Origin of the sequence: Winogradskyella sp. Asnod2-B02-A (genome assembly GCF_045063645.1) — a bacterium.
Classification (GTDB): Bacteria; Bacteroidota; Bacteroidia; order Flavobacteriales; family Flavobacteriaceae; genus Winogradskyella.
This window is the reverse complement of record NZ_JBEFOG010000025.1, coordinates 461,372-565,310: the sequence shown is the minus strand read 5'-3', so window position 1 is coordinate 565,310 and position 103,939 is coordinate 461,372. Positions and strand designations below refer to the sequence as shown.

At 31.4% G+C, this 103,939-nt stretch carries 103 protein-coding genes and 4 tRNA genes (1 of these 107 only partly in view); 46 read left to right on the top strand and 61 right to left on the bottom strand.

Annotated elements, in window-relative coordinates; genetic code table 11:
• Positions 1 to 243 precede the first annotated feature (243 nt).
• The 36 genes from ACJJVO_RS03560 to ACJJVO_RS03385 form a co-directional block, all read right to left on the bottom strand.
• Positions 244 to 1,017, bottom strand: coding sequence for a hypothetical protein (locus ACJJVO_RS03560; RefSeq protein WP_405570519.1), 774 nt, complete (start codon positions 1,015 to 1,017; stop codon positions 244 to 246).
• Positions 1,018 to 1,264: 247 nt separating this feature from the next.
• Positions 1,265 to 1,864, bottom strand: a complete 600-nt coding sequence (locus tag ACJJVO_RS03555; protein WP_405570516.1) for a hypothetical protein — start codon at positions 1,862 to 1,864, stop codon at positions 1,265 to 1,267.
• A gap of 163 nt (positions 1,865 to 2,027) precedes the next feature.
• On the bottom strand, positions 2,028 to 2,828 hold the full coding sequence (locus tag ACJJVO_RS03550; protein ID WP_405570514.1) for a hypothetical protein: 801 nt from the start codon (positions 2,826 to 2,828) through the stop codon (positions 2,028 to 2,030).
• A 156-nt stretch (positions 2,829 to 2,984) separates the two neighbouring features.
• Complete coding sequence (locus tag ACJJVO_RS03545; RefSeq protein ID WP_405570511.1) at positions 2,985 to 3,794, bottom strand: hypothetical protein; 810 nt, start codon at positions 3,792 to 3,794, stop codon at positions 2,985 to 2,987.
• A gap of 158 nt (positions 3,795 to 3,952) precedes the next feature.
• Complete coding sequence (locus ACJJVO_RS03540) at positions 3,953 to 4,984, bottom strand: UvrD-helicase domain-containing protein (RefSeq protein WP_405570509.1); 1,032 nt, start codon at positions 4,982 to 4,984, stop codon at positions 3,953 to 3,955.
• Positions 4,969 to 6,528 carry an ATP-dependent nuclease gene (locus ACJJVO_RS03535; RefSeq protein ID WP_405570506.1) on the bottom strand — a complete coding sequence of 520 codons (1,560 nt, stop codon included), beginning with the start codon at positions 6,526 to 6,528 and terminating at the stop codon, positions 4,969 to 4,971. The genes ACJJVO_RS03540 and ACJJVO_RS03535 overlap by 16 nt, the downstream gene beginning before the upstream one ends.
• Positions 6,529 to 6,696: 168 nt before the next feature.
• Positions 6,697 to 7,188, bottom strand: a complete 492-nt coding sequence (locus tag ACJJVO_RS03530; RefSeq protein WP_405570503.1) for a DUF3592 domain-containing protein — start codon at positions 7,186 to 7,188, stop codon at positions 6,697 to 6,699.
• A gap of 176 nt (positions 7,189 to 7,364) precedes the next feature.
• Positions 7,365 to 8,129 carry a hypothetical protein gene (locus ACJJVO_RS03525; protein ID WP_405570500.1) on the bottom strand — a complete coding sequence of 255 codons (765 nt, stop codon included), beginning with the start codon at positions 8,127 to 8,129 and terminating at the stop codon, positions 7,365 to 7,367.
• A 165-nt stretch (positions 8,130 to 8,294) separates the two neighbouring features.
• A complete protein-coding gene (locus tag ACJJVO_RS03520) occupies positions 8,295 to 8,819 on the bottom strand; it encodes a hypothetical protein (RefSeq protein WP_405570498.1) in 525 nt (174 codons plus the stop codon).
• A gap of 174 nt (positions 8,820 to 8,993) precedes the next feature.
• Positions 8,994 to 9,467 (bottom strand): hypothetical protein, encoded by a 474-nt coding sequence (locus ACJJVO_RS03515; protein ID WP_405570496.1) that lies wholly within the window; start codon positions 9,465 to 9,467, stop codon positions 8,994 to 8,996.
• A 220-nt stretch (positions 9,468 to 9,687) separates the two neighbouring features.
• A complete protein-coding gene (locus tag ACJJVO_RS03510; RefSeq protein WP_405570494.1) occupies positions 9,688 to 10,470 on the bottom strand; it encodes an enhanced serine sensitivity protein SseB C-terminal domain-containing protein in 783 nt (260 codons plus the stop codon).
• Between the two features lie 150 nt (positions 10,471 to 10,620).
• On the bottom strand, positions 10,621 to 11,358 hold the full coding sequence (locus tag ACJJVO_RS03505; protein WP_405570491.1) for a hypothetical protein: 738 nt from the start codon (positions 11,356 to 11,358) through the stop codon (positions 10,621 to 10,623).
• 103 nt (positions 11,359 to 11,461) lie between these two features.
• On the bottom strand, positions 11,462 to 12,190 hold the full coding sequence (locus ACJJVO_RS03500; protein ID WP_405570488.1) for a toxin-antitoxin system YwqK family antitoxin: 729 nt from the start codon (positions 12,188 to 12,190) through the stop codon (positions 11,462 to 11,464).
• A gap of 157 nt (positions 12,191 to 12,347) precedes the next feature.
• Positions 12,348 to 12,887, bottom strand: a complete 540-nt coding sequence (locus tag ACJJVO_RS03495) for a hypothetical protein (RefSeq protein WP_405570485.1) — start codon at positions 12,885 to 12,887, stop codon at positions 12,348 to 12,350.
• A gap of 143 nt (positions 12,888 to 13,030) precedes the next feature.
• The gene (locus tag ACJJVO_RS03490) at positions 13,031 to 13,564 is read right to left on the bottom strand and encodes a hypothetical protein (RefSeq protein ID WP_405570482.1); all 534 of its coding nucleotides are present in this window, start codon (positions 13,562 to 13,564) and stop codon (positions 13,031 to 13,033) included.
• A 114-nt stretch (positions 13,565 to 13,678) separates the two neighbouring features.
• Positions 13,679 to 13,894, bottom strand: coding sequence for a DUF6884 domain-containing protein (locus tag ACJJVO_RS03485; protein WP_405570480.1), 216 nt, complete (start codon positions 13,892 to 13,894; stop codon positions 13,679 to 13,681).
• A gap of 166 nt (positions 13,895 to 14,060) precedes the next feature.
• A complete protein-coding gene (locus ACJJVO_RS03480; RefSeq protein ID WP_405570478.1) occupies positions 14,061 to 15,173 on the bottom strand; it encodes a DUF2971 domain-containing protein in 1,113 nt (370 codons plus the stop codon).
• A gap of 164 nt (positions 15,174 to 15,337) precedes the next feature.
• Entirely contained in the window at positions 15,338 to 15,832 is a 495-nt protein-coding gene (locus ACJJVO_RS03475; RefSeq protein WP_405570475.1) for a hypothetical protein, read from the bottom strand.
• A 159-nt stretch (positions 15,833 to 15,991) separates the two neighbouring features.
• The gene (locus ACJJVO_RS03470) at positions 15,992 to 16,567 is read right to left on the bottom strand and encodes a hypothetical protein (RefSeq protein ID WP_405570473.1); all 576 of its coding nucleotides are present in this window, start codon (positions 16,565 to 16,567) and stop codon (positions 15,992 to 15,994) included.
• 31 nt (positions 16,568 to 16,598) lie between these two features.
• The gene (locus ACJJVO_RS03465; protein ID WP_405570471.1) at positions 16,599 to 17,057 is read right to left on the bottom strand and encodes a hypothetical protein; all 459 of its coding nucleotides are present in this window, start codon (positions 17,055 to 17,057) and stop codon (positions 16,599 to 16,601) included.
• 164 nt (positions 17,058 to 17,221) lie between these two features.
• Positions 17,222 to 17,674: a hypothetical protein gene (locus tag ACJJVO_RS03460; protein WP_405570468.1), complete on the bottom strand. Its 453-nt coding sequence runs from the start codon at positions 17,672 to 17,674 to the stop codon at positions 17,222 to 17,224.
• Between the two features lie 167 nt (positions 17,675 to 17,841).
• Positions 17,842 to 18,483, bottom strand: a complete 642-nt coding sequence (locus ACJJVO_RS03455) for a DUF2441 domain-containing protein (RefSeq protein ID WP_405570465.1) — start codon at positions 18,481 to 18,483, stop codon at positions 17,842 to 17,844.
• Between the two features lie 161 nt (positions 18,484 to 18,644).
• Positions 18,645 to 19,313 (bottom strand): hypothetical protein, encoded by a 669-nt coding sequence (locus tag ACJJVO_RS03450; protein WP_405570463.1) that lies wholly within the window; start codon positions 19,311 to 19,313, stop codon positions 18,645 to 18,647.
• A 399-nt stretch (positions 19,314 to 19,712) separates the two neighbouring features.
• Entirely contained in the window at positions 19,713 to 20,045 is a 333-nt protein-coding gene (locus ACJJVO_RS03445) for a DUF6678 family protein (RefSeq protein ID WP_405570460.1), read from the bottom strand.
• Positions 20,046 to 20,894: 849 nt separating this feature from the next.
• Positions 20,895 to 21,599: a hypothetical protein gene (locus ACJJVO_RS03440; protein WP_405570457.1), complete on the bottom strand. Its 705-nt coding sequence runs from the start codon at positions 21,597 to 21,599 to the stop codon at positions 20,895 to 20,897.
• Positions 21,600 to 21,769: 170 nt separating this feature from the next.
• Positions 21,770 to 22,333: a hypothetical protein gene (locus ACJJVO_RS03435; RefSeq protein WP_405570455.1), complete on the bottom strand. Its 564-nt coding sequence runs from the start codon at positions 22,331 to 22,333 to the stop codon at positions 21,770 to 21,772.
• A 176-nt stretch (positions 22,334 to 22,509) separates the two neighbouring features.
• Complete coding sequence (locus ACJJVO_RS03430) at positions 22,510 to 23,241, bottom strand: DUF6843 domain-containing protein (RefSeq protein WP_405570452.1); 732 nt, start codon at positions 23,239 to 23,241, stop codon at positions 22,510 to 22,512.
• Between the two features lie 156 nt (positions 23,242 to 23,397).
• Positions 23,398 to 24,123 carry a hypothetical protein gene (locus ACJJVO_RS03425; RefSeq protein WP_405570449.1) on the bottom strand — a complete coding sequence of 242 codons (726 nt, stop codon included), beginning with the start codon at positions 24,121 to 24,123 and terminating at the stop codon, positions 23,398 to 23,400.
• 156 nt (positions 24,124 to 24,279) lie between these two features.
• The gene (locus ACJJVO_RS03420; RefSeq protein ID WP_405570447.1) at positions 24,280 to 25,494 is read right to left on the bottom strand and encodes an HNH endonuclease; all 1,215 of its coding nucleotides are present in this window, start codon (positions 25,492 to 25,494) and stop codon (positions 24,280 to 24,282) included.
• Positions 25,495 to 25,660: 166 nt separating this feature from the next.
• Positions 25,661 to 26,617, bottom strand: coding sequence for a hypothetical protein (locus tag ACJJVO_RS03415; protein ID WP_405570445.1), 957 nt, complete (start codon positions 26,615 to 26,617; stop codon positions 25,661 to 25,663).
• Positions 26,618 to 26,998: 381 nt separating this feature from the next.
• Positions 26,999 to 27,583 carry a methyltransferase family protein gene (locus tag ACJJVO_RS03410; protein ID WP_405570442.1) on the bottom strand — a complete coding sequence of 195 codons (585 nt, stop codon included), beginning with the start codon at positions 27,581 to 27,583 and terminating at the stop codon, positions 26,999 to 27,001.
• A 53-nt stretch (positions 27,584 to 27,636) separates the two neighbouring features.
• Positions 27,637 to 28,053, bottom strand: a complete 417-nt coding sequence (locus ACJJVO_RS03405) for a Fur family transcriptional regulator (RefSeq protein ID WP_013994522.1) — start codon at positions 28,051 to 28,053, stop codon at positions 27,637 to 27,639.
• A 2-nt stretch (positions 28,054 to 28,055) separates the two neighbouring features.
• Complete coding sequence (locus ACJJVO_RS03400) at positions 28,056 to 30,218, bottom strand: TonB-dependent receptor (protein WP_405570440.1); 2,163 nt, start codon at positions 30,216 to 30,218, stop codon at positions 28,056 to 28,058.
• Positions 30,219 to 30,293: 75 nt separating this feature from the next.
• Complete coding sequence (locus ACJJVO_RS03395; RefSeq protein ID WP_405570437.1) at positions 30,294 to 30,611, bottom strand: DUF6660 family protein; 318 nt, start codon at positions 30,609 to 30,611, stop codon at positions 30,294 to 30,296.
• Positions 30,612 to 30,962: 351 nt separating this feature from the next.
• A complete protein-coding gene (locus ACJJVO_RS03390; RefSeq protein WP_405570435.1) occupies positions 30,963 to 31,430 on the bottom strand; it encodes a hypothetical protein in 468 nt (155 codons plus the stop codon).
• A 167-nt stretch (positions 31,431 to 31,597) separates the two neighbouring features.
• On the bottom strand, positions 31,598 to 32,260 hold the full coding sequence (locus ACJJVO_RS03385; protein WP_405570432.1) for a hypothetical protein: 663 nt from the start codon (positions 32,258 to 32,260) through the stop codon (positions 31,598 to 31,600).
• Positions 32,261 to 32,907: 647 nt separating this feature from the next.
• Between ACJJVO_RS03385 and thrS the strand changes: the two genes are divergently transcribed.
• The 5 genes from thrS to ACJJVO_RS03360 all read left to right on the top strand — a co-directional run bounded on the left by thrS (position 32,908) and on the right by ACJJVO_RS03360 (position 37,060).
• Positions 32,908 to 34,851 (top strand): threonine--tRNA ligase, encoded by a 1,944-nt coding sequence (gene thrS / locus ACJJVO_RS03380; protein ID WP_405570429.1) that lies wholly within the window; start codon positions 32,908 to 32,910, stop codon positions 34,849 to 34,851.
• Positions 34,852 to 34,892: 41 nt separating this feature from the next.
• A complete protein-coding gene (infC, locus tag ACJJVO_RS03375) occupies positions 34,893 to 35,441 on the top strand; it encodes a translation initiation factor IF-3 (protein WP_115818016.1) in 549 nt (182 codons plus the stop codon).
• 62 nt (positions 35,442 to 35,503) lie between these two features.
• Positions 35,504 to 35,701: a 50S ribosomal protein L35 gene (gene rpmI / locus ACJJVO_RS03370; protein WP_115818017.1), complete on the top strand. Its 198-nt coding sequence runs from the start codon at positions 35,504 to 35,506 to the stop codon at positions 35,699 to 35,701.
• 105 nt (positions 35,702 to 35,806) lie between these two features.
• Entirely contained in the window at positions 35,807 to 36,151 is a 345-nt protein-coding gene (gene rplT, locus ACJJVO_RS03365; protein ID WP_115818018.1) for a 50S ribosomal protein L20, read from the top strand.
• 105 nt (positions 36,152 to 36,256) lie between these two features.
• Positions 36,257 to 37,060, top strand: coding sequence for an HAD family hydrolase (locus ACJJVO_RS03360; protein WP_405570426.1), 804 nt, complete (start codon positions 36,257 to 36,259; stop codon positions 37,058 to 37,060).
• On the opposite strand, the gene ACJJVO_RS03355 is transcribed toward ACJJVO_RS03360, so the two are convergent.
• The 8 genes from ACJJVO_RS03355 to tgt all read right to left on the bottom strand — a co-directional run bounded on the left by ACJJVO_RS03355 (position 37,034) and on the right by tgt (position 46,258).
• On the bottom strand, positions 37,034 to 37,456 hold the full coding sequence (locus tag ACJJVO_RS03355) for a secondary thiamine-phosphate synthase enzyme YjbQ (RefSeq protein ID WP_405570424.1): 423 nt from the start codon (positions 37,454 to 37,456) through the stop codon (positions 37,034 to 37,036). The genes ACJJVO_RS03360 and ACJJVO_RS03355 overlap by 27 nt on opposite strands.
• 316 nt (positions 37,457 to 37,772) lie before the next feature.
• Positions 37,773 to 38,957 (bottom strand): asparagine synthetase B, encoded by a 1,185-nt coding sequence (locus ACJJVO_RS03350; RefSeq protein ID WP_405570527.1) that lies wholly within the window; start codon positions 38,955 to 38,957, stop codon positions 37,773 to 37,775.
• 218 nt (positions 38,958 to 39,175) lie between these two features.
• Positions 39,176 to 40,210, bottom strand: coding sequence for an AI-2E family transporter (locus tag ACJJVO_RS03345; protein WP_405570421.1), 1,035 nt, complete (start codon positions 40,208 to 40,210; stop codon positions 39,176 to 39,178).
• A gap of 74 nt (positions 40,211 to 40,284) precedes the next feature.
• Positions 40,285 to 41,817 carry a replicative DNA helicase gene (gene dnaB / locus ACJJVO_RS03340; protein WP_405570419.1) on the bottom strand — a complete coding sequence of 511 codons (1,533 nt, stop codon included), beginning with the start codon at positions 41,815 to 41,817 and terminating at the stop codon, positions 40,285 to 40,287.
• A 168-nt stretch (positions 41,818 to 41,985) separates the two neighbouring features.
• On the bottom strand, positions 41,986 to 42,939 hold the full coding sequence (locus ACJJVO_RS03335; RefSeq protein WP_405570416.1) for an acetyl-CoA carboxylase carboxyltransferase subunit alpha: 954 nt from the start codon (positions 42,937 to 42,939) through the stop codon (positions 41,986 to 41,988).
• A gap of 143 nt (positions 42,940 to 43,082) precedes the next feature.
• Positions 43,083 to 43,982, bottom strand: a complete 900-nt coding sequence (locus ACJJVO_RS03330; RefSeq protein WP_405570413.1) for a DMT family transporter — start codon at positions 43,980 to 43,982, stop codon at positions 43,083 to 43,085.
• Positions 43,969 to 45,045, bottom strand: a complete 1,077-nt coding sequence (locus ACJJVO_RS03325) for an LptF/LptG family permease (RefSeq protein ID WP_405570410.1) — start codon at positions 45,043 to 45,045, stop codon at positions 43,969 to 43,971. The genes ACJJVO_RS03330 and ACJJVO_RS03325 overlap by 14 nt, the downstream gene beginning before the upstream one ends.
• Before the next feature lie 82 nt (positions 45,046 to 45,127).
• Positions 45,128 to 46,258 (bottom strand): tRNA guanosine(34) transglycosylase Tgt, encoded by a 1,131-nt coding sequence (gene tgt, locus ACJJVO_RS03320; RefSeq protein WP_405570409.1) that lies wholly within the window; start codon positions 46,256 to 46,258, stop codon positions 45,128 to 45,130.
• 248 nt (positions 46,259 to 46,506) lie between these two features.
• On the opposite strand from tgt, the gene ACJJVO_RS03315 reads away from it, so the two are divergent.
• The 4 genes from ACJJVO_RS03315 (at position 46,507) to ACJJVO_RS03300 (ending at position 49,697) form a co-directional block, all read left to right on the top strand.
• The gene (locus ACJJVO_RS03315; RefSeq protein ID WP_405570407.1) at positions 46,507 to 47,352 is read left to right on the top strand and encodes a transketolase; all 846 of its coding nucleotides are present in this window, start codon (positions 46,507 to 46,509) and stop codon (positions 47,350 to 47,352) included.
• Position 47,353: 1 nt separating this feature from the next.
• Positions 47,354 to 48,058 (top strand): hypothetical protein, encoded by a 705-nt coding sequence (locus tag ACJJVO_RS03310; RefSeq protein ID WP_405570404.1) that lies wholly within the window; start codon positions 47,354 to 47,356, stop codon positions 48,056 to 48,058.
• Positions 48,055 to 49,008, top strand: a complete 954-nt coding sequence (locus tag ACJJVO_RS03305) for a transketolase family protein (protein ID WP_405570402.1) — start codon at positions 48,055 to 48,057, stop codon at positions 49,006 to 49,008. The genes ACJJVO_RS03310 and ACJJVO_RS03305 overlap by 4 nt, the downstream gene beginning before the upstream one ends.
• A gap of 92 nt (positions 49,009 to 49,100) precedes the next feature.
• A complete protein-coding gene (locus ACJJVO_RS03300; RefSeq protein ID WP_405570399.1) occupies positions 49,101 to 49,697 on the top strand; it encodes an outer membrane beta-barrel protein in 597 nt (198 codons plus the stop codon).
• A 72-nt stretch (positions 49,698 to 49,769) separates the two neighbouring features.
• On the opposite strand, the gene ACJJVO_RS03295 is transcribed toward ACJJVO_RS03300, so the two are convergent.
• Complete coding sequence (locus ACJJVO_RS03295) at positions 49,770 to 50,840, bottom strand: FKBP-type peptidyl-prolyl cis-trans isomerase (protein WP_405570397.1); 1,071 nt, start codon at positions 50,838 to 50,840, stop codon at positions 49,770 to 49,772.
• A 134-nt stretch (positions 50,841 to 50,974) separates the two neighbouring features.
• On the opposite strand from ACJJVO_RS03295, the gene ACJJVO_RS03290 reads away from it, so the two are divergent.
• Genes ACJJVO_RS03290 through ACJJVO_RS03280 form a run of 3 tightly spaced genes read left to right on the top strand, consistent with a single transcriptional unit; the run spans position 50,975 to position 52,473 of the window.
• Positions 50,975 to 51,349 carry an RNA-binding S4 domain-containing protein gene (locus ACJJVO_RS03290; RefSeq protein ID WP_405570394.1) on the top strand — a complete coding sequence of 125 codons (375 nt, stop codon included), beginning with the start codon at positions 50,975 to 50,977 and terminating at the stop codon, positions 51,347 to 51,349.
• Positions 51,350 to 51,379: 30 nt separating this feature from the next.
• Complete coding sequence (locus ACJJVO_RS03285; protein WP_405570391.1) at positions 51,380 to 51,970, top strand: methyltransferase domain-containing protein; 591 nt, start codon at positions 51,380 to 51,382, stop codon at positions 51,968 to 51,970.
• Positions 51,970 to 52,473 carry a phosphoribosyltransferase family protein gene (locus ACJJVO_RS03280; protein WP_405570388.1) on the top strand — a complete coding sequence of 168 codons (504 nt, stop codon included), beginning with the start codon at positions 51,970 to 51,972 and terminating at the stop codon, positions 52,471 to 52,473. The genes ACJJVO_RS03285 and ACJJVO_RS03280 overlap by 1 nt, the downstream gene beginning before the upstream one ends.
• On the opposite strand, the gene ACJJVO_RS03275 is transcribed toward ACJJVO_RS03280, so the two are convergent.
• Positions 52,465 to 52,986, bottom strand: a complete 522-nt coding sequence (locus ACJJVO_RS03275; RefSeq protein ID WP_405570386.1) for a shikimate kinase — start codon at positions 52,984 to 52,986, stop codon at positions 52,465 to 52,467. The genes ACJJVO_RS03280 and ACJJVO_RS03275 overlap by 9 nt on opposite strands.
• Before the next feature lie 129 nt (positions 52,987 to 53,115).
• Here ACJJVO_RS03275 and ACJJVO_RS03270 point away from each other — a divergent pair.
• From ACJJVO_RS03270 to ACJJVO_RS03240, 7 genes are all read left to right on the top strand, one after another.
• A tRNA-Lys gene (locus ACJJVO_RS03270) sits at positions 53,116 to 53,188 on the top strand.
• A 271-nt stretch (positions 53,189 to 53,459) separates the two neighbouring features.
• Positions 53,460 to 53,532: transfer RNA gene (locus ACJJVO_RS03265), tRNA-Lys, on the top strand.
• A gap of 56 nt (positions 53,533 to 53,588) precedes the next feature.
• A tRNA-Leu gene (locus tag ACJJVO_RS03260) sits at positions 53,589 to 53,672 on the top strand.
• A gap of 189 nt (positions 53,673 to 53,861) precedes the next feature.
• Positions 53,862 to 54,761, top strand: a complete 900-nt coding sequence (locus ACJJVO_RS03255) for a MerR family transcriptional regulator (RefSeq protein WP_405570384.1) — start codon at positions 53,862 to 53,864, stop codon at positions 54,759 to 54,761.
• Positions 54,762 to 54,765: 4 nt separating this feature from the next.
• Positions 54,766 to 56,220, top strand: a complete 1,455-nt coding sequence (locus tag ACJJVO_RS03250; RefSeq protein ID WP_405570383.1) for a phytoene desaturase family protein — start codon at positions 54,766 to 54,768, stop codon at positions 56,218 to 56,220.
• A 21-nt stretch (positions 56,221 to 56,241) separates the two neighbouring features.
• Positions 56,242 to 57,081: a phytoene/squalene synthase family protein gene (locus ACJJVO_RS03245; RefSeq protein WP_405570380.1), complete on the top strand. Its 840-nt coding sequence runs from the start codon at positions 56,242 to 56,244 to the stop codon at positions 57,079 to 57,081.
• An 18-nt stretch (positions 57,082 to 57,099) separates the two neighbouring features.
• Positions 57,100 to 57,546: a sterol desaturase family protein gene (locus tag ACJJVO_RS03240; RefSeq protein ID WP_405570377.1), complete on the top strand. Its 447-nt coding sequence runs from the start codon at positions 57,100 to 57,102 to the stop codon at positions 57,544 to 57,546.
• A gap of 1 nt (position 57,547) precedes the next feature.
• On the opposite strand, the gene ACJJVO_RS03235 is transcribed toward ACJJVO_RS03240, so the two are convergent.
• The 7 genes from ACJJVO_RS03235 to ACJJVO_RS03205 all read right to left on the bottom strand — a co-directional run bounded on the left by ACJJVO_RS03235 (position 57,548) and on the right by ACJJVO_RS03205 (position 68,967).
• Positions 57,548 to 58,123 carry a TlpA family protein disulfide reductase gene (locus tag ACJJVO_RS03235; protein ID WP_405570375.1) on the bottom strand — a complete coding sequence of 192 codons (576 nt, stop codon included), beginning with the start codon at positions 58,121 to 58,123 and terminating at the stop codon, positions 57,548 to 57,550.
• Between the two features lie 78 nt (positions 58,124 to 58,201).
• Positions 58,202 to 59,080 (bottom strand): anti-sigma factor, encoded by an 879-nt coding sequence (locus ACJJVO_RS03230; protein ID WP_405570373.1) that lies wholly within the window; start codon positions 59,078 to 59,080, stop codon positions 58,202 to 58,204.
• A 67-nt stretch (positions 59,081 to 59,147) separates the two neighbouring features.
• On the bottom strand, positions 59,148 to 59,819 hold the full coding sequence (locus tag ACJJVO_RS03225) for a Crp/Fnr family transcriptional regulator (protein WP_405570372.1): 672 nt from the start codon (positions 59,817 to 59,819) through the stop codon (positions 59,148 to 59,150).
• Positions 59,820 to 59,930: 111 nt separating this feature from the next.
• A complete protein-coding gene (locus tag ACJJVO_RS03220; RefSeq protein ID WP_405570370.1) occupies positions 59,931 to 62,207 on the bottom strand; it encodes a T9SS type A sorting domain-containing protein in 2,277 nt (758 codons plus the stop codon).
• Between the two features lie 118 nt (positions 62,208 to 62,325).
• Positions 62,326 to 64,593 (bottom strand): aconitate hydratase, encoded by a 2,268-nt coding sequence (locus ACJJVO_RS03215; RefSeq protein ID WP_405570367.1) that lies wholly within the window; start codon positions 64,591 to 64,593, stop codon positions 62,326 to 62,328.
• A 221-nt stretch (positions 64,594 to 64,814) separates the two neighbouring features.
• On the bottom strand, positions 64,815 to 67,592 hold the full coding sequence (locus ACJJVO_RS03210; RefSeq protein ID WP_405570364.1) for a bifunctional aconitate hydratase 2/2-methylisocitrate dehydratase: 2,778 nt from the start codon (positions 67,590 to 67,592) through the stop codon (positions 64,815 to 64,817).
• A 238-nt stretch (positions 67,593 to 67,830) separates the two neighbouring features.
• Positions 67,831 to 68,967, bottom strand: coding sequence for an acyltransferase family protein (locus tag ACJJVO_RS03205; protein ID WP_405570362.1), 1,137 nt, complete (start codon positions 68,965 to 68,967; stop codon positions 67,831 to 67,833).
• 21 nt (positions 68,968 to 68,988) lie between these two features.
• Here ACJJVO_RS03205 and ACJJVO_RS03200 point away from each other — a divergent pair, with 21 nt between their 5' ends.
• Both ACJJVO_RS03200 and ACJJVO_RS03195 read left to right on the top strand, forming a co-directional pair.
• A complete protein-coding gene (locus tag ACJJVO_RS03200) occupies positions 68,989 to 70,137 on the top strand; it encodes a hypothetical protein (protein ID WP_405570359.1) in 1,149 nt (382 codons plus the stop codon).
• Positions 70,137 to 70,736 (top strand): SCO family protein, encoded by a 600-nt coding sequence (locus tag ACJJVO_RS03195; protein WP_405570356.1) that lies wholly within the window; start codon positions 70,137 to 70,139, stop codon positions 70,734 to 70,736. The genes ACJJVO_RS03200 and ACJJVO_RS03195 overlap by 1 nt, the downstream gene beginning before the upstream one ends.
• 65 nt (positions 70,737 to 70,801) lie before the next feature.
• Here ACJJVO_RS03195 and ACJJVO_RS03190 read toward each other — a convergent pair.
• Positions 70,802 to 70,877, bottom strand: a tRNA-His gene (locus ACJJVO_RS03190).
• Positions 70,878 to 70,936: 59 nt separating this feature from the next.
• Positions 70,937 to 71,659, bottom strand: coding sequence for a bacillithiol biosynthesis deacetylase BshB1 (gene bshB1, locus ACJJVO_RS03185; RefSeq protein WP_405570353.1), 723 nt, complete (start codon positions 71,657 to 71,659; stop codon positions 70,937 to 70,939).
• A gap of 335 nt (positions 71,660 to 71,994) precedes the next feature.
• Between bshB1 and pckA the strand changes: the two genes are divergently transcribed.
• Positions 71,995 to 73,605, top strand: a complete 1,611-nt coding sequence (pckA, locus tag ACJJVO_RS03180; RefSeq protein ID WP_405570351.1) for a phosphoenolpyruvate carboxykinase (ATP) — start codon at positions 71,995 to 71,997, stop codon at positions 73,603 to 73,605.
• Positions 73,606 to 73,758: 153 nt separating this feature from the next.
• Here pckA and ACJJVO_RS03175 read toward each other — a convergent pair whose 3' ends face one another.
• The 5 genes from ACJJVO_RS03175 to ACJJVO_RS03155 form a co-directional block, all read right to left on the bottom strand.
• Positions 73,759 to 74,913 (bottom strand): trans-sulfuration enzyme family protein, encoded by a 1,155-nt coding sequence (locus ACJJVO_RS03175; RefSeq protein ID WP_405570348.1) that lies wholly within the window; start codon positions 74,911 to 74,913, stop codon positions 73,759 to 73,761.
• A 53-nt stretch (positions 74,914 to 74,966) separates the two neighbouring features.
• The gene (locus ACJJVO_RS03170; protein WP_405570346.1) at positions 74,967 to 75,749 is read right to left on the bottom strand and encodes a T9SS type A sorting domain-containing protein; all 783 of its coding nucleotides are present in this window, start codon (positions 75,747 to 75,749) and stop codon (positions 74,967 to 74,969) included.
• A 193-nt stretch (positions 75,750 to 75,942) separates the two neighbouring features.
• The gene (ccsA, locus tag ACJJVO_RS03165; RefSeq protein WP_405570343.1) at positions 75,943 to 79,209 is read right to left on the bottom strand and encodes a cytochrome c biogenesis protein CcsA; all 3,267 of its coding nucleotides are present in this window, start codon (positions 79,207 to 79,209) and stop codon (positions 75,943 to 75,945) included.
• Positions 79,210 to 79,311: 102 nt separating this feature from the next.
• Positions 79,312 to 79,761, bottom strand: a complete 450-nt coding sequence (mscL, locus tag ACJJVO_RS03160; protein WP_405570341.1) for a large conductance mechanosensitive channel protein MscL — start codon at positions 79,759 to 79,761, stop codon at positions 79,312 to 79,314.
• A gap of 57 nt (positions 79,762 to 79,818) precedes the next feature.
• A complete protein-coding gene (locus tag ACJJVO_RS03155) occupies positions 79,819 to 80,208 on the bottom strand; it encodes a group III truncated hemoglobin (protein WP_405570338.1) in 390 nt (129 codons plus the stop codon).
• Positions 80,209 to 80,277: 69 nt separating this feature from the next.
• On the opposite strand from ACJJVO_RS03155, the gene ACJJVO_RS03150 reads away from it, so the two are divergent.
• From ACJJVO_RS03150 to ACJJVO_RS03095, 12 genes are all read left to right on the top strand, one after another.
• The gene (locus ACJJVO_RS03150; protein ID WP_405570336.1) at positions 80,278 to 81,075 is read left to right on the top strand and encodes a Rossmann-like and DUF2520 domain-containing protein; all 798 of its coding nucleotides are present in this window, start codon (positions 80,278 to 80,280) and stop codon (positions 81,073 to 81,075) included.
• Between the two features lie 15 nt (positions 81,076 to 81,090).
• Positions 81,091 to 81,624 carry a KdsC family phosphatase gene (locus ACJJVO_RS03145; RefSeq protein WP_405570334.1) on the top strand — a complete coding sequence of 178 codons (534 nt, stop codon included), beginning with the start codon at positions 81,091 to 81,093 and terminating at the stop codon, positions 81,622 to 81,624.
• Positions 81,625 to 81,682: 58 nt separating this feature from the next.
• Positions 81,683 to 81,994, top strand: coding sequence for a hypothetical protein (locus ACJJVO_RS03140; protein ID WP_405570331.1), 312 nt, complete (start codon positions 81,683 to 81,685; stop codon positions 81,992 to 81,994).
• Between the two features lie 8 nt (positions 81,995 to 82,002).
• A complete protein-coding gene (locus ACJJVO_RS03135; RefSeq protein WP_405570329.1) occupies positions 82,003 to 82,929 on the top strand; it encodes a geranylgeranylglycerol-phosphate geranylgeranyltransferase in 927 nt (308 codons plus the stop codon).
• A gap of 1 nt (position 82,930) precedes the next feature.
• Positions 82,931 to 83,524 (top strand): Maf-like protein, encoded by a 594-nt coding sequence (locus tag ACJJVO_RS03130; protein WP_405570327.1) that lies wholly within the window; start codon positions 82,931 to 82,933, stop codon positions 83,522 to 83,524.
• Between the two features lie 34 nt (positions 83,525 to 83,558).
• The gene (locus ACJJVO_RS03125; RefSeq protein ID WP_405570325.1) at positions 83,559 to 84,497 is read left to right on the top strand and encodes a septum formation inhibitor Maf; all 939 of its coding nucleotides are present in this window, start codon (positions 83,559 to 83,561) and stop codon (positions 84,495 to 84,497) included.
• Positions 84,498 to 84,543: 46 nt separating this feature from the next.
• Complete coding sequence (locus ACJJVO_RS03120; RefSeq protein ID WP_405570322.1) at positions 84,544 to 85,077, top strand: mechanosensitive ion channel domain-containing protein; 534 nt, start codon at positions 84,544 to 84,546, stop codon at positions 85,075 to 85,077.
• Between the two features lie 44 nt (positions 85,078 to 85,121).
• A complete protein-coding gene (corA, locus tag ACJJVO_RS03115) occupies positions 85,122 to 86,204 on the top strand; it encodes a magnesium/cobalt transporter CorA (protein WP_405570319.1) in 1,083 nt (360 codons plus the stop codon).
• A gap of 88 nt (positions 86,205 to 86,292) precedes the next feature.
• Positions 86,293 to 86,919, top strand: coding sequence for a hypothetical protein (locus ACJJVO_RS03110; RefSeq protein WP_405570317.1), 627 nt, complete (start codon positions 86,293 to 86,295; stop codon positions 86,917 to 86,919).
• A 77-nt stretch (positions 86,920 to 86,996) separates the two neighbouring features.
• The gene (locus ACJJVO_RS03105) at positions 86,997 to 89,516 is read left to right on the top strand and encodes a PIG-L family deacetylase (RefSeq protein WP_405570315.1); all 2,520 of its coding nucleotides are present in this window, start codon (positions 86,997 to 86,999) and stop codon (positions 89,514 to 89,516) included.
• A 177-nt stretch (positions 89,517 to 89,693) separates the two neighbouring features.
• The gene (locus ACJJVO_RS03100) at positions 89,694 to 91,511 is read left to right on the top strand and encodes a sodium:solute symporter (RefSeq protein WP_405570311.1); all 1,818 of its coding nucleotides are present in this window, start codon (positions 89,694 to 89,696) and stop codon (positions 91,509 to 91,511) included.
• Positions 91,501 to 92,478: a Gfo/Idh/MocA family protein gene (locus ACJJVO_RS03095; protein ID WP_405570306.1), complete on the top strand. Its 978-nt coding sequence runs from the start codon at positions 91,501 to 91,503 to the stop codon at positions 92,476 to 92,478. Before ACJJVO_RS03100 ends, ACJJVO_RS03095 begins: the two co-directional genes overlap by 11 nt.
• A 144-nt stretch (positions 92,479 to 92,622) precedes the next feature.
• On the opposite strand, the gene ACJJVO_RS03090 is transcribed toward ACJJVO_RS03095, so the two are convergent.
• Entirely contained in the window at positions 92,623 to 93,468 is an 846-nt protein-coding gene (locus ACJJVO_RS03090) for a DUF2911 domain-containing protein (protein ID WP_405570303.1), read from the bottom strand.
• Positions 93,469 to 93,647: 179 nt separating this feature from the next.
• Between ACJJVO_RS03090 and ACJJVO_RS03085 the strand changes: the two genes are divergently transcribed.
• From ACJJVO_RS03085 to ACJJVO_RS03030, 12 genes are all read left to right on the top strand, one after another.
• Entirely contained in the window at positions 93,648 to 93,980 is a 333-nt protein-coding gene (locus ACJJVO_RS03085) for an ArsR/SmtB family transcription factor (protein ID WP_405570300.1), read from the top strand.
• A gap of 15 nt (positions 93,981 to 93,995) precedes the next feature.
• On the top strand, positions 93,996 to 94,466 hold the full coding sequence (locus ACJJVO_RS03080; protein ID WP_405570298.1) for a DUF6428 family protein: 471 nt from the start codon (positions 93,996 to 93,998) through the stop codon (positions 94,464 to 94,466).
• A gap of 19 nt (positions 94,467 to 94,485) precedes the next feature.
• Entirely contained in the window at positions 94,486 to 95,100 is a 615-nt protein-coding gene (locus tag ACJJVO_RS03075; RefSeq protein WP_405570295.1) for a low molecular weight phosphatase family protein, read from the top strand.
• A 5-nt stretch (positions 95,101 to 95,105) separates the two neighbouring features.
• Positions 95,106 to 96,158 (top strand): ACR3 family arsenite efflux transporter, encoded by a 1,053-nt coding sequence (gene arsB, locus ACJJVO_RS03070; protein WP_405570292.1) that lies wholly within the window; start codon positions 95,106 to 95,108, stop codon positions 96,156 to 96,158.
• Between the two features lie 97 nt (positions 96,159 to 96,255).
• Complete coding sequence (locus ACJJVO_RS03065) at positions 96,256 to 96,912, top strand: TetR family transcriptional regulator C-terminal domain-containing protein (RefSeq protein WP_405570290.1); 657 nt, start codon at positions 96,256 to 96,258, stop codon at positions 96,910 to 96,912.
• The gene (locus ACJJVO_RS03060; RefSeq protein ID WP_405570287.1) at positions 96,913 to 98,223 is read left to right on the top strand and encodes an ABC1 kinase family protein; all 1,311 of its coding nucleotides are present in this window, start codon (positions 96,913 to 96,915) and stop codon (positions 98,221 to 98,223) included. It abuts the gene before it with no gap.
• Entirely contained in the window at positions 98,224 to 98,862 is a 639-nt protein-coding gene (locus ACJJVO_RS03055) for a flavin reductase family protein (protein WP_405570285.1), read from the top strand.
• Positions 98,862 to 100,280, top strand: a complete 1,419-nt coding sequence (locus ACJJVO_RS03050; protein ID WP_405570282.1) for an SDR family oxidoreductase — start codon at positions 98,862 to 98,864, stop codon at positions 100,278 to 100,280. Before ACJJVO_RS03055 ends, ACJJVO_RS03050 begins: the two co-directional genes overlap by 1 nt.
• A complete protein-coding gene (locus tag ACJJVO_RS03045) occupies positions 100,277 to 100,426 on the top strand; it encodes a DUF2256 domain-containing protein (protein ID WP_405570280.1) in 150 nt (49 codons plus the stop codon). The genes ACJJVO_RS03050 and ACJJVO_RS03045 overlap by 4 nt, the downstream gene beginning before the upstream one ends.
• Positions 100,396 to 101,703, top strand: coding sequence for a DASH family cryptochrome (locus tag ACJJVO_RS03040; protein ID WP_405570277.1), 1,308 nt, complete (start codon positions 100,396 to 100,398; stop codon positions 101,701 to 101,703). The genes ACJJVO_RS03045 and ACJJVO_RS03040 overlap by 31 nt, the downstream gene beginning before the upstream one ends.
• 25 nt (positions 101,704 to 101,728) lie before the next feature.
• Entirely contained in the window at positions 101,729 to 103,261 is a 1,533-nt protein-coding gene (locus tag ACJJVO_RS03035; protein ID WP_405570276.1) for a cryptochrome/photolyase family protein, read from the top strand.
• Positions 103,251 to 103,939: the beginning of a deoxyribodipyrimidine photo-lyase/cryptochrome family protein gene (locus tag ACJJVO_RS03030; RefSeq protein ID WP_405570273.1), read on the top strand. The gene runs 805 nt beyond the window's last position; the window shows 689 of its 1,494 coding nt (coding positions 1-689); its start codon is at positions 103,251 to 103,253; its stop codon lies off the right edge, out of view. Before ACJJVO_RS03035 ends, ACJJVO_RS03030 begins: the two co-directional genes overlap by 11 nt.

Sequence of the window (103,939 nt, the reverse complement as noted above, 5' to 3'; positions counted from 1 at the left end):
GTTGATAGCTAGGGCATTTGCCGTGGTAAAAAGAGGAACACCGTATGTGGTCCTTCAGCAATATGCAGCTTAAAAAATAAAACTAAATTTTACTAGGATTTGATCTTGGAATACGTGTATGGTTAGTTGCGTGGTTAAGCGACTAAGTTAGCAAACATTTACGAACCCGTGAATATTCCGCAGGAATTTTCGCAAGTAGTGAAGAACAAAGCAATTAATTATACACGGTGTTGCCAGTAGTTTTTATTCCACTTTAATTGTTTTCTCAAACGGAATGTCAAATTTTTGTTCTCTATGATAAAATCGTAAAATTCCTTTTATTTCATAAATTCCAGTTCGTAATGAATCTAATTCAATATCCGCAATTGAGTAGTTCTCTTTTAGTTTAAAATCGACTTTCTCCTCTTTTCCATTGAACTTAATTTTATTAATTAAAATGTGTCGATTTTCTTTTATGGGTTGTCCAAATCTCGAAGTCAAAGTAAGTTTAATTCCTTTGTCAGTTTTTTGTGAAATAACACTGTCTACGTCTACTTTATATAATCCGTCTACTGAATAGGTTTGTCTACTTGCATACTCGAAAACATAAGCCATTCCAATAACAAGTCTATTTTTTATATAGTTTAGACTTAAATCATCAGAGTCGGATTTCGGTTGTTTAAATTCAGGTAATAAATAATCTTTTCTATTATCTACAAGTTTCGGAATCTCGTTTAGAATTTCGTTTGATTCCACAATAATGCTTTTTAGGTTGCTTTCTTTATTCGTGATGGCACTGTCTATTTTCGAAATTAACAGTTCAAATTGAGAATCCAATTCATTGAGTTTTTCAATTTTTCGCGTTGGCATTTCCTCAATTATCCGATAATAATCTCCTTTGTTCTTATTTAAAGTTCTATTATTAAATTTATAATTCGCTTGTAAAAACGAATTCATTTCGGTCAATTCTTCTTGTTGGTTTTTACAAGAGAAAAGGATGAAAGTAGCTAGGAAATAAACTAAAAAGTGGTTTTTCATTTAATCAATAAATATCAATGTTTTCGGTTTGGTCAAATTACTGGCAACGGTGTTGTATATGGCTCGTAGCGTGTAAATTAGCAATTATTTTTCGGTTGAGCACAAGCCAGATTTTTAAATTTTACTATTTATTTTTTTAATTGGAAATCGTCAAATTTAAAAATTTGGCGACTTTCCAAATATACCTTAATTGCGATTAAGTAACCAACTAGCTATGAGCTATATACGTTGTTGTGCATAGTGTTTTTTATTCAGCTCTAATTTCATAAGGCTCTTCTGGAAATCCGAACAATATTGCTTTATGCTCATCTATTTCCTTAATTCCGATTAGTTTTACTCGTTCATCGTTGTCAAAAATTGACGCAAAGTAAGTTCCTTGTAAATTTTCCAAAACTAATTTGCGTCCACTTCTTTTCATTCTCTTGTTTATTTCTTGGATAACTGTACTGTCCAATATTTCGTTGAATTTTAAAGGTATTTTTTCATTTTTCCACTCTGCTTTGAATTCGAGCGTTTCAATCTTTTCAGGTTCAAGTTCCGTTTTGGTAGGTTCAATTTTTTCATAGTCAGTTGCAAATTCAGTATCCTCTGTTTTAGATTCAGTTTCGCTCAACACAGTATGAGTTTTTCCCATTCTAAATATTCTTAAACGATTGTCATTTATTAACTCATATTTAGATTCAGAAAGTTTTTCATCCCATTTAGTTCGGACTTTTGATAATTCATTTCCGCTTTTTAATTTAAGTTCGTAATGGTTGATTTGGTCGTTACTAAATTCAATAAATTCAGGTCGGCAGTATTCTGCTCCTGTTTTGATTTTTAACCAAGTTCCATTCAGATTTTTCATTGATTTCTGCGGTTTTGGGACATTATGCACAACGGTTTTTGGTATGTTTTGTTGAGTGTTTAAGCACTAAATTTAGTAAATAATTACTGATCAAGAAAATCCGTGAGGATTTTCGTAAGTGTGCTTGAACCAAACAATAAAATATACCAGTTGTTAGCCAAAGTTAATTATTATCCTCAAAATAATAAATTCTATCATTACCTTCTCTGTTTGATGTAAAATATCCAGATTTTTCATTTATAAAGATAACTCCATAATCATCAGAAGAACTATTCAAATGCTCATAAATCTTTGGATCAGACCAAGAATTGTCATTCTTTAAAATTGAAGAATATAAATCCATTCGTTTCTCTTTTTTGTCCAATCTAGAGAAATATATTATAGAATCGTTAACTAGATTTGGGTGTAACTCAATATTTTTGGAATTTAATTCAGATAAATTTCGTTTAAATTTCCATTCACTTGAATAATCATTTCTAGTATATAAAATTAAATCTATGTCTCCAGATTTTTCAGAACTTACAATCATTTTTAGCGCATCTTTTGAAAAGGTTGAATGACCAACGGAATTTTCGCTTTCAAACAATTTTACAACTTTAGGTTTTATTAACTCTAAATCTTTTATTTGACATTTATATAAATTAAGTTTTCCTAGTTGGTTATTTGCTGTAAAATAAAATTCATTTGAAATAGTCAAATAAACTCCATTAGAAATATTAAAAAATCTATTTCGATGTTTTATTTTTAATTTAATCGGATTATCTAATTTTTCTTTCTGTAGTATTTTTGAATAATATAAAGAGTAGAATTTTTCATTGTTTTTTTTTGATGTTATAATCAATCCATTATCATATTGAGATGAAGAAAAAGCATTTTCGATTATAGATGTTTTTTTAATATCAAAATTTTTCGGGTAGACTAGAATGATGAAAATCAGACTTATTACACTAATAATATATTTCATTTTTCTGCAATTTTGGCTAACGTGATTGTGTATGGTTAGTTGCGTGGTTAAGCAACTAAGTTAGCAAACTTTTACGAACCCGTGAAAATTCCGCAGGAATTTTCGCAAGTAGGCTAGAACCTAGCAATTAATTATACACGGTGTTGGGCACAGTTATTACTTTTCTATCCACCATTCTATTCCATCTTTAAATTCGTTTTTAACAAAATCATATGCTACAAAAAATCCTGATTTCAAAGAAGGATGCTCGTTTTGAATAAACTCTCGCTCATTTTTTTTCATTCTCCAATGCGCATCCAATCTTTTTAAACTTTCGAGTTTTAATATTTGGCGATAATTTCTATCTCTTATTGACGCACAGGACATATCGAGCTCGATTAATTCTTTTAATTCAGCATATGGTTCAAGGCTTTGCAACATTAAATTTCGTGGTGCAAAAGTGTCTCCTCCAAGCTCTAATGATTTTAACCAAGTCATTTTTCCAATTATTTCATAGTTGGAAATTTTGAAAGAAGCTAGTATCGAAAGAGACTCTAATGATTTCAGTTCGGTCAAAGGTGAAATATCTTCCAGTTTAGAAAAATTACTAAGAGATAGAGATTTTAGCTTATCAAGTTTTTTAATTGAACTTATATCCAAAACATTTGAAGACCAAATGTTCAATGATTCCAAATTTCTCATTTCGCATACTGCTTCAAAATAATTTTGGTCTACTCTATGACGAAGTCCGATACTTTTTATATGAGTAAGTTCAGGAAATTTTGTTTTCCATTGTTCATCAATTTCTTTTCTTTTTTTTAATGATACCTTGGAAGGAAAGTCCATTGCAAGAGTTGATATGAATACATTATTTGTATTTAAAATGTCTTGTTCAAACTCTTGAAACCCCTTTTGTTTATTCAAATCTTTGATTAAAGGGTAATATGTGTCTACTATTTGGTCTTTTCCGACAATCGGTATTTTCATAGGTAGCTCTCTAATTGTGCCCAACGTGTTTGTGTATGATTTCGTTGCGTGTTTAAGCACTAAAGTTAGCAAATAAATCACAGATAGAAAGTCCGCGAGGACTTTCGTAAGTAGGCTATAACTAGCAATGAATTATACACGGTGTTGTACCCAGTGCTTTAGTTTTTATAATGTTTAATTTTTTCCTCAGCAATCAGATATAAATTATTGTTAGCTCTCGAACAAGCAACATATAATTTGTTTTTAGATACAGGTTTTAATTCCGATAATTTCCCTTTCGTATAGTGAGTTAAAGTTGTTTTGTTTAAAACAACACATACGTCATTATAATGATTCTCTCCTTTACAATCTCCCCAATTTCTTGAATAACAATCGTATTTATAATTTTCTCGATAAAATAATTTAATAATATTATTATCATTAAATAAGGTTTCGATTTCCTCTTTGTCTTCTAGATAAATAACATTACTATCAATTTCTTTATGTGATTGAATATCTATTCCAATTTGGTCTGTAATGAACTGACAAACACTCTTAGTGCATCTGTAGCTTTTATTTAAATATTCAGTATCAGGAATAATTTTTGCCTTTTCAAATATTTTTTGATACTTGTCATAATCGCTATGTAAATTAGCGTTGGTGTTGCCATCTCTACTTGTATCAAAAGTATGCTGATAAAAATCTCCTACAAGTATAATTTCTGTTTCAGATTGACATATATTTTTTAATAAATTAAAATCGTGACCAGCAAAGTCCTGAATTTCATCGATTAATATGTGGTCATAATATTTTGATAGACGTTCATTTATATCGTCTAATACATTTGCTTGTTCAAGTAGTTTTGCTATTCTGTTATGGTATAATAACTTTCCTTTGGTCATATACCTAGATATATTACTTAAAGGAAGTCTATTGGTGAAAACTGGTGTAAAGTCCCAAAAAATTCCTTTGGCTTTTAATTTATATCCTAAAAAGGGTCTGAAGCAAAATGAATAAAGAAAATTATAATAAGAGAACAGATTGATGTTTTCGGGTAAATAGCCAAACTTTGTAACTATCGCTTCTTTTAAGTTTCGTGTATTATTAATTGTATAAGTAATCAATAAAAACCTTTCTTCAAGATTTAATTTATCAACGATTAAAGTCGTTTTTCCAGAACCTGCAACTGCTAATATTAAGCTTTTATCCATTCAATTGCTCTTTTTATATAATCTGGAACGACTAAAACGTCAGCTTTTTTATCCAATAACTCAAAGGCAACATCAGCTTTGTTTTTTAGCATATATTCTTGAACTGTTAGTGTTTTTCGACCAGCTAAAAATAATTCGTTGCAAATAACTTCGTTGTTCTTAAAAAAAGAAATTTCAAAGGTTGAAATAGCGTTATCAGTATCATAAAATACTTCTATGTTATCTTCTGTATAATCTGAATATCTATCAACACAGTTTAACTGAAAGTCGCCATCATTATCACGAATTACAGCTGTTTTAATATTCAGAAGCTTAGCTACGTCTAGGTATCTTTTGAAACTAGTACCTCCAACAGAAATTATATGGATTTCTGAATCTTCAAGTTTTTCATTTGTAACTTTTTTATAAAGTGCTTCTAATAAAATGAATTCGGCATCTCCTTCTACTAGAATTACATTTTTAGATAAAATATATTCTAAAATATTATTATCTGGTGCTTTCATAAAGAACTTAGCAGTATCCTCTGGAATTGCAATTAATGGAATTGGTTGCGAACTATTACTATTAAGCATTACTGCTTTTCGTAAATCTAAACGAGTACTTATTAGATTGCTATGAGTAGCAACAAACAGTTGTTTGTTTTCTGATTCGTTAATCCTTTGGATTAACTTTTTCATATTTATATGACTTAAATGATTTTCTGGTTCTTCGAGAAGGATTGTATCTAGTTCATTTTCATTTTTTTGCAATGCAAAGTCAGTTTTTATAAAGCATTGTCTTCCTTTACCTTTGTTTTCTATTTCGATGTTACCTTCTTTGATTGTTAAATCAGATTCAAGGTTTGCTTTAGAGTTTGTTCTGACAGAGAATGAATAATCAGTTATACGCTCATTCAATTCATTTAGTACAGTCGTACGAAAATTTTCTTTATGTTTTCTATATTCATTTTGATGCTTGTTCTTTTCAGCATCTTTTATACTATTATGATATAGTGTTTTAATATATGATTTTGTTGCGTATTCATTATTTATTTGTGTGTTGTCAAGCAATAAATGTTGCATAAATCTTCGATAGCCAGTATAGCTTTCTCCAGAAAATGTTTTAAAGTTTATTGAGTAGTATTCAAATGGAAAATTATCGTCATCCTGTTCTAAAATTTCTTTAATTTCCTTACTTAAATCTTCTCTTGGTTCACACATTAACAAAATTCCGTGAGATGGAATATTCTCAGAGTTATACTTGCCATCCAAATCCTTGTTACCTTGGTCATTTAGGTAGAGTTCAACGTATAATATTGGTAAGTTTTCATATTTTTTTTCAGATGCTAGAAAGTCATCAATTACATCTGTGTTGAAAAGGTGGTCAATTCCAAAATTTTCTACTTTACTACGACTTCCGCTTAGTACGATATCAATTGCAGAAAGAATTGTACTTTTTCCAGCTTCATTGTCTCCAATTAGAAGGTTTAGAGATTTGTCAAATCCAAGAGTGAATTCTTTAAAACGTCCGAAATTCTTTATTTTGATTTTTTCTATAATTTTCATTTCGTAGTTTTCGTTTTTCGCATTGGGTACAACGTGTTTGTGTATGATTTCGTTGCGTGTTTCAGCAACTAAATTAGTAAACTAAAACGAACCAGAGGAAATTCCGCAGGAATTTCCAAGTAGGCGAGCACTAGCAATGAATTATACACGGTGTTGGCAGTAGTTATTTTAAAAGTCAATATTTATAATTTCCAATAGACTTAAAATTCCGACTGCTATGAAAACTACTCCAGCCAAAGTAATTAAAATCAGACTGAAATAATTAAAATTCCGTTCATTTCCGACAACAAATTTTTCAGGATTTTTTTTGTCATACAAAACAGAAACAGATTCATTAATTTTATTCTTATACGTTCTAATTTTACTCAAATCAGTTGATGCATAATAATATGGTTTTTTCTTTATTTGATTTCCGTTTTTGGTTTTAAATTCAATTGTTGGTGTTTTATGTCCATCTTCGTCAGATTCGTAGAAAAGTATTTTTCCGACGCTTTCAATTCCGTTCTTTTGAATATCAACTATAAAAATCCAAGATTTTATTCCGATTAAAGTTGCCAAAGAGCCAAGAATTAAAAAACAAATTACAGGCTTGTAAAACATAAAAAAGACAAAGAGAATAAATATCGGTATTGCGTATTCTTTTTTGTTTAATAATTCCATATTTATTCTTGTCCGTAAAGTTTGTCTTTAATTACTGCCAACGTGTTTGTATATGGTTTGTTGCGTGGTTAAGCAACTAAGTTAACAAATTAAAACCGAATAGAAAATCCGCGAGGATTTTCGTAAGTAGGCTAGAACTAGCAATAAATTATATACGGTGTTATCTACAGGCATTTTCATTTTCCGTTTTCAATTCTTTTAAGCTCTTGAGCAAATCTTTTCCAACTTCCTCTAGTTTTAGTTGAAAGTTTGTCATAAAGTCTTTGAACTAATTTTAATGGAAATTTCTCAATTTCTTCTTTAGAAACATTCGACCAATCTGTTGGGTAATATTCAGGTGGATATTTTTCGTTATTTGCAATTAGTTCAAAACGTTCTATAATTGTTTTAGATTTATATTTATCGTTTAGTTCAATCTTAATATTTTCTCTTTCCTCCTTGGTTAATTTTCTTAATTCTGCTATTGAATTTGCTCTTTTGAATTTTCGACCTTTCTCTCTATCTAACTTTAGATTATAAGCTCGAGATTTCTCATTTTTAATTTTTGATTTTTCTCTATTGTATTTGAAATATTCTGAAATTGTTCTTTTTCCATAATAACTTCCGCCAAATGGAATCCAAGGATTTTCGGAATTTCTTAAGCCAAAATCGGCAAGTTCATAATTCAAATCGAGATTTCGTTCTTGGATGATTTTATAAATCCAAATTGCTCCAGCTACAGAACCACCAATCCATTCTAATTCTTTTTCTATTAGAATTAATGACTTATATATAGAAATCAATTCGATATCGGATTTTTCTGAAACTAATTCCCTCCAAGTATTTCCGTTTTGTCTGTTAATGAAATCTCTCGACTTAAATGAATTATATAAGTTTTTATTCGGAACTTCATTTATTCCGAATTCTATTAAATCATTTATGTCTTTTGATGTTAATTTCATTATTATTTACAGTTCTATTTTTTGCTTGTAGATAACGTTTATGTATAAGAATAGTTGCGGTTTTGTGTGCGAGGATTTTCCGCAGGAAAATCAGACGTAACAAAATTGCAACGACCTTTGATTGAGCCTAAAATAGCAATTATTTTTATACTGTGTTGTGTACAGTTATTTTTTCAGATTATCAAATGTCAAAACTACTTTCGGGCTTTGAGCGTCCATAAACATTTTACTTCTTCCAAACAGACAAATTTTTCCGATTTCATTAAATACGTTGTGTTCTCCGTTTGCGTTAATCAAAACTTCGGCAGTACAAATTCCGTCAATATGATTTTCGTCAATATAGGTCCAATGATTTTCAATTTCGTCTTTAAATACAATGGTAAATGCTGGTTGTGAATATTCAATTACATAATTTCCGTCATCCATTTCTTTTGGATTAAAATCAGGATGAGCATTGTAAATCATATCAAGAGTTTGCAAAGCAGAAGAATTAATATCAGAAACTCGTTCAGGAAATATTACTATTGTTCCAAATTCAAAAACAGTAATTTGTAATTTTTCTCCAGTATAATATTTCGCTTTCTCCAAAATGAGATTCAAATCATTCGGTAGATTTGGTTTCCATTTCGGTTTCGGCGGAAAGTCAATAACTTCCTTTTTTTTGTTAAATAATTTATCAAATATTCCCATTCGTTCGGGTTTGTTTTAATTGTACACAACGTGTTTGTGTATGATTAGTTGCGTGGTTAAGCAACTAATTTAGCAAACTTTTACGAACCCGTGAATATTCCGAAGGAATATTCGCAAGTAGGCTCAATGAAGCAATTAATTATACACGGTGTTGTGCGCAGGCTTTTCCTCAACTTATTCCTTTATAAATAATACACTTTCAGTATTCTGCCAATCATTTTCGTCTTTAACATATTCAAATGATAAAGCTGATTCTTTTCCGCTACCCGAAGGACTTGCCCATTCTGATAATTTACCATCTTCGTCGTGAAACTCAAATAGTCCATCTATTCCGCCAGTTTTCCAAGTTCCTTTATTTTCGAGGCCAATTCCTTTAGTTCCGTCAAATTTGTAAGTTCCGTCTGCATATAATGTCAATTTCAGTTCGTTTTTCGTGATTCCGTTTTCATTTAGAAATTCAGTTGCAGATTTATGGGGAACATAAATTCCAGCAAAATCTTCCATTTGATTATTATTAAATGACGGAACTGCTATTGTATACCAAAACAGAATAAGTCCAAAACAGAGTATTGGTACAACTCCAACTCCGAAAGCGATTTTTTTCAGTTTTGAGGACTTTTTGGTTATTCCAATTAGTAAAACAATCAAAGATATTAACAGAAATAATCCGCCAATAAAAATCAAGAATATGAATAGTAAACTTTCTAGCATAATGTTCTGTCAGCTTGCGCACAACGGTTTTGTGTATGATTAGTGGCGTGTTTAAGCACCTAATTTAGCAAATAAAAACCGAATAGAAAATCCGCGAGGATTTTCGTAAGTAGGCGAGAACTAGCCATTAATTATACACGTTGTTGCCAATAGTTATTTATTTCCGATTATAAAATGGTTTTGTTTGGTTAATGAAATATTCCGAAATTCCATTATCCTTTTCAATCTTTATAAAATCAATAATTTCCTCTTTTCCAATTATTTGTTCGGCTAATGCTCCAGCTTTTCCAGAAATTGTTGACATATTTCCCTCAACGTCAATTGCAATTATTAAATGTGGTGGTTTTTCGGATTTGTCCATTTTTATAGTTGCTAAATATGCTGATTTAACACTTGTTTCTTTTTTAAACAAATTAGACATTTCATTAACTAATTCTGTCGGATATTTTGAAGGTTGTCCAATTAGTACTTCAGTATCTTCTTTAATTTCCATTTCATTAGTTTTCTCGAAAATTGAACCATTCAAAAGACTTTCAATTTCTTGAGGAATTAATTCTTTCCCATAATCTGAATATGGATTTAAAATAAAAGTAGCTCCTTTTGTAAATCCAAAAAGGTCTTGTCCTTTCATTGACATAAATGGAACTTGTTCTTTTACTATTCCTTTGTCAAAAATTCTATTTGTAGAAGTAAACACAGGTATTTGTCCGTTTTTAAAAGTTACAAGTTGAATATCTGTGTCTTTTTCTAATGTTTTTCTTCCCTCTTCTGATTCTTTATGACCATTTGTTAAAACAATTAGTTCGTTCCAAAGTAGTTTAGTGTAAAATTCATTTCTTGCAGAAATATCAGACGAAGCTTTCATTAAATTACTTTCAAGTTCATTTTCAGGAAAAGTAGATTCCGTTTTTTTCTTTTTAAATATGTCAAATAATCCCATTTCTTAATTTCAGGTGTCGGTTTTTTTTAATTGTTGGCAACGGTTTTGTGTATGGTTAGTTGCGTGGTTGAGCAACTAATTTAGCAAACTTTTACGGACCAGAGAAAATTCCGCAGGAATTTTCGTGAGTAAGCCTAAAAAAGCAATTAATTATACACGGTGTTGTGGCACGTTTTTACTTTTCCACTTTTTCTTGTTTTCAATTATTTCGGCTGATAAAGAATTAATTTCGTCTTGCATTATACATTCCAAACAAGAATTAATTATTGTTTTCGTGCCGCTCAAATTCAGAATTTCATCCTGTTTTGGTTTTCCGTATTCTATTGCAATCATTGATGCCCAAACAGATACTCGATATTGAGATTCCATTAAATATCCTAAAAAACTTTGAATCCCTCTTTGAGCCAAAAGTTCTTTTCCTAATTCAACTATTTGTTTGTATTCATTTAGATTTCTTTTATCAAAGTCAAAAGGATGAATTGATGCTAAATAGAGATTTTTACAAGCAAACAGAAAGTCAGTTCCTTTTTCGTTAGTTAGGAACTTAATTGGTTCAAGATTCATTCTATCCGCAATCCTATCCATTCGGTTTTTCTGCTCAACATTCAATTCCATTTGGCATTCAGTTATTATGTATGCAAGATGTTCATAAGCAATTCCGTATTCTCGATTTTCTAAATATTCAGCAATGATTTGTTTTCCATCTTTTATTCCGAGACTCTCAATATTTGATTGTTCAATTTTATTCGACCAAACAGAATTCAGAATCTCATTGCTCAATTCGGCAAGCTCTTTCTTTAATGATTTCTGAAATATTTTAATCAAATCTCGATGTTTTTCAAATGTGCCACAACGGTTTTGTGTATGGTTAGTTGCGTGTTTAAGCAACTAATTTAGTAAACAAAAACGAACGCGAGAAAATTCCGAAGGAATTTTCCAAATAAGCAACGACCAAAGCAATTAATTATACACGGTGTTGGCATTAGTTATTTTATTCAACTAATTCATTTTCATTGTATTTCTCTGTTTTTGTCAATGTTCCGGAATCGTCATAGAACTTCCAAATTCCATCTTTCTTACCATCTGTAAAATTAACTACAAACTTTAAATTTCCATTTTCATAATAACTTTTGACTTCTCCGTTTGCTAATCCTCCTTTTGAATAATTACCTTGTTCTTTAACTTGACCGTTTTCGTACCAAGTTTTATATTGACCAATAGGTTTTCCATTCAGAAATTCGCCTTCGGTTTGTTTATTTCCATTGCAAAACCATTCATTTCTTTTTCCATTTAGTTCGCCAAGTTTCATTTCCGCTTTAGTTTCTAATTGACCATTCTCACACCAAAAAGTTACTTGACCTTCTTGTTTGTCGTCTATCCAATATGATTCGCTTTTCTTTTGTCCATTATCGTACCATTCGATAAATTTTCCGTGTTGTAAATCATCTTTCCATTCTGATAGTCCTCTTTGTTTTCCGTTTTCGTGCCAGAATTTCCATACTCCATTTCGTTTATTGTTTTTATAAGTTCCTTCAGATAATTTTTTACCGCTTTTATAGAAATATGTCCAATTTTCTTGTTTTAAATTTTCTTTTTCAACTCCTTCTGCTTTCTTTTCGCCAGAATCATAGTACACAGTTTTATTTCCTAAAACTGTAACACTTTTCTGTCCGCACGAAAGAAATAAAGTTAAAATAAATAGACTTAAGTATGTTTTCATAACGTATTTTTTAATTAATGCCAACGGTTTTGTGTATGGTTAGTTGCGTGTTTAAGCAACTAATTTAGTAAACAAAAACGAGCGCGAGAAAATTCCGAAGGAATTTTCCAAATAAACAACGACCAAAGCAATTAATTATACACGTTGTTGCCACCAGTTATTTTTTCCATTTACTTCTTTTTTCATTCCATTCTTTCCAGAACTGCAAATAACCTTTTCGGTCAAATTCGTCTTTTGGGATTTCCTTTTCAGGACTATTCTTATAAAACTGTTCTACTTGGTCAACAAAATCCAATACTTGATTTTTATATTCCGTAAAATCCACTTCTGTTTCATTTCCGCTTTCCGTTTTCAGCGTTACAGTTCCGTTTTTATGAGTCACTTGCCAGTCAATTCCAGTTGGGCAACTTCCAATATAAACTTCCTCCATATCATTGTCAAAAACTAAAAAGTGTCCACAACAAGGAATTAGTTGGTCTCCAACAGGATTTTCTTTTGTGTGATTACGTTCTAAAGTCCGAAGTAATAGTTGAGCAGTTGCGCTAATCGTCCAACCATCATTTTCGGTTTTGTCAACAACTATTTCATTTCCAATTTTCACTCGCATTTGTCCGTGAGCACATAAATCCGTTTGAGTATCTTTTTCAGATATCCAATTTGTCTTTAGAAGTTCAATTTTGAATTTATTCGAGGTCATTTTTTAATTGGTGGCAACGGGTTTGTGTATGATTTCGTTGCGTGTTTAAGCACTAAAGTTAGCAAATAAATCACAGATAGAAAGTCCGCGAGGACTTTCGTAAGTAAGCTAGAACTAGCAATGAATTATACACGGTGTTGTGCTTAGTTTTTATTCAGTTCAGTTTGTATTTTTTCGTTCAGTTTATACAATAGTAATGCCGAACTTTCAGATGCATTTAATTTTCCGTTTTGAAATTCAGATATTATTGCAAAATTTGGCATAATTTCAATGTCATTCGATGGTTTTAGCAAAGAATCAATTGTCCGTTTGGTGTTGAATTCCGTAATAGAATTCAGCTTAGTTTTTAAGTCAGCCTTTTCGTATTCAAATCGGTCTGTTAATTTCTTTTTTTCGAGTTCGTTTTCTCCAACTGATTTAAGTTTGTCAATCAACGAATCCACAATACGATTATGTTTAATTGCAGAATAATAAATCATTGCAGAATTTTCTCCATCATATTTTTTAATCCGTTTCGAGTTAATTTCATTAAAGAGCTTTTCTATTTTTTTCTCCTCAATATTATTTAAGCTATCCAACTTAATTCCTATTGTCGAAAATGAATTTTCAACCTCTTTTGTAAGTTGATTACAAGAGGTGAAATTCAGGATTAATATTATTAGCAGAATGTTTTTCATAAATTAAGCACAACGTGTTTCTTTAGTTTACAATAAATATATTTATATAGAAAAAGAGGAGAACTATAACGTGTTTTAGATTAGTGATCCCTTAGACGTACGAGTCCTCTCTTTCTATAAAGTTGCCAAGAACCATTNGTCATAAGGTTCAATTTCGTCTGTTAATTTTAAAAGTCCGTGTTCAGCAGATAGAATATAAATTTCATTGGGATTTAATGATTTTGCATAAGTTAAATTCTTTTTGAAAAGAGAACTTATATAAATATTTTCAACTGTCGATTTTCTATCTAATTTTTTACTAACGCACGAAATCAATACTATTTTTCTCATTCAGTTCGGGTGTTTTTGGGCATTACTTACAACGTGTTTGTATATGGTTTGTTGCGTGGTTTAGCACGTAATTTAGCAAATAAAAACCGAATAGAAAATCCGCGAGGATTTTCGTAAGTAGGCTAGAACTAGCAATAAATTATATACGGTGTTGTGGCTAGTACTTTTATCTATTCAGTTTATATTTTTCTTTATTCTTAATTAAAATATCTTTGTTTTTTAGGTCTTCTAAATGAGCTTTTAATTGACTTTCAGAAATCTTTATCATTCCTTTATCAAAAAACTCCTCTTGCGTAAATTCGTTACTGTTAAATAAATTAGAAATAATTAATATTATGCTTGATTGAACTTCTATTACTGTGCTGTAATGAAATTGTTCTGGTTCGATTCCAAATGTGTTTTCAAGCTTTTTCATCCTGTAAAATTTTACATCTGGATTTTTAGATTTTATTATTGAACAAATCATTTCAATATCACTAGGATTTGCTTTTAAACCAAAATAAATTGCTTTTAGTGAACGAGTAGGATAGAAATAACTTTTATTTGACTCGTGATGAAAAATTCTTAATTCTTCTTCTTGCTTCCAATCTATAGATTTAAATGAAAGTAGTTTTTTTATAGACTCTGCGTTTTGTTCTTCTTCAAATAGCAAGTCAGAATTAACATTAGGAATTTCCGATTTATATTCAACTTCAAATGTTTTAGAAAATGGCTTATATTTTGAGTCAAATTCGAGGCAGATTCCTTGATGACTATCTGCATAATGCGACCACATTAAGAGGTTAGTATTGTTTTTTGAGAAACAACAAACTCCAATTTTCGCAAATTTTTCTTGTCGAATGTTGTAGATAGTATCGTGAATTGTAGTTTGTAATCTCAATTTAACGGTTTTGAAAAATTCTCCAATATTTTCAAGAAAATCATTATTCGTTTCTTCAAGATTTTTAAGTTGATTTAAAAAGTCGGTTTTACTTTGAAATATTTTATTCTCACTTTCCTTATTAAAATCGAAAATATAATCTATATGTTGTTCGCAGAAATTAAAAAAATCTTGTTTTGATATTGTTCTATCTAAAATTCCAACCAAATGTTTTTTATCAAATTTTCGCTTACTAGATTTACAATAAAGTTCAACAAATTTGGTATTACTAATTTCAGTTATTGTAGCTGGGTGAAAAGTGTCAAATGGGTCATTAAAGTTCAAAGGATTATTGAAATAGATTTGACCATTTTGAAGGTTTCTTAAAGAATATGTATTAATGGATGTGTATTTAAACATTTAAGATGATAGTAGTTTTTCGGTATTAGCCACAACGTGTTTGTGTATGGTTAGTTGCGTGGTTCAGCAACTAAGTTAGCAAACTTTTACGAACCCGTGAATATTCCGCAGGAATATTCGCAAGTAGAGAAGAAAATAGCAATTAATTATACACGGTGTTGGCATTAGTTATTTAATATTCTTCCCGCAATCATATTATCACGTTTGTCTGCCCAATTATTATTTTTTTTATAATAAAATTCAGTATTTCGGTATTCAGTTAAATTTATAGTATCAAATTCATCTAATTCATTTTTCTTTTCTACTCCTAATCTGTTTAACACTTCGTTTATACTAACTTCATTTATAATTTTAATACTTTTTTCAAAATAAGATGCATATTGGTCTCCAATACCAGCAAAGTAATCTGTTTGAATTAGAGCAAAATTTTCGAGCCCTATTTCTTTAGCAATAAAATATGTCAATTTACAATCCCAATCAATATTTTCACTATCAGAATCAGTTGATTTATCTAATAACTCGGCTAATTCACACATAGCATAAAAGTCTAAAAGTACAATTGCATATCCATTTTCGAAAGCTACCGCAAGTCCGAATTCCTTTATTTTTTCTTTATCTATTGTATCTTTTCCAATTATAGCCGAAATGTGATGTCCCATAGTTCAGTTTAATTAATGCCAACGGTCTTGTGTATGGTTAGTTGCGTGGTTTGGTAGCTAATTTAGCAAACTTTTACGGACCCGTGAATATTCCGCGGGAATATTCGCAAGTAGGCAAGAACCAAGCAATTAATTATACACGGTGTTGTGCAACGTATTTTAATTTCCAGTTATTTTATTGTATTTAATTTCTAAATCGGTTAATTCATCTTCGCTTATTGAAAGGTGTTCGTAAATCTGCTCTCGATTATAGTTTAATTTCCGCAATTGTAAGACTGCATTAAAATCCGCTATGATTTTCTGTTTAGCTGTTTCGTTAAATTCCATTTCGTTAGATAAATCAGTTAACAAATTCCATTTGTCTTTATATTCAGCCAATTTTCCTTTCATAACCCTTTTTTCTGTTTTGAAAGTACTAACCAATGGTTCGCAAATTTTTTTGCTTGGCACAATGAAAATATCAGGATGTGAGTCCAAATCTTCAAATTTGTTATTGTAAATTACAAAAACTAAAAAGTGATTTTTTTTCGATTCAACATTGTTCACAACAAGTGAGGAATATCCTCGCACAGCTTTTACATCAATTGATAATGTTTCTCCGTTTTCTTTAATTACTCTAATGTCTATACTTTTTTTATTTCCTTGACTAATGTAAGCCTCTAATTCAAGTCTGTATAGTTTTGATAATATCAAATATTCACTTGCAATTCCTGTATTGAATGTATTTGCTCTCATTTTTAGTTATATGTTGTTCAAAGTATTTTTTTTATATTTCATCATAGTTTAAATCGAAATATCTCCAATAAAATTTATAATGTAGTTGTTCATTATTAAATACTGATTTCCATTCTTCTTCTATGAAATTATAGTAGCCTACTGCGTGATGTTTTTTATTGTAAACATAAATTAAAACCTCTATTGATTTGTTTTCGTCACTCATATTTAATTCATCGGGAAATTCACTTGGATAAAACCATTTCTCGTTTTGAGAATTTTCCTCTGAAGTTTTATCAATATCATTTCTTAAAAATCGCCAAGTAAATTCATCTTTCTTTTCTGCCGAAGTTAAAATAAACCAATTTTGAACTGAAAAATGATACCAGCCAATTGCGTGAGAGTTGGAATTTGGAAAAAAAATCAAAACTTCAATTGAAAAATCTTTTATATCAAAACTTTTTTCTTGTGGAATTTCTTCGGGATAAAACCATTCAATTAATTCATTCAACTTGCTGGTGGGTTTATATGTTGCACAACGTGTTTGTGTATGATTAGTTGCGTGGCTCAGCAACTAAGTTAGCAAACTTTTACGAACCCGTGAATATTCCGCAGGAATATTCGCAAGTAGAGAATAATAAAGCAATTAATTATACACGGTGTTGTGTGTAGTTTTTATTCAGCCTCAATTATTGTTTCTTCAATTTCTGGAATTCTTCTTTCGTCCCAAAACTTATTTTTTTCAAAAAGTTCAGCTACTCGTATAGCTTTCGGTTTATTGGCGTAATCCTTAATCGTAAATTCAAAAAAGAAAAAACAATCACATTCCGAAATCGGATACCCTCCATTCTCACTTGGCATATCAAGTTCGACAATCAAGGTGTCATTTCTTTCGGTAATATTTTTCAAAAAAGCTCTATCCCAAGAGCAGTTAACTACATAACCGAGTTTTACTTTTAAATCGTTTTTAGCTTTATAAGTTCGAACACCAATCGAATCAATTCCGCAATCAGTTCTGCATTCAGAAACTCGGAACTGTTCTATTTTTTGATTCAGAGGTCGTTCTTTTTGTCCAGAACATCCAATTATTAGACAAACAAGAATTACAATGCTTATTAGGTTTTTCATTCAATTATAATTGGTTTGTCAAATTACACACAACGTGTTTGTGTATGATTAGTTGCGTGCTTTAAGCACTAAAGTTAGCAAATAAATCACAGATAGAAAGTCCGCGAGGACTTTCGTAAATTGGCTAAAACCAAGCAATTAATTATACACGGTGTTAGCATACGTTTTTATTTAAAATCAGCTATTGTTTTTTCAGTAACCACATTTACAAATCCCTCAAATAAACATTCGTCTTCAATTTTGTTTGTTCCAGTTGTAGCTGTCCAATATTTAAAGGCTTGTTCTCGAATACAATCGAATGAATTTGTAGATAAGTCTAAATATTGCTGACTGGCTTGATGTACTTTGCCTGAAACATTAATTTCATATATTTTACCCTTTTGTCCTAAAGTATTCCACCAATAATTCACAGCGTTTTTGTCATTTGGAATAATCCATAAGCATTTATTTCGTGATGGATAATTAGAGAAAAATTCTTGTCTAACTTCTTCAAATAATTGCTCTCTAGAAAATTTTAGATAATGACTTAAAGTATTTGCTAAATGTCTAATAGTTTCATCTTTATCATATGAAAAATGTTTTTCTAAATATTGGTTTTTAATATTTGAAGTAGTGAATTCAGCCATTTTATCTGCTATAATATAGGAATTTATATTTTCTCCTGTTATTGCTGATTTATAGTTGTGACCGAATTTATCAAAATAACCATTGAAATTATTTTTTTCTTTTCCTATGAATATTGTTTTACCAACTTCTAATAAGTTACTTCGATGTATGTGATAATATTTTTTGTTTTCTACAATTTCCAATTTTTATGTTTTATGCGGTTTTTCTTTAATGTATGCTAACGGTTTTGTGTATGGTTAGTTGCGTGGTTAAGCAACTAAGTTAGTAAACATTTACGAACCCGTGAATATTCCGCAGGAATATTCGCAAGTAAGCTCAATGAAGCAATTAATTATACACGGTGTTACCAACGGTGCTTTCTTTTCGGTATTTTATGTTTAATTAAAACTACTTCATCCTCTATAACCTCTATTGTATTTGGAATCTCAGGTTCTTTTCCAGAATCTTCCAGTTTTTTTCTATTCTCATCTATTTCTTTTTCACGTTTTAAGATTTCCGATAAGTTTTCTATGTATTCAACTTCCATATCTATTATTGAATATTTGGTATCAAGCTGAATTTTTGCTGTACGTTTTAAATCAACAAAAATTAATTCGGCGCTCTGAATTTCGGAATACCTTGGAATTGTCCCTAGGTTAATTTTGAAAATACTATCTCCGAAAATCGATTTGTAATTGTATTCAGGTATAGAGGAAGTTGTTTTCAATAGTTTTCCATTTATTTTTAATCCAACGTTTGTTTTGTTTCCAAAGTAACTGATTCTGGTCAAGTCAGAAGTATCGGATTCTATGTCTTTTTTCTTTTCCGAAATATTATTCCTTATTTTTTCTTTAGTCTCTGGTTTTAATATTTTCCATTTTAATGCAATCCGTGACTTTTTAATATTTATAGTATCGGTTAATGTTTCGTAATTCACACGAATATCAGATTCAGATATTGGTTTGTATTCAGATTCTTGACTGTAAAGGTCAAATCCGAATATCAATATCAATATTAGAGTGAGTTTTTGCATTGTTGGTAACGTGTTTGTGTATGATTTCGTTGCGTGTTTAAGCACTAAAGTTAGCAAATAAATCACAGATAGAAAGTCCGCGAGGACTTTCGTAAGTAGGCTATAACTAGCAATGAATTATACACGGTGTTAGCAACTGGTTTTATTGTTTCTTTTATTCGCACGAGTTAAATTCCGATGTGTTAATTCTGGTTTATTCTTTTTACCTTAAAATCTCAAAAAAAATCGATTTTCATTCCGTTATTTTTTCCGAACGTTTTGCCATTCCGATATTCAGCCGAAAGTTATCGGTTTTACAAAAATTTCGATGTGAGAAACAGGTTTTGGGCAAGCCTAAAATCCAGCGTAATTATACCGCAAGAGTAAAATAATTCCAGCGTAATGTTCATCAGATTCTGTTTATAATTCTGTATTTATTGTAATAATTGTTCCATTAATTTCAAATTCTATTTTAAGTGAATTCAAAATGTTAGTAATTTCGTTTGTATGGTCGATTAATTTATTAGGTACTAATTTCCCAATATATCTATCCTCAAAAGGATTAATTTCAATTTTTTTAATTTCTTTATAAGATAAAGGTTCTTGTCCGAAATCTAAATATTTTCCAGTTGGGTTTGTAAGCCAATTATTCCAACGCCAAATTCCGTTGTCATTATCAACAACTCGATAGTTAATAGAAATGTTCTTCGTTAAATTAATTATTTCTATTATTTTTTCAAATCGAAGTTTCATTTTTGTTCGTAAATATCTAAATGATTGAATTTTAACTCAATTTTAGTTGGTCTGGTAACTTGTTGCTAACGTGTTTGTGTATGGTTAGTTGCGTGGTTTGGCAACTAATTTAGCAAAAATTGACCAAACCCGAGAAAATTCCAGCAGAATTTTCGCACGTAAGCTCAACAAAGCAATTAATTATACACGTTGTTACCTATAGTTTTTATTTTATTCAGACAGAGTTCAGATGTTTAAATTCACCTATAAATATATTTAGGAACTATTAATTCTCGCAAGAGTTTAAGCGTATTACTCCGTTTTACTAATCCAGATTAGCTCAGATTGGTTTTTCTGCGTGTAGTTCAGCCGTAACTATAAACGTTAGCTTTTCAATCTTGGTTTCCTTTATCAATCTTTTTAATCTCAATTTATCTTAGTTGTTTTAATTTTAAATAGAGTAGAGTGAGCTGATATTTGGCTTCCTATATTAGTCTTTTTTAATCTTGAATTATCTTAGTTTTTTTAATTCAAGCAGAGTAGAGTGAGTTTTAATTTGGTTTACTTTCTTTAATTTTTTTAAATCTAAATTATCTTGGTTTATTTAGTCAAGTTGAGTTTACTCCGTAATACTTTTCAGGTTGCATTATTCATCTGAGTAATCAATCCAAAGTTGGTAATTTGATGTTTAAATTTTAAAAAAAAATGTTGTTGGCGACAAAATTATAGGTAACGTGTTTGTGTATGGTTAGTTGCGTGGTTTAGGAATTAAGTTAGCAAACTTTTACGAACCCGTGAATATTCCGCAGGAATATTCGCAAGTAGAGAAGAACAAAGCAATTAATTATACACGGTGTTGTAGCCAGTTTTTTATCTCATCCAACCTTCGACAACGTAATTCCTTTCGGTTATTTTATAATCTTTATTTCCGTTTATAGGTTCAAACCATAATTCAATTCTTGCTCCATATTTATCTCCCCAAGAACCTTCGTAAATAGAAAACTCTCCTAAATATAATTTAGGTTCTAAATTTTCTACTTTAACTTTTGACCTGATTTTCATTCTCTCCGCAGAAAGATGGTCGTTTGAAGTTACTTCAAATGCTTTTATATAGAAACTGCCAATTTCGGTTGGCTGGAAATCAGTATAGTAGTTATATATTCCTGGTTGAAAAGATGAAGCCAAAATCAAATCGAAATTCTCTAATTCTTTTTCGGTCGGTTCAGTTTCTATCGGTTCATAAATCTCAATATTTTCGGGAATTTCTTTATGAGCTCCATAGTAATCAGGTGGTGAATACATAAAGATAATTGAAACATAAAAAAATAGAAATCCTGAAATGAGTATTTGCGGAATTAAATAGTACCATTTCTTAATAAAAATCTGAACAATCGCAGAAATTAAATTTCCTAAAATATTTATAAAAAAGAAAGTTAAGGATAGATTAACAAATGTGTCGCTTCTAAAAGCTAATCCTAAAATAAATATTAAGAATGGAATAAGATAACAAATAATTGGAATCCACCAGATTTTGAAATATTTATAAAAAGTATTTTTAATTTTCTCTAAATTCATTTTGATTTGGGATGCTTTCTCAAATTGGCTACAACGTGTTTGTGTATGGTTAGTTGCGTGGTTCAGCAACTAAGTTAGCAAACTTTTACGAACCTGTGAATATTCCGCAGGAATATTCGCAAGTAGGCTCAATGAAGCAATTAATTATACACGGTGTTAGCACCAGTTATTTATTTAGTTTCAATTATTTTTCCGATTTTATTTATTTCGAACATCTTGATTATTGAATCAATTTTTGTTTGAGATTCCATAAAATCATATTCTTCTTTCATATAACCATTATTGTCAATTAAAGAATCGTGAACGTATTCCGAAAACTCTATTGTTCGGAAAGTGGTCGCTGATAAGAATTCAAATTCCTGCCATTCGTATTGAGGTATTGACATATCGTGGTCGCATTCAATTCCGATTTCAGCATTTTCAATTTCATTTTGGTTTAAAAAAGTGACCAAAGAATAATTTGAACAAATTCCATCGTTAAGCAAAAATACACAAGTTGAAAGAGAATCGTTAAGCTCATTATATTCCACAATATCATTGTTCAGATGTTGTCCCAATTCGTCATTAATTTCAGAATTAATTTTTTCTAACCAATTTGGGAATTCAGATTTAGAATCTTTTGAAAAAGTTGATAGGATTTCGGTTTTATTAATTTCAGATTTTTCTTTTTCAAGAACAATTTCAATGTTGTTTCTTTTCGGATTGTTACAACCTGAAATTAGAATAATTAGCAAGATTATGAAACGGTTCTGCATTTTTTTTTAATTGGTGCTAACGTTGTTGTATATGGTTTGTTGCGTGTTTCAAGCAACTAATTTAGTAAATAATTACCGACCAAGAAAGTCCGCGAGGACTTTCGTAAGTAGGCAAGAAGCCAGCAATAAATTATATACGGTGTTGGGCACAGTATTTATTTACATTTTTTTACTTTAAAATCTCTTATTGAATCAAATTTCCGTTCATATTTGAAATTAAATTTTTCTGTCAAATCACTATAAGTTGATACGTAAAACTCTGTAAATTTATATTGTTCATCTTCATTTGTTACAATTCCATTTTCGTCTCTTATAATTCCTGTACTTCCTGTTCGTCCCCAATGAAAAACTCCGAGTTTGTCTCTTGGTGGTTCATTAGGGTTTTTTTCGGTTGTCCATTCTTCGTTGAAATCCCTGACATCCATTTTCGGCAATTCAGTCTTTTTTCCGTTTTTGTCAATTAAGTAATAGTTATGGTCGATAATTCCATATTTTAATTCATTACTTAACAATAAAACTCCATCATTTGGAATTTCATAAATCAGTCCATTCTCCGTAGTTTCGAGCAGGATTCCGCAATCTTTTTTGTAAATTATATTGACTCTTCCTCTATAGTCATTTGGTATTAAGAATGTTTCTGGTCCGACAGTATTTATGTTGTTCCAAATTGGCCAAAATGCAATTATTCCGATAATGAAAAGTCCGATAGGTATTAATCTTTGTTTCCAAGTCTTTTTAGAAACTAAAATCAAAATAATTCCAACTACAAAAATTGGTAATCCGATTATTGCAAAGTACACAGCGAAAGTCAGTCCGAATGCTCCAATTGCGAGTAGAATTAACCCACTGTAAAATAAAAAGTTACTCGTTTTATCGGTCATTTTCATATTGTGCCCAACGTGATTGTGTATGGTTAGTTGCGTGGTTAAGCACCTAATTTAGCAAATAAATCACAGATAGAATATTCCGCAGGAATGTTCGTAAGTCGGCAGTGACCAAGCAATTAATTATACACGGTGTTAGCAAACGTATTTTATTCATTTTCAGTATGCTAATTCAAGAACGATTATTTTTCTATTCAGTTTATCGTTCAAATCAATTTCGTAATTCAGCATAACTCTTGCAGTCGATTCAGGGAAAAGAAATCCAGCGTTTTTCTTTGTCTCATAAAATTCTTTGTGAAATTCTCCTTTGTCTTTTATTGATTCTAATGCTCGCAGATATTTACCGATATAATTAAAATTCGGTGTGTTCATTTCTCGGTTTATAATAGAATCAAAATTTGAATTTGGCGTTAGCTCTAAAGAATTCCCTCTTGCAAATGTATATTCGGTCGTTCTGTCAGGATTTGTGTATTTATATCTCGATTTTATATATGGAACAGGATGATTAATATATTCTAAAGAATCAGACTCAATTTTGTCCATTGAACTATTTTCAATTATCCAGACTGAATCTGGAAATTCATACATTTCGAGTCGTAAGTCACTTGATTTGAATTTATTCCTTGCCTTTTCGGATATACTTTTCCAGTTTTCGGTTTTTTCATCACGCAATTCAGTTAAAAACTGTCGATAGGCATTTTCACTGTCCAAATTCGGATATTGTCTTTTTAAAAAGTCATTCTCAAAATCGGAAACAAGAAAGTCCAAAGTTTCGATATTCTCTTTACCTAAAACTTTGTCAAATTCCGATGTGTTGTTTTCAGTTTTTTTGTCAGAGCAACTTATGATTAGAATAAAAAGTATGAATGTTTTGATAAATTTCATTGGTTGGTCATATGTTTGCTAACGTTGATGTATAAGAATAGTTGCGGGTTTGTATGCGAGGATTTTCCGAAGGAAAATCAGACGTTACAAACACGCAACGATCTTTGGTTAAGCACTAAACCGCAATTATTTTTATACGGTGTTGTAAGTAGTTTTTTATCTTATTATTTCTTTAATTTCTTCTATCGTAAAAGCTGGTCGTTTTGAATGAATCATTGCGTGACAATTTGGACAAACAGGAATTAAGTCTTTAATTGGGTCAACTTCATATTCTTTTCCTATTTCCGAAATCTGATTTATATGATGGACGTGAATAAATCCTTTGCCAATTTCTCCAAAGTGCTTTTCAAAATCATATGAACAAACTTTACAAGAATAACCAAAATGCTTTAAACATCTTTTTCGGGCTTCAGGATTTCTTTCGTATCGAGTTTGTACAATGTCTTTGGATTTACCTTCTTTATATGTTTTTTTAAATAGTGTTGTAACATCGTTAGAAACAAAACTATTTTTTATGTATTTATTCTCTTTAATAAAGTTAAACCAATTAGATTCCAAACCTTCCAAAACTTCTTCTTTTATTGAAATTCCGCTTTGTTGAGGAAACCATTGTTGCAAATTGTTTTTGTCAATACTTTCCAAAGATTCTTTGTCAAATAACTTGTTTTCTTTTGGATTAATTAGGATATCGAATTCAATATCGATGTAGTTAGTCGTTTTGTTTTTTGTTCCATCCCAATGAGGCGCAACATAGTAAGAAGATTTGGTATAACCACTTCCCATTATTCCTCTTGGTTCGTTACCTAATCTAATTAAGAAAACTCTGTCTCCTTTTCTAATACTTTTTGAATTTCCACAACTCCATCTTCTTTCAACATATCCAACTTTTTCAAGATGTTCAATACTTTCTTGTAAATCTTCCCAATCCCATCTGTTAGGATTCCAAGCAAAAAGGAATGTGTTAATATTGTTTTCAACAACATCAGATGTAGTTTTCAAATAATCTTCAATAGATTTCAATAAACTATCAATAGTGCTATTGTTTTCGCTATAAGTCCAAGCAGGTGTGTTGTCAAAAGTATCAGTTGAATTGGGCTTTGTAAATTTATTTGATTTATATAATGGTGAGCTTTTTCCTGTTACAAATCCAATTTCACAATCTGGTTCATTTGACAATGGTTTAACATAAAATTTTTTAGCTCTTACTTTAATTCCATCCTCTTCAAATCTTTTGATTAGTTTTGGATGTATAAATTTCAGCTCATTTTCTTTTCTATTTTGAAGATGTGGTTTTTGTTCAGTTTCAAATTGAAAACCGATTTTTTCCATTCTTATTTTAATAGAATCGTAAATGTTTTTTCTGCCTGTCATTTTATTTTAGCGGTTATGTGAAATTACTTACAACGTGTTTGTGTATGGTTAGTTGCGTGGTTTAAGCAACTAAGTTAGCAAACAATTACGAACCTGTGAATATTCCGAAGGAATATTCGCAAGTAAGCTCAATGAAGCAATTAATTATACACGGTGTTGTGCGTAGTTATTTTTTTTCAACTGTTTTTAATTTCCGATTGACATAAATAACATTTTTATTATTTAATTCTTTATCTCCATATTTTAATGTGATTTCATCTTGGATGTTATAAATTATATTTTCATAATTTTCATCAAATAGTACGTTTGTTCCTTTTGGATAAGAAGCATAAAGGTCTTTGTTTTCTAATAAGTTATTTTTTGATTTCGAAAAGAAATTAATATATGCTTTTTCGGCATCGTAGTAAATAGATTCGTCGTTTGGTAATTTAAGTAGATTACTATTATTTTCAGAACCATAATCATTTGGACTAATAGTTTTAGCCTCAAGTATATCATTAATTTCAAGTAAGCATATACAAAGTTCTTTTGAAATTTGCATTCCTTTTTGGATAGGTAATGACGTGGTTAAAATTCTTTGGATATTGCTATGGTTTTTAATCCTTTTCGCAATAAATTGTTTTACAGAATGACCAATATATTTTACATCAAATTCTAAAAGTTTTTTTGTTTCTCCTTCTATATTAACTTTCCAATTCTTATTGTAATGGCTTCTTAGTATTGTGTCAGGCGTGATTAATTTAGTGAAATTCTTTTCTTCTGGAATTTTTATTATAATAACATCAATGAAATCATTTAGATTTTCTTCGTTCTTTAAGCTTTTATTGTAACACAAATGAAGTTCAATATTCGATATATTTTCAGTTTCAATTACGTCTTTCTGATATAATGGTAATTGAAATTTTATATTAATTCCGGTTAAAGGTTGTGAGATTTCTCCAGTAAGAAACTTTGTAGAACATTTTATATTTCTAAATATTAGACAAGGACGTTGAAGAATAAAATACAAAGAAGAATCTTCAGCGATTCTTTTTAGTTCTTTATCATTATATAAATAGCTAAAATCATCAAGATTAAATATTCCTAAAGGGTTTTTAAATTCTACTTGAATGGTTTTTCGCATAGTTTGGGTTAATTACGCACAACGGTCTTGTGTATGAAACGTAGCGTATAAATAAACACTTATTTTTCAGGTTTAGCACGAGCCGAATTTTTAATTTTTATATTTAATTTTACTTTTTCAAATATACAAAATTAAAAATTTGGCGTACTTTGCAAATACACAAAAACCTCTCGGAAAGCCTATAATAGCTATGTTTTATACACGTTGTTGTGCATAGTGCTTTTAACGTTCAGCTTGGTTTTCCGATGTTTGTTATTTAGTTCAAATGTTAGCATTGACAAGACATACTCTTTTACAGTTTTGGTGAAGCTTGGATGATGCGACTGTAAATGTGTATGGCTTATGCGTTGGCAATTCCGATTAACTATTTTAATTCTATAACTAAATCCATCTTCTTACTTTTTCAGCGTATTCTATATATTCATTCCCGAATTCACGTTTTAAAAATTCTTCTTCCAATCTTATTTGTGTATTTACGCTTAAAGTAGATAATGAAATTATAAGTAAAGTAATAGCATTAGGAATTACAAGGAATAACCCAATATTCGCAATCATTATTCCTAAAAATATAGGATTTCTTGAAATTGAAAATACTCCTTTTGTTACCAATTTGGTTTTGTTGTTTTCATCAATTCCGATTCTCCAAGAATTTGCCATTTGGCTTTGAGAAAACCAAACTAAAATCAGCGATACCAACAAAAGTACCCAACCAATTTTCTGTAAAGTTTGATTTTCCAAATACCAAAAAGGAAGTAAATATTCATACCATTCTTCTTTGAAAGCATAGATTCCTACAACAATTAACTCAAGAACTGTGATAAATGTAAAAACCTTTCCATTATAATCGTGTGCATTATCTGTTTTTTCAAATGTAAATGGATTTATTCCAGTTTTTTTCCAAAGTAATACAGACCTTAAAACAAAGACCAATAAAAAATACAATATGAGATAAGCGAATAATAACATAATTTCTAATTTTATGTAAAAATGCTATAATAACCAATGCAATGGAAGTGCATTTATTGTCCGCTACATTTATCGCAAATGCCTTTTACAACCAAGTTTACGTTTTCTGAAACAAATCCATCAGGCACTTTTATTTGAGGGATTTTATGTTCAGTTAAACAAATGGTTTCGTTACAGTTATTACAATGAAAATGTAAATGCAAATCGGTTTCAATCTCACAATTACAACCTTTTTCACACAAAGCATATTTCGTAATTCCTGTGCCATCATCTATTTGATGCACAATTTCTTTTTCTTCAAATGTTTTAATAGTTCTGTATAATGTTGTCCTATCTGCTTTCTCAAAAGCATTTTCTATATCACTTAATGTAACTGCAACTTGTTTTTCGGCAAGGAACTTATATATTAATAAACGCATTGCAGTTACTCGAATATTTTTTGATTCTAAAAATTCTTCAATTGTTTTCATAATTAATCGTGGTCTTCGTTTCCAAATGGTTTAATAATAATTCCAACGCTAAAAATAAAACCATCAGTTGGCGCATAGATTTCTGGAAATTCTGGATTTTCGTGTGGTGGTAAAACCAAAGGTGAAAACCTACTTTGTCTTCTGTCTGTGAAATTTTCAAAGTTCACAAATGCACTACCAAATTTAAAATTACGCATTAAAAGTAAACCCATAGTTACAAAATCTGTCGTTTCTGTTCCGTTTGATAAAAACTGTTTTCCTGTATAAAATGTTTCGTAGCCAATTCTCCATTTATCAGATTCGTACATCAATACACTTCCTGCGTTATGTTTTGCAGTTAATGGTTTTTGTGGACTTCCTGCCAAATAGTTCAATTTAGTGTCTATAAGTGCATAATTTAAAAACCATCTAAAATCTTTATAAGTAAACTTAATATTTGTTTCTGCTCCTTTGCTTAAAATTTCATCAGTTGCATTTTCAAATGCAAACATACCGCTGTCTGTACTATTTAACAGCAAACCGTTATTAATAGCAGTAACATAAAAAAGTTGATTAATAGAAAAACCAATGTTTTCAAATAAACGTGTTTGATAGTTGAAATCAAGATTTACACCATAGGAACGTTCTGCTTTTAATGAAGATTTATCAATGCCAAGTACATTTTCAAAGTTTATAAATTCAGCCTCTTCCGTAAAAATATCTGGAATTTTATAGCCTAAACCACCACCAATTCTGCTTGAAAATCCTTTTTGATTTTTATAAAGTACAGAAATTCTTGGAAGCGGAAAAAAGCCAAAATCAGTATTATAATCTGCTCGTAAACCAGTTTCTAAAATCCAATTATCGGAAAGGTCATAAATGTTATTAGCAAACATTCCATAAGTGATGTCTTTTTGGTCACGTTGCAAAGTTGCATTATCATTTTCGTCAAAGTTTGAAGTATATAAATTTGCTCCAAAAATCCAATCTGCTTTTGAAGTCTCTCTTTGATAAGTGATTTCCGTAAATGTGTTGGTTTGTTTACCATCAAAATTGAAATCTGGAATCGTTAAATTTCTATCGAAAAAGGATACACTATTTTTAATGTTCAAAGAACTAATAGAATCTATTTGAGTTTTGTAAACTGCTTGACTACTCAATCTTTTTGAAATGTTCTCTTCTGTATATTGATGAATTCCGTTTTCGCCACTTTCTATTTTTGTAATATCTCCACCAATTCTATCATCAAACGTTCCGTTTAAACCAAACCAAAATGTTGTTTTGTCAGATGGATAATAAAAGAATTTTGGGTTGAATGAAATAGAAGTCGTTTTCGGTAAATTACTAAAGCCATCATCTTCTGGGTCATAAGCTTTTTGATAGTGACCTGAACCGTAAAGCGAAATACCAAACTTTTCATTTCGTTTGCTGTAAAATACATTTGCAGTACTTCCCAATGCTTGTGTTTGTGTAAGCATAATGTCTAAAGCAGGCTCTTCGTCAGGTGTTTTTGACACCATATTTACCAATCCAGCGATTGCTCCACCACCATAAAGTGTTGAAGAACTTCCTTTAATAATTTCAAATTGTTGTAAGTCTAAAGGTGGAATTTGCAAAATACTCAAACCACTTGAAAAGCCTCCATAAAGTGGAAATCCATCTCTCAAAAGTTGTGTGTAACGACCATCAAGACCTTGAATTCTAATGTTTGTACTTCCACTACTTAAAGATGTTTGTTGCATTTGTATTCCTGTGCTTTCACGAAGCACCATCGAAATATTTGTTGGATTCATAATTGCTTTTTCTCCCAATTCCTCAACTCCAATAAATTCAATTCTTGTTGGAATTTTTTTTACGGTTCTTGTACTTCTTGACGATTGTAATACAACTTCATCCAATTCGTTTCCACCGCTTTTTAATTTGAAAATCAAGTCTGAATTACTTGGGATTTGAATAGTTGTTTTTAGAGTTTCAAAGCCTAAAAAAGAAACTATGATAAGATGTTCGCCATTTGGAATTTCGTTAAAAGTTGCAATTCCGTCAAAATCGGTTACTGCTCCTTTTTCTAATTCCTCAAAATATACTGTTGCTCCAAATAACGGTTCGTTTTCGGATTCTGAAGTTACCTTTATTTGTATATCAGATGTTTGCGCTTTTATAGAAAAGCACGTTATAATTGTGAGCATTGTGCTCAATATGTATTTATTCATTGAAAATGTAAAAATTAATTAACTATTTTTTTTTGACTTTTGGTCGATAATTTAGCTAATCAATTGAGGCGGTTGCCAGATATTGGAATGAAAATCAAATCTATAGATTGTTTGATAAACAGATAGGATTTCTGTAGAAATTTGATTGTTAACACCTAATTCAAAAGTTTGAATTGGTTCATATGTAATTGCGATTCCGCAACAATTACAAATACAAGTTATTGGACAAGTATCATCACTATCATTTTGATGATTGTGTTCAGCAGATATTTCTTCTTGATGTTGGTCTTCGGCATTATTTCCGTCAGAACAAGGTTTGATTGACAAACCAAGAATTAATAATGATAGTATGATAGTTATAAATTTCATTGGCACAAAGATAAATAAATTTCAATGCAATGGTGTTGCAAAGTTTTTTATTCCGATTGTCAAGAACGGATTTAGCGTTGGCAAAGAAACAGCTCTTTTGTTTTTTTAAGCGTTGGCTTTTCGCGTTGGCAAAAAAAAATAAATGTGCTGTTTGCGCGTCGGCTTTTTTAGTTCAAATGTTGATATTTAGCACGATTTTCGCATTATGCACAACGTGTTTGTGTATGGTTAGTTGCGTGGTTAAGCAACTAAATTAGTAAACTTTTACGAACCCGTGAATATTCCGCAGGAATATTCGCAAGTAGGCTCAATAAAGCAATTAATTATACATGGTGTTGTAGGTAGTGTTTCTCATTGACTAGGAATTTCGCCTTTAATCCATTGTTCTTTCTGTTTATAGCCAGAACTGACAAAAAGAAAATTCTCTTTTTCAAAATCAACTAAACCTAATGCTATAACCATATATTTTTCTCCTTCTAAGTATTCCTCATCAGTATTTTTTGAGTCAATTTTATTTAAATAGCCAACAACTCTAATCTTATCTCCAATCACATTTTCCTCATTTTTGAACATTAAGACAGTCCATAAATAATTTCCTTCTCCTAACTCTAATTTGTAAAAAGGTGTATTATTTCTGCTATTTTTTATTTCAAGAATATTCGCGTCATACGCAATCATTTTATTCGTGAATTTTTTAATCTTATTAAATTTTGTTTGGTCAAAGTTTGTCGGAAAAGATTTTTCAGTCACTTTATTAGTTTGTCCAAAAGACAATCCAATAGTGAAAGTTAAAAAGAGTAAAATCAAATTATTTTTCATTTGCGTTCTGGTTTTTACATTACCTACAACGTTGTTGTGTATGGTTAGTTGCGTGGTTAAGCAACTAAGTTAGTAAACATTTACGAACCCGTGAATATTCCGCAGGAATATTCGCAAGTAGAGAAGAATACAGCAATTAATTATACACGGTGTTGGCAAATCGTTTTTTAATCAGTATCCGAAGCTGTAATTGCAATGTAATAACCTCTTTTTGGATTATAAACTGTCCAAAAATGAGTTCCCCAAAATTCTTTTCCATCATCAAAATAATTAGAACAATCAGTATTCCATTTAAAAACTTCTATTTTATTCAAATTCGAAAATAAAAAATTGCAGAAATCGAGAAAATATTGACCCGTTTCAAAGATGTTATTTGATACTCTAAAACCGTGAACTGGGTCTAAAAAAGCTTGAGTAAATCCAAATGTAGATAAATTAGACCTTTCATTTTTGAAAATTTTTGAATCACGAACGTTAACTATGTTTTCATTAATTTCTTTACTGTCAAAATAAAACAGGTTGTTTAAAGATTTAAACCCTCTTAAAATAGGTTTCATTGATTTAAAATCAAACCAAGGTCCAAAAAATTCTTCAACAGATATTTTCGTTCCACTTTCGCTCATTTTGTTTTCTTCAAATTCTATTTTAAAGTAATGACTGTTTCGTTGAAGTTCTAATATTGAGTTTTTTGCAGTAAGAAAATGAGAGTTATATTCGGAAATACTTTTATCAACTTTAAAAAAATTGAAATCAATTCGACCACCATAATTATCAAACTCTTTTAGTTTATTTTTTATCTCGATATTTTCAATTAATTCAATGTTTTTCAAGTCAGATTGCGTTTTTGCGAAATGTTTGCCAACGGTTTAGTATATGGTTTGTTGCGTGTTTAAGGACTAAAGTTAGCAAATAATAATGACATAGAAAATCCGCAGGACTTTTCGTGAGTAGGCGAGAAGCAGCAATAAATTATATAGCTAAATCTGTCTGGAAATGAACGTGCGAAACTTAAACTAGTGTCTTTGTTTCGGGGTGCAAATATAAAACCCTTTTCTAAACCCACAAGTCCTTTTTCCTTTTTATTTTAATCTTTTTTTTAAGACCCTTGAAAACAACACCTTACACTCTGAAGTTTTTTAAATACAAATAGTTCATTGTGTTTTAAACCCAATGCTAATAGATAAACCATATCTTATGGAAAGCCTAAACTATAACAAGTACTCGCGTTAGCGGTAGTAGCGGTATCCTTTTTTAATTCTATAATATCTTTATATAAGGTATGCTACACTATATATAGATATCAATTAACTTCATGTAATCATAAAACAAAAAAGATATAGCGGATGACGCGGCTCTTTTGCCACTTTAAAGCAAAAGAGAAACGCTATAAAAACACAAATTAATATTTATAGAAACTTCACTTTGTCTATTCCTTATATAGGTATATCTTTGTGGGCTAAAATTTATACTATAAATAATGATACAAATTACTCTACCAGATGGTTCGGTTAGGTCTTTCGAAAAAGATGTAACTCCTTATGAAGTGGCTGTAGACATTAGTGCAGGATTTGCCCGTAATGTTATTTCAGCAAAATTCAATGATATAGTCATTGAAACCACCACTCCACTAACCACTGATGGTAGTCTTACCTTATATACATTTAAAGATGACGAAGGAAAAAAAGCCTTTTGGCATTCTTCTGCTCACGTTTTAGCTCAAGCTTTAGAAGAATTATACCCTGGAGTAAAGCTTTGGGTTGGTCCTGCAATAGATAATGGTTTTTATTATGATGTTGATTTAGGTGAAGATGGTACTATTTCTGAAAAGGATTTTAAATCTATTGAAACTAAAATGATAGAAATCGCTAGAGGAAAGTACGATTTTAAAATGCGTGATGTTTCTAAAGCTGAAGCTCTATCCTATTATAAAGGAAAGAATGATTATAAAGTTGATTTAATTGAAAACCTTGAAGACGGTACCATTAGTTTCTGTGATCACTCAACTTTCACAGATCTTTGTCGTGGCGGACACATACCTAACACAGGTATTATAAAAGCGGTTAAGATTTTAAGTGTAGCCGGTGCTTATTATAAAGGTGATGAAAAGAATAAACAATTAACAAGAGTGTATGGCATTTCTTTTCCGAAACAAAAGGAACTAACAGAATATCTTCACCTTTTAGAAGAAGCTAAAAAAAGAGATCATAGAAAACTTGGAAAAGAACTTGAGCTTTTTACTTTTTCACAAAAAGTTGGTCAAGGTTTACCACTTTGGCTACCAAAAGGTGCTGCATTACGTGAACGTTTAGAGAATTTTTTAAAGGCTGCACAGAAAAAAGCTGGATACGAAATGGTGGTAACTCCACATATTGGAAGTAAGGAGCTCTATGTCACTTCTGGTCACTTTGCTAAATATGGGGAGGATAGTTTTCAGCCTATAACTACTCCTGCTGAAGGAGAAGAATTTTTGCTAAAACCGATGAATTGTCCACATCATTGTGAAATTTATAATAATAAACCATTTTCATATAAAGAACTTCCAAAACGTTATGCAGAATTTGGTACAGTATACCGCTATGAACAAAGTGGTGAATTACATGGACTAACAAGAGTCAGAGGTTTTACTCAAGATGATGCACATATTTTTTGTACACCAGATCAATTAGATAAAGAGTTTAAAGATGTCATTGATTTAGTACTTTATGTTTTTGGGTCTTTAGGTTTTGAGAATTTTACCGCACAAGTTTCATTAAGGGATCCTGAAAATCCTGATAAATATATAGGAAGTGATGAAAACTGGGAAAAAGCGGAAAATGCAATTTTGAGCGCTGCTAAAGATAAAAAATTAAACTATGTTGTCGAAACTGGAGAAGCAGCATTTTACGGTCCAAAATTAGACTTCATGGTAAAAGATGCACTTGGACGACAATGGCAACTTGGTACTATTCAGGTAGATTATAACTTACCAGAACGTTTTGATCTTACTTATAAAGGTAGTGATAACGAGATGCATAGACCAGTTATGATCCATCGAGCCCCTTTTGGGAGCATGGAACGTTTTATAGCAATATTATTAGAACATACAGGAGGAAACTTCCCACTTTGGTTAATGCCTGAGCAAGCAATTATACTCTCAATAAGTGAGAAATATGAAAAATACGCTGAAAAAGTTTTAAATGTGCTAGAAAATGACGAAATTCGCGCCCTCACAGATAATAGAAATGAGACCGTGGGTAAGAAAATTCGCGAAGCAGAAATGCAGAAGTTTCCGTTTATGATTATTGTCGGTGAGCAAGAAGAAAAGGATAATACAATAACTGTACGTGAACATGGAGGTGAAGACTTAGGTACAATTAAGGTAGAAGACTTTGTAAAAATTGTAAATGATAGAATAAGTAAAAGTTTAAAGACTTTTAAATAGATAAAAAAATAAGTTTAATTTAAATTACAGAAGCCATAGCAATACGTAGAAACAGAAAGAATTATACAAGACGTGTATCTCAAGAAGATAAACACCGTATAAATTCCAAAATCAGATCTGAAGAAGTAAGACTTGTCGGAGATAATGTCGAAATAGGTGTTTATCCTGTTAAACAAGCTTTATCCATTGCCGATGAACAAGGTTTAGATCTTGTAGAGATATCGCCAAATGCGACGCCTCCTGTTTGTAAAGTTATGGATTATAAAAAATTCCTTTACGAACAGAAGAAAAGAGAAAAAGTGTTAAAATCTAAAGCAACTAAAGTAGTTGTTAAGGAAATTCGTTTTGGTCCTCAAACAGATGATCATGATTACGAATTTAAAAAGAAACACGCAGAGAAATTCTTACAAGATGGAGCGAAGTTAAAAGCTTTCGTATTCTTTAAAGGAAGGTCCATTGTATTTAAGGAACAAGGACAAATTTTATTATTAAAATTAGCCCAAGACCTTGAAGAATATGGAAAGGTAGAACAAATGCCTAAATTAGAAGGAAAGCGAATGATTATGTTCATCGCACCTAAAAAGAAGTAATAATATGCTGAAATATTCAGCAATACGATAATAAGCGAAACGTAAATTTAAAAGAGGAGAAAATGCCTAAAATGAAAACAAAATCGAGTGCTAAGAAACGTTTCAAACTAACTGGCACTGGTAAGATTAAAAGAAAGCACGCTTTTAAGAGTCACATATTGACAAAAAAATCTAAAAAGCGTAAGCTTGCATTAACTCATGATGCTTTAGTACATAAAGCTGATGAGAATAATATTAAAACAATGTTACGTTTAAAGTAATAAGGTTTTAATCGGTTAAAACAATTTATAAACCCTGGAGTTAGGCAAAACAATTTAGCAAGTGTCAATTATTGACCGCCTACTACAAAAAAACAATTAAAAGAAATGCCAAGATCAGTAAATTCAGTTGCAAAAAGAGCCAGAAGAAAAAAGGTTCTTAAGCAAGCAAAAGGTTACTTCGGAAGACGTAAAAACGTTTGGACAGTAGCAAAGAATGCGGTTGACAAAGCGATGCAATATTCGTATAGAGACCGTAGAAATAAAAAGAGAACATTCCGTTCGTTATGGATTATGCGTATTAACGCAGGTGCAAGACAGCATGGAATGAGCTATTCAAAATTTATGGGAGGATTAAAAGCCAATAATATCGAGTTAAACCGTAAGGTACTTGCAGATTTAGCAATGAATCACCCAGAAGCTTTTGAAGCTATCATAAACAAAGTAAAATAAGGCTTTTAGCCAAATTAATAACAACATTTCGCTTATAAAATCCGATTCATTAATTTGAATCGGATTTTTTTATTAAGTTTAAGTATAACATTTAATTGTACAAAGATGAAGAATGTAAAATTGGTCGTTACAGATATGGATGGTACATTATTAAACTCTAATCACAACGTAAGCCCCAAGTTCTTTGATCTATTTAAAGCCTTAAAACAACTAAATATTCAATTTGTTGCTGCAAGTGGACGACCTTATTATAGCATAGTAAAAAAACTTGAACCTATAAAAAACGATATTATAATTGTTGCTGAAAATGGTGGATTAGTCATTAAAAATCAAAACGTACTACTTTCTAATCAGTTAAATCCAAATAGATTATTAGAACTCTATAAGTTAGTTACAAGTATTAAAGGCACCTACCCTATCTTCTGCACGCAACATCAAGCATTTATTCTTAGAGCTTCGGATGAATTGGTAAATACATTTTCTGAATATTATTCCGTCTATACCATCATAGATTCTTTTGAAGAAATCACAGATGACGTCATTAAAATAGCTTTGTATCATTCAATAAATTCTGAAAAATATATTTTTCCCTTCGTGAAACAGCTAAAGCCAGAACTTAATGTTGTGGTCTCAGGTAATCATTGGGTAGATATTTCTGAAGCGATTACTAATAAAGGAAACGCCCTTACATTTTTACAAAAACAATTTAATATTTCACCTTCAGAAACCATGGTATTCGGAGATTATAACAATGATTTAGAAATGTTGAAATGTGCAAAATACAGTTATGCCATGGAAAATGCCCATCCTAATGTGAAATCTGTGGCCAATTTTGAAACTACATCTAACAATGACAACGGTGTAGAATTGGTACTAGAACAACTAATTACCGAAAGCCGTAAGAACTAGTAGTCTACCTTGTGCTCTATTTCTATGCTCACAAAGGTAAATCCCTTGCCAAATACCGAGATTTAATTTACCATTTGTAATAGGAATTTGAACAGACGTTCCCAATAATGATGCTTTTATATGTGCAGGCATATCATCAGGTCCCTCAAAAGTATGTTTGTAATACGATTGATTTTCTGGAATTAAGACATTGATGTGACTTTCAAAATCTGTTCTTACTGTAGGATCTGCATTTTCATTAATAGTTAAACTAGCAGAAGTATGTTTAATAAATACTTGTAATTGCCCTAACTTAATCTGATTAATTTCAGGAATTGCATTTATGACTTCAGAAGTAATTAAATGAAAACCTCTAGAGAAAGATTGAAGTCTTATTTCTTTTTGAAAGAATTTCATCTCTATAATTGTATTTTATGAATTGCTATTCTGGGAAATTTCATTAATAGCAGATTTAAATTCTTCTCAATTCACTAGCTCATCTTTATCGTAACCTTCAATAAGTCTTGAAGCTACAATACTTCGAATAAAACTGCTAATTTTAGCTTGTTTTAGTAATTTCAATATTTCATTTTTACATAGTTTACCATCTCCATCTTTATCAAAAAAAGTAACAGCGTTATCTGGTGTAGTAAAATGATTGGTAATTACTGTTTGAATTTTACTAAGTATCGTTTCTTTCGTAGAGATAAAAATAACTTTTATTATTTAAAATTTATGTTTTTTGTTTTTTCTTCTTAGCAGCTGGAAACAACACATTATTTAATATTAATCGATAACCTGGTGATGTTGGATGCAAGTCTAACTCTGTTTTTGGATCTCCTACACGATGTGTGTAATCTTCAGGATCATGGCCACCATAAAATGTAAAAAAACCTTTTCCTTTAATACCATGTATATATTTAGCTTCTCCGTTTGTTTTGTTTTCACCCATTACTAATACGTTAGATTTTATTTGATCTCTAGTAAATGAGGTTGTTTGTCCCATAAATCCTTTTACTAAAGCGGTATGATTTTGAGTTAACATGGATGGAATTGGGTCCCATTTTGCAGAATATTCCATTAAAGAAAAGTAATCCGTTGTCTTAGGAATTTTACGTTTCTGAGTCATATCAATTGATGAAAACTCATAAACATTTGGACTTCTCTCTAAGATATAATCTTTAAACGCAAAGGTTTTAGAATAATCAATTTTATTCTGATAAGCTGCATCGCTACCATCTCCATCAAACATTGGTTCGCAAATATCAACTCCTTCTGCAGACAATGCAATATCAAAACTATCAGTTGCAGAACACATAGCAAACATAAATCCGCCACCAACTACATAGTCTCTAATTTTAAGAGCTACATCTAATTTTTCATCTGAAACTTTATTATAACCCAATCGTTTTGCTAAATCTTCTGCATTCTTCTTCTCTTCAATATACCAAGCCGCAGAACGATATGTTCTATAGAATTTACCATATTGACCAGTAAAATCTTCATGATGTAAATGCAACCAATCATATAGTAACAATTCATCCTTTAAAACTTCTTCATCGTAAATAGTTTCATAAGGAATTTCTGCATATGTTAAAACCATAGTTACCGCATCATCCCAAGGTTGTTTTCCATTAGGCGTATAAACCGCAATTTTTGGCGCTTTTTCTAACACTACAGCTTCCTGATTTACTGAAGGACTTGCAATACCCTCAAGTATTTGAGCTGCATTAGCATCTGAGATAACTTCAAAAGATACTCCTCTAATTTGACATTCTCTTTGAATAATTTCAGCATCAGGCAATAAAAAAGAACCTCCTCTGTAATTAAGCAACCACTTTACCTTAAGTTCTCGCTCTAAAGTCCAAAATGTAACTCCATAAGCTTTAAGATGATTTTTTTGGGTTTCCGCATCCATTGGAATAAGGATATAGGATGCATAGGTATTCGCACTTAAGAATAGTGTGAAAATTATAAAAAATACTTTTTTCAAGGTCATAAATTTAGAACGAAATATAACCAATTTTTAGTCTGTATAGACTTAATTTAGTATTCTTTTAAGACCAATTGGTTAGAAAAAGATATAAATAAATATATCAAAACAACATTATAGCTTTTAATAATTAAGACTACAACTTAATCTAATTGCGTCTCATTTCCAGAAAGTAAACTCGCTATGATTTTTGTTCCTTGAAACTGTTCTAAAATAATTTTAATAAAAACTGTTATTGGAATTGCCATTATTAATCCAGGAATTCCCCAAAGAAAACCCCAAAACATCAACATGACTAGAACCGCAATAACATTTATAGAAAAAGATTTTCCCATAAAAATTGGTTCTAAAATAGCACCAAACGTAACTTGAACCATAGAGATTGCAAAAATAAAGAAGAATAATGTACTTGTTGGATCTAACTCTACAAAAGCAAAAATAGATAACAAAATAACAGAAACAAATGAGCCTACCATTTGTACAAAATTAATAGCAAAGGCAAATAATCCCCAAAAAATAGGAAAACTCACATCGAAAAACACACACATTAAACCCGTAAACAAACCCGTTAATGCACTCACCAAAACCTTTACCTTAATAAATTTAATTAGGTCTTTCTCAATCTTCATAAAGGTCTTAACAGAAGTGTGCTTTCGCTTAAGTATAGTACTATTTAATAATTTATGAACATTAATAGACTCTGCCAACCAAAGCACAACAAAGAACACAGTCATTAATAAAGTTGTTAGAAACGAATTTAAAAAACCTATAGTAGATCCAAGGTTTTCTTTCTGAAAGAACTGTCCTATAAAACTATGCTCTTGTTCAAATTCAATTCCAAAATTATCAAGTAAATAGACCTTAAGATCTGCTAATTTTAATTCAGCTTTAGCTAAAAACTCAGTATTATTTGCGAGTATTTGTCGGCTAGATAATTGTACTAATTCAATACCTACTTTTAAACCAATTGCTACCAATAATAAGACAATAATGATACTAAAAATTTTAGGAATATTTCTGCGTCCTAACCATCGCATTAACGGTAAAAACAACAAAGCTATAAACATTGAAAAAATCAATGGAATAAATATAAAAGACAAGATCTTTAGTAGATAAAAGACTAAAGGAACTACAATAATTAACAACAAAACGTTTGTTGTACGTCGTTGGTCTAACATGAGGTAAATTTGGTTTTAAACAGTATGTCTACAAAGATAAGTTAAAATTCAGTTTTTTATTATTTAAAACGCTATTAAAAAGGCACGCCATCATCCTCTGGCCCTCCAAAAGCATCTGATGGAGACGGGAAACTATTTGGTTGAAAAGTATTGTCGTTAGGAGATTCATTCATTTTAGAATGAAATTCACCAAAAGGTGTATCAAAATCATCTAAATTATCAAACTTACCTAAGTGACCGATGAACTTTAATCTAATGTTTTCTAGTCCACCATTTCTATGCTTTGCAACAATAAATTCACCTTGTCCTGCTGTTGGTGAACGTTCTTCATCATCCCATTCATCAATTTTATAATATTCAGGTCTATAAATAAATGATACAATATCTGCATCTTGCTCAATCGCACCAGATTCACGTAAATCAGATAGTAATGGCCTTTTACTTCCACCACGCGTTTCCACAGCACGCGATAATTGTGACAATGCAATTACAGGAATACTCAATTCCTTTGCTAAAGCTTTTAGGTTTCTAGAAATCATGGAAATTTCTTGTTCACGATTACCTCCTTTTTGGCTACCACCTGCAGTCATTAATTGCAAATAATCAATCATAATCATCTTAATACCATATTGAGATGCTAAACGACGTGCTTTCGCTCTTAAATCAAAAATAGATAATGAAGGAGTATCATCAATAAATAAAGGTGCTGTTTCTAGCGTTTTTACTTTAACGTTAAGCTGTTCCCACTCATGTTTTTCAAGTTTCCCTGTTCTAAGTTTCTCTGAAGACAACCCAGTTTCACTAGAAATTAAACGCGTTATTAATTGTACTGAGGACATTTCTAATGAAAAGAAAGCCACAGGAGTATTACTATTTACAGCAACATTACGTGCCATGGTTAAGGTAAATGCGGTTTTACCCATACCAGGACGCGCAGCTACAATAACTAAATCTGACGGTTGCCAACCAGACGTTAATTTATCTAATTTATCAAAACCAGAAGGAATTCCACTCATTCCCTCTTGATTAGAAATCTCTTCAATTTTCTTTTTCGCCTGAATAACTAAACTCTGAGCGGATTCTGTTGATTTTTTTACGTTACCTTGAGTAACTTCATATAATTTGGCTTCTGCTGTATCTAATAAATCAAAAACATCTCTAGTCTCATCATAAGCTTCTTCAATAATTTCGTTTGAAATTTTAATTAAACTACGTTGAATATATTTTTGAAGAATAATACGTGCATGAAACTCAATATGCGCAGAAGAAGATACACGTTGTGTTAAAGAAATAAGGTAAAAATCGCCTCCAATCAAATCTAATTTTTGATCTTTCTTCAATTGACTAGAAACAGTTAATAAGTCGACTGGCTCCGAGTTTTCAAACAACTTAAAAATAGCTTCAAAGATATGTTTATGAGCTTCTTTGTAAAAAGCATCTGGACTCAAAATATCAATAACTTCATCGACACCTTTTTTATCAATCATCATAGCACCCAACACAACCTCTTCTAAATCAGGCGCTTGAGGTGGTATTTTTCCTTTTTCTAGATTGATAATTGTGCCTTTATCTACTTTATAGCCTTGTATTGGATTAGGTTGTTTCATAAGTAACAAAAGTAGTTAAATAGTGTTGAGAAAATAGGCTTGATTGATTTACAATCTTAACATGTCTTCAACAATTTAACTGTTAATAACTTGATTTTATTGTTAATAGTGCCAAAAAAAACCGAAGTTAAAACTTCAGTTTTTTTTAGTTCCTTATGTTTAGTGGATTTAATCTTTATAGACTCCCATTTCATCGTATTTTTCCATACGTTGGTTCACTAAATCTTTTGGTGATAAGTTTTTAAGCTCTTCATAAGACTTCTCTATAGCATCTTTTACAGCTGAAAATGTTTTTTCTCTATCTGTATGTGCTCCTCCAAGAGGTTCTTTTATAATTTGATCCACAAGCTTCATGCGTTTCATATCTTTAGCTGTTAACTTTAAAGCTTCAGCAGCTTGTTCTTTATATTCCCAACTTCTCCATAAAATAGATGAACATGATTCTGGTGAAATAACAGAATACCACGTATTTTCTAACATCATTACACGGTCTCCTACTCCAATACCTAATGCTCCACCAGAAGCTCCTTCTCCAATAATAATAGTAATAATTGGGACTTTAAGGCGTGCCATTTCTAAAATATTTCTAGCAATAGCTTCTCCTTGTCCTCGCTCTTCTGCTTCTAAACCTGGATATGCACCTGGAGTGTCTATTAAAGTAACCACAGGTATTCCGAATTTCTCAGCAGATTTCATTAAACGTAACGCTTTACGATAACCTTCTGGATTTGACATTCCGAAATTACGGTACTGCCTTGTTTTAGTATTAAAACCTTTTTGTTGCCCAATAAACATGTAAGACTGATCACCTATTTTACCTAAGCCACCAATCATCGCTTTATCGTCCTTTACATTTCTGTCTCCATGTAATTCTAAAAAAGTATCTCCACAAAGTGCTTTAATATGATCTAATGTATAAGGTCTGTTTGGGTGTCTAGACAGTTGAACACGTTGCCAAGCTGTAAGGTTTTTATAAATATTCTTTTTAGTTTCAGCTAACTTTTTATCTATCTGTTTACAGGTTTCAGTAACATCTACATCACTTTCTTTTCCTATAATCTGACATTTATCTAGCTGCTCTTCTAATTCTTTTATTGGTAATTCAAACTCTAAATATTCCATACAATTTGAAGTTGTTTTTTGTTTAGTTAGTTTACAAACCTACGGCTTCTAAATTTATTTCTAATCACTAAATTTAAAGTAAGTTTTCTTATTGCAAGTACAAAAATACAGATTATATAAGAAAATATAAAGACTTTAATCTGTTATACTTTTAGTTTGGCTTTCCTAATCTTGTAATTTTTAAAAACTGCATCAAATAAAACTGTGATTAACACAAGAATAGCACCTATATAAAATTGTGGAGACATCTTTTCTGTTTCTGGAAATAAAAATAAAGCTATTGCAATTCCATAAAGCGGCTCTAAATTATAGCTTAAAATAACCGTAAAAGGACTTATATAACGCATTACATCAACAGAACCAATAAATGCATACGCTGTACATATAGATGCTAAAATGAATAAATACATCCAATCTGAACTAGATAGTGTAAAGAATTCAGTATTGAATGTTTTACCTGATAATAAAATGAACACCGTTAAAAAAAGCACTCCACTTATAAACTCGTAAAAGGAAATAACAGTTGCATTATGCTTCTCTATAAATCGACCATTTATTACTGCAAATAAAGTAGAAAACAAAGCCGAAAACAGTCCCAGAATAATACCGTTAACGTAACCCATCTCGCTACTAGTAATTAAAACCACACCAAATACTACAATAATACCAAAGATAATTTCGTAGCCTAAAATACGACGTTTAAAAAATAAAGGCTCAATAAAGGATGCAAAAAAAGCACCTGATGAGAACATTGCCAATGCTATAGAAACGTTAGCTTGGTTAATGGCTTCAAAAAAAGTAATCCAATGCAGCGCGATTATAATACCAGCTGCAGAAAACTGCAAAAATGTCTTTTTTGAAATTTTTATGTTAATCCTTACTATTTTAATATATATAAACATTAAAATACCAGCGATTGCCATTCTATACCACACTAGTTCAAGAGCACCAATTGTAATTAACTCACCTAATATAGCGGTAAAGCCAGCAATTAGTACTAGAAAGTGTAAATGTAAATAATGCTTTAATTTAGCGTTTGGCATTTTGCAATAAGTAAATCGCTAAAATACCAAATAATACATTAGGAAACCATACAGCTACAACTGGAGGAAGACTTGACTGACCAGCCATAACTCCAAAAACCTTATCGAAGAATACATAAATCATTGCAATTGCAATTCCTAAAGCAAGATTTACTCCCATGCCTCCACGTCGTTTTACAGAAGATACTGCAACTGCTATAATTGTAAGAATAAATATTGAAGTTGGTAAACTCCATTTTTTTAGTTTTACAACTTCATAACGACCTATGTTTTTTGAACCTTTCCTTTTTTCAGAAGCAATAAAATCTAAAAGCTCACCATAGGGTTTGGTTTCCGCAGCATACTCAACAGGTGTTAGATCTTCGAGTTCAAATGGTAAATCCATTTGTATACGGTTTTCTTTTTCTACTGTTTCAATACCATTTTCAAAAGAACGTTTTAAATAACGCGTAAGTTGATAAGCACTATCTTTATCTATAAAACGAATGTTATCGGCTAAGATTTTATATTTAAGCTCATTACCTTCAAAATGCTCGTAAGTAAAATTTTGACCAGAATTAGTTTTGGGACTAAAACTACTTACATAAATATAATCATTATCATTAATTTGTTGATATACATCTCTTGTTTGCTGTACACTTTTATTCTTTCTTAGATACTTAAACTTAAACTCATTAAATCCTTGGCTAGCTATTGGTGCCAAATACATACCCAAAAACATAGCAAAACTAGCAACAATGGTTGCACCTATTATATAAGGTCTTAAGAAACGAGTAAACGAAACACCCGAACTTAAAAAAGCAACAATCTCTGTGTTATTAGCCAACTTGGATGTAAACCAAATCACCGACAGGAATAAAAATAGTGGAAACAACAAATTGGCAAAATAAACGGTGAAATTTAAATAGTAAAAAGCGACCTCTCCAAATGATGCATCATTTTCTATTATTCTACCTACTTTTTCTGCTAAATCTACAGTAATTCCGATAGGAACAAACAGCAATAACATCATTAGAAATGTAAATAAATACCGCTTTAATATGTACCAATCTAATATTTTCAATTTTCTTATTTAGTTGTTTATTCCTGCATTTATAGCTAAGGAAATGTTTAGTTATTTAATCTTTTAAATTCAATTATAAATACTACAAACGGTTATCCATTTGTTTTACCATTTTCTCTTTCCATGCTCTAAAATCACCAGCAATAATATGTTTTCTGGCCTCTCTTGTTAACCAAAGATAAAATCCAAGATTATGAATGGTTGCTATTTGTTTTCCCAATAGTTCATTTACCGTAAATAAATGTCTCAAATAAGCTTTACTATATTCTGTATCTACAAAAGTAATTGCCATTTCATCTATTGGTGAGAAATCATTAGCCCATTTTAAATTTTTGATATTAATTGAGCCATGAGCTGTAAATAACATGCCGTTTCTAGCATTTCGAGTAGGCATCACACAATCAAACATATCTACACCTAACGCAATATTTTCTAATATATTGATTGGTGTCCCAACTCCCATTAAATAACGTGGTTTGTCTTCTGGCAAAATGCTACAAACTACATCTGTCATAGCATACATTTCTTCTGCTGGTTCCCCTACAGAAAGTCCACCAATAGCATTACCTTCTGCTCCTGCATTAGCAATATATTCAGCGGATTGCTGTCTTAAATCTTTATAGGTACTTCCTTGAACAATCGGAAAAAATGTTTGGTCGTAATCGTAAGTTAACGGTGTTTTTTTAAGATGTGTTAAACAACGTTCTAACCAACGATGCGTCATGTGCATAGAACGCTTAGCATAATTATAATCACATGGATAAGGTGTACACTCATCAAAAGCCATAATGATATCAGCTCCTATTTTACGCTGTACCTCCATTACGTTTTCTGGAGTAAAAACATGGTAGCTGCCATCAATGTGCGATTTAAACTTCACACCTTCTTCTTTGATTTTTCTATTTGATGATAAAGAGTATACTTGGTAACCTCCAGAATCGGTTAAAATATTTCGATCCCAATTCATAAATTTATGCAATCCACCTGCTTGCTCCAATATTGGTGTTTGTGGTCTTAAATACAAATGGTAGGTATTTCCAAGAATAATATCTGGATTAATATCATTTTTTAACTCTCTTTGGTGCACTCCTTTAACAGAAGCTACTGTACCAACAGGCATAAAAATAGGGGTTTCAATTGTACCATGATCTGTAGTTATAGATCCTGCTCTTGCCTTTGTTTCTTTATCGGTTGCTATTCTTTGAAATTTCATGTATTGTAAGTCAGACGGCAAATATAAATAACTATATAAGATTCCTTCTTAAATTAAATTTAAAAAATAGGCTTTTTAAAATTTAGAGGTCAGGTTATAAATTCTCTTTTTAGGATTTATGAATATAGACTAGGATTATTTACATATTGTTAGCAAATCATGCATTTCGTTAATAAGTGCATCATTTCAACTTTTGAAAGACCTTTGTAAAAAGTTACTTTTGTAGCATAAAACTTAAGCAACATAACATGCCAAACATTAAAGAATTAACTGATTTAACTACTCAAGTTCGTAGAGATATTATACGAATGGTGCACAAAGTGAACTCTGGTCATCCAGGTGGATCATTAGGTTGTGCCGAATTTTTTGTTTCACTTTATCAAGAGCTATTAGAAACCAAAGAAGGTTTTAATATGGATGGCATAGGAGAAGATTTATTCTTTCTTTCTAATGGTCATATTTCACCAGTATATTATAGCGTATTAGCAAGATCTGGCTATTTTCCTGTAGAAGAACTAAATACATTTAGACTTTTAGATTCGAGACTACAAGGACACCCAACAACTCACGAAGGTTTACCTGGAATTAGAATTGCTTCTGGCTCTTTAGGTCAAGGTATGTCTGTTGCCATTGGTGCAGCACAAGCAAAAAAATTGAATAAAGACAATCATCTTATATATAGTCTTCATGGAGATGGAGAATTACAAGAAGGACAAAATTGGGAAGCAATAATGTATGCTTCGGCTAAAAAAGTAGACAATCTGATTTCAACTATTGATTTAAACAAACAGCAAATTGATGGGTCCACTGATGATGTTTTACCCATGGGAAGCCTAAGAGCAAAATTTGAAGCTTTTGGTTGGACAGTATTAGATATTGAAAAAGGTAATGATATTGAAGCTATATTAAAAGGTATGGCTGAAGCAAAATCATTAACAGGTAAAGGAAAACCAGTTTGTGTTTTATTACATACCGTAATGGGTAATGGTATCGATTTTATGATGCATACACATGCTTGGCACGGAAAAGCACCTAATGATGAGCAACTTGCTATAGGTTTAGCTCAAAATCCTGAAACTTTAGGAGATTACTAATATGAAAAAAATAATCTTAATTAGTCTATTGTTATTTATTTCAATGAGTTATGCTCAGGAAAAAAAGATTTCTGTAGATTATATCGTTGAATATTTAATACCCAATAAACGGCAAGCAACAATTGATACCGTTAAAATCGGATTAGATAAAAGCGGAAGATATATTTGGACGGATAGTGAATATTTAGCAAAAGATTTAGCCAAATCAATGTTTTCTGGTAAAGAAAATATGATGAAGAATTCAGAATTAGCGATTATTTTGGATACCAAAAACATGTCAGTAATGTTATTCTTCAATTCTGGAGAAAATGAAATGTACATGAATATGTCATTATATAATTTCTTTCCAGTTTCCGGATCTAGCGATGCAGAGTCTTTTGAACTCATTTCAGAAAACACGAATGAAAAAGTGAGTGTTGCAGATAGGGAAGGTATAGTTTATAATATATATCCTAGTAATGAGACTTCCGAAAAAATTGCAGTAGTCTTTGATGAATCTATAGACGTCAACAATAATAAATTATTCAACAATTTTTTTAAATTGGTTTTTGCAGCTGAAGGTGGTTCTGTTTTAAATGATTTAGAACTTCCAAATGGACTTATCCTTAACATTTCTAATAAAGGGGAAACCTTTGTAGAAGCCATTAAAATACAAACAGAAAGAAAAACATTTACTATTAATCACAGTTTCAAAATAACAGAATGAAAACATATACATACACAGAAAAAAAAGATACAAGAAGTGGTTTTGGTGCTGGCTTAGCAGAATTAGGACGCACAAATCCTAATGTGGTTGCCTTATGTGCTGACCTTATTGGATCTTTAAAAATGAATGAATTTATTGACGAAAATCCAGAGCGATTTTTCCAAATCGGAATTGCAGAAGCAAATATGATGGGAATTGCAGCGGGTTTAACCATTGGTGGAAAAATTCCGTTTACAGGTACTTTTGCTAATTTCTCTACAGGACGTGTTTACGATCAAATTCGTCAGTCTATAGCCTATTCTGGTAAAAATGTAAAGATTTGTGCTTCTCACGCTGGCTTAACGTTAGGTGAAGATGGTGCAACACACCAGATTTTAGAAGATATTGGTTTAATGAAAATGTTACCAGGAATGGTAGTTATTAATCCTTGTGATTATAACCAAACAAAAGCAGCAACTATTGCTATTGCAGATTATGATGGCCCTGTTTATTTAAGATTTGGTCGTCCGTCTGTGCCAATTTTTACACCTGCAGATCAAAAATTTGAAATTGGAAAAGCTATAAAATTTACTGAAGGAACAGATGTAACTATTGTTGCTACTGGTCATTTAGTTTGGGAAGCTCTAGAAGCATCAAAAGTTTTAAACGAAGCTGGTATTTCTGCTGAAGTGATTAACATCCATACTATAAAACCTTTAGATGATAAAGCTATTTTAGATTCTGTTGCTAAAACAGGATGTATTGTTACTGCTGAAGAGCATAATTTTCTAGGTGGTCTAGGAGAAAGTGTTTCTAGAGTTTTAGCTTTACACCATCCTACTCCTCAAGAATTTGTTGCTACCAACGATACTTTTGGTGAGTCTGGAACACCAGCTCAACTGATGGATAAATATGGTTTAAACAGTGATGCTATTATAAAAGCGGTTCAAAAAGTAATAAAAAGAAAATAATTTCATTTTGGAAACGTTTTTGATATAGTACTTATATATAACTCATTTGAATAACTATTTAAATGAGTTTTTAATTTAAAAAAACGAACATTATGAGAAATTTAAAAAAATCAGTTATTTTAACTGCTGTCCTAGCTACTATTGGATTTACCATTAATGCCCAAAACAATAGTTCCTTTGGTTTTAAAGGTGGTTTAAATTATAGTGCCAATGGAGATTATTTTGAATCCGCAAGTACAAATGCAGAAACTCCCGATCGTAATATTGGATATCATATTGGTGTTTTCGGCAAAATAGGAGACAAACTATACCTTAGACCAGAGTTAGTATACACCGCTACAAAAAGTGACTATGACAGTAATGCTTTTTCTATAAAGAAAATTGATGTACCATTATTAGTGGGTCTTAAAGTAATTGGCCCTGTTAGTGTTTTTGCCGGTCCTTCTTTTCAATATATACTAGAAACTGATTTTGAAGGTATCGATATTGATACTGTTAAAAATGATTTCTCTGTTGGTTTCAATTTTGGTGTTGGATTCAATTTAAATAAAATTGGAATTGATTTAAGATATGAAAGAGGTTTTAGTGAAAATGAAGCTACATTTATTGACACTAATATAACAACAGTAAATAGTAGAATTGATACAAGACCAGATCAATTAATCCTAAGTTTATCAATAGGTTTATAATTAACTCTTATAAAAAACAAGAAAGCCGCTCATTAAATGAGCGGCTTTTTTTATTGTTAATACCTAGAACGATTACAATTCATTATAATTAATTTCAATAGAAGCATCCAAATAATCAGGTACACCATCGTTGTTAGAATCTGCTATGGTCACAGTCTTAAATGTAATAGAACCATCAGTATTTACAACTCTACTTCTTATAAACTCATTTTCAGCTAGAGTGAGATCATCTTCACTAGCCACTGGAGGATAAACTGTTGTAATTAATTCATCAATTGTAAATACATTGTCGCCATCATCATTATTATCTATAAAATTAAAAAATCCATCTTCGTCAGTATCATCATCTTCAATATCTAAATTTTCATTTAAATCTTCAATGTAAGAAGGTATACCATCATCATCATGATCTACTGTATCTGTTTGTAATAATTCAAATTTAAAAATAAGATTATCATAAGAAGCACCTGTAGTAACACCTGAAAAATAACCTAATCCAGATGGTACAAACATCATTCCTAAGCCTGGATTCGTATAATTCACACTACCATTACCATCAATACCAAAACTTTCTGCTGCTGAAAATGTTGGCATTACTAATTGCCAAGCTTTAATAACACTTACAATAGAAACAAAATCAGTCTGTAAATAAAAGTCTTCAGCTGTTATTGCAGAGTCAAAAACCACTTCTTCTCCACCTACTTCTTCATTAATTGAGCTTCCTTCATATCTAGCACGTACAAAATCAGTGAATTTTGGAGTATCTCCTTCGCCTTGGTTTAGGCTTAATACGTAATACTTATATTCAACGTCATAATATGTTGCAGTACGCGTTTCTACAGCGTCAAATAGTAATGTATTGTTTGTTGGATCTGGCATAGCTTCATATTCTCCATTAAGATTTATAGGTAATTCTGAAATAATGATATCCGTATATTTAAAATCAGAACCTGTTTCAAAAAAACTTGAATTATAATAATGTGAGCTTAGATATTGCAATATTACTGCGTCATCTATAACTTGCTGTTCTGTTCTATCTGCTGCTACAAAAGTTGAACCATTATCATCATCACCATTACAAGAAACAAATACAATTGTTAGTGTCAGTAAAATAAGACTAAGTCTTAAAGTTTTAATTTTCATAGAAATTTATATTTTTCGCATAAAACCACCATAGTTGAGATACGAAGTTCATTATTGCTTATTTTTAAGCCGCAAGATACAATAATATAATATTTTTGTACTATAACATTAACGTAGTTTTTAGTAAATAAGGTATGCGAATTGATAAATATTTATGGTGTGTTAGATATTATAAAACACGTAGTATTGCCACAAAAGCATGTAAAAAAGGGCAAGTAAAAGTTAATGGTGATGCGGTAAAACCCTCTAGGGAAGTTTTTCCTACAGATAAAATTGAACTTAGAAAAGATCAAATTATTTACCAACTTACGGTTAACGATTTACCTCCTAATCGTGTTGGCGCAAAATTGGTGGATATTTATAGAGTAGACACCACTCCAAAATCTGCTTTTGAAGCTAAAGAACTTTTAAAATATAGTAAAGATTATTATAGAAAAAAGGGTTCTGGAAGACCAACGAAAAAAGACAGACGAGATATTGATGATTTTTATGATGATGAGGAAGAATAAAACTAACCATACCATTAAAGTCTTTTTGGAATGATTAATAAACTCAACAAATCTTATTGGGAAAATAGGTATGTAAACAACCAAATAGGTTGGAATATTGGTTACGCCTCTACTCCTCTCAAAACATACATTGACCAAATAAAAGATAAATCATTAAAAATTCTAATTCCTGGTGCCGGTAATAGCTACGAAGCCGAATATCTGTGGTGCCATGGTTTTAAAAACATTTATGTTTTAGATTTAGCTCATCAACCCTTAGATAATTTTATCATTCGTTTGCCAAATTTCCCCAAAAATCAACTTATAAATGCTGATTTTTTTGAATACGAGAATAGCTTTGATCTTATTTTTGAACAAACATTTTTCTGTGCACTAAATCCCAATTTGAGAACACAATATGTTGATCAAATGCATCAACTATTAAAACCAAAAGGAAAACTTGTTGGCTTATTTTTTAATTTTGAATTAACAGAAGAAGGACCACCCTTTGGCGGAAGTGTATTTGAATATAATTCACTGTTTAAACATCAGTTTAAAATGAATGTATTAGAACCTTCAATTAATTCCATAAAAGAAAGACAAGGTAAAGAACTGTTTTTTATCTTTGAAAAAAAGAGCTAATGGCACTAACAAAAAACACCATATTAAGTCATAAAGAAATTGAGCACAAAATAAAACGTATTGCCTATCAAATTTATGAAAGCAATGTGAATGAAACAGAACTCATTATTGCTGGTATTGAAAGTAACGGCTACCTGCTTGCTAAAAAGATAAAATCTAATTTAGATAAGATTTCAGATATCCAATCTACTTTGTGTAAAGTCACAATAAATAAATCTGAACCTACAGAGCCCATAAAAACGTCTATTTCTAAAGAAGATTACACTAATAAATCTTTGGTGTTAATTGATGATGTTCTCAACTCTGGCAGTACACTAATTTATGGTATTAAACATTTTTTAGATGTACCACTAAAACAATTTAAAACTGCTGTATTAGTAAATCGTAACCATAAAAAGTATCCTGTAAAGGCAGACTTTAAGGGTATTTCTCTTTCTACATCATTATTTGAGCATGTGCATGTAAATTTATCTAAACAACCTTACGAAGCTTATTTAGATTAAATGAACTAAAAGGTCTTCTAAAATTTCTTTTTGTGTTTTATGATCCGTATTCAGCGTAATCTGTGCTTGACTATAATAATGTGAGCGTTCAAAAAGATGTTTTCCAATAAACTCTAGAAGCTCTTCTTCATTATTAATATGACTTATTAGAGGTCTATGCTCACGTTCTAAAAATAAACGTTTAGCTAAAAGCGGAATTGAAAGTTTTAGATAAAATGATTTAACATTAGCATTATCAATTAAGAAATTCATGTTATTTCCATAACAAGGAGTCCCTCCTCCTAACGCAAGTACTGTATTTTTAGAAGAAGAAATAATCTCTTTTAAATATTCAGTTTCTTTTTTCCTAAAATAAATCTCACCTTTCTTTTTAAAGATATCTGATATTGAAGCCTTTTCATTCTCTATAATATAATCATCTATATCTAAAAAACTGTATTTAAGCACTGTAGCTAATTCCTTACCAAGAGTCGATTTTCCCGATCCCATATACCCTAATAAAACTATAATCATAGTACTTATAAATTGATTATTAAACCCATAGGTTTCTTCACAACAAAAAAACAAAAAAAAAAATAAAAAAGTGTTGTTAAATTAAAGAAAGCTTATATATTTGCACCCTCGTTAGAGAAAAGCATAAATGACCAGTTAGCTCAGTTGGCAGAGCATCTCCCTTTTAAGGAGAGGGTCCTGGGTTCGAGCCCCAGACTGGTCACTAAAAAAGTTAAGCATTACGCTTAACTTTTTTTTTGCATAAATTTAATTTAAATAAAAAACAGGAATTATTAAAAATATCAGCTTGATAAAATAACAATTACAGCCTCCCTTTAGCAACTTCATAAAAAACAGATCATTACACATTAAAAAACATCTATTTATGATACTTGAAATTTTCATCTGATAAAAAAAAGTATTTTTTTTTAATTCTATTCTTTGTATTTGTATAAAGGTTTTATATTTGCACCCTCGTTATAAAAAAGCATAACGACCAGTTAGCTCAGTTGGCAGAGCATCTCCCTTTTAAGGAGAGGGTCCTGGGTTCGAGCCCCAGACTGGTCACTAAAAAAAAGTTAAGCATTATGCTTAACTTTTTTTTATATTTTCTTCATTATTTTGCGCACGTGGCGGAATTGGTAGACGCGCCAGCTTGAGGGGTTGGTGGACATTAGTCCGTGGAAGTTCGAGTCTTCTCGTGCGCACTTTTATTTTATCTTTAAGACAGTTCTAATCTTCCTTTTCTTTAATTATGAGTTAACACTTTTAATTAAGGCTTCTAAATTTCAACACTATTTAGTTTCCATTTATTATTTATTTTTTATCTTTTTTGTTAATTCTACTTTATAGTATTATTAAAATGCATATTTTTGTTTAAAGATTTTTAAAAAAAAATGAACAATATAAAAAATACGTTTAGCATTAAGGATCTAGAGAACCTAACCGGAATTAAAGCACATACCATTAGAATTTGGGAAAAAAGGTATAATCTCTTAGAACCAAAACGTACCGAAACCAATATTAGATATTACGACTTAGAGAGCTTTCAAAAATTACTTAATGTAAGCTACCTCAATAACAACGGTTATAAAATTTCTAAGATTGCTACTATAGATGAGCATGAAATTCCGCAATTAGTTAAAAAAATTGCAGTTGAAACAAATACAGAAAGCCATGCTATAAATGCTTTTAAGCTAGCTATGCTTAATTTCGATCAAGGTATGTTTTATAAAACCTATAAAACGCTTTTAGAGGAAAAAGCATTTGAAGACATTTTCTATAGTATTTTTATTCCATTACTAACAGAGATTGGATTGTTATGGCAAACAGGAACTATAACTCCTGCACATGAGCACTTTATTTGTATGTTAATTCGTCAAAAATTATTAATTAGTACTGAGGAAATTCAATCACAACAAATTCATAAGTCTAATAAGACTTTTGTACTTTATTTACCTGATAACGAAATACATGAAATTGGCCTTATGCTAATTAATCATCAACTTGTCAGTAAAGGCTACCATACTATATTTTTAGGTCAAAGTGTTCCGATAGAAAGTTTAGTTGAAATTCAAAACTATTACGATGATATAACTTACATTTCATATTTTACAGTGAAACCTAAGAAAGAAAAGCTCGGAAAATATATAGAAAAATTCGATAGCCTCTTACTAAACAAGCCAAGCACCAATTTTTGGGTACTTGGGCAAATGCTGAATCATATAGACACAGACCAACTTCCTAAAGGCATAAAAGCGTTTAAGTCTATTGAAAATTTAATTGAAGAATTATAAATAAATGGGGAAATCAATTTCTATAATAGGTTCAGGTTTTTCTGCATTATCAGCATCTTGCTATTTAGCAAAAGCAGGTTTTGATGTTTCAATTTATGAAAAAAATAATACTGTTGGTGGTAGAGCTAGACAACTTACTAAAGATGGATTTACCTTTGATATAGGACCAAGTTGGTATTGGATGCCAGATATTTTTGAAAAATTCTTTAATGATTTTGGAAAAAGCACAAGCGACTATTACCAACTAGACAAGTTAAGTCCTGCATATAAAATATTCTTTTCAGATGACGTTATTACCATTGGCGACCATATGGATCAAATATGTGAAGAATTTGAACGTATTGAACCAGGAAGCTCAGTTCCACTTCGTAAATTTATTACTAGAGCACAAGATCATTATAATATTGCGATTAATAAAGTAGTTCTAAAACCTGGACTTTCACCTTTTGAATTGGTAACAAAAGATACTATCACGCGAGTAGACCGATTTTTTAGAACAATAAGCTCTGATATTCGTAAAAATTTTAAAAATCCTAAATTAATTTCAACTTTAGAGTTTCCTGTCTTGTTTTTAGGTGCAAAACCTAACCAAACACCATCATTTTATAGTTTTATGAATTTTGCCGATTTTGGTCTTGGTACTTGGCATCCAAAAGGTGGCATGTACGAAATTATTAAAGCCATGAGAAATCTAGCCGAAAGTCTAGGTGTTTCAATACATGTTAATAGTAACGTCGAAAAAATTGGTGTACAAAATGGACAAGCTAAAAGTATTACCGTTAACGGAAAAGAAATTTATTCTGATGTGGTATTAAGTGGCGCAGATTATCATCATTCCGAAACGTTATTAGATCAAAAATACAGACAATACAGTGAAGCGTATTGGGAAGGTAGAACATTTGCACCTTCTTCCCTACTCTTTTATGTTGGTTTCAATAAGAAATTACAAAATATAGAACATCATAATTTATTTTTTGATACTGATTTTGAAAAGCATGCTGAAGAAATTTATGACAATCCTAAGTGGCCAAAAGATCCATTATTTTATGTCAACTTTCCATCGGTAACAGATGAAAGCATGGCGCCAGATGGATGTGAAACTGGTTTTTTCTTAATTCCTATTGCACCAGGATTAGAAGATACACCAGAGTTACGAGAACAATATTTTAATATTATCATTAATAGATTCGAAAAAAGAACACAGCAAAATGTTCTTAAAAATATCCTTTTTAAAGAGTCTTATTGCGTTAATGATTTTATTGAAGATTACAATTCATACAAAGGCAATGCCTATGGTATGGCAAACACACTTTTGCAAACAGCATTTTTAAGACCAAAATTAAAGAGCAAGAAAGTAGACGGACTCTATTTTACAGGGCAACTCACCGTACCAGGACCAGGAGTGCCTCCTTCTTTAATTTCAGGAAAGCTAGTTGCTGAACTGATTGAAAAACACTAATTTTAATAACTACGAATCACTATGAAATCAATTTTTGACAATGTCTCCAAAGAATGCAGTAAGGCAGTAACTAATGCCTATAGTACATCATTCTCCTTGGCTACAAAAATGTTATCACTTAGCATAAGGCAAGATATTTACAATATTTACGGTTTTGTAAGATTTGCAGATGAAATTGTTGATACATTTCACGATTACAATAAAGAAATCCTTTTTAATAATTTTGAAAGAGATTTAGAAGATGCCTTAAGGGATAAAATTAGTTTAAATCCTATTTTAAATGCATTTCAAGAAACCTATCACAATTATGGCATTGATAAACATATGGTAGATTCATTTATGAATAGCATGCGCTTAGATCTTCATAAAACAGACTATTTAACAAATGAAGAGTATAAAGATTACATTTATGGTTCTGCAGATGTTGTTGGTTTAATGTGCCTTAAAGTTTTTGTTAAAGGTGATAACGAAAAATATAATGATTTAAAAGACTCTGCCATGAGCTTAGGATCTGCTTTTCAGAAAGTGAATTTTTTACGAGATTTAAAAGCTGACTTTGAAGGTTTGAATAGAACCTATTTTCCTAATACCGATTTAAATCAATTAAATGAAACCTCTAAGCAAGCAATTATATTAGATATTGAAGCTGATTTTGAAAGAGGTTTAGAAGGTATTAAACGCTTGCCTTTAGAGGCTAAATTTGGTGTATTTATGGCTTACCGCTATTACAGTAAATTATTAGAAAAATTAAAAAAGACACCTGCATTGCAAATAAAATCTACAAGAATCAGAGTTCCTAATTACAGAAAGATAGAATTATTAACTAGAAGCTACGTTAAATACCAACTCAACTTGCTTTAAACTTTTAAGAAAACAAATATGCAAACCCTTTTTTGGATACTAATATTTTCAAGTACATTTTTAATCATGGAATTTAATGCTTGGTTTACGCACAAGTATGTAATGCATGGATTTTTATGGAGCTTACACAAAGATCACCATCACAAAGACCACGATAGTTGGTTTGAGCGAAATGACGCCTTTTTTATTTTCTACGCCATTGTAAGTATCACCTGTTTTTACTTATGGAGCTATGAAGATATTTGGTATACACTTCCTATTGGCTTAGGTATTTTAGCCTATGGTATCGCCTATTTTGTTGTGCACGATATTTTTATTCATCAACGTTTTAAATGGTTGAGAAATATAGATAATAAATATGCTAGAGGTTTAAGACGTGCTCATAAAATTCATCATAAACATTTAGGTAAAGAAAAAGGTGAAAATTTTGGGATGTTATTTGTGCCTTTTAAATATTTTAAATAAACTATTCTGCAAGTAATTGATTTAATTGATTTCTCACCTTTTCACTATTCCAGTCTACAGCACCAGACTCGTCTACCACAATCTCTCCACTTTTATTTATAATAAAAGTTCTAGGGATAGTGCTTGTTGATAATTCTAGAGGCACTTGACTTAAGGGATTGTAAACTTCAAAATTAAAACCTTTTTCTATTTTGAATTTTTCAGCAATTTCAAAATCATCACTAGTGATAAACAAAAACTCAACGTCCTTGTTATAATCATTATATAGAGCTTGAAGGCTTGGCATTTCTGCAATACATGGCGGACACCATGTTGCCCAAAAATTTATAAGCACCACTTTGCCTTTTGTTGTATCAAAATTTAGGGTTGTATTGGCGTCAGACTTTAATTGAAAATTAGCATAACTCACAGATACTCTATCTTCTTTATCTATAAGAGAAGATTGATTAACATAACTCAAACACTTATGAAGACCTATTTGAATTACCTTTCTTGTTTGAGGAATAATTAGTAAAACGATGATTGCAACACTAATTATATTAAAAATTTTAGATTTTCTCTTACTTGTTTCTGTCATAGCCGAATTAATATCAATAAAGAAGCGCAACACCAAAAGTAGGTATTACGCTTCACATCTAACAAATTTAATCTAATCTTAACTTTTTGTTACAATCCCAGAAATCTCAGATACTGGACCTGTTCCCATAGAGATAGCTGTATGTACTGAGGCATCAGTAGGAACTTCGTTTGCCAAAGGTTTTAATGTAAAAGGTAATGCACTATTATCTGGACTTGGCTCAACTGATATTACTATTGTTGCACCTCTCAAATCCGTTGGAAACGTCATTCCTGTTGGTGCATTTTGTAAATAATCTTCGCCAGGAAAACCAGGTCCATTTCCTACGTCTCCTTTAAAAACTGAAGTCGCTGCATTGTCGTCTGCCATAGTTGGATCTGTAAATGTACCTGTGCTAATTGGAGTTCCATCCAAAACAGCCCATCCTTCGTATATCCAGCCCTCTGTTAATGTTGGTAAATCTAATCCTGCTACTGCTGTTCCTGTAGAATTATCTAAAAACCAAACACCACTCTCTTCATTTGTATCATCAGCATCTGTAGGAGTCGCCAAAATATAAGTACCTGTAGAAGCACTAAAATCACCAACAATACCATTAGAATCTACGTTAGCAGAAGATCCAGAAAAATCACCAGCTAAAATTTTGGTAGCTGCAGGTGCTGGATCACTATCTATAGCTGGCTCGATAGAGAGTACAAAAGTGGTCGCTTCATTTAATTGTGTTGTATTCACTGAAAATGTTTGTGGAAAATCTACACTTGAAAATGTGCCTGTAGATACAGGAGAACCATCTACAATTATCCATCCTTCGTAAACAAAATCGTCCCCTAAAGCTTCTAAACCATTAAGATTAAGGGTTAAATTTGAGTTTACTGAACTAGTGTTGTCGTCATCACTACTACACGAACTGGCAAACATACCGAGTGCCAATACCGCTAAAATCATTTTTTTCTTCATTGCTTTTTTTTTAATTATAATTCAAAATTAAGTAAGCAATGTTTCTTAAAATGTTAGATAGCTAACATTACGCAGATTTTTTTAAGATTCTTATTTCTTTTCTGTTAAAATCCAAATAATTATCTTCTTTAAGTTCATTAAGAAGAATATTGATTGTTGGTCTAGAAGTGCCAATCAATGAGGCTATATCTTTTTGTGTATAAGGATGTCTAATAACTTGATCTCCCGTTTTATCGCAATCATAACCAAATTCTGTACAAAGTTCATCTAAAAATTCAATTAGACGGGTTTTAGTATCCTTAAATAATAGCAATTGTAAACGACGCTCTAATTTTTTAAATTTAAACCCAATAAATTTATAAACCTTAAAACTAAAGTTTTGATTATCTCGCATTAAATCGTGCATAACATTAATACTGATAGGACATATAGAAGTTTCGTTATCAATAGACTGTGCAAATTCATCACGTTTTTCATCTCCTAAAATTGCTTTTTCCCCAAACAATTCACCTTTAGTAAGAATGGCTTTTACTATTTCATTTCCATCTTCACTATAATAGCCAATTTTTACTTTTCCTTGCTCTATTAAATAAACCTTATTAGCAGCATCTGCTTGAATATATATGTAATCTTTCTTTTTGTAAGAACAGAAACTATGTTCATTTTTATAAATTTTAACTTTATGAGGACAAAGCACCTTAAAAAGGTTAACATTGTCAAAGAACCACAGTGATTGCATTGGTATATGTATTTGTTAGATGCTTTTATAGTCGAAATAAAACTCCCTTACTAACAAAAAAAGCCCTCGATTCTTATTCAAGGGCTTTTTTTATAATGGAAAGTTTAGATATTACTCTTTTATTATCTTTTTCGATTCTAGTTGTCCTTCGTTATTTTTTACTTTCACAAAATAAACACCATTTTCTAATGCTGAAATATTTAGATCTATTATTGAAACTTGTTGCGCTTTGTGTGATAATACCATTTTTCCTAGAATATCAAAAACCGTAACTTCAATACTAGATTGTGCAGATTTAAAACTTAAATTAACCATATCTTTTGAAGGATTAGGCGATAATAAGTAATCACTTGTAATACTATTTTCTGTGATACTTAAAGGTGCTGTAAATTCTGTATTAAAAGTATTTGTTATTACTGGTGCATTAAAATCGAATACAATACCTGCTGTATTTGGTACAATATCACCTATTTCGTATCCTGCTAATGGTTTTATTTTATAGTATACAAAACCATGACTATTAGGTTCGTCAGTAGTTTCATCGGCTAAGTTTATGTTACTAAACTGCCAAGTTAAGGCGTCAAAATCGCGCTCAATGCCATAAGAATGACTAGCTCTTAACATTTGGAAGGTCGTCTTATCTAACTTAGGGTCTAAAGTATTTTCTATAGTTACATTTATTGCACTAGCAGTACCTACATTTTGAAACCTAATGGTATAATAGAGATAATCGTCTTCCGTAAAACTAACATGTTCAATTTCTGGTCCATGAGACTCATTAATATCATTAGGATCATAAGAACCAATAATAATTTCTGATAAACTAGAAGTGTTATTTTCAATGACCACATCACTTGAAGATGTTGTATACTCTGCAACATTGGTGATCATATCTCCTAAATTCGCAGAAGTGGACACCAATAAATCAATATAAATCACTTCACTTTCTCCTGGTAGTAAGTTTATAAAATCTAATGTAAATCCGGTTGCTGTTGGTGTAATGGTATTGCCTGCACTTAATCCTGTTGCGCCTGAATATGCCGCAATAGCATCGTTAGCAAATGTTACACTACCAGAACTCACCGTTGACTCGCCATTATTCTTTACAATTAGCATATTTCTATATGTAAATCCTGGTCTTGGAGCCTGCCAATATGATAGTAAATTCACTGAAATATCATCGCAAGTATCTTGTACTATTAAATTCATCTGTGATATTTGAACACATTCAGAGTTTAAACTACTTTCTACTCTAACATAGATCACCTCATTACTCCCAATATAATTATCAGGAGATGAAATAGGATTGGTATTTGCATCCGCATCAACTAAAGTATTATAATAACTTATATTATACTGATATGTACTTAAGCCAGATAGGACTAAACTATTTCTGCTCGTTAAATCAAATGCACCAATACCATCAGTATCAGAACCACTTGTAGTATCACAAACAATATAATCTAATTCGGTATTCGGTGTCGGTTCAGAAATAGATAATAATTGAAATTGGGTAATGCTTAGATATGGATCGCAATTAAAATTAGTGTTATTTGGATCATAGATTCTGGCATAAATAGTTTGATTCGGCGACAATGCTACATAGGTCGTTGGATTAGGAATTGGATTTTCAAGATTCCAAGCATCATTATAATTTACAAAATGATTAATTGTAACCCAGTTTTGACCATTTATAATTTGCTGATCGTTATTAGTTAAATCGAATGTATCCGTATTAAAATCAGAAGAACAACTTCCCATATTTGGAGCATATCCTGCAAATAATGGCTCAAATAATGTGTCAATGTCAATAGGAATAATATCTAAACACTCTGCATTGGTTTCTTCTATACGAAGGTAAATTGTAGTAAAATAAAATAAATCAATATAATCTAAAGCATTATTAGTATCTCCAACGTTAGCTTCAGTTTCTGATAGGTAATAATGAAATATTATATTTGATGTATTATTCAAGTAGTAGTAGCTATCTAATTGTTCAACAACCAAGAAATTACATTCAGCAACTTGAAAATTGTTTTCTAAATTACTTTTTACTAAAATCTGTGAAGAATCTACAAAAACTTGTCCATTAGACAACGTTGCTAACACTTTATAATAACCGCCTCCATTATTATTCATTGTAACAGTAAGCAAAGGATTTGTTGCTCCTGCAATTTCATTACTGGGAATAGTTGGAACACTCAATGATAATGAATAATACCATTGATAGGTAATATTTGTATCGGTAGTATTGATTACTGTGCCATCAAGTTCAAGAGAACCACTATCACATAAATACAATTTAACTGGTAATTCAATGTTTTGAGCAAAGACATCATTTGTTTGAACAAACAAGATGAAACCTAAAATGAGTAATAGTTTTTTCATAAAGATGGAGTTTTAAAAACAAATATACTCAATTAATTTAGAGCTATTTGTATATTTAAATTGCATAAAAAAATCCGTTAGAGACTCTAACGGATTTTTATTTATTATCACTTAAAATTTAAGCGTTTTCTTTTTTAATTAAGTTTAAAGCAGACCCTTCATTATACCAATCAATCTGTGCATCATTATAAGTGTGATTTAATACAATTACATCTTTACTTCCATCTGCATGAACAATTTCTAAATGCAATTGCTTATCTGGTGCAAATTCATTTAAATCTGTAAAGTTGAAGGTATCATCTTCTTGAATTAAATCGTAATCTGCTTCATTAGCAAACGTTAAACCTAACATACCTTGTTTTTTAAGGTTTGTTTCGTGGATACGTGCAAAAGACTTTACAATCACAGCCACAACACCTAAATGTCTTGGCTCCATTGCTGCATGTTCCCTAGAAGATCCTTCACCATAATTATGGTCACCAACAACAATTGTTTTTATTCCAGCTGCTTTATAAGCTCTTGCGGTATCTGGCACACCGCCAAACTCATCAGTTAATTGATTCTTAACAAAGTTTGTTTTCTTACCAAATGCATTAACAGCACCTATTAAACAGTTATTAGAAATATTATCTAAGTGTCCTCTAAAACGTAACCATGGTCCAGCCATAGAAATATGATCTGTTGTACATTTACCAAAGGCTTTAATTAATAATTTAGCTCCTTTAATTTCGTTCCCAATAGGCTTAAAAGGAGTTAATAATTCTAATCTTTCAGAGGTAGGACTTACCTTTATCTCTACACCACTTCCATCTGCAACTGGTGCTAAATAACCATTTTCTTTTACTTCAAAACCTTTAGGTGGTAATTCCCATCCTGTAGGCTCATCGAACATAACTTCTTCTCCATTTTCGTTAATTAACTTATCCGTCATAGGGTTAAAGTCTAAACGACCAGCAATTGCAATTGCCGCTGTTATTTCTGGAGAAGCCACAAAAGCATGCGTATTAGGATTTCCATCTGCACGTTTAGCAAAGTTTCTATTAAAAGAATGTACAATACTATTTTTTGGTGCATTTTTAGGGTCGCTATATCTAGCCCATTGTCCAATACAAGGACCACATGCATTGGTGAATATTTTAGCGTCTAGTTTTTCAAAAATCCCTATGATGCCATCACGATCTGCCGTGTAACGCACTTGCTCAGAACCAGGATTAATACCTAATTCAGCTTTCATTTTTAAGCCTTTATCTAAAGCTTGTTGTGCTATGGATGATGCTCTAGACAAATCTTCGTAAGACGAGTTAGTACAAGAACCAATTAAACCCCATTCTACATTGATTGGCCAATCATTTTCTGTGGCAATTTTAGTCATATCTTTTCCAACAGACGTTGATAAATCTGGTGTAAAAGGGCCATTTAATAAAGGACCTAATTCTGATAAATCAATATCTATAACTTGATCAAAATATTGTTCTGGATTTGCATATACTTCTGTATCACCAGTTAAGTATGGTCTAATTTTATTTGCTTCATCTGCGATGTCGGCTCTATCTGTTGCTCTTAAATAACGTTCCATAGAATCATCGTAACCAAAAGTTGAAGTTGTTGCTCCAATCTCAGCTCCCATATTACAAATGGTTCCTTTTCCTGTACAAGACATTGATGTTGCTCCAGGTCCAAAATATTCTACAATAGCACCTGTTCCTCCTTTAGCCGAAACAATACCTGCTACTTTTAAAATAACATCTTTTGGTGCTGTCCAACCAGATAATTTCCCAGTTAATCTTACACCTATCAATTTAGGAAACTTAAGTTCCCACGCCATTCCTGCCATCACATCTACAGCATCTGCTCCTCCTACTCCAATAGCAACCATTCCTAATCCACCTGCATTTACAGTATGTGAATCTGTACCTATCATCATTCCACCAGGAAATGCATAATTTTCTAAAACCACTTGGTGAATAATACCTGCTCCTGGTTTCCAGAAACCAATACCATATTTATTAGAAACAGATTCTAAGAAATTAAAAACTTCACTACTTGTGCTATTAGCATTCTTTAAATCCGTTGCAGCACCATCTTTTGCTTGTATTAAGTGATCACAATGCACTGTAGTTGGTACAGCTACTTTTGGTTTACCCGCTTGCATAAATTGTAACAAAGCCATTTGCGCAGTTGCATCTTGACAAGCTACACGGTCTGGTGCAAAATCCACATAATCCTTTCCTCTTGTAAAGGCTTTATTAGGTTTTCCGTCCCATAAATGTGAGTATAATATTTTTTCTGAAAGTGTTAACGGCTTACCAACAATTTCTCTAGCTGCATCAACGCGCTCTTTCATGTTAGCGTAAACACCCTTAATCATATCAATATCGAATGCCATAGTATTTTTGTTTTATAAGTTTAATTCTACTAATATACAAAATGCAATATGACTTTAAAAGGTCTAATAACATATAAATAATGATAGTGCAATAAGTTTTTTCAATACTTCAATTTAAGCAAATGAAAATGTATCTTGTTTGAACCTTATGCCTCTTCTAAATACAAAAAAAGCCTGAATCTAAGATTCAGGCTTTTTTATATATAAAAATTATATTTCAATTATCGCACTAATTGCTTTGTTGAAGGCTTAAACTTCGTTAAAACAATTCCGTCTACAGCAGCTTCATATTCTGCCAAAGTTGGTGTTCTACCTAATATTGTAGATAAAACGACAACTGGAGTAGATGATAATAATGACTCACCTTTTTTCTCTCCAGAATCTTTTACAACTCTACCTTGGAATAAACGTGTAGATGTTGCCATCACTGTATCTCCTGGTTCTGCTTTTTCTTGGTTACCCATACATAAGTTACAACCTGGACGCTCTAAGTATAGCATGTTTTCGTATCCTGTACGTGCTTCTCCTTTAGGTGCATTATCATCGAATTCGAAACCTGAGTACCTTACTAAGACTTCCCAATCACCTTCAGCTTTTAACTCATCTACAATATTATATGTAGGAGGAGCTACAACTAATGGCGCTTTAAATTCAACTTTACCTTGTTGCGCTTCAATGTTTTTTAACATTTGTGCCAAGATTTTCATATCACCTTTATGCACCATACAAGATCCTACGAATCCTAAATCTACTTTTTTAGTTCCACCATAATACGATAATGGTCTAATGTTATCATGTGTATAACGCTTAGACACATCTTCATTGTTTACATCTGGATCCGCAATCATTGGTTCAGAAATTTCATCTAAATCAATAATAACCTCTGCATGATATTTAGCGTTAGCATCTGGTCTTAAAGCTGGTTTAATACCCGTTTTAAGTTCTGTAATTCTAGTGTTTGCTTTATCTACAAGACCTTGAAGTACGTGCTTAGCATTGTCCATTCCTTTATCAATCATGATTTGGATACGACCTTTTGCTATCTCTAAAGATTCAATCAACGTATCATCTTCAGAAATACAGATAGAGGCCTTAGCTTTCATCTCTGCAGTCCAATCTGTAAATGTAAATGCTTCATCCGAAGTAAGTGTTCCAATATGAACCTCAATAATACGACCTTGGAATACATTCTCACCTCCAAATTGCTTCAACATTTGTTGTTGTGTAGCGTGAACCACATCACGGAAATCCATATAAGATTTCATTTGTCCTTTAAACGTCACTTTTACGGATTCTGGAATTGGCATTGTAGCTTCACCTGTAGCCAAAGCTAAAGCAACGGTTCCTGAATCGGCTCCAAAAGCAACACCTTTAGACATACGTGTGTGTGAATCTCCACCTATTATAATATCCCAATCACCAACAGTAATATCGTTAAGCACTTTATGAATAACATCTGTCATTGGGAAATATTTCCCTTTAGGATCACGGCCAGTAATTAAACCAAAGTCGTTCATAAAACTCATTAACCTTGGTATGTTAGCCTTAGACTTATCATCCCAAACAGAAGCTGTATGACAACCCGATTGGTAAGCACCATCTACAATTGGAGAAATAACTGTCGCTGCCATCATCTCTAATTCTTGAGACGTCATTAGACCTGTAGTATCTTGAGACCCTACGATATTAACTTCTACTCTAACATTAGAACCTGCGTGTAACGTTTTGCCAGGTGTAGTACCTACAGCATTTTTGTTGAATATTTTTTCAACAGCGGTTAAACCTTGTCCTTCAATAGACACTTCTTTTGAAGTTGCATATACTTGAGGAATATCTATTCCTAATATTTTACATGCTAATGTTTGTAATTTTTTACCAAATACAACAGCGTAAGAACCACCTGCTTTAATAAACTCCATTTTTGGTGGAGTTAACGCAGTAGAAATATCTTTTAATTCTTCACCGTCTTTGTATAATTTTTTTGTCTTAGTATTAATCGTTAATACTGTACCTGTATCAACAGCATACGTTTGCTTTAAAATTGGTTCGCCATCTTCATCTACAATAGTATTTCCTTCTGCATCTGTTTGCTTTATCCAGTTTTTTAAATCGATACCAATACCACCAGTTACACTAACTGTTGTTAAAAAAATTGGTGCAATTCCATTTGTACCTGCAATTACTGGCGCGAAATTAATAAATGGCACATATTTACTAAAAGGAACTCCTGTCCATAATGCAACATTATTTACACCAGACATTCTTGAAGAACCAACTCCCATGGTTCCTTTTTCTGCAATTAACATAACACGTTTGTCTGGATGCTGCTCTTTTAAAGCCAACAATTCATTTTGCATATCTTTATTATGCTCAAACATACATTGTCCATGTAATTCTCTATCTGATCTTGAGTGTGCATCTGCACCTGGTGATAATAAATCTGTAGAAATATCACCAACACCAGCAATATAAGTTACAACTTCAATCTCTTCTTCTACATCTGGTAACTTTGTGAAGAATTCAGCTTTAGCATAACTTTCTATAATATCTTTTGCAATGGTATTACCTGCTTTAAACGCATTTTCTAATCGTTCTGTATCTGCTTCGTATAAAAACACTTGAGTTTTTAACACTTTAGCAGCTTCTTCAGCGATAGCAGCATCTTCGCCTAAAGCTAAATCTAATAACACTTTAACTGAAGGTCCACCCTTCATGTGAGATAATTGCTCTAAAGCAAATGCAGGAGTAATTTCTTTAACTATTGACTCACCTAAGACTATTTCTTTTAAAAACTGAGCTTTTACACCAGCAGCACTTGTTGTTCCTGGTAACACATTATAGATAAAAAAGTTAACTGAGTCATCTCTGTCTGGGTTATCTATATCTTTAATTTGTGCAATGATTGCGCTTAATAATTCAGCACCATCAATTGGCTTTGGGTGAAGTCCTTGATCTTTTCGATCTGCTATCTCCTTAATGTAATCTTGATAAATGTTCATATAGTTAGAGTTGTTTCTTTTTAAAAGGACACAAATCTACAAATTTTAAGGAGGATTAAAAAATATGTAACAAAATAGAGATTACACTACACAAGTACCGTCATTTCAGCAATACTAAAGATGAAACACAAAATTATTAACAATAAAAATATCGAATACATATTAATTTAACAAAATATACTCTTTAACAGACTTATAAAAATGATTATGAACATCTAATTTAGAACATCAAAAACAATCATTTAAAGTAATTTCTAATTTTTGAAGAATCCCTCAAGTTGGTCATTGGCTTTTCAAAAAAGCGATACACTAAATATGCTATAACAATGGTTAAAGAGAGATAAGTAATAATGTATATTAAAATATCAATTTTTGGTAAGCTTTCTGAAGCCCATTTATTTTTCATGAGTTGTAAAATAATAGAATAATGAAATACATAAATGGCATAAGAGATTACACTAATAAATGTAATAGGCCTACTTATTAGTTTTGGTGCTTTTTTTAGATCACTTAATAAGGGTAATGCTAATAGCACAGCTATTGAATTTAAGGGGAGATACCACAAATTCCAAAACACAGGATGTGTTTCTATAAAGATATATTGTAACGGCACTACAAGGTTTAATACAAACAATAAAAGTGCACTAATAAGAGCACTAATGTATTTACTTTGTTTCCAAAACTTTGGTTTAACTATACAAATAAAAGCGCCTAAAACACCATAATAAATAGCATCAATTCTATAAATCACCACAGCTTTTAGATGAGAATTCCAATAACGCATCGTCTGTACATCATCATTAACAGCATAGTACCACTTAGTTACAGTAAATAGTAATATAATAAGAAACGTCACAACTAAAAATTGTTTCGATTTAGACCAATTCATTTTTATAAACAACGTAGCGTACAATAATAAAGGTCCAATGATGTATGCAAACTCTTCAATAGATAAACTCCAAGATTCAACAAAAAAAGAAGGCATTTCTGTTGCGAAATTTTGAAGAAACACAACATACATCCACAGATTATCAGGTAAATTATAGCCTAAATAAATGGCAATACCTAGATTTATAATTAAGGCCAAATAGTAAGTAGGTAATGTTCTAAACCATCGTCGTACCCAAAAATAGGAAATCGATTTAAAGTTGAAACCATCTGATAAATATAGCGTGTAAATAATGCGTCCTATAAGAAACCCACTGAGCACAAAAAATATTTCAACACCTAGTACGCCTGCAATTCCCATCATATCAGGAATAATTCCTTGTGTATTTGGTACTATCCAAGACACATGAGAAAAAACAACAAGTATAATTGCCATAGCTCTCATTAGATCTAAACCAAAAACACGCTTTTTGCTATGTGCTTGCATAAAAAATGTTACATTTATTGTGTGAAGTCTAAAATACTAAAATATTCAGTTTTATTAGTGCTTATAGCCATAAGTGTTGGTGGCATTTATTATTTAAACCTTCCTAACAGACACAAAGCCATTATAAAAACACGTATTAACCATAGCTTAGGCTTGGTTGATAATACGTGGAATATAAAGAACAATAACAATACATTATCTCTTGTTACACCAACACTGGTTGTCGACCAGATTTATAAATCTATGGAAGGACCAAAAGTGATGCGTTCTTTTCAAATAGATTCTAAAACTGATGATTTATTATGGATAACTTCTTTTGAAACCAAAGCAATCAGCACTAACGAAGTTGATGCACTATCTAATGATTATGTGTGCCATACAAATATTGATTTTTATGATGGTGAACATTATTCACGATGGAATTTAAATGAACGCATTGGACAAAGTTACCCAAGGTTAACCTCAATGAGTAATGGCATAGAAAAGTATAAATTTCCAGAAGGCTTTGGCTTTCCTGTATTTGGAAATGAAAACTTATTCTTGTCCACACAAACACTAAATCATAATATAAAGAGTGATCCTTTTTCTGTAAAACATGAAATTAGTTTAGGCTATAAACCACATAGCAACACAATGAAACCGCTTCAAAGTAAAACAGTTTTTATAATGTTACCCTATGATGCAGATAATCCTTTTAAAGGCCCAACAGACACTAACCCAAATATGTGTTTACCTGTAGAAACAGCAAATCATAGTTATAGTGATGAAGATGGAGAAAGTCTGTCTGGTCATTGGGTTGTTTTCCCAGGACAGAAACAGTATCGCTATGATATTACACATCAACTTCAATTAAAAGATAGTACAACAATGCATCATATTGCAACACATGTGCATCCCTTTGCAGAAACCTTATCGTTTAGAGACAAAACAACAGACTCTATACTTTTTACTTCGATTGCTGAAAATTACACCGATAAAATTGGTTTGAAACATGTATCTTCTTTTTCTAGTGAGGTTGGAATAATGCTATATCCAGATCATAATTATGAACTCATTCTTGAAACAAATAATACTTCTGGTGTACAACAAGATATGATGGCTAGCATGTTTATCTTTTTATATGATAAAGAAATGCATGAAAAATTGAAAGCTTTTAACTCTAAAAACTAATGCGTTTACAAATTTGTTTACTCATATTATTATGTATTGGATGCCAACCGAATGTTGAAGAGTTACCTATATTAAGCTATAAGATTAATACTAAAAACGAAAAAGAATTTTATACGGTATCTTATTCTAAATTTATCAACCAAGACGAAGAAAAGGTGACTACTAAAACAATTAATAACAAAATTGTAATCGCCAATTTTTTCTTTACACGTTGCCCTAGTATCTGTCCGCCAATGCGAACAAAGCTTATTGATATTTCTAAGACATTTATAAATGACGATGCTGTTATACTTATTTCGCATAGTATAGATCCAAAAAATGATACTATTGAAGTTTTAAAAAAATATTCTGAAGCTACAGGAATACCCAATAGCAAATGGATGTTTGTGAGGTCTACTGAGAAAAATACAAAAGCCCTAGCATCACAATTAATGACTAATTTTAAACCCAATGAAGCTGGCACCGATTTCTATCATAGTAGTTATATCGCTATTTTAGATCAAAACCAAAACATACGTGGGTTTTATAACAGTTTAATTCCTGAAGAAGTTACCCGATTAAAGAAGGACATTAAACTACTTTTAGCTGCTATTAATTAACACCAATATTTTTTTAATTCACTCCACAAAAAAAGCCCTTCATTTCTGAAAGGCTTACTACTTTTGGGTGGAAGACCGGGTTCGAACCGGCGACTTTCGGTACCACAAACCGACGCTCTAACCAGCTGAGCTACAACCACCATTTTAAATTGGATTGCAAAGATAATTTATTTGTTATCTCTTGCAAACAGTTTTTGAAATTATTTTAAATCAAATAATGAATCTACAGCCACAAAACGTTCAACTGTATAACCCTCAGCATGTTCCACTCCAATTAATCGTCCTAAATTTCTTGCTCTGTAATCTATACTATCTGTGAAATTCTTGCTAGAAATCGGAGTTTCAGGCTCTTTACTATTTGGATCAAAAAACTGTGTCTTGTAAGCTAATACAGATTCTACTTTCTTTTCCATAAAACCAGATACGTCAACGACAACATCTGGTTCGATATCTTTCCATTGTATATAATGGTAAACTACTTTGGGTCTCCAACGTTCTTGAGGTTCACTTTCGTCCTTATATATAGTCTCTATTTTTTTTAAACCACTTAAAAAACAAGCATCACTTACTAATTGACTTCCTTTTGGGTGATCTATATGTCTATCATCAATGGCATTGCAAATGATAATTTCTGGTTGGTAATACCTAATCATTTTAATGATTTCAAGTTGATGTGCTTTATCATTAATAAAGAAGCCATCTGCAAATCTCATATTAACTCTAGAATGTACTCCTAAAATTTTAGCTGCATTAAATGCTTCTTCATCTCTAGATTCTGCTGTACCTCTTGTACCTAATTCCCCTCTTGTTAGATCTATTATCCCAACTTTTTTTCCTTTAGAAATTTCTTTAGCTAAGGTAGCTCCGCATCCTAATTCTATATCATCTGGATGTGCTCCGATTGCTAATATGTCTAATTTCATCTTCTTTTTAATTTTTCTGAATGTCAAAAATATTAAAAAGTAGGCATATAATCACTTTCTTTTTAATTCGCAAACGGTTTCGATTGAGACAATCTATTATTTTCTCAAAATTTAGTGATCAAAATTGAAAAATTCGCAATATTTATAAAGTATGACTTTCGTCATAAATATTACTTGGTATTGATTCTACCTTTATACTATAATTAAAACATAGTATTTATTAGAACTAAATAAGAGCTATTTAATTATAATACATGACTTTAAAAAAGTCATTTTAATTAGAACGTAGAATTAAGAATTTATAAATTATGGAAAATCTATTAAAACAACCAATTATGAAAACTAGAGACCTAACGAAGTACGGATTAAAAGACACCACAGCACATTGGAACCTTTCTCCAGAGAAATTACAAGCCATTACTATTGAAAAAGGAATGGGTAAAGAAACAGCCAATGGCACTTTAGCAATAAATACAGGAAAATTTACAGGACGTTCTCCTCAAGATCGTTTTATTGTAAAAGATGATTATACTAAAGATCGTGTTTGGTGGGGAAAAACAAACAAAGCAATCTCTCCTGAAAATTTCGACCTTTTAGAAACTAAAATCACAGACTATTTAAGCGGAAAAGAAATTTATGTAAGAGATGCTTACGTATGTGCCGATCCAAAATATAAAACAAATGTAAGAACTGTTACAGAGTTACCTTGGTCTAACATGTTTGTTTACAATATGTTTTTAAGATCTGATGAATCTGAATTAGAAAACTTTAAAGAAGACTGGTTAGTACTTTGTGCACCAGGTTACGTAGAAGCTGACCCTAAAAAATATGGTCTTCGTCAAGGTAATTTTTCAATTTTAAATTTCACTAAAAAAATTGCCTTAGTTGGTGGTTCTGGTTACACAGGTGAAATTAAAAAAGGTATATTCTCTTCTCTTAACTTTGTACTACCAGTAGAGAAAAACGTTTTACCAATGCATTGTTCTGCTAACGTTGGTGAAGATGGTGATACTGCTATTTTCTTCGGATTATCAGGAACTGGTAAAACTACATTATCTGCAGATCCTACACGTAAATTAATTGGTGATGATGAACATGGCTGGACAGCAGATAATAATATCTTTAATTTTGAAGGCGGATGTTATGCAAAAGTTATCGACTTATCAGAAGAAAAAGAGCCAGACATTTTTAGAGCGATTAAGCCAGGTGCAATCTTAGAAAACGTAGTTTTTAAAGACAATGGTGAAGTTGATTATATGGATAGTAGTATAACACAAAACACACGTGTAAGTTATCCTATTTATAATATTGATAATATTCAGGTACCATCTTACGCTGGGAATCCTAAGAATATATTTTTCCTAACTGCAGATGCTTTTGGTGTACTACCTCCTGTATCTAAATTAACTCCTGGTCAGGCTGCTTACCACTTTATATCTGGTTATACTGCTAAAGTTGCTGGTACAGAAGCTGGTATTACTGAACCAGTACCTTCATTCTCTGCTTGTTTTGGTGAGCCATTTATGCCATTACACCCAACAGTATATGCTGAGATGTTAAGCAAAAAAATGCAAGATGCTAATGTTAACGTATGGTTAATTAACACAGGCTGGAGTGCAGGTCCTTACGGAACAGGTTCTCGTATTAAACTAAAATATACAAGAGCAATGATTACAGCTATTCTAAAAGGTGGATTAGATAATGCAGAATTTGTACAACACCCAATATTTGGTTTATTTATGCCAAAAACGTGTCCTAATGTTCCTAATGAAATATTAGATCCAATGAACACTTGGGCTGACAAAGGCAACTATATCAGTAAGTCTATTCAATTAGCACATTCATTCCACTTAAATTTTGAGAAATTTGCGAGTGAAGCTTCTGATCAAATCATTGAAGGTGGTCCTTTAATTGATGAACACCATCACTTAAACGATCATGTTTAATAATAAATTTTCCATGACGAAAGAGAGCCTAGAGATAGGCTCTTTTTTTTTGTCTTTTTTGTAATTGATAAGAGAGAACTGTTTACATTTTTTCAACAAATAAAATGATAATCAATTACATATAATTTATAATACGATTTAAACACTAAATATCTATTGCATAGCTGCAATTGCTTGATTGATATCGCGTTTTAAATCCTTAATGTCTTCAATGCCTACTGAGAAACGGATTAGTTGATTACTAAGACCAATAGCATCACGTTCTTCTTGTGTTAGCAGCGCATGCGATGTTAAATAAGGAGAGAGCATTGTACTTTCTACTCCTGCCAAACTCATAGAAGATTTAATGAGTTTTAGTTGTTTTTGAAATTGTTGTGAATCTAAATCGTTTATTAACTCAAAAGATAACATTGCTCCAAACCCTTTCATTTGTGATTTCGCTAAATAATACTCTGGATGTGATTTTAATCCAGGATAATACACTTTAGAAATTTTAGGATGTTTCTCTAACCATTTAGCCAATTTCTTAGCATTCTTAGTTTGTGCTTTTACACGCAATCCTAATGTTTTCATACTGCGTTCTAACATCCAAACCGTCATATCACTTAGATTACCTCCAAGATTTTTACCAACATTCCAAATGCGCTCAATATGCTCCTCAGTACTTGCAACTGCGCCTGCTAAAATATCACTATGTCCACCAAAATATTTTGTAGCAGAATGCATTACCATATCAATACCTAAATCCATCGGGTTTTGGTTTACAGGAGATGCAAATGTATTATCTATAGAAGTAAAAATCCCTTTGGCCTTACCTAGCCTTCCTATCGCTTTAATATCTGTAATAGTTAATAAGGGATTAGAAGGTGTTTCAATATGAATTAATTTGGTATTCTTTTTAATTACGGCTTCAAAATCTTCAACTTTATAACCGTTAGTGAATGTAAATTCAATGCCATATTTTGGAAACTCTTCCTTTATAAAATTAACTGTTCCACCATAAAGTGTATTCTGAACCACCAAATGATCACCTTGTTTTAAAAAAGCTAAAAACATAGTGCTAATTGCAGCCATACCAGAACCAAATATCAGCGCTGATTCTGTGTGTTCTAAAGCAGCAATTTTCTTAGCTAAAAATTCTTGATTAGGAGTATTAAAATAGCGTGGATAACGTTTTACATCAACATCTAAAAACTCGTAAGATGAGCTTAAATACATTGGTGACACTGCACCTTTAAATTGTTCATCTTTAACTTCTCCAACGTGAGTACAAATAGTATTTAATCCTAATTTTTTATTTTTAGACATATTATTTCTATTAATTCAATCAATAAAAATAATGAAAATAGATCAGTTGATCTTTAATTCCCTAAACAAACTTTTGTTGTATGAGTAAATGTATCTGACCCAATTTTTAGAATATAAACACCTGCTGAAATATTAGAGGTTTGTAATTTTATTAAGTCTGTGAGATTAGAATTAGAAACGTTTTTTTTCATAATTTGTTTTCCATCCAAACTATATAATACAATTGATACGGAATGGTTAGACTCTGAAACACCTTTAATATTCAATTCATTTTGTGGGTTTGAATACCAAATTTTTAAATCTTCGCCTTCAGTTTCAGACACTGATAATAAGTCTTCATTTATTGCAGCACTCACCGAATTAGAAAAGGTGATGTAAAAACGGTTTAAATAGATATCTGAAGCTAAATTATTACTGTAATCCTCATCATTTAGGAGTGTATAAGTTTCCAACGCTACATCATATAAATATACATCTATAGTTTCTTCAAAATTTTCTAAAGAGTCTAAAGAAATATGAACATCACCAGAATTAGATAAAAACATACCTAATGGATAATACTTATTTGTATTAAACGCCCCTACTCCTTGTATGATATAGCGTTGCTCTTCAATAATCCAATTTAAGTCATTAGGAAGATCGTCAATGTTTAAAGCATCGTAACCATAATCCGTTCCGTCTGTAGCAGAATTATCTGGCACAAATCCTAATAATAAGTGTCTTGTGTAGCCTTCTGGATTTTGAAAATTCACTCTTACTAGCTGAATTTCCTCTTGAGCTTCTATAAAGTTTACGGATGTAATTAGTAATATTAGGCAAAATAGTATTGTTCTCATTAGATCTGGGTTTTAATGATTTTTAAAAATATAAAAATCAACCAAAATAATCCACTAAAAACATATTTAAACGACTAAATGTATTTTTTATTAACATTAAAGCGTTAAAACTTACAATTTAAATTTATTAATACTAAAGTATTTTTAAAAAATAAAACACGATTGCTTATGGTAAAAAAGCATAAACCTTATTTTATTTCTTATAGTACATTCTATACTTTCGGTAAGATAAAAAGCCTAAAACTGCAATAATACTTAAAGTAATTGCTATAAATTGAAAGCTTAATATTTGATCTCCACTCGCATAAGAATGCAAACCAGATAAATAGAAATTAACTCCAAAATACGTCATTAAAATACTACCAAAAGCTAGAATTGACATAAAACTATATATCCAACGGCTTCTTAAACCTGGTACTAAACGCATATGAATTACAAAGGCGTAAATCATTATACTAATAAGTGCCCAAGTTTCTTTAGGATCCCAACCCCAATATCTTCCCCAACTTTCATTTGCCCACATACCACCAAGAAAGTTTCCTATGGTTAACATTACTAAACCTACAGTTAAAGCCATTTCGTTAATAATAGTAAGCTCTTTTATATTAACATCCATGCGCTCCTTATTCTCCTTAGTCGTAAATATCATTAACAATAGAGCCACTACGCCTAATATCATACCCAGTGTGAATGGACCGTAACTTGCTACAATTACAGAAACATGTATCATTAACCAATAGCCTTGCAATACAGGTTGAAGGTTTGCTATTGCAGGATCCATCCAATTCCAATGTGCTATCATTAGTATCATAGACGTAACAAAAGCTCCAGCAGCAACAGTTAAACTAGAAGTACTTATTTGACCAATAAAGCTCTTTGAAATTCCATTAGCATCTTCTTTAACTGTGCCTTTTTTCCTCTTAGTTACACCAACAATAAAACCAAAAAGCATAGTAGACCAAGCCACATAAATCATAGATTCGTAAGCATCACTCCAAGGTGCATGGCCAGATAAATACCATCTCCAAATTAAACCTACGGTGTGTAACACAAATAATAAAGCCACAATTCCGATTAATACATTAATTGCAACTATTAGTCCTTTGCTCTTGTATTTAAAAATTTGAATAATAATTAAAACGAACAAGACCGTTCCGGCATACATATACCAACTAAACAATCGCTTAAAAATATCGTAATCGTTATATAAGATTTCGGATTTTATTTTATCATCCGTTAACATTACTTCGCTTCCAAAACGTTGTTGTGTTTTTTTTATGCCTTCAAGTAATTCCTCTGCCTTAGAATAATCACCTGTTTGTTTAGCATTATTTAATGTTACCAAATAAGCACTAAATCCGTTATTAATAAAATTACCGTAAAGCGAATCTTTAATGCGTTCTCTATATCCTTCCTCTCTAAATTCTAATGCAGAAATCCATTTATTACCTTCATCATCAGGAATAGGGAATATTTTATTAGAACGACCTTCTATAGTATTGTATAATAAATTAACTCTAGAATCAGCTTCTTTTACTTCTTTCTGAAAGCCATTTGGCACCTGTGCTTTGTATGCCTCTTCTAAATAAGGGGCTAATTTATAACGACCTTCTGGTGTAAAATAATCAACAAGTTTGGTATGTTCTTCATCATAGCCAACACCTATGATATTTCTAATAGAATCTGCTTTTCTAGGCCTTAAATAAATGATAGGTACGTTGTACCAAAGCATTGGGCTTTCTTGAATTGAAAGAAATACTTGGTCTGCATTAAAATCTTCATATGTTTCTTTTTTACTCAACTTACGAAGCATCTCAGAAGCATAAGTATGCATTGGCATCATACGACCGCTATAATCTTGAACGACCATTTCAGAAAATTTAGCAGCATGTTCCTTTGGTGTAATATGTACCTTAAGAATAGAATCTATCTGCTCTTTCCCTGTTTTGTTTGCGTGATCATGACCATCGTTTTCAGAATGTTCTTGGGCAAAGCCACAGAAACTCAATAAAAGCAAAATCATGGTCATCATTTTTGCTTTTTTGGTCTTAATCTTTTCTAATCGATTTCTAAGATCATCAAATCGTGTGTGTTTTGCGAATAGAATTGCCATAAGTCCAAAGTACAATAACATATAACCAGCATAAGTAATATACGTTCCCCAAAAATCATGGTTAACAGATAATACGGTTCCTTTTTCATCAGGATCAAAACTTGCTTGAAAAAAGCGATAACCTCCATGGTCTAATACATGATTCATATAAATATGATAATCAAATTCTCCCTGATCTTTATCTTTTACGGTTACCTTACTTTCATAAGACGAATATGCTTTTTCTGTACCTGGATATTTTTCAGCTATAAAATCATTAAGTTTTATTTCAAACGGAAGTTTCAAAATTTTAGGACCATATTTTAATGCAATTTCTAATCCACCTACTTCAAACTCTTCATAACCACTATTAGAACCTGGACCTCCTAAAACTCCTATTTCTTTTGTTTCTCCATTAGCAGTAACTTCAAATATAATTCCATCGGAATCATTTTTTAAGAATGATGCTTTTTTTACAACTCCAAATTCACCTTTTACAATAGGATTAGGAAGTACAATTTGCATATTACCTATAATATATCGAGACCTTAACACTAATGGTTGCAAGCTATCTTTAACTAATTTGCCGGTTTCTCTTGTTGCCATTGTCATATAATCACCATCATATGGAGATTGAATATAAAGGCCATTTTCTGTTTCGGTGATATTAATAGCTCCTTCCTGAAATTTATTTAAAGAAAATAAGACATTGTGTAAATCTGCAATTTTACCATCTTCTAAAAAGTGGTTATGTGGAGCACCACTTCCTGCTTCTACTATTTTTAAATAGCGACTACCTGTGTCACTTGGCACAACATCTTTTTCAGCTCCTTCTATTAATTCTTTAAGTTTTATGGTTACATTTTTGTCTCCATAATCAAAAGTTTTATCAAAACTATTATCTAAACGATGAGAAAAATCAACTTGTTCTTCTATTCTTCGCTGTTGTAATTGACCGTCTATTTCATAATCACCAATAATTCGTCCACTGATATAGGTTTTTTGAGAGAAAAATTCACTTTCAGTTTCTCCTTCTCTAATAGGCATCATCCCTTCAAAACCAACATAACGCGTAATAAATGCGCCTAAAAGGATAAAAACAAATGATAAATGCAAAATTAATGTTGCCCATTTTTCCTTTTTATATAATCGGTATCTAAAAATATTACCTGCAAAATTTATAACAAAGAATACCATAATGGCTTCAAACCACCAAGCATTATAAATTAAAGTTCTGGTATAAGGCGTTGGTGAAGTTTCCATGTTTCTATCTAAAATAGTACCAACTGCCATGGCAACGGCAAAGGCAATAAATAAAAACGCAGTAAGTTTTGTAGAGAATAGGAAATTAGCGATTTTCTTTTGCATAGCTATAGGCTTTTTTAAGCTCGCGCAAAGATATGGTTTTTTAGTGATTAGAAAATTCGTTTAAACTACTAAAACTTGTTAAAATTCTGTATTAGAAATTGATTAATTTGTTGAATTTGCTTTAAGCATTTTATTTTGCTCTTCCATTAAATCTTTTAAATCAGATAGTAACTGAATATCCTTAGGCGTAACAACAGTTTCATCTTTTGTGTCTTGAGCTTTATTACGCAACTTATTCATAAATTTTACAATAATAAAAACAGTAAATCCAATAATTAAAAAATCTAAAAACACCTCAGATAGTTTTCCATAAGCAACTGCAACTTCTGCCGTTGTTACTGTACCAGCAGCATCTACAACTGCATCGCGTAGAATAAGTTTTCTATCACCAATGTTAACACCATCTGTTAATAAAGATAGTGGTGGTAAAATAACTTGCTTTGCTAAGACATCTATCACTTTATTAAAAGCTGCACCGATGATGATACCAATAGCCATATCCATCATATTACCTTTTACTGCAAATTCTTTAAATTCTTTTATTAGCTTCATATGTGATTTTATTTTAGGTTTTTAAAAGCACAAATTTATAAAGAAGCTTGTTAATGACTAAGGATTTCTTGCTGCAAAAATATTCATGTACATAAATGTACCCATTTTACGTGCACGTCGTTTGGCGTTTTCGGCATAATCGCCTTCAAATAATTCATCTATAGTTTGAAACCACAAGTTGAGCCATAATCCAAAGTGCAATTCTGTTATACTATGATTAAAAGCTTTATCTACTCTAGTATGCGCTTCTAAGGGATTACCATAAAACTTTGTTTTAAGAAATAAGCTAGATTCCCAAAAGGTGGTAAGGTGCTCCAAGTGTGCATCCCAATCCTTAATGGTTTCGTTGAAAAAAGGCCCCAGTTTTTCATCTTTCCGCACTTTTTCGTAAAACTCAGAAACCAACTTAGAAACATCTTCTCTGGTTTTTATATCTTTTTTGGTCATAGTTTCAAAGTTATTCTTTTAATCGCTTTCTTGTGTTTCTAAGATAAGAAATCTTAGTATTTTTACAGCATGATTTCAGTAATATTACTTGGTGCTGGCAATGTGGCCACACATTTATATAAAGCATTTTCAAATGCAGAAAATGTTACCGTTACGCAGTGGTACAACCGTACGCGAGCTTCAATTTCTTCTTATGCCAATGACGTTAATATAACGGATTCATTAGAAGAATTAAAAGAAGCAGATATTTACATTATTGCTGTAAGTGATGATAGTATTGCACAATTATCTACAGATTTACCATTTACAAACAGACTTGTAGTACATACTTCTGGCAGTGTTGCGATGCATGATATAGATAAGAAAAATCAGATTGGTGTGTTTTATCCTTTACAGACTTTTTCTAAAAATGCAGATATTAATTTTTCTGAAGTTCCTATTTGTGTTGAAGTTTATGAAAAGGAAAATCTCGAACTTTTAAGAGATTTAGCAAGAGCTGTTGGTTGCAAACCTCATAAAATTACAACTGAACAACGACAAACGCTTCATCTTGCTGCTGTATTCGTTAATAATTTTACGAATCAACTTTATAGAATCGGTCACGAGATCTGTGAAACCAAAAATATAGAATTTGAAATTTTACATCCTTTAATTGAAGAAACGGCAAAAAAAATTCAGCAAATGTCTCCTTTTATGGCACAAACTGGACCTGCAAAACGCAATGACAAAAAAACCATAAAACGACAACTAAAACTAATTGAAAAGGAAGAGCATGAAGCCATATATAAAATGCTAACCTCCTCTATTAAAAAGACGCATAATGTTTCGAACTTTCGATCAAGAAAAGGAAAAGCCGAAACTAACTAGAAAAGAAAACAACCAATGAACGACGATAAAAGTTACAAAGAATATTTAGCAGACATTAACACCTTTATTTTTGATGTTGATGGTGTACTTACCGATGGTACAATCACAGTAACCACTGAAGGAGAAATGTTAAGAACCATGAGTATTAAAGACGGATTTGCTTTAAAAACGGCTATAGATGCTGGTTATAATCTCTGTATTATCTCTGGAGGTTCTAATGAAGGTGTCCGTAAACGTTTAGCCGCTTTAGGTATAAAAGACATTTTTTTAGGTGCTCATAATAAAATTGAACAGCTTAATAGTTACTTAGAACAATACAATATTTCAAAATCTCAAGTGTTGTATATGGGAGATGATATACCAGATTTCCCTGTAATGGAATTAGTAGGCTTACCATGTTGTCCGCAAGATGCTGCGCCAGAAATTAAAGCGATTTCAAAATACATTTCTCATAAAAATGGTGGCAAAGGTGCTGCAAGAGATGTAATAGAACAAGTACTTAAAGTACATGGCAAATGGAATGGTAATTTTAATGCCAAATATGATTAGCATAATGCATTACTTTCTAAAAATTCTTAATTTTAAATTTTATAAAAAACATTAAAAAGTGTCAGGCAACAGAAGACATAGTACAGGATTTGGATATATAGGTTTTGGTAACAGTCAGGCGACATTTAACCAAAGATCATCAAAGCCTTTTTCTAAATACAAGGAAAAACTTGATCTTGAAGCTCATTTACACTATAAAATGCATTTTCTTCACAAAGATCTATCTAAAGAAGACAAACAAAAAATCAAGGACAAAATAAGACATCAAGAACGTAAACTCTTAAAAAAAACAGCTCTTATTAGTAGTATTGTTTTTATCATTGTCGCATTTTTGGCTTATTATTTAATTACTAAAATTTTATCTCACTAAACCCTCAAATGATTCACTTTCTCAATTTAATTCGTTGGAAAAATTTATTAATGATTGCACTAATGCAATATTTAATTAAATATGCACTTTTACTACCTTTTAAAGAAACCCATGGTGTTTTAACTTCCTTAAGTGATTTCAATTTTTTTCTCTTAGTATTAGCAACGGTTTTAATTGCTGCTGGTGGATATATTATTAACGATATATATGATGTTGAAGCGGATAAAATTAATAAACCTAATAAACTAATCATTAATAAACATATTACTGAAAACAATGCAACAACACTCTTTATGGTGTTTAATATTATTGGTGTAGGTATTGGCTTCTATTTAGCTAATGGTATTGGCAAAGCTGGTTTTTTCTCTATCTTTTTTATCGCTTCTGCTCTACTCTACGTGTATTCTACATCATTAAAACAAATTGCTGTTGTGGGCAATGTTGTAGTCTCAATTGTAGTTGCATTAAGTATTTTGTTAGTTGGCATTTTTGAATTGGTGCCTGCAATTAACGCCAATAACAAAGCCGTACAAATGACTTTTATAAATATTATAAGAGACTATGCCATTTTTGCGTTTTTAATAAATTTGGTTAGAGAAATGGTAAAAGACCTTGAAGACATTGAAGGTGATCAAAAAGCAGGAATACAAACTTTACCAGTACTTTTAGGCAGAGAACGTGCCACAAAAATCGCATTTATAGTATCGTTGACTCCTATTTTATCTATCACCTATTACGTAATTACTTATTTATTTAAACAGCAAATTGTTGTAGGTTACTTTTTAATTTTAGTCGTTGCACCTTTAATCTATGTTAGCCTAAAACTATTTAATGCGCAACAGAAAACACAATACAAGCACATTAGTTTAGTTTTAAAATTAGTAATGCTTTCTGGTATGGGATCGATAATAATCTACAACTTCATATTTAAATAGGATGTTAAAAGACCAACTAAAAAAATTTAATATCATTCTTGCTTCTGCGTCTCCACGTCGTCATGCATTTTTAAAGGACATGCATCTAGATTTTGATATTCAATTAAAACCTGTTGAAGAAATATATCCTAACCATTTAAAAGGTGAAGAGATTACAGATTTTTTAGCGAAATTGAAGGCCGAACCTTTTACTAATACCCTTCAAAATAACGACATTCTTATTACAAGCGACACCATTGTTTGGTTAGATGATAAAGCCATCGGAAAACCTAAAGATGAAGAGGATGCTTTTAACATGATAAAATCGTTGAGCAACAAAACACATGAAGTAGTTACCTCTATTTGTTTCACTTTAAAAACAGAACAACGCATTGTAAATACCATTACAAAAGTGACATTTAAAGCCTTAACAGATGAAGAAATCTGGTATTATGTAAACCATTTTAAACCTTTAGATAAAGCTGGTGCCTATGGTATTCAAGAATGGATTGGAGCTATAGCAATTACAAATATTGAAGGTTCTTATAACAACGTTGTTGGTTTACCTACACATTTACTTTACGAAACGTTAAATAGTATTGCTAACGATTTTTAGAGCCTTACCTTTATTATAATTTAATGCACAGATTATGATAAAGATTATAAATACCAATTCTAAAATCGTTTTAATAGCCTCTTTAATGTTATGCTTTTCTTGTAAAGAGAAGGAAAGTGCAACATCTAAGCCTGTTGTTATTTCAACTTCTAAAACTGAAGTATTAGCACCAAAAGCAAAATTATCAGAAAGCTTTAGAAACTATTGGTATAATGGTGAAGCTGAAATCACCTCTTACAAATTAGAACAAGAACGTTATGGCGAAATCAGAGAAGGCCAAGCAGTATTAGTTTTTGTTACCGAAGATTTTCTTCCTAAAGAGCAAGTTAAAGCAGATAATTATAACGAGCATAATACACCTATTTTAAAGATGAATGCTACCAAAAACTTCATTACAGGTATTTACCCATATTCTATAATGCAAAGTACCTTTTATCCTGTAGCAAATAATCAGCATGCTTTAAAAATTTCGGCATCAGTACAAGAATGGTGTGGACATGTGTATACACAACTTAATAATCGTGATGATTTTGAGGTAGTAACGCACTCTTACTTTCAAGGTGAAGCAGATTCAACATTTAATTTAGAAAAAAACTGGACAGAAAATGAGCTTTGGACAAAACTAAGAATAGATCCTAAAAGTCTTCCTGTTGGAGAAATTGATATCATTCCTTCTTTAGAATACATTAGACTAAACCATGACGAGTTAAAATCATATAAGGCTTTCGCGAGTTTAGAAAATGGCAGTTATACTATATCTTATGAAAATTTAGATCGTGTATTAAAAATTAACTTTAATACTAACTTTCCCTATGATATTTTAGGTTGGGAAGAAACTTCAACTAGTGGTTCTGGCGCATCCGAAGAAGTTTTAACTACAAAAGCTACAAAATTAAAAACTCTAAAGTCTGACTATTGGAACAAAAAAAGTGTTTCAGATGGCACGCTTAGAGAAACTTTAAAATTGCAATAAACTTTATAGTTTCTCAAGTATATTTGTTGTGCAAAATAAGCCTTACATGAGTTCAATGCTTTCAATCAACCAAGATAAAATTATTTATACCGTTATACTATTAGTTATACTTCTAATAATTAGAACAATAATAGTAATTACTGTAAAAAAAATAGGTAAAAAAAGTGGTACTACAGAAGCAAGAGCGGCATTAATTGGTCGTTATGTTACAGTAATATTAGTACTCATTGCTGTTTTAATAGAAACCTTTATACTTGGTGTAGAACCAGAGAAAGTTATTGTTGTATTTTCATCTGTATTTGCGGTTATTGGTGTTGGTCTATTTGCTATTTGGTCTATTCTAAGTAATGTGACGTCTGGCGTAATCATGTTTTTTTCGTTTCCATATAAAGTAGGAGATAAAATAAAAATTCATGATAAAGACGATTCAATAATTGCGATTATTGAAGATATTAGAGCTTTTCAAATTCACCTTAGAGATGACCATGGTAATTTGGTTACCTATCCTAACAACCTTATTCTTCAAAAAGCTGTAACTTTATTGCAAAAGGATGCCTTAGACGATACTAGCATTTTATAATCCGTTAGTTAATTTATCGTCATATTTAAAAACTCTAACAATACATGGTGTTAAAACGTAAAGCAAAAAAAAGAACAGAAAATTACAAAAAACATGTTGGTCAAGCACCTGGCACATTAATATACACAGGTAAAAAATCTGATAAAAACCTTCATATAGAATTTTTTGATTACACTAAAGATACCATTAGAGAAAGCATACTAACCAATATTGAAGATGCCAAATCTTTTAAAGACACCGAATCAATCAGCTGGATTAATATTGATGGTCTAAACTCAATTAATGAAATTGAGAATATTGGAAAACAATATGAGCTACACCCTTTAGTATTAGAAGATATTGTTAATATAGGACAACGTCCTAAAATCGATGAATACGATGATTACCTTTTTATTGTATTAAAAATGCTCTATTACGATAAAGACGAAAATATTGTTATTGAGCAAGTGAGTTTAGTGTTAGGAAAGAATTATGTATTGTCTTTTCAAGAGTCTGAAGGTGATGTATTTAATACCGTTAGAGAACGTATTCGTTTAGGAAATGGACGCATTAGAGGTCTAAAATCCGATTATTTGTTATATGCCTTAATTGATGCTGTAGTAGATAACTACTTTAGCATAATTGAAACATTAGGTAATAAGATTGAAGATTTAGAAACAGACTTATTTGAAGGTCATACCAAAGACAATATTAATATTGAAGTACAACAACTTAAGCGCGAAATATTAAAAGTTCGTCGTGCTATTTTTCCGCTAAGAGAAATTATAAATAGAATTGAAAAAGGAGAGCACGAGTTAATTTACAAGCGTACAATAACCTATTATAGAGATATTTACGACCACTTGATTCAAGTATCTGAAAATATTGATATTTATCGTGAAATGATCTGGAGTTTAATGGATATGTATATGACAACCATTAGCAATAAGATGAACGAAGTGATGAAGGTACTCACTATTATTTCAACAATTTTCATACCACTAACCTTTCTTGCTGGTATCTATGGAATGAACTTTGAATTTATACCAGAATTAAAATTCCGTTATGGTTATTTTGTGCTTTTAGGTGTTATGCTTCTTATGTTTATTGCATTGTTATTCTATTTTAAGAGAAAAAAGTGGTTATAAATTACTATAATTGCTTAGAAACAAGTAAAACTCTTATATGACTAGGCAAGAACACCTCAAATTTTGTAAAACATGTACTAATCGCGACATGGATTTAAAAGTCGGGATTATTTGTAAATTAACTAATAACATTGCAGATTTTGAAGGTGAATGCGAATCATTCAGTTTAGACAATGCAGCCGTTGCACAAATTAATGACGACATTGAATTAGAAGGAGCAGAAATTACAAGTCAAATTTCTAACCAAACACTCGAAAAACTTAAATCAGAACAAAGCCTACCAGCAGCCATTTTTGCTGGTATTTTTATCGGAGTTTTAGCTGCCATTGGTTGGGCAGCATTCACGGTAGCTACAAACATGAAAATAGGATTAATTGCCATTGCCATTGGTGCCGTTGTAGGTTTAGGAATGCGTCATTTTGGAAAAGGATTAGATCCTATATTTGGAATCTGTGGAGCCATTTTAGCTATTTTGAGTTGTGTATTTGGAGATGTTTTAAGCATTATTGGCTTTATTGCTAATAATGAACAATTAGGTTATTTTGAAACATTATTGCTGTTCGATTTTTCTCAAACATTTAATATTATGTCTGAAGTAGCAGGTCCTATGGACTTAATTTTCTATGCCATTGCGGCTTATGAAGGTTATAAATTTTCATTTAGGCAGTTTACAAAAAAGGATTTGTACGAATTAGAAAACGATAGCATTCAATAAACCGTTAAACAAAACCTAAAAAAAGGCAATAAGTTTCTAACTTTCCTATATTTGAAAAGTAACAAACTAACAACCTCATGCACCAACTTAGGCTTTGTCTATTGCTTCTAGTAAGCACATTTTTTTCTTTACAAGCACAACAACCAAAAACCTATAATTCTTCAGAAATTTACGAAGCTGTCCAAAAACTTAACGTTCTTGGCTCAGTACTTTATATTGCGGCACATCCAGATGATGAGAACACAAGACTCATTTCATACATGTCTAACGAAGTTAAAGCACGCACAGCATATTTATCATTAACTCGAGGAGATGGAGGACAGAACCTTATTGGGCCAGAAATCAGAGAACTTTTGGGTGTTATTAGAACTCAAGAATTATTAGCTGCAAGACGTGTAGATGGTGGAGAACAACGTTTCTCAAGAGCCAATGATTTTGGATACTCTAAACATCCAGATGAAACACTAGAAATATGGAATAAAAACGAAGTTCTTGCAGACGTTGTTTGGGCAATACGTGAGTTTAAACCAGATGTGATTATTAACCGTTTTGACCATAGAAGAGCAGGCAAAACTCATGGACACCATACAGCTTCAGCCATTTTAAGTCTAGAAGCTTTTGATTTAGCTAATGACCCATCAAAATATTCTTCGCAATTAGAATTAACTGAAACTTGGCAACCAAAACGTTTGTTCTATAACACTTCTTGGTGGAGATATGGTAGCCAAGAAAAGTTTGATAAAATAGATAAGAGCAATATGCTCAATTTTGATATTGGTGTATATTATCCTAGTAAAGGCATGTCTAACAATGAAGTTGCTGCTTTAGCGAGTAGTCAGCATTTGTGCCAAGGTTTTGGACGTTTGTCTCAACGTGGTTCTCAACAAGAATATATAGAGTTTTTAAAAGGAGACCCAATAGGAGAAAATAAAGATGTTTTCTCAGGCATCGATGTAACTTGGAACCGCATAGAAGGTGGTAAAGCTATAGAGACTATATTAAAAGACGTTGAAAACAATTTTGATTTTAAAAATCCAGAAACACATTTACCACAACTTTTGGAGGCATACAAATTGCTTCAAAATATAAAAGATAAACATTGGAAAACGGTAAAAACAAAAGAGCTAAAAACTATTATTGAAGCTTGTACTGGTTTGTATCTTGAAGTTTCTGCTAAAAGTCCAAATGCAGCTCCCAATTCTCTAGTCATTTTAGATATGGAAGTTTTAAACCGTAGTACAGCCAATATCAATTTAGTGTCTTATAACTTATCAACTCTATCTAACGGTATTTCTAAAAAAATGATTTTATCTTCAAATCAAAAATTAAATTTTGAAGAAACCATAACCATTGCAGATAACAGTACTTATACAACGCCTTATTGGTTAAACAAAAAAAGTACTTTAGGGATGTATAATGTAAAAGACCAAAATTTAATTGGGTTACCAGAAACTCCAAGAGCTGTATTTGTAGATTTTAATTTATTAATAGATGGTACACCAATAAGTATTAAAAAACCGGTAGTCTATCGTTATTCTAAACCAGATAAAGGTGAATTGTACAGACCCTTTGAGATTATACCAATTGTTTCAGCAAGTATTAGTGATAAAGTTTTCATCTTTGAAAATGATCAACAAAAAGAAATTGAAGTCACAGTAAAAGCAGGTAAAGACAATATTAATGGTTATGTACAAATGGCTTATCCTCAAGGTTGGGAGGTTTTTCCTGAAAAGCAAAAAATAGAAATTATAAATAAAGGAGATATTCAAAAAGTAATATTTACAATTATACCACCAAAAAATCAAAGTGAAGGTTTAATTACTCCCATGGTTAATGTAAATGGAGAATTTTATACTGATGAACTCATAGAAATCGATTATGCGCATATTCCGTTTCAAACAGTCTTAATGCCAAGCGAAAGTAAAGTGGTACGCTTAAATATTGAAAAACGAGGTAATAATATCGGTTATATTGAAGGAGCTGGAGACGTTGTACCAGAAAGCTTAAGACAAATTGGTTATACAGTTACCTCAATAAAACCTGAGCAAATTTCACCAGAAAATCTTTCTAATTTTGATGCCATAGTTATGGGTATTAGAGCTTATAATATTGTTGAAGAGTTAAAATTTAAGCAAAAATTCTTGTTAGATTATGTTAAGGAAGGTGGTAACCTAATTGTACAATACAATACCAATAGAGGTATTAAAGTAGATCAATTAGCACCATTCAATTTACAATTGTCAAGAGACAGAGTTACAGACGAAAATGCAACCGTTAAAATTTTAGAACCAAATCATCCGATTTTAAATTTTCCAAATAAAATTACAGATAAAGATTTTGAAGGTTGGGTTCAAGAAAGAGGCTTGTATTTCCCAGACAAATGGTCTAAAGAATTTACGCCATTACTCGCCTCAAGCGATAAAGGTGAAAGCTCAAAAAAAGGATCTTTGCTAGTCGCAAAATATGGAAAAGGCAACTATATTTATACCGGATTAAGTTTTTTTCGAGAATTTCCTGCAGGAGTCTCAGGTGCTTACAGAATTTTTGCTAACTTACTATCCGCAGAAAAAGCCGATAAACCGTCATTTAAAAATTGATATTTTATGGCTAAAAAAAATGCTAAACCCCTAACAACTAACTAAAAACTAAAACCATGCACAACGACAACCAACCACAGCCAAAACAAAAATGGAGTAAAATGTACACAGCAGTTTTAATTGCTAATGCACTTTATATTGTTTTATTCTATTTTATAACGGCTTCATTCGCATAGCATGCCTCAAACTTTAGATTGGATTGACTGGACGGTTTTAATAGCGACCTTAGCCACGATTGTTGGCTATGGTACCTGGAAAACTAGAGGTCAAAAAAATGCACAAGATTACATAAAAGGAGGAAACTCTTCTAAATGGTGGACTATTGGTCTATCTGTAATGGCGACACAAGCCAGTGCAATCACCTTCCTTTCTACAACAGGCCAAGCCTTTTCCGATGGCATGGGATTTGTTCAATTTTATTTTGGACTTCCAATTGCCATGGTTATTATTTGCCTGGTATTTATTCCTCTTTATCATCGGCTTAAAGTCTATACAGCCTATGAGTTTTTAGAAAATCGATTCGACCTAAAAACCAGAAGCCTCACAGCCATATTATTTTTAATTCAACGTGGACTAGCCGCAGGAATTACCATTTTTGCTCCTGCAATTATTCTTTCTGTTGTTCTCGGCTGGAACATCGTTACCCTTAATATCGTTATTGGTGTATTAGTTATTATCTACACTGTTTCTGGAGGTACCAAAGCAGTAACCGTAACTCAAAAACAGCAAATGTTTGTCATTTTCGCTGGTATGCTTACAGCATTATTTATAATTATTAATTTAATTCCTGAAGAAGTCTCTTTTATAGATGCTATTGATATTGCTGGTGCTACAGGCAAAATGCAAGTATTAGATTTTTCATTCGATTTAGAAAATAGATATACGGTTTGGACAGGTCTTATTGGCGGAACCTTTTTAATGCTCTCCTATTTTGGTACAGACCAAAGCCAAGTACAACGTTACCTTTCTGGGAAATCCATGAAAGAAATGCAAATGGGATTACTCTTTAATGGTTTATTAAAAGTACCAATGCAATTTTTTATTTTGCTAGTTGGTGTAATGGTATTTGTGTTTTATCAATTTAATCCATCTCCATTAAATTTTATAGATGCTTCAACTCAGACTGTTTTAGCCTCAGAATATGGAGATGACTATAAAACACTTCAAAATAAACAAAATGCGCTTTTTTCTAAAAAACAAAAGTTAAGCTTAGAATACTCTAAAAACGAAAACGCAACTACAAAACAACAACTTTTCGCATTAGATAGTATTGAAAAAACCTATCGATTAGAATCAAAATTCTTAATTAAAAAAGCGGTTGACCCAGAATATAGTGCAGATTATTATGCGCTTCAAAAAGAAGTAGAATTACTAAAATCTAATTCTGAAAACGAAGCTTATCTCGAAAAATCAACAGCACTATCAGCACTTTATAAAGACGCTGCAAAAGACACACAGACCAATGATAGAGACTATATGTTTATTCGGTTTATTTTAAACAATTTACCAACAGGACTTATAGGTTTATTGCTTGCTGTTATTCTATCTGCTGCAATGTCTTCTACAGCATCTGAAATTAATGCGCTCGCAACAATAACTTCTATCGATTTATATGGAAGAAATTTAAAAGAAGATAAAGGTGAAGACCATATGGTAAAAATGACCAAATGGTTTACATTTGGTTGGGGAATTGTTGCTATAATTATTGCTTGCTTTGCAGATCTTGCAGAGAATTTAATTCAGCTAGTTAATATTATTGGCTCTATTTTCTACGGTAATGTTCTAGGTATCTTTCTACTTGCTTTCTTCTTTAAATACATAAAAGGCAATGCCGTTTTTATTGGAGCTCTAATTACACAAGCCATTGTAGTTATTGGCTGGTGGTATGATTGGATGCCTTACTTATGGCTTAACTTATTTGGTTGTGTTGTTGTTATTTGCATCGCAAATCTACTGCAATTCACTCTACCTAAAAAATCGCAAGTTGGCATCTAATTCTATAAATTGGGGCATTATTGGAGCAGGTAAAATTGCATCGAAATTTGCAACAGATTTAAATACAGTTCCAAATTCAAATCTCTATGCCATTGCTTCTAGAAATCTTGAAAAAGCTACCGTTTTCAGAAAAGAATTTAATGTAGATATAGCCTATGGAAGTTATGAAGATTTAGTCTTAGACTCTAACATTGATGCCATCTATATCGCCACACCTCACAGTTTTCATAAGGCACATACAATATTATGTTTAAACCATAATAAAGCTGTGTTATGCGAAAAACCGTTTGCAATGAATCTTCAGGAAGTTGAAGACATGATTCAACTTTCAAAAGAAAAAGACACCCTTTTAATGGAAGCCTTGTGGACTAATTTTCTACCACATTTTATCTACGTACAAAACCTATTGAAAAACAAACACTTTGGTGAGGTTATTCAACTCGAAGCTGATTTTGGTTTCCATCCAGAATATGATAAAAACTCAAGAGTATTCGATAAATCTGTTGGTGGCGGAAGTTTATTGGATATTGGTATTTACCCTGTTTTTGCTGCTCTTTCAACATTAGGAAAACCAAATTCCATTGAAGCTAAAGCTGAATTTTTCGATTCTGGAGCAGATTCAGAATGCAACATTATCTTTCAATATGATACTACAAAAGCAATTTTAAAAAGTACATTATTACAGGAAACAAAAACCGAAGCCATTTTCACTTGCGAACATGGAACGATTAAAATCAACGGTCGATTTCATGAACCATCTACCGTTAGTCTCATTGATAAAAATGGGCATTCAAAATTAAAAACCTTCGATACTACTACCTTTGGTTACAGTTACGAGATTAAACATTTTAACCAATTAATTAGAGATGGTAAAACGGAAAGTGATTTGATGACTTTTGAAAGAAGTAAACAACTTATAACTACTTTAGATAGCATAAGAGCATTAATTGGTTTAGATTATTCTTAAAACTATAAATTGTAACTTTTATTTTCTTTTGGCTTATCAAACCAATTTCTCAATACAAAATGCTTATCCATAAAAAAAGCGCAACTCAATGAGTTGCGCTTTTTTTTATTATTATCAGACTCTTAAAAAACTGATAGTTATGTTTTATTTAGCTCCCCATTCTTTTAGAGAATCTTTATTCATTTTAATGTAGTCTTCATTACCCTCTTTTTCTGATTTGGCTAAAGATTCTTTAGCTATTGAAATCGCTTTCTTTTTATCTCCTAACGCAGCGTAAATTAATGATTGTTTTCTTAATTGGTAAAACTTAGGATCTTTAGTCATAGACATTGCTTTATCCATCCATTCTTTTGCTTGTTCTAAATCTTTACCTTCAGATAAGTTATAAACCGCTGCAGCATAATAATCGTTAGCTGATGGTCCTGCCATTACTTTTTCAATAGAAGCAGTTACTGTTTTAGCAGTTGGTACTTCAAATTTTAAATTAGCCATAGTGCTCTCCCAGATAAAACCTAATTCTGCAGAACCACTTGTTAAATTATCAAAAGTGATTGTAAACGTTTCAACTTTCATTGGTAACTGCATTGTTTCAATCTTCACTTTAGCAGCAACTTTAGCAGCATCAATAGTTTTTGGCGTTCCCCAATTGTTAGTGTCACTATAGAAAATAACTTCCCAAGATTTTTCAGAAGGTGTAATAAAAATAGCATAAGCACCTGCTTTTAAAGTATTACCAGCAACAACCACTTCATCACTAAATGTAATCATTGTGTTTTTATTAGCTCCTGCTCTCCATAATTTCCCATAAGGCACTAAGTCTCCAAAAATAGTTCTCCCATTCATGCTTGGACGAGAATATTCTAAAGTAACATCTGTTAAACCAACGACTTGTTCAACTTTTGAAAAAGGACTTGGTTGTGGAGTTTTAATCTGTGCATCTACCGAAAACATTAATGTTAAAGCAAATGTAAAAAGTAATAATTTCTTCATTTTGTATAGTGTTAGTGTTTGTTTTTAACTGAGGTAAAATTACAACTTAAGCCAAGCTATAAATGTTAAGGAATCCTTAAAATGAAAACTAACATTCTTAATAACGATTTCTTAACACAAAATATTTAGGATAACAATTTCTTTAATCGTAATATTGCAATATAATAATATAAGGACTTATGGGTTTAACTAAATCAGAAATATTTACGCCAGAACAAAATGAAATTTCAAGCATCGCTAAAGTTTTTGGTCATCCGGCTAGAGTGGCTATTCTTCAGCATTTATTTAAAATAGATTCTTGTATTTGTGGTGATTTGGTGGATGAAATTGGCTTAGCACAACCTACCATTTCTCAGCATTTAAAAGAGTTAAAAAAAATAGGCCTTATAAAAGGGAATATTACAGGTACTAGCATTTGTTATTGTATTGACAAAGACAATTGGTCACAGATGAAAACCGTACTTTCTGTATTCCTTAATCAAGATATTAATGAAAAAAATAACTGTTGTTAAATATAATATTGACTTATGAAACTCTCAGAAATTAAATCAAAATTAAAAGCATTAGAAACCATTTCGTTTCAATTACCAAATGGCACTTTAGTCCCAAATCATTTTCATGTTACAGAAGTTGGTAAAATTTCAAAGCATTTTATAGATTGTGGTGGTACAGTAAGAACTGAAAATGTTGCCAACTTTCAACTTTGGGAAGCAGATGATTACGATCACAGATTACATCCTGAAAAATTACTCAATATCATTGAACTGTCTGAGAAAGTTTTAAAAATTGAAGACTTAGAAATTGAAGTAGAATACCAAGGAGACACTATCGGAAAATATGGATTAGACTTTGATGGTACACGTTTTTTATTGACTTCAAAATTGACAGACTGTTTAGCCAAGGACAAATGTGGTATTCCTGAGAAGAAACCAAAACTTAAATTTTCAGATTTACAAAATGAAGCACCGTCTTGTGCACCAGGTTCTGGATGTTGCTAACCATTAAAACATAAACACTATGATATTTCAACCAATAAACACGCAAATAGATCAATTACATATTGATTCTATTTCTGAAGAACGTAAAACGATATTACAACCACTCATCGATTACATTCAACTTAAAACAACAGAAAACAAAGCGGTTAATTTAAACTTTATCTGTACTCACAATTCCCGTCGTAGCCATTTATCTCAAGTTTGGGCACAGACCTTAGCATCGCATTTTGAAATAAACAATGTATTTTGTTATTCTGGCGGAACCGAAGCTACAGCATTATTTCCTGTTGCAGCTAAAACACTTGAAAATACAGGGTTTCAGATTGAAACACTATCTAATGGAAGCAATCCGGTTTACAGTATAAAATATTCAAAAAATGCACATCCTATTATTGGCTTTTCAAAAACATTTGATGACGAATTTAATCCGAGTTCTGAATTTGCAGCAATTATGACCTGTTCTAGTGCAGATCAAGGCTGTCCTTTTATTGCAGGTGCAGATAAACGCATTCCAATTACATATGATGATCCAAAAGCCTTTGATAATACGCCACAACAATTAGAAATGTATAATGTGCGTAGTCTTCAAATTGCTACAGAACTAAAATATGTGTTTTCAAACATTACAAAATAATTACCATGACTGCAATCAAAAAAAAATTAAGCTTTTTAGATAGTTATCTAACATTATGGATTTTTATAGCCATGGTATTAGGTGTTGGCATTGGTTACTTTGCTCCTTCCTTGCCAGAGCTTATTGAGTCTTATAGTAGCGGAACCACTAACATTCCCATAGCAATTGGTCTTATTTTAATGATGTATCCTCCACTGGCTAAAGTAAATTATGCATTATTACCAAAAGTGTTTAAAGATGTAAAAATTCTATCTATCTCTTTAGTTCTAAATTGGGTTTTAGGCCCTATTTTAATGTTTGTATTAGCAATTACATTTCTACGAGATTATCCAGAATACATGGTTGGCCTCATTCTAATTGGTTTAGCACGTTGTATAGCAATGGTTCTAGTTTGGAACGATTTAGCAGAAGGCAGTAGTGAATACGGAGCAGGACTGGTGGCTTTAAATAGTATTTTTCAAGTCTTTGCATATAGTTTTTATGCTTACTTATTTATTACGGTACTTCCACCCTATTTTGGTTTTGAAGGTGCTATTATAGATATTTCAATTGCTACTATTGCAGAAAGTGTTGCCATATATTTAGGTATTCCCTTTTTACTCGGTATCCTTTCGCGTTTAATATTAGTAAAACTTAAAGGTGAAGAATGGTATACTAAGAAATTTATACCAGCCATTTCACCAATGACCTTAATTGCTTTATTATTTACTATTGTCGTTATGTTTTCTCTTAAAGGCGAACTTATTGTAGAAATACCAATGGATGTCCTCATAATTGCCGTACCATTATTAATATACTTTACACTGATGTTTATTATTGGCTTTTTTGTTAGTAAAGCCATGGGCACCACTTACGATAAAACAGCAGCAATAGCTTTTACAGCTGCAGGTAATAATTTCGAATTAGCCATTGCTGTGGCTATCGCAGTTTTTGGATTAAATTCCGGACAAGCATTCGCAGGTGTCGTTGGTCCTTTAGTAGAAGTACCAGCTTTAATTCTCTTGGTTAGAGTCGCATTTTGGTTGCGTAAAAAATACTATTTACCAAAGACCATATAGAAAAACACATACATATCAGAAATTGGTGTTAAATTTTGTTTAACTTTGATTAAGAATCATTAAACATTATGTATCTTTACATTGTAAATCAGTTACAATGGCAAAAAAGAAAAACATTACGCAAACAGACATCATTTCATTTTACATGGATTACGTCTTAACTCACAGTCATAAACCAAAATCGGTATATGCTTTTGCTAAAGACAATAATTTTGAAGAACCAAAATTCTATGAATTCTTTAATTCTTTTGAATCTTTAGAACAATCTATTTTTAGTATATTTTTTGATAATACTTTAGCAGTACTTCATAAAAGTGAAGATTATCAATCATTTGATGCACGCAACAAATTACTGAGTTTCTATTTCACCTTTTTCGAAGTATTAACGGCGAACAGAAGTTATGTCATTCATGCATTAAATACAGAGAAAAATCAATTAAAGTCGCTCAAGGTCCTTTCTCATTTAAAGAAGAGTTTTACTAATTACATCGAGCTATTAGACATAAAAACAATAGATCTTAAGCAAGAAAAACTCGAAAAAATAAAGAATAGAGGCCTTAAGGAATCTGCTTGGTTTCAATTACTCGTAACGATGAAGTTTTGGATTGATGATACATCTCCATCATTTGAAAAAACAGATATTTATATAGAAAAATCTGTTCAAGCTAGCTTCGATTTAATCGATACAACTCCCCTAAAAAGTCTTATTGACTTTGGTAAATTTATATATAAAGAAAAAATACATTCCAACTAGATGAAAACGATAGATAGTATTCCAATTACAAAAATATCTAGAGCTAGTAAACTAGTTTCTACAGGTGCCAAAGTAGGCGTTAACTACTTAAAGTATTATGGTGATAAAATGGTAAATTCTAAAGAAGATGCCAAAGAACGTTTAAACCAAAATAATGCCGAAGACATCTACGATAGCCTTAAAACACTAAAAGGTAGTGCGCTTAAAGTGGCACAAATGCTAAGTATGGAAAAAAGCATTTTACCACAAGCATACGTTGAGAAATTTTCATTGTCTCAATTCTCTGTGCCACCATTATCGCCACCTCTAGTCATAAAAACATTTAAAAAATATTTCGGAAAACATCCCGAAGATATTTTTGATACTTTCAACGCAACTTCAGTAAATGCTGCCAGTATTGGCCAAGTCCATATTGCAGAGAAGAATGGGAAAAAATTTGCTGTGAAAATCCAATATCCTGGAGTTGCGGAGAGTATCGCTTCAGATTTAGCTTTAGTAAAACCTATTGCTATTAAAATGTTTAATATTAAAGGAAAAGACTCGGATAAATATTTTAAAGAAGTTGAAAATAAACTTACTGAAGAAACAAACTATATTTTAGAAATTGCTCAAAGTAAAGCAGTTGCTGAAGCTTGTGCACACATTCCTAATCTTAAGTTTCCTAAGTATTATGAAGCGTTTTCATCGGAACGTATTATAACTATGGATTATATGAAAGGTGAACATCTTTCAGAATTTGTAGGTCATAATACAGACCAAGACAAAGCAAACAAATTAGGTCAAGCCTTATGGGATTTCTATATGTTTCAAATTCATCAGTTGAAAAAAGTACATGCAGATCCACATCCTGGGAATTTTTTAATCTCTGAAGAGGGCAACTTAATTGCTTTAGATTTTGGTTGCATGAAGACTATTCCTAATGAATTTTACAAACCTTACTTCGAATTGGCTGAAAAAGACTGCATCAACAATCCTGAAGCATTTACTAAGAAACTATACGAATTAGAAATTCTGCGTAAAGACGATTCTGAAGAAGAAATTACATTCTTTAGTGCCATGTTTCATGAGTTACTTAGTTTATTCACACAGCCTTTTCACTCTGAAACATTTGATTTTTCTGATCCTGAATTTTTCAATCAAATTACTGAAATGGGACAACGCTATTCTAAAAGTACAGAACTAAGAAATATGAATGGCAACAGAGGTTCTAAACACTTTATTTATATCAACAGAACATTTTTTGGGTTGTACAATTTAATGTTTGATCTAAAAGCACAACATGTAAAAATCAACAATTTCAAAAATTTGTAAATGATAGAATTTAGCAGTGACGATTTAGACCAAATGCATCACTTATACAGAATCAACTTAATAAATAGTTGTTCTGGGTATAAATCAGCAAACTTAATTGGCACCAAAAGTAAAGATGGTATTAGTAATGTCGCTGTATTTAGTTCTATTACGCATTTGGGTTCAAATCCTGCATTATTAGGCTTTTTTTTGAGACCAACAACAGTAATGCGAAACACGTATCATAATATTAAAACAACCGGAAAATATACAATAAATCATATTTACGACGACATTTTAGATGATGCACACCATACCTCTGCTAAATATAATGGAAACATTTCAGAGTTCGATGTTACCAATTTAACCGAAGATTATAAAGACGAATCTTTTGCTCCATTTGTTAAAGGCTCACCTGTACAAATGGAAATGCAATTTGTTGAAGAATATAAAATTGAAGCCAACAACACGATATTAGTTATAGGGAAAATTGAAAAATTATATATTAATAATTCTATCATTGAAAATGATGGTTTTGTTAATTTATCAAAAGGAAAAGTAGCCACTATAAATGGCTTAGATGGTTATGCTATTCCAGAATTAAAGAAACGTTTAGATTACCAAAGGCCAAAACCACAATTTGTAAATTCTAATGACTAATGCGAATATTAATTACAGGAACAACAGGCTATATTGCAAGAAGACTAGCACTTCAACTGCTAGAAGATAAGCATGAGCTTATCTGTTGTGTACGTGATTTAAATCGTATTCCAGATGAAATTGAAGACAATCCGCTGTGTTCTTTTATAAAAGTAGACTTTTTAGAGCCAGAAGCTGCTGAAATCCCTAAAGACATAGATGCTGCTTATTATTTAATTCATTCCATGTCTACAGATTCTGAAGATTTTGAAGATTTAGAGCGTAAATGTGCTCAAAACTTTAAAAATCTTGTAGAACCAACGCACTGTAAACAAGTTATATATTTAAGTGGCATTGTAAATGATGCATCACTTTCTAAACACTTAAAATCGAGATTACAAGTTGAAAACACTTTACAATCTGATAAATATGCTTTAACAACTTTTAGGGCAGGAATTATTGTTGGCAGCGGAAGTGCATCTTTCGAAATCATTAGAGATATCGTAGAAAAATTGCCTTTTATGATTACACCTAAATGGCTAAATACAAAAACACAACCACTTGCTATTAGAGATGTGCTTAACTTTTTAGCTGGTGGCTTAGGAAAAGAAGAGTTATATAACCACTCTTTTGATATTTTTGGTCCTGAGGTTTTAACTTACAAAGAAATGCTACTTCAATTTGCAGAAGTCAGAGGCTTTAAAAGATATATCGTGACGCTTCCTGTTTTAACACCCAAACTCTCTTCGTATTGGTTATACTTTGTAACCTCTACATCTTTTAAATTAGCTGCAGCTTTAGTAGATAGTATGAAGGTGGAAGTCATTGGAAAACCAAGTAAAATAAATGAAATTATTGGCATAAAACCCATGGACTATAAAACAGCTGTGGATTTAGCTTTTCAAAAAATAGAACAAAATGCTGTAATATCTAGTTGGAAAGATGCTGTAAGTAGCGGACGTTTTAAAGATCAATTATCCAAACATATTGAACTACCGCAATACGGTTGTTTTACAGATGAAAAAACACGACCTGTAACTGATGAAGAGTTTACCATAAATAAAATTTGGGGTATTGGTGGACGAAACGGTTGGTATAGTTTTAATGGGCTCTGGAAAATAAGAGGCTATATGGATAAACTTTTTGGTGGTGTAGGTTTAAGACGTGGACGCACAAGCGAAACTTATTTAGAAGCTGGTGATGCCTTAGATTTCTGGCGTGTTTTATACGCTAGCAAAGAAGAAAAAAGACTTCTACTTTTTGCCGAAATGCGTTTACCTGGTGAAGCTTGGCTAGAATTTAAAATTGTAAAAGGCCAATTGCACCAACGTGCCGTTTTTAGACCTAAAGGTATTTGGGGACGACTGTATTGGTATTCGGTTTTACCGTTTCATGCTTTTGTATTTAATGGCATGATTAACGCCTTGGTTAAAAAATGAAAGGTGTAAAAAAAGCAAATCTTCCAACAAAAATTTGTCCTGCTTGCTATCGACCTTTCTCTTGGCGTAAAAAATGGGAAAAGAATTGGAACGATGTAAAATATTGTAGTGAAAAATGCAGAAGACAAAAAACAATAATAATTTAGTTTGGTTTAGAAAAGATTTAAGAACCATAGATAATGCCGTTTTATTTGAAGCTCAAAAAAATGGCAACAAAGTTATTGCTGTGTATTGTTTTGATCCAAGACACTTTGCTATAGATAAGTTTGGGTTTAAGAAAACTGAAAAATTTAGAGCCAAATTTTTAATTGAAACTATAACCGATTTAAAAGCACAACTCAATAAACTTAATATTGAATTATTAATATTTCATGCGCAACCAGAAGATATTATTCCTCAATTGTGCATAGATTATGATATTAATACTGTTTTTCTTCAAAAGGAATGGACATCAGAAGAACTACGTATAGAAAATGCTGTAAAATCAAAATGTAAAAACTGTCATTGGCTTTCCGTATATAATCAGTTTTTATATCATCCTGAAGATATAAATTTTAATATTTCTGCGACACCACATGTGTTTACGGTCTTTAGAAAAAAACTTGAAAACAATATTGAGATTCGTCCAGAGTTAAACATAATAAAATCCTTAGAAGACAATCAAATAAAGAATAACACCACTACTCCATCATTAACAGACTTAGGCTTCAAGGATTTTGATACTCATGTAAATTCTGCATTTCCATTTCAAGGAGGAGAAACACATGCGTTAAATCGTCTTCAAGATTATTTTTTCAATACTAAAAAACTAGGATTTTATAAAAAGACGAGAAATGGTTTGGTAGGCAAAGATTACAGTTCTAAATTTTCTCCATGGCTCGCTAATGGCAGTATTTCTGCAAAAACTATTTATTGGCAAGTTAAAGATTTCGAAAACCAACATTTTAAAAACCAATCGACTTATTGGTTAATTTTTGAATTGATTTGGCGCGATTATTTTAAATACATTTCATTAAAACATAGCAACCAAATTTTCAAATTAGAAGGGATTCTTCAAAAAAATTACACATGGAAAACTGACCAAAATTCTATTCAAAACTGGATGAATGGAGATACAGCATCCGATTTTGTAAATGCCAACATGCTCGAATTAAAAAATACAGGTTGGATGAGCAACAGAGGACGACAGAACGTAGCATCCTATTTTGCCAAATCCTTAGAACTCGATTGGCGCATTGGTGCTGCTTATTTTGAGTCACTCCTACTCGATTATGACGTGCATAGTAATTATGGCAATTGGATGTATGTTGCAGGAGTTGGCAATGACCCAAGAGACAGAACATTCAATGTTCAATTGCAAGCAGAACGTTACGATTCCAGTGGAAAATTTAGAAACCTATGGCTACAGCCTCGTTTATTTTAATTAAAAAAGTAGAAAGCTACAATCAATGAAAACATTAAGACTCATACTAGGCGACCAACTCAACTCTAGACATTCATGGTTTACAGAAACCAATGAGAACGTTACCTATTGTCTTTTTGAAATGCGACAAGAAACAGATTATGTAACGCATCATATTCAAAAAGTAATTGGCTTTTTTGCTGCGATGAGAAGTTTCGCTAAAGAACTTAAATCGGCTGGTCACAATGTTGTTTATTTCAAAATTAAAGATGAAAACAATACGCAAAGTTTAGTCGATAATCTTTCAAAATTAATTGAAGAAAACACTATTGGGTTATTTGAATACCAACTTCCAGATGAGTATCGCTTAGATAAACAACTCACAGAATTTTGCAAGTCGATAAACATTAAAACAAACACTTATGATTCCGAACATTTTTACACTTCTAGATACGAATTAAAAGCATTCTTTGAAGGCAAAAAGACGTATCTCATGGAAAACTTTTATCGCAACATGCGTAAAAAGCATGAGGTATTAATGGAAGGCAAACAACCTGAAGGCGGCAAATGGAATTACGATAAAAGCAATAGAAAAAAATGGAAAGGCAAACCCGAAATTCCACATTATAAATGGTTTATTAATGATGTTTCAGAAATTGTTTCAGACATTAAGAAAGCCGACATAAAAACATTAGGTCGCTTTAAAACAGAGACGTTTAGTTATCCTATAAACAGAAATCAAGCTCTTGAGCAGCTCAATTATTTCTGCGAACATTTGTTAATTCGTTTTGGTGATTACCAAGATGCGATGCATACAGATCAAGTTTATTTATTTCATTCGCGTATTTCATTTGCTATGAATATTAAACTGATTAGTCCCAAGGAAGTTATAGACACTGTGATTGATTATTACTACGACCATAAGTCTGAAATAGACATCTCTCAAGTCGAAGGTTTTGTGCGTCAAATTATTGGTTGGCGAGAATATATGCGAGGTATGTATTGGACATTAATGCCAAATTACAAATCTGAAAATCACTTAAAAAACACGAATAAACTTCCAGATTTTTTCTGGACAGGTAACACCAAAATGAATTGCCTAAAGCAGAGCATCAACAATTCTTTAGACAATGCTTATGCGCATCACATACAGCGCTTAATGATTACTGGTAATTATGCTTTATTAACTCAAATTCATCCCGACGAAGTAGACGCTTGGTATTTGGGGATCTATGCAGATGCTATAGAATGGGTACAATTAACCAACACTAGAGGTATGAGTCAATTTGCAGATGGTGGTAAAATTGCAACAAAACCTTATGTATCTTCAGGTAGTTATATTGATAAAATGAGTAACTACTGCGACAAATGTCATTACAATAAAAAAGAAAAAATAACAGATAATGCTTGTCCTTTTAATAGTTTGTATTGGAATTTTCTAGATGATAAAAGAGACATTCTTGGTGATAATAGGCGCATGGGAATGATGTATAGTTTATTAGATAAAATGGATAAAAGTCAACTCAATAGTATCAAAGAACGTGCAACATCTATAATAGAAAATCCGGATGAATTCTAATAGAGAACATATCAATGTGGTTTGGCTAAAACGCGATTTAAGACTTCAGGATAACGAAGCTATTTCCTCAGCTTTAAAAACGGATAAACGGACACTAATTATTTATGTTTTTGAGCATTTATTGTTAAACGATGTCCATTACAGTGAGCGTCATTTTAATTTCATTAAAGAGTCTTTAAAAGATATTAATGCACAATTATTACAGCATAATTCTAAAGTTTTAGCAGTTACTAGCGACATTACAAGCGCTTTTAATCAACTTCAAGAATTTTATAGAATTGATACAATATACTCACATGTTGAAACCGGATTGTTAGTCACCTACAGCAGAGACAAAGAGTTTACACGTTATTGTAGAAACAACTTCATAGATTGGAAAGAATCAAAAAACAATGGTGTTGAACGCGGTTTAGTAAACAGAGATAATTGGTTTGAAAACTGGGAAGAATACATGAACAGTAATTTAGAAGTGTTTCTTCCTAAAGAAAATCAATTGTTACATATATCTGAAATAGAAGCATTAGAAAAACTATTTTCAGTTACAGATTTACAGACACCAAAAGCAACCAAATTTCAAAAAGGAGGTACAACGATAGGTTGGAAATATGCAAATTCATTCTTAGAAAGTAGGCATGAAGCTTATATGGATAATATTTCAAAACCAGAAGCCTCACGAAG

Excerpts from the sequence above, each read along its gene's own strand:
- ACJJVO_RS03145 (WP_405570334.1), top strand. The coding sequence starts at position 81,091 with ATGAACGACGATAAAAGTTACAAAGAATATTTAGCAGACATTAACACC.
- bshB1 (WP_405570353.1), bottom strand. The coding sequence starts at position 71,659 with ATGAAATTAGACATATTAGCAATCGGAGCACATCCAGATGATATAGAA.
- ACJJVO_RS03065 (WP_405570290.1), top strand. The coding sequence starts at position 96,256 with ATGGCAAAAAAGAAAAACATTACGCAAACAGACATCATTTCATTTTAC.
- ACJJVO_RS03275 (WP_405570386.1), bottom strand. The coding sequence starts at position 52,986 with ATGATTATAGTTTTATTAGGGTATATGGGATCGGGAAAATCGACTCTT.
- ACJJVO_RS03335 (WP_405570416.1), bottom strand. The coding sequence starts at position 42,939 with ATGGAATATTTAGAGTTTGAATTACCAATAAAAGAATTAGAAGAGCAG.
- ACJJVO_RS03110 (WP_405570317.1), top strand. The coding sequence starts at position 86,293 with ATGGATTTAAAAGTCGGGATTATTTGTAAATTAACTAATAACATTGCA.
- ACJJVO_RS03495 (WP_405570485.1), bottom strand. The coding sequence starts at position 12,887 with ATGACCTCGAATAAATTCAAAATTGAACTTCTAAAGACAAATTGGATA.
- ACJJVO_RS03360 (WP_405570426.1), top strand. The coding sequence starts at position 36,257 with ATGAAGAATGTAAAATTGGTCGTTACAGATATGGATGGTACATTATTA.
- ACJJVO_RS03215 (WP_405570367.1), bottom strand. The coding sequence starts at position 64,593 with ATGGCATTCGATATTGATATGATTAAGGGTGTTTACGCTAACATGAAA.
- ACJJVO_RS03345 (WP_405570421.1), bottom strand. The coding sequence starts at position 40,210 with ATGTTAGACCAACGACGTACAACAAACGTTTTGTTGTTAATTATTGTA.
- ACJJVO_RS03130 (WP_405570327.1), top strand. The coding sequence starts at position 82,931 with ATGTTAAAAGACCAACTAAAAAAATTTAATATCATTCTTGCTTCTGCG.
- pckA (WP_405570351.1), top strand. The coding sequence starts at position 71,995 with ATGAAAACTAGAGACCTAACGAAGTACGGATTAAAAGACACCACAGCA.
- ACJJVO_RS03305 (WP_405570402.1), top strand. The coding sequence starts at position 48,055 with ATGAAAACATATACATACACAGAAAAAAAAGATACAAGAAGTGGTTTT.
- ACJJVO_RS03535 (WP_405570506.1), bottom strand. The coding sequence starts at position 6,528 with ATGAAAATTATAGAAAAAATCAAAATAAAGAATTTCGGACGTTTTAAA.
- ACJJVO_RS03035 (WP_405570276.1), top strand. The coding sequence starts at position 101,729 with ATGAAAACATTAAGACTCATACTAGGCGACCAACTCAACTCTAGACAT.
- ACJJVO_RS03470 (WP_405570473.1), bottom strand. The coding sequence starts at position 16,567 with ATGAGAGCAAATACATTCAATACAGGAATTGCAAGTGAATATTTGATA.
- ACJJVO_RS03395 (WP_405570437.1), bottom strand. The coding sequence starts at position 30,611 with ATGAAATTTATAACTATCATACTATCATTATTAATTCTTGGTTTGTCA.
- ACJJVO_RS03450 (WP_405570463.1), bottom strand. The coding sequence starts at position 19,313 with ATGCAAAAACTCACTCTAATATTGATATTGATATTCGGATTTGACCTT.
- thrS (WP_405570429.1), top strand. The coding sequence starts at position 32,908 with ATGATACAAATTACTCTACCAGATGGTTCGGTTAGGTCTTTCGAAAAA.
- ACJJVO_RS03350 (WP_405570527.1), bottom strand. The coding sequence starts at position 38,957 with ATGGATGCGGAAACCCAAAAAAATCATCTTAAAGCTTATGGAGTTACA.
- ACJJVO_RS03500 (WP_405570488.1), bottom strand. The coding sequence starts at position 12,190 with ATGAAAACATACTTAAGTCTATTTATTTTAACTTTATTTCTTTCGTGC.
- ACJJVO_RS03355 (WP_405570424.1), bottom strand. The coding sequence starts at position 37,456 with ATGAAATTCTTTCAAAAAGAAATAAGACTTCAATCTTTCTCTAGAGGT.
- rplT (WP_115818018.1), top strand. The coding sequence starts at position 35,807 with ATGCCAAGATCAGTAAATTCAGTTGCAAAAAGAGCCAGAAGAAAAAAG.
- ACJJVO_RS03120 (WP_405570322.1), top strand. The coding sequence starts at position 84,544 with ATGAGTTCAATGCTTTCAATCAACCAAGATAAAATTATTTATACCGTT.
- ACJJVO_RS03045 (WP_405570280.1), top strand. The coding sequence starts at position 100,277 with ATGAAAGGTGTAAAAAAAGCAAATCTTCCAACAAAAATTTGTCCTGCT.
- ACJJVO_RS03310 (WP_405570404.1), top strand. The coding sequence starts at position 47,354 with ATGAAAAAAATAATCTTAATTAGTCTATTGTTATTTATTTCAATGAGT.
- ACJJVO_RS03280 (WP_405570388.1), top strand. The coding sequence starts at position 51,970 with ATGGCACTAACAAAAAACACCATATTAAGTCATAAAGAAATTGAGCAC.
- ACJJVO_RS03125 (WP_405570325.1), top strand. The coding sequence starts at position 83,559 with ATGATAAAGATTATAAATACCAATTCTAAAATCGTTTTAATAGCCTCT.
- ACJJVO_RS03195 (WP_405570356.1), top strand. The coding sequence starts at position 70,137 with ATGCGTTTACAAATTTGTTTACTCATATTATTATGTATTGGATGCCAA.
- ACJJVO_RS03060 (WP_405570287.1), top strand. The coding sequence starts at position 96,913 with ATGAAAACGATAGATAGTATTCCAATTACAAAAATATCTAGAGCTAGT.
- ACJJVO_RS03410 (WP_405570442.1), bottom strand. The coding sequence starts at position 27,583 with ATGTTATTATTCGCTTATCTCATATTGTATTTTTTATTGGTCTTTGTT.
- ACJJVO_RS03430 (WP_405570452.1), bottom strand. The coding sequence starts at position 23,241 with ATGAAAATGACCGATAAAACGAGTAACTTTTTATTTTACAGTGGGTTA.
- ACJJVO_RS03210 (WP_405570364.1), bottom strand. The coding sequence starts at position 67,592 with ATGAACATTTATCAAGATTACATTAAGGAGATAGCAGATCGAAAAGAT.
- arsB (WP_405570292.1), top strand. The coding sequence starts at position 95,106 with ATGACTGCAATCAAAAAAAAATTAAGCTTTTTAGATAGTTATCTAACA.
- ACJJVO_RS03290 (WP_405570394.1), top strand. The coding sequence starts at position 50,975 with ATGCGAATTGATAAATATTTATGGTGTGTTAGATATTATAAAACACGT.
- rpmI (WP_115818017.1), top strand. The coding sequence starts at position 35,504 with ATGCCTAAAATGAAAACAAAATCGAGTGCTAAGAAACGTTTCAAACTA.
- ACJJVO_RS03445 (WP_405570460.1), bottom strand. The coding sequence starts at position 20,045 with ATGAAACTTCGATTTGAAAAAATAATAGAAATAATTAATTTAACGAAG.
- ACJJVO_RS03460 (WP_405570468.1), bottom strand. The coding sequence starts at position 17,674 with ATGAAAAACCTAATAAGCATTGTAATTCTTGTTTGTCTAATAATTGGA.
- ACJJVO_RS03175 (WP_405570348.1), bottom strand. The coding sequence starts at position 74,913 with ATGTCTAAAAATAAAAAATTAGGATTAAATACTATTTGTACTCACGTT.
- dnaB (WP_405570419.1), bottom strand. The coding sequence starts at position 41,817 with ATGAAACAACCTAATCCAATACAAGGCTATAAAGTAGATAAAGGCACA.
- ACJJVO_RS03315 (WP_405570407.1), top strand. The coding sequence starts at position 46,507 with ATGCCAAACATTAAAGAATTAACTGATTTAACTACTCAAGTTCGTAGA.
- ACJJVO_RS03420 (WP_405570447.1), bottom strand. The coding sequence starts at position 25,494 with ATGACAGGCAGAAAAAACATTTACGATTCTATTAAAATAAGAATGGAA.
- ACJJVO_RS03300 (WP_405570399.1), top strand. The coding sequence starts at position 49,101 with ATGAGAAATTTAAAAAAATCAGTTATTTTAACTGCTGTCCTAGCTACT.
- ACJJVO_RS03220 (WP_405570370.1), bottom strand. The coding sequence starts at position 62,207 with ATGAAAAAACTATTACTCATTTTAGGTTTCATCTTGTTTGTTCAAACA.
- ACJJVO_RS03520 (WP_405570498.1), bottom strand. The coding sequence starts at position 8,819 with ATGGGAATATTTGATAAATTATTTAACAAAAAAAAGGAAGTTATTGAC.
- ACJJVO_RS03330 (WP_405570413.1), bottom strand. The coding sequence starts at position 43,982 with ATGCCAAACGCTAAATTAAAGCATTATTTACATTTACACTTTCTAGTA.
- mscL (WP_405570341.1), bottom strand. The coding sequence starts at position 79,761 with ATGAAGCTAATAAAAGAATTTAAAGAATTTGCAGTAAAAGGTAATATG.
- ACJJVO_RS03490 (WP_405570482.1), bottom strand. The coding sequence starts at position 13,564 with ATGAAAAACATTCTGCTAATAATATTAATCCTGAATTTCACCTCTTGT.
- corA (WP_405570319.1), top strand. The coding sequence starts at position 85,122 with ATGGTGTTAAAACGTAAAGCAAAAAAAAGAACAGAAAATTACAAAAAA.
- ccsA (WP_405570343.1), bottom strand. The coding sequence starts at position 79,209 with ATGCAAAAGAAAATCGCTAATTTCCTATTCTCTACAAAACTTACTGCG.
- ACJJVO_RS03415 (WP_405570445.1), bottom strand. The coding sequence starts at position 26,617 with ATGCGAAAAACCATTCAAGTAGAATTTAAAAACCCTTTAGGAATATTT.
- ACJJVO_RS03405 (WP_013994522.1), bottom strand. The coding sequence starts at position 28,053 with ATGAAAACAATTGAAGAATTTTTAGAATCAAAAAATATTCGAGTAACT.
- ACJJVO_RS03530 (WP_405570503.1), bottom strand. The coding sequence starts at position 7,188 with ATGGAATTATTAAACAAAAAAGAATACGCAATACCGATATTTATTCTC.
- ACJJVO_RS03285 (WP_405570391.1), top strand. The coding sequence starts at position 51,380 with ATGATTAATAAACTCAACAAATCTTATTGGGAAAATAGGTATGTAAAC.
- ACJJVO_RS03075 (WP_405570295.1), top strand. The coding sequence starts at position 94,486 with ATGATATTTCAACCAATAAACACGCAAATAGATCAATTACATATTGAT.
- ACJJVO_RS03475 (WP_405570475.1), bottom strand. The coding sequence starts at position 15,832 with ATGGGACATCACATTTCGGCTATAATTGGAAAAGATACAATAGATAAA.
- ACJJVO_RS03155 (WP_405570338.1), bottom strand. The coding sequence starts at position 80,208 with ATGACCAAAAAAGATATAAAAACCAGAGAAGATGTTTCTAAGTTGGTT.
- ACJJVO_RS03080 (WP_405570298.1), top strand. The coding sequence starts at position 93,996 with ATGAAACTCTCAGAAATTAAATCAAAATTAAAAGCATTAGAAACCATT.
- ACJJVO_RS03085 (WP_405570300.1), top strand. The coding sequence starts at position 93,648 with ATGGGTTTAACTAAATCAGAAATATTTACGCCAGAACAAAATGAAATT.
- ACJJVO_RS03050 (WP_405570282.1), top strand. The coding sequence starts at position 98,862 with ATGCGAATATTAATTACAGGAACAACAGGCTATATTGCAAGAAGACTA.
- ACJJVO_RS03245 (WP_405570380.1), top strand. The coding sequence starts at position 56,242 with ATGAAATCAATTTTTGACAATGTCTCCAAAGAATGCAGTAAGGCAGTA.
- ACJJVO_RS03540 (WP_405570509.1), bottom strand. The coding sequence starts at position 4,984 with ATGGATAAAAGCTTAATATTAGCAGTTGCAGGTTCTGGAAAAACGACT.
- ACJJVO_RS03295 (WP_405570397.1), bottom strand. The coding sequence starts at position 50,840 with ATGAAAATTAAAACTTTAAGACTTAGTCTTATTTTACTGACACTAACA.
- ACJJVO_RS03150 (WP_405570336.1), top strand. The coding sequence starts at position 80,278 with ATGATTTCAGTAATATTACTTGGTGCTGGCAATGTGGCCACACATTTA.
- ACJJVO_RS03390 (WP_405570435.1), bottom strand. The coding sequence starts at position 31,430 with ATGAAAAATAATTTGATTTTACTCTTTTTAACTTTCACTATTGGATTG.
- ACJJVO_RS03255 (WP_405570384.1), top strand. The coding sequence starts at position 53,862 with ATGAACAATATAAAAAATACGTTTAGCATTAAGGATCTAGAGAACCTA.
- ACJJVO_RS03090 (WP_405570303.1), bottom strand. The coding sequence starts at position 93,468 with ATGAAGAAATTATTACTTTTTACATTTGCTTTAACATTAATGTTTTCG.
- ACJJVO_RS03100 (WP_405570311.1), top strand. The coding sequence starts at position 89,694 with ATGCCTCAAACTTTAGATTGGATTGACTGGACGGTTTTAATAGCGACC.
- ACJJVO_RS03510 (WP_405570494.1), bottom strand. The coding sequence starts at position 10,470 with ATGGGATTATTTGACATATTTAAAAAGAAAAAAACGGAATCTACTTTT.
- ACJJVO_RS03105 (WP_405570315.1), top strand. The coding sequence starts at position 86,997 with ATGCACCAACTTAGGCTTTGTCTATTGCTTCTAGTAAGCACATTTTTT.
- ACJJVO_RS03240 (WP_405570377.1), top strand. The coding sequence starts at position 57,100 with ATGCAAACCCTTTTTTGGATACTAATATTTTCAAGTACATTTTTAATC.
- ACJJVO_RS03225 (WP_405570372.1), bottom strand. The coding sequence starts at position 59,819 with ATGCAATCACTGTGGTTCTTTGACAATGTTAACCTTTTTAAGGTGCTT.
- ACJJVO_RS03525 (WP_405570500.1), bottom strand. The coding sequence starts at position 8,129 with ATGAAATTAACATCAAAAGACATAAATGATTTAATAGAATTCGGAATA.
- tgt (WP_405570409.1), bottom strand. The coding sequence starts at position 46,258 with ATGAAATTTCAAAGAATAGCAACCGATAAAGAAACAAAGGCAAGAGCA.
- ACJJVO_RS03205 (WP_405570362.1), bottom strand. The coding sequence starts at position 68,967 with ATGCAAGCACATAGCAAAAAGCGTGTTTTTGGTTTAGATCTAATGAGA.
- ACJJVO_RS03235 (WP_405570375.1), bottom strand. The coding sequence starts at position 58,123 with ATGACAGAAACAAGTAAGAGAAAATCTAAAATTTTTAATATAATTAGT.
- ACJJVO_RS03230 (WP_405570373.1), bottom strand. The coding sequence starts at position 59,080 with ATGAAGAAAAAAATGATTTTAGCGGTATTGGCACTCGGTATGTTTGCC.
- ACJJVO_RS03480 (WP_405570478.1), bottom strand. The coding sequence starts at position 15,173 with ATGTTTAAATACACATCCATTAATACATATTCTTTAAGAAACCTTCAA.
- ACJJVO_RS03040 (WP_405570277.1), top strand. The coding sequence starts at position 100,396 with ATGCAGAAGACAAAAAACAATAATAATTTAGTTTGGTTTAGAAAAGAT.
- ACJJVO_RS03170 (WP_405570346.1), bottom strand. The coding sequence starts at position 75,749 with ATGAGAACAATACTATTTTGCCTAATATTACTAATTACATCCGTAAAC.
- ACJJVO_RS03400 (WP_405570440.1), bottom strand. The coding sequence starts at position 30,218 with ATGCTCACAATTATAACGTGCTTTTCTATAAAAGCGCAAACATCTGAT.
- ACJJVO_RS03560 (WP_405570519.1), bottom strand. The coding sequence starts at position 1,017 with ATGAAAAACCACTTTTTAGTTTATTTCCTAGCTACTTTCATCCTTTTC.
- ACJJVO_RS03425 (WP_405570449.1), bottom strand. The coding sequence starts at position 24,123 with ATGAAATTTATCAAAACATTCATACTTTTTATTCTAATCATAAGTTGC.
- ACJJVO_RS03055 (WP_405570285.1), top strand. The coding sequence starts at position 98,224 with ATGATAGAATTTAGCAGTGACGATTTAGACCAAATGCATCACTTATAC.
- ACJJVO_RS03555 (WP_405570516.1), bottom strand. The coding sequence starts at position 1,864 with ATGAAAAATCTGAATGGAACTTGGTTAAAAATCAAAACAGGAGCAGAA.
- ACJJVO_RS03550 (WP_405570514.1), bottom strand. The coding sequence starts at position 2,828 with ATGAAATATATTATTAGTGTAATAAGTCTGATTTTCATCATTCTAGTC.
- ACJJVO_RS03440 (WP_405570457.1), bottom strand. The coding sequence starts at position 21,599 with ATGAATTTAGAGAAAATTAAAAATACTTTTTATAAATATTTCAAAATC.
- ACJJVO_RS03135 (WP_405570329.1), top strand. The coding sequence starts at position 82,003 with ATGATTCACTTTCTCAATTTAATTCGTTGGAAAAATTTATTAATGATT.
- ACJJVO_RS03250 (WP_405570383.1), top strand. The coding sequence starts at position 54,766 with ATGGGGAAATCAATTTCTATAATAGGTTCAGGTTTTTCTGCATTATCA.
- ACJJVO_RS03545 (WP_405570511.1), bottom strand. The coding sequence starts at position 3,794 with ATGAAAATACCGATTGTCGGAAAAGACCAAATAGTAGACACATATTAC.